This window comes from Novosphingobium sp. BL-S-34, from assembly GCF_056857015.1.
The window spans coordinates 1,075,847-1,189,222 of sequence record NZ_CM166472.1 but is presented as its reverse complement, the minus strand read 5'-3'; the positions used below and the strand labels follow the sequence as shown (position 1 = coordinate 1,189,222).

Annotated in this window: 101 protein-coding genes, 2 tRNA genes and 3 pseudogenes (1 of these 106 running past the window's edge); 76 read left to right on the top strand and 30 right to left on the bottom strand. The window is 62.0% G+C overall.

The genetic code is table 11. From position 1 onward, the window contains the following. A protein-coding gene (gene rpsB, locus AC1VV3_RS05500; RefSeq protein ID WP_132263625.1) for a 30S ribosomal protein S2 crosses the window boundary here: on the top strand, positions 1 to 539 show its 3' portion. Its footprint begins 217 nt before the window's first position; only the last 539 of its 756 coding nucleotides appear in the window; the start codon falls outside the window, past its left edge; the stop codon is at positions 537 to 539. A 201-nt stretch (positions 540 to 740) separates the two neighbouring features. Beyond that, positions 741 to 1,664 (top strand): translation elongation factor Ts, encoded by a 924-nt coding sequence (gene tsf, locus AC1VV3_RS05495; RefSeq protein WP_132263623.1) that lies wholly within the window; start codon positions 741 to 743, stop codon positions 1,662 to 1,664. Positions 1,665 to 1,741: 77 nt separating this feature from the next. On the opposite strand, the gene AC1VV3_RS05490 is transcribed toward tsf, so the two are convergent. Further along, on the bottom strand, positions 1,742 to 2,350 hold the full coding sequence (locus AC1VV3_RS05490; protein WP_431566732.1) for an NAD(P)-dependent oxidoreductase: 609 nt from the start codon (positions 2,348 to 2,350) through the stop codon (positions 1,742 to 1,744). A 55-nt stretch (positions 2,351 to 2,405) separates the two neighbouring features. Here AC1VV3_RS05490 and AC1VV3_RS05485 point away from each other — a divergent pair, with 55 nt between their 5' ends. From AC1VV3_RS05485 to rpmE, 12 genes are all read left to right on the top strand, one after another. Beyond that, entirely contained in the window at positions 2,406 to 2,837 is a 432-nt protein-coding gene (locus tag AC1VV3_RS05485; RefSeq protein WP_132263619.1) for a winged helix-turn-helix transcriptional regulator, read from the top strand. 69 nt (positions 2,838 to 2,906) lie between these two features. Beyond that, complete coding sequence (locus AC1VV3_RS05480; RefSeq protein WP_431566733.1) at positions 2,907 to 4,094, top strand: acetyltransferase domain-containing protein; 1,188 nt, start codon at positions 2,907 to 2,909, stop codon at positions 4,092 to 4,094. 117 nt (positions 4,095 to 4,211) lie between these two features. Beyond that, positions 4,212 to 4,934: a UMP kinase gene (gene pyrH, locus AC1VV3_RS05475; protein WP_132263615.1), complete on the top strand. Its 723-nt coding sequence runs from the start codon at positions 4,212 to 4,214 to the stop codon at positions 4,932 to 4,934. Between the two features lie 3 nt (positions 4,935 to 4,937). Next, complete coding sequence (gene frr, locus AC1VV3_RS05470; RefSeq protein WP_132263613.1) at positions 4,938 to 5,495, top strand: ribosome recycling factor; 558 nt, start codon at positions 4,938 to 4,940, stop codon at positions 5,493 to 5,495. Between the two features lie 28 nt (positions 5,496 to 5,523). Beyond that, positions 5,524 to 6,219 (top strand): polyprenyl diphosphate synthase, encoded by a 696-nt coding sequence (uppS, locus tag AC1VV3_RS05465; protein WP_134095400.1) that lies wholly within the window; start codon positions 5,524 to 5,526, stop codon positions 6,217 to 6,219. Continuing rightward, on the top strand, positions 6,206 to 6,979 hold the full coding sequence (locus AC1VV3_RS05460; RefSeq protein ID WP_132263609.1) for a phosphatidate cytidylyltransferase: 774 nt from the start codon (positions 6,206 to 6,208) through the stop codon (positions 6,977 to 6,979). The genes uppS and AC1VV3_RS05460 overlap by 14 nt, the downstream gene beginning before the upstream one ends. 5 nt (positions 6,980 to 6,984) lie before the next feature. Next, on the top strand, positions 6,985 to 8,136 hold the full coding sequence (locus AC1VV3_RS05455) for a 1-deoxy-D-xylulose-5-phosphate reductoisomerase (RefSeq protein WP_132264193.1): 1,152 nt from the start codon (positions 6,985 to 6,987) through the stop codon (positions 8,134 to 8,136). A 30-nt stretch (positions 8,137 to 8,166) separates the two neighbouring features. Continuing rightward, positions 8,167 to 9,552 carry an RIP metalloprotease RseP gene (rseP, locus tag AC1VV3_RS05450; RefSeq protein WP_431566734.1) on the top strand — a complete coding sequence of 462 codons (1,386 nt, stop codon included), beginning with the start codon at positions 8,167 to 8,169 and terminating at the stop codon, positions 9,550 to 9,552. Positions 9,553 to 9,709: 157 nt separating this feature from the next. Then, positions 9,710 to 12,367: an outer membrane protein assembly factor BamA gene (gene bamA, locus AC1VV3_RS05445; RefSeq protein WP_465128132.1), complete on the top strand. Its 2,658-nt coding sequence runs from the start codon at positions 9,710 to 9,712 to the stop codon at positions 12,365 to 12,367. Next, the gene (locus AC1VV3_RS05440) at positions 12,367 to 12,969 is read left to right on the top strand and encodes an OmpH/Skp family outer membrane protein (RefSeq protein ID WP_431566736.1); all 603 of its coding nucleotides are present in this window, start codon (positions 12,367 to 12,369) and stop codon (positions 12,967 to 12,969) included. The genes bamA and AC1VV3_RS05440 overlap by 1 nt, the downstream gene beginning before the upstream one ends. Positions 12,970 to 12,989: 20 nt before the next feature. Next, on the top strand, positions 12,990 to 13,442 hold the full coding sequence (fabZ, locus tag AC1VV3_RS05435) for a 3-hydroxyacyl-ACP dehydratase FabZ (RefSeq protein WP_132263601.1): 453 nt from the start codon (positions 12,990 to 12,992) through the stop codon (positions 13,440 to 13,442). 117 nt (positions 13,443 to 13,559) lie between these two features. Then, complete coding sequence (gene rpmE / locus AC1VV3_RS05430; protein WP_021235635.1) at positions 13,560 to 13,787, top strand: 50S ribosomal protein L31; 228 nt, start codon at positions 13,560 to 13,562, stop codon at positions 13,785 to 13,787. A gap of 107 nt (positions 13,788 to 13,894) precedes the next feature. Here the strand turns inward: rpmE and AC1VV3_RS05425 are convergent, their stop codons facing one another. Continuing rightward, positions 13,895 to 14,245: a PilZ domain-containing protein gene (locus AC1VV3_RS05425; protein ID WP_314464412.1), complete on the bottom strand. Its 351-nt coding sequence runs from the start codon at positions 14,243 to 14,245 to the stop codon at positions 13,895 to 13,897. Between the two features lie 158 nt (positions 14,246 to 14,403). Between AC1VV3_RS05425 and AC1VV3_RS05420 the strand changes: the two genes are divergently transcribed. Then, on the top strand, positions 14,404 to 14,961 hold the full coding sequence (locus AC1VV3_RS05420; RefSeq protein ID WP_431566737.1) for a superoxide dismutase family protein: 558 nt from the start codon (positions 14,404 to 14,406) through the stop codon (positions 14,959 to 14,961). A 39-nt stretch (positions 14,962 to 15,000) separates the two neighbouring features. Here AC1VV3_RS05420 and AC1VV3_RS05415 read toward each other — a convergent pair whose 3' ends face one another. Then, on the bottom strand, positions 15,001 to 15,633 hold the full coding sequence (locus AC1VV3_RS05415) for a prolyl hydroxylase family protein (RefSeq protein ID WP_132263594.1): 633 nt from the start codon (positions 15,631 to 15,633) through the stop codon (positions 15,001 to 15,003). A 178-nt stretch (positions 15,634 to 15,811) separates the two neighbouring features. Here AC1VV3_RS05415 and AC1VV3_RS05410 point away from each other — a divergent pair. The 10 genes from AC1VV3_RS05410 to AC1VV3_RS05365 all read left to right on the top strand — a co-directional run bounded on the left by AC1VV3_RS05410 (position 15,812) and on the right by AC1VV3_RS05365 (position 24,156). Beyond that, a tRNA-His gene (locus tag AC1VV3_RS05410) sits at positions 15,812 to 15,888 on the top strand. A gap of 107 nt (positions 15,889 to 15,995) precedes the next feature. Then, the gene (gene ccmC / locus AC1VV3_RS05405; protein WP_132263592.1) at positions 15,996 to 16,724 is read left to right on the top strand and encodes a heme ABC transporter permease CcmC; all 729 of its coding nucleotides are present in this window, start codon (positions 15,996 to 15,998) and stop codon (positions 16,722 to 16,724) included. A 25-nt stretch (positions 16,725 to 16,749) separates the two neighbouring features. Next, a complete protein-coding gene (locus AC1VV3_RS05400) occupies positions 16,750 to 16,890 on the top strand; it encodes a hypothetical protein (protein WP_165921337.1) in 141 nt (46 codons plus the stop codon). 2 nt (positions 16,891 to 16,892) lie between these two features. Next, complete coding sequence (gene ccmE / locus AC1VV3_RS05395; RefSeq protein WP_431566738.1) at positions 16,893 to 17,372, top strand: cytochrome c maturation protein CcmE; 480 nt, start codon at positions 16,893 to 16,895, stop codon at positions 17,370 to 17,372. Positions 17,373 to 17,382: 10 nt separating this feature from the next. Continuing rightward, entirely contained in the window at positions 17,383 to 19,362 is a 1,980-nt protein-coding gene (locus tag AC1VV3_RS05390; protein WP_431566739.1) for a heme lyase CcmF/NrfE family subunit, read from the top strand. Next, a complete protein-coding gene (locus AC1VV3_RS05385) occupies positions 19,359 to 19,913 on the top strand; it encodes a DsbE family thiol:disulfide interchange protein (protein ID WP_431566740.1) in 555 nt (184 codons plus the stop codon). Before AC1VV3_RS05390 ends, AC1VV3_RS05385 begins: the two co-directional genes overlap by 4 nt. Positions 19,914 to 19,957: 44 nt before the next feature. Continuing rightward, a complete protein-coding gene (locus AC1VV3_RS05380; protein WP_243841153.1) occupies positions 19,958 to 20,347 on the top strand; it encodes a cytochrome c-type biogenesis protein in 390 nt (129 codons plus the stop codon). Between the two features lie 17 nt (positions 20,348 to 20,364). Next, positions 20,365 to 21,135 (top strand): tetratricopeptide repeat protein, encoded by a 771-nt coding sequence (locus AC1VV3_RS05375; RefSeq protein WP_482962027.1) that lies wholly within the window; start codon positions 20,365 to 20,367, stop codon positions 21,133 to 21,135. Positions 21,136 to 21,240: 105 nt separating this feature from the next. Next, the gene (locus tag AC1VV3_RS05370; protein ID WP_132263582.1) at positions 21,241 to 23,199 is read left to right on the top strand and encodes a potassium transporter Kup; all 1,959 of its coding nucleotides are present in this window, start codon (positions 21,241 to 21,243) and stop codon (positions 23,197 to 23,199) included. A 111-nt stretch (positions 23,200 to 23,310) separates the two neighbouring features. Further along, positions 23,311 to 24,156: a hypothetical protein gene (locus AC1VV3_RS05365; RefSeq protein WP_482962026.1), complete on the top strand. Its 846-nt coding sequence runs from the start codon at positions 23,311 to 23,313 to the stop codon at positions 24,154 to 24,156. A gap of 41 nt (positions 24,157 to 24,197) precedes the next feature. On the opposite strand, the gene AC1VV3_RS05360 is transcribed toward AC1VV3_RS05365, so the two are convergent. The 6 genes from AC1VV3_RS05360 to AC1VV3_RS05335 all read right to left on the bottom strand — a co-directional run bounded on the left by AC1VV3_RS05360 (position 24,198) and on the right by AC1VV3_RS05335 (position 30,698). Beyond that, on the bottom strand, positions 24,198 to 24,851 hold the full coding sequence (locus tag AC1VV3_RS05360) for an inner membrane-spanning protein YciB (protein WP_132263578.1): 654 nt from the start codon (positions 24,849 to 24,851) through the stop codon (positions 24,198 to 24,200). Next, positions 24,851 to 25,792, bottom strand: coding sequence for a signal recognition particle-docking protein FtsY (gene ftsY, locus AC1VV3_RS05355; RefSeq protein WP_132263576.1), 942 nt, complete (start codon positions 25,790 to 25,792; stop codon positions 24,851 to 24,853). Before ftsY ends, AC1VV3_RS05360 begins: the two co-directional genes overlap by 1 nt. Then, the gene (locus tag AC1VV3_RS05350) at positions 25,789 to 27,006 is read right to left on the bottom strand and encodes a MiaB/RimO family radical SAM methylthiotransferase (RefSeq protein ID WP_132263574.1); all 1,218 of its coding nucleotides are present in this window, start codon (positions 27,004 to 27,006) and stop codon (positions 25,789 to 25,791) included. The genes ftsY and AC1VV3_RS05350 overlap by 4 nt, the downstream gene beginning before the upstream one ends. Then, entirely contained in the window at positions 27,003 to 27,821 is an 819-nt protein-coding gene (gene dapF / locus AC1VV3_RS05345) for a diaminopimelate epimerase (protein WP_132263572.1), read from the bottom strand. Before dapF ends, AC1VV3_RS05350 begins: the two co-directional genes overlap by 4 nt. Positions 27,822 to 27,880: 59 nt before the next feature. After that, positions 27,881 to 29,560, bottom strand: coding sequence for a putative bifunctional diguanylate cyclase/phosphodiesterase (locus tag AC1VV3_RS05340; protein WP_431566758.1), 1,680 nt, complete (start codon positions 29,558 to 29,560; stop codon positions 27,881 to 27,883). Positions 29,561 to 29,762: 202 nt separating this feature from the next. Further along, positions 29,763 to 30,698, bottom strand: a complete 936-nt coding sequence (locus tag AC1VV3_RS05335; protein ID WP_431566742.1) for an isopenicillin N synthase family dioxygenase — start codon at positions 30,696 to 30,698, stop codon at positions 29,763 to 29,765. Positions 30,699 to 30,853: 155 nt separating this feature from the next. Between AC1VV3_RS05335 and AC1VV3_RS05330 the strand changes: the two genes are divergently transcribed. The 3 genes from AC1VV3_RS05330 to AC1VV3_RS05320 all read left to right on the top strand — a co-directional run bounded on the left by AC1VV3_RS05330 (position 30,854) and on the right by AC1VV3_RS05320 (position 32,022). Further along, the gene (locus AC1VV3_RS05330) at positions 30,854 to 31,267 is read left to right on the top strand and encodes an EVE domain-containing protein (protein ID WP_132263568.1); all 414 of its coding nucleotides are present in this window, start codon (positions 30,854 to 30,856) and stop codon (positions 31,265 to 31,267) included. A gap of 130 nt (positions 31,268 to 31,397) precedes the next feature. After that, positions 31,398 to 31,580, top strand: a complete 183-nt coding sequence (locus AC1VV3_RS05325) for a CsbD family protein (RefSeq protein ID WP_132263566.1) — start codon at positions 31,398 to 31,400, stop codon at positions 31,578 to 31,580. A 223-nt stretch (positions 31,581 to 31,803) separates the two neighbouring features. After that, positions 31,804 to 32,022, top strand: coding sequence for a hypothetical protein (locus tag AC1VV3_RS05320; protein WP_465128125.1), 219 nt, complete (start codon positions 31,804 to 31,806; stop codon positions 32,020 to 32,022). A gap of 27 nt (positions 32,023 to 32,049) precedes the next feature. On the opposite strand, the gene AC1VV3_RS05315 is transcribed toward AC1VV3_RS05320, so the two are convergent. Further along, positions 32,050 to 33,363 carry an MFS transporter gene (locus AC1VV3_RS05315; protein ID WP_132263562.1) on the bottom strand — a complete coding sequence of 438 codons (1,314 nt, stop codon included), beginning with the start codon at positions 33,361 to 33,363 and terminating at the stop codon, positions 32,050 to 32,052. Positions 33,364 to 33,618: 255 nt separating this feature from the next. Here AC1VV3_RS05315 and pgsA point away from each other — a divergent pair, with 255 nt between their 5' ends. Then, positions 33,619 to 34,212, top strand: a complete 594-nt coding sequence (gene pgsA / locus AC1VV3_RS05310; RefSeq protein ID WP_132263560.1) for a CDP-diacylglycerol--glycerol-3-phosphate 3-phosphatidyltransferase — start codon at positions 33,619 to 33,621, stop codon at positions 34,210 to 34,212. A 252-nt stretch (positions 34,213 to 34,464) separates the two neighbouring features. Then, positions 34,465 to 35,595: an MFS transporter gene (locus AC1VV3_RS05305; RefSeq protein WP_431566759.1), complete on the top strand. Its 1,131-nt coding sequence runs from the start codon at positions 34,465 to 34,467 to the stop codon at positions 35,593 to 35,595. 36 nt (positions 35,596 to 35,631) lie between these two features. On the opposite strand, the gene AC1VV3_RS05300 is transcribed toward AC1VV3_RS05305, so the two are convergent. From AC1VV3_RS05300 to AC1VV3_RS05290, 3 genes are all read right to left on the bottom strand, one after another. Next, positions 35,632 to 36,528, bottom strand: a complete 897-nt coding sequence (locus AC1VV3_RS05300) for a hydrogen peroxide-inducible genes activator (protein ID WP_132263558.1) — start codon at positions 36,526 to 36,528, stop codon at positions 35,632 to 35,634. A gap of 126 nt (positions 36,529 to 36,654) precedes the next feature. Then, a complete protein-coding gene (rnd, locus tag AC1VV3_RS05295) occupies positions 36,655 to 37,878 on the bottom strand; it encodes a ribonuclease D (protein WP_134095414.1) in 1,224 nt (407 codons plus the stop codon). Positions 37,879 to 37,959: 81 nt separating this feature from the next. Next, positions 37,960 to 38,916 carry a hypothetical protein gene (locus AC1VV3_RS05290; RefSeq protein ID WP_431566744.1) on the bottom strand — a complete coding sequence of 319 codons (957 nt, stop codon included), beginning with the start codon at positions 38,914 to 38,916 and terminating at the stop codon, positions 37,960 to 37,962. A gap of 233 nt (positions 38,917 to 39,149) precedes the next feature. Here AC1VV3_RS05290 and aspS point away from each other — a divergent pair, with 233 nt between their 5' ends. From aspS to mltG, 4 genes are all read left to right on the top strand, one after another. Next, complete coding sequence (gene aspS, locus AC1VV3_RS05285; RefSeq protein WP_314465092.1) at positions 39,150 to 40,934, top strand: aspartate--tRNA ligase; 1,785 nt, start codon at positions 39,150 to 39,152, stop codon at positions 40,932 to 40,934. A gap of 233 nt (positions 40,935 to 41,167) precedes the next feature. Further along, positions 41,168 to 41,404 (top strand): acyl carrier protein, encoded by a 237-nt coding sequence (locus tag AC1VV3_RS05280; protein ID WP_007013838.1) that lies wholly within the window; start codon positions 41,168 to 41,170, stop codon positions 41,402 to 41,404. Positions 41,405 to 41,590: 186 nt separating this feature from the next. Continuing rightward, positions 41,591 to 42,850, top strand: coding sequence for a beta-ketoacyl-ACP synthase II (fabF, locus tag AC1VV3_RS05275; RefSeq protein ID WP_132263552.1), 1,260 nt, complete (start codon positions 41,591 to 41,593; stop codon positions 42,848 to 42,850). 19 nt (positions 42,851 to 42,869) lie between these two features. After that, a complete protein-coding gene (mltG, locus tag AC1VV3_RS05270; protein ID WP_482962025.1) occupies positions 42,870 to 43,850 on the top strand; it encodes an endolytic transglycosylase MltG in 981 nt (326 codons plus the stop codon). Between the two features lie 11 nt (positions 43,851 to 43,861). On the opposite strand, the gene AC1VV3_RS05265 is transcribed toward mltG, so the two are convergent. Beyond that, on the bottom strand, positions 43,862 to 44,272 hold the full coding sequence (locus AC1VV3_RS05265; protein WP_431566745.1) for a sugar transporter: 411 nt from the start codon (positions 44,270 to 44,272) through the stop codon (positions 43,862 to 43,864). A gap of 107 nt (positions 44,273 to 44,379) precedes the next feature. Between AC1VV3_RS05265 and AC1VV3_RS05260 the strand changes: the two genes are divergently transcribed. The 4 genes from AC1VV3_RS05260 (at position 44,380) to AC1VV3_RS05245 (ending at position 48,047) form a co-directional block, all read left to right on the top strand. Then, positions 44,380 to 44,922: a 2'-5' RNA ligase family protein gene (locus tag AC1VV3_RS05260; RefSeq protein ID WP_431566746.1), complete on the top strand. Its 543-nt coding sequence runs from the start codon at positions 44,380 to 44,382 to the stop codon at positions 44,920 to 44,922. Positions 44,923 to 45,030: 108 nt separating this feature from the next. Continuing rightward, positions 45,031 to 45,107: transfer RNA gene (locus tag AC1VV3_RS05255), tRNA-Met, on the top strand. Positions 45,108 to 45,308: 201 nt separating this feature from the next. Continuing rightward, on the top strand, positions 45,309 to 46,682 hold the full coding sequence (locus tag AC1VV3_RS05250) for a tyrosine-type recombinase/integrase (protein WP_482962024.1): 1,374 nt from the start codon (positions 45,309 to 45,311) through the stop codon (positions 46,680 to 46,682). 273 nt (positions 46,683 to 46,955) lie between these two features. Further along, on the top strand, positions 46,956 to 48,047 hold the full coding sequence (locus AC1VV3_RS05245; protein ID WP_482962023.1) for a tyrosine-type recombinase/integrase: 1,092 nt from the start codon (positions 46,956 to 46,958) through the stop codon (positions 48,045 to 48,047). A gap of 77 nt (positions 48,048 to 48,124) precedes the next feature. Here AC1VV3_RS05245 and AC1VV3_RS05240 read toward each other — a convergent pair whose 3' ends face one another. The 4 genes from AC1VV3_RS05240 to AC1VV3_RS05225 all read right to left on the bottom strand — a co-directional run bounded on the left by AC1VV3_RS05240 (position 48,125) and on the right by AC1VV3_RS05225 (position 52,390). Further along, entirely contained in the window at positions 48,125 to 48,427 is a 303-nt protein-coding gene (locus AC1VV3_RS05240; RefSeq protein WP_482962022.1) for a HigA family addiction module antitoxin, read from the bottom strand. Further along, complete coding sequence (locus AC1VV3_RS05235) at positions 48,427 to 48,708, bottom strand: type II toxin-antitoxin system RelE/ParE family toxin (RefSeq protein ID WP_482962021.1); 282 nt, start codon at positions 48,706 to 48,708, stop codon at positions 48,427 to 48,429. Before AC1VV3_RS05235 ends, AC1VV3_RS05240 begins: the two co-directional genes overlap by 1 nt. A gap of 134 nt (positions 48,709 to 48,842) precedes the next feature. Continuing rightward, complete coding sequence (locus AC1VV3_RS05230; protein WP_482962020.1) at positions 48,843 to 50,201, bottom strand: McrC family protein; 1,359 nt, start codon at positions 50,199 to 50,201, stop codon at positions 48,843 to 48,845. Beyond that, on the bottom strand, positions 50,198 to 52,390 hold the full coding sequence (locus tag AC1VV3_RS05225) for an AAA family ATPase (RefSeq protein ID WP_482962019.1): 2,193 nt from the start codon (positions 52,388 to 52,390) through the stop codon (positions 50,198 to 50,200). Before AC1VV3_RS05225 ends, AC1VV3_RS05230 begins: the two co-directional genes overlap by 4 nt. Before the next feature lie 767 nt (positions 52,391 to 53,157). Here AC1VV3_RS05225 and AC1VV3_RS05220 point away from each other — a divergent pair. The 12 genes from AC1VV3_RS05220 (at position 53,158) to istB (ending at position 70,168) form a co-directional block, all read left to right on the top strand. After that, positions 53,158 to 54,621, top strand: coding sequence for a hypothetical protein (locus tag AC1VV3_RS05220; protein ID WP_482962018.1), 1,464 nt, complete (start codon positions 53,158 to 53,160; stop codon positions 54,619 to 54,621). Between the two features lie 3 nt (positions 54,622 to 54,624). After that, positions 54,625 to 55,122 carry a hypothetical protein gene (locus AC1VV3_RS05215; RefSeq protein WP_482962017.1) on the top strand — a complete coding sequence of 166 codons (498 nt, stop codon included), beginning with the start codon at positions 54,625 to 54,627 and terminating at the stop codon, positions 55,120 to 55,122. Between the two features lie 345 nt (positions 55,123 to 55,467). Further along, positions 55,468 to 55,773, top strand: coding sequence for a hypothetical protein (locus AC1VV3_RS05210; protein ID WP_482962016.1), 306 nt, complete (start codon positions 55,468 to 55,470; stop codon positions 55,771 to 55,773). Beyond that, positions 55,770 to 56,897, top strand: coding sequence for a HigA family addiction module antitoxin (locus AC1VV3_RS05205; RefSeq protein ID WP_482962015.1), 1,128 nt, complete (start codon positions 55,770 to 55,772; stop codon positions 56,895 to 56,897). Before AC1VV3_RS05210 ends, AC1VV3_RS05205 begins: the two co-directional genes overlap by 4 nt. 10 nt (positions 56,898 to 56,907) lie before the next feature. After that, the gene (locus AC1VV3_RS05200; protein WP_482962014.1) at positions 56,908 to 57,402 is read left to right on the top strand and encodes a hypothetical protein; all 495 of its coding nucleotides are present in this window, start codon (positions 56,908 to 56,910) and stop codon (positions 57,400 to 57,402) included. A 341-nt stretch (positions 57,403 to 57,743) separates the two neighbouring features. Next, positions 57,744 to 58,646: a hypothetical protein gene (locus tag AC1VV3_RS05195; protein WP_482962013.1), complete on the top strand. Its 903-nt coding sequence runs from the start codon at positions 57,744 to 57,746 to the stop codon at positions 58,644 to 58,646. Positions 58,647 to 58,770: 124 nt separating this feature from the next. Then, entirely contained in the window at positions 58,771 to 59,442 is a 672-nt protein-coding gene (locus tag AC1VV3_RS05190; RefSeq protein WP_482962012.1) for a DUF6118 family protein, read from the top strand. Positions 59,443 to 59,909: 467 nt separating this feature from the next. After that, entirely contained in the window at positions 59,910 to 62,792 is a 2,883-nt protein-coding gene (locus AC1VV3_RS05185; protein ID WP_482962011.1) for an ATP-dependent helicase, read from the top strand. 42 nt (positions 62,793 to 62,834) lie between these two features. Beyond that, a complete protein-coding gene (locus tag AC1VV3_RS05180; protein ID WP_482962010.1) occupies positions 62,835 to 64,628 on the top strand; it encodes a DNA methyltransferase in 1,794 nt (597 codons plus the stop codon). Beyond that, positions 64,621 to 67,317 (top strand): type III restriction endonuclease, encoded by a 2,697-nt coding sequence (locus AC1VV3_RS05175; protein ID WP_482962009.1) that lies wholly within the window; start codon positions 64,621 to 64,623, stop codon positions 67,315 to 67,317. The genes AC1VV3_RS05180 and AC1VV3_RS05175 overlap by 8 nt, the downstream gene beginning before the upstream one ends. Positions 67,318 to 67,890: 573 nt before the next feature. After that, positions 67,891 to 69,417, top strand: a complete 1,527-nt coding sequence (istA, locus tag AC1VV3_RS05170) for an IS21 family transposase (RefSeq protein WP_482961681.1) — start codon at positions 67,891 to 67,893, stop codon at positions 69,415 to 69,417. Positions 69,418 to 69,427: 10 nt separating this feature from the next. Then, the gene (gene istB, locus AC1VV3_RS05165) at positions 69,428 to 70,168 is read left to right on the top strand and encodes an IS21-like element helper ATPase IstB (RefSeq protein WP_482961680.1); all 741 of its coding nucleotides are present in this window, start codon (positions 69,428 to 69,430) and stop codon (positions 70,166 to 70,168) included. Between the two features lie 104 nt (positions 70,169 to 70,272). Here the strand turns inward: istB and AC1VV3_RS05160 are convergent, their stop codons facing one another. The 3 genes from AC1VV3_RS05160 to AC1VV3_RS05150 all read right to left on the bottom strand — a co-directional run bounded on the left by AC1VV3_RS05160 (position 70,273) and on the right by AC1VV3_RS05150 (position 73,040). Further along, a complete protein-coding gene (locus AC1VV3_RS05160) occupies positions 70,273 to 71,664 on the bottom strand; it encodes a GNAT family N-acetyltransferase (protein WP_482962008.1) in 1,392 nt (463 codons plus the stop codon). A gap of 150 nt (positions 71,665 to 71,814) precedes the next feature. Next, on the bottom strand, positions 71,815 to 72,291 hold the full coding sequence (locus AC1VV3_RS05155; protein ID WP_482962007.1) for a hypothetical protein: 477 nt from the start codon (positions 72,289 to 72,291) through the stop codon (positions 71,815 to 71,817). Positions 72,292 to 72,356: 65 nt separating this feature from the next. Beyond that, positions 72,357 to 73,040, bottom strand: coding sequence for a hypothetical protein (locus tag AC1VV3_RS05150; protein WP_482962006.1), 684 nt, complete (start codon positions 73,038 to 73,040; stop codon positions 72,357 to 72,359). Between the two features lie 231 nt (positions 73,041 to 73,271). On the opposite strand from AC1VV3_RS05150, the gene AC1VV3_RS05145 reads away from it, so the two are divergent. The 3 genes from AC1VV3_RS05145 to AC1VV3_RS05135 are packed head-to-tail and all read left to right on the top strand — an operon-like array spanning position 73,272 to position 76,440. Then, positions 73,272 to 73,994 (top strand): hypothetical protein, encoded by a 723-nt coding sequence (locus AC1VV3_RS05145; RefSeq protein ID WP_482962005.1) that lies wholly within the window; start codon positions 73,272 to 73,274, stop codon positions 73,992 to 73,994. Positions 73,995 to 74,048: 54 nt separating this feature from the next. Then, positions 74,049 to 75,734: a DarT ssDNA thymidine ADP-ribosyltransferase family protein gene (locus AC1VV3_RS05140; RefSeq protein ID WP_482962004.1), complete on the top strand. Its 1,686-nt coding sequence runs from the start codon at positions 74,049 to 74,051 to the stop codon at positions 75,732 to 75,734. 4 nt (positions 75,735 to 75,738) lie between these two features. Then, on the top strand, positions 75,739 to 76,440 hold the full coding sequence (locus AC1VV3_RS05135; protein ID WP_482962003.1) for a DarT1-associated NADAR antitoxin family protein: 702 nt from the start codon (positions 75,739 to 75,741) through the stop codon (positions 76,438 to 76,440). A 134-nt stretch (positions 76,441 to 76,574) separates the two neighbouring features. On the opposite strand, the gene AC1VV3_RS05130 is transcribed toward AC1VV3_RS05135, so the two are convergent. After that, entirely contained in the window at positions 76,575 to 77,342 is a 768-nt protein-coding gene (locus AC1VV3_RS05130) for an NYN domain-containing protein (protein ID WP_482962002.1), read from the bottom strand. A 454-nt stretch (positions 77,343 to 77,796) separates the two neighbouring features. Here AC1VV3_RS05130 and AC1VV3_RS05125 point away from each other — a divergent pair, with 454 nt between their 5' ends. After that, positions 77,797 to 78,735 carry an ArdC family protein gene (locus tag AC1VV3_RS05125; protein WP_482962001.1) on the top strand — a complete coding sequence of 313 codons (939 nt, stop codon included), beginning with the start codon at positions 77,797 to 77,799 and terminating at the stop codon, positions 78,733 to 78,735. On the opposite strand, the pseudogene AC1VV3_RS05120 reads toward AC1VV3_RS05125, so the two are convergent. Further along, positions 78,665 to 78,964 (bottom strand): annotated as a pseudogene (locus AC1VV3_RS05120) (tyrosine-type recombinase/integrase); the annotation flags it as partial. The gene AC1VV3_RS05125 and the pseudogene AC1VV3_RS05120 overlap by 71 nt on opposite strands. Here AC1VV3_RS05120 and AC1VV3_RS05115 point away from each other — a divergent pair. Together AC1VV3_RS05115 and AC1VV3_RS05110 are read left to right on the top strand one after the other, a co-directional pair. Then, positions 78,938 to 79,090, top strand: a pseudogene (locus AC1VV3_RS05115) (transposase domain-containing protein); the annotation flags it as partial. The pseudogenes AC1VV3_RS05120 and AC1VV3_RS05115 overlap by 27 nt on opposite strands. Before the next feature lie 218 nt (positions 79,091 to 79,308). Then, positions 79,309 to 79,614 carry a hypothetical protein gene (locus AC1VV3_RS05110; RefSeq protein WP_482962000.1) on the top strand — a complete coding sequence of 102 codons (306 nt, stop codon included), beginning with the start codon at positions 79,309 to 79,311 and terminating at the stop codon, positions 79,612 to 79,614. A 273-nt stretch (positions 79,615 to 79,887) separates the two neighbouring features. On the opposite strand, the gene AC1VV3_RS05105 is transcribed toward AC1VV3_RS05110, so the two are convergent. Next, on the bottom strand, positions 79,888 to 81,252 hold the full coding sequence (locus AC1VV3_RS05105) for a hypothetical protein (RefSeq protein ID WP_482961999.1): 1,365 nt from the start codon (positions 81,250 to 81,252) through the stop codon (positions 79,888 to 79,890). Next, positions 81,201 to 82,034 carry a trypsin-like serine peptidase gene (locus AC1VV3_RS05100; protein ID WP_482961998.1) on the bottom strand — a complete coding sequence of 278 codons (834 nt, stop codon included), beginning with the start codon at positions 82,032 to 82,034 and terminating at the stop codon, positions 81,201 to 81,203. The genes AC1VV3_RS05105 and AC1VV3_RS05100 overlap by 52 nt, the downstream gene beginning before the upstream one ends. A gap of 321 nt (positions 82,035 to 82,355) precedes the next feature. On the opposite strand from AC1VV3_RS05100, the pseudogene AC1VV3_RS05095 reads away from it, so the two are divergent. The 10 genes and pseudogenes from AC1VV3_RS05095 to AC1VV3_RS05050 form a co-directional block, all read left to right on the top strand. Then, positions 82,356 to 83,379 (top strand): annotated as a pseudogene (locus AC1VV3_RS05095) (IS630 family transposase); the annotation flags it as partial. 688 nt (positions 83,380 to 84,067) lie between these two features. After that, a complete protein-coding gene (locus tag AC1VV3_RS05090) occupies positions 84,068 to 86,026 on the top strand; it encodes a S8 family serine peptidase (RefSeq protein WP_482961997.1) in 1,959 nt (652 codons plus the stop codon). A gap of 7 nt (positions 86,027 to 86,033) precedes the next feature. Then, entirely contained in the window at positions 86,034 to 87,365 is a 1,332-nt protein-coding gene (locus AC1VV3_RS05085) for an esterase/lipase family protein (protein ID WP_482961996.1), read from the top strand. Beyond that, the gene (locus tag AC1VV3_RS05080; protein ID WP_482961995.1) at positions 87,362 to 88,438 is read left to right on the top strand and encodes a CHAT domain-containing protein; all 1,077 of its coding nucleotides are present in this window, start codon (positions 87,362 to 87,364) and stop codon (positions 88,436 to 88,438) included. The genes AC1VV3_RS05085 and AC1VV3_RS05080 overlap by 4 nt, the downstream gene beginning before the upstream one ends. A 179-nt stretch (positions 88,439 to 88,617) precedes the next feature. Then, complete coding sequence (locus AC1VV3_RS05075; protein ID WP_482961994.1) at positions 88,618 to 89,196, top strand: RtcB family protein; 579 nt, start codon at positions 88,618 to 88,620, stop codon at positions 89,194 to 89,196. Then, positions 89,079 to 89,345, top strand: a complete 267-nt coding sequence (locus AC1VV3_RS05070) for an RtcB family protein (protein ID WP_482962071.1) — start codon at positions 89,079 to 89,081, stop codon at positions 89,343 to 89,345. The genes AC1VV3_RS05075 and AC1VV3_RS05070 overlap by 118 nt, the downstream gene beginning before the upstream one ends. Before the next feature lie 68 nt (positions 89,346 to 89,413). Beyond that, entirely contained in the window at positions 89,414 to 89,968 is a 555-nt protein-coding gene (prfH, locus tag AC1VV3_RS05065) for a peptide chain release factor H (protein WP_482961993.1), read from the top strand. Positions 89,969 to 90,408: 440 nt separating this feature from the next. After that, on the top strand, positions 90,409 to 92,223 hold the full coding sequence (locus AC1VV3_RS05060) for a ParB/RepB/Spo0J family partition protein (protein WP_482961992.1): 1,815 nt from the start codon (positions 90,409 to 90,411) through the stop codon (positions 92,221 to 92,223). Between the two features lie 59 nt (positions 92,224 to 92,282). Then, positions 92,283 to 92,510 (top strand): RNA polymerase sigma factor, encoded by a 228-nt coding sequence (locus AC1VV3_RS05055; protein WP_482961991.1) that lies wholly within the window; start codon positions 92,283 to 92,285, stop codon positions 92,508 to 92,510. 32 nt (positions 92,511 to 92,542) lie between these two features. Beyond that, entirely contained in the window at positions 92,543 to 93,514 is a 972-nt protein-coding gene (locus AC1VV3_RS05050; protein ID WP_482961990.1) for a HEPN domain-containing protein, read from the top strand. A gap of 21 nt (positions 93,515 to 93,535) precedes the next feature. Here the strand turns inward: AC1VV3_RS05050 and AC1VV3_RS05045 are convergent, their stop codons facing one another. After that, positions 93,536 to 93,898 carry a hypothetical protein gene (locus AC1VV3_RS05045; RefSeq protein ID WP_482961989.1) on the bottom strand — a complete coding sequence of 121 codons (363 nt, stop codon included), beginning with the start codon at positions 93,896 to 93,898 and terminating at the stop codon, positions 93,536 to 93,538. 347 nt (positions 93,899 to 94,245) lie between these two features. On the opposite strand from AC1VV3_RS05045, the gene rlxS reads away from it, so the two are divergent. From rlxS to AC1VV3_RS05030, 3 genes are all read left to right on the top strand, one after another. Further along, a complete protein-coding gene (gene rlxS / locus AC1VV3_RS05040) occupies positions 94,246 to 96,351 on the top strand; it encodes a relaxase/mobilization nuclease RlxS (RefSeq protein WP_482961988.1) in 2,106 nt (701 codons plus the stop codon). A 363-nt stretch (positions 96,352 to 96,714) separates the two neighbouring features. Beyond that, complete coding sequence (locus AC1VV3_RS05035) at positions 96,715 to 97,134, top strand: hypothetical protein (protein WP_482961987.1); 420 nt, start codon at positions 96,715 to 96,717, stop codon at positions 97,132 to 97,134. Between the two features lie 80 nt (positions 97,135 to 97,214). Next, positions 97,215 to 97,340 (top strand): hypothetical protein, encoded by a 126-nt coding sequence (locus AC1VV3_RS05030; protein WP_482961986.1) that lies wholly within the window; start codon positions 97,215 to 97,217, stop codon positions 97,338 to 97,340. 273 nt (positions 97,341 to 97,613) lie between these two features. Here the strand turns inward: AC1VV3_RS05030 and AC1VV3_RS05025 are convergent, their stop codons facing one another. Further along, the gene (locus tag AC1VV3_RS05025) at positions 97,614 to 98,468 is read right to left on the bottom strand and encodes an endonuclease domain-containing protein (protein WP_482961985.1); all 855 of its coding nucleotides are present in this window, start codon (positions 98,466 to 98,468) and stop codon (positions 97,614 to 97,616) included. Between the two features lie 650 nt (positions 98,469 to 99,118). Between AC1VV3_RS05025 and AC1VV3_RS05020 the strand changes: the two genes are divergently transcribed. The 3 genes from AC1VV3_RS05020 to AC1VV3_RS05010 are packed head-to-tail and all read left to right on the top strand — an operon-like array spanning position 99,119 to position 105,440. Beyond that, positions 99,119 to 101,617, top strand: coding sequence for an ABC-three component system protein (locus tag AC1VV3_RS05020; RefSeq protein WP_482961984.1), 2,499 nt, complete (start codon positions 99,119 to 99,121; stop codon positions 101,615 to 101,617). Further along, a complete protein-coding gene (locus tag AC1VV3_RS05015; RefSeq protein ID WP_482961983.1) occupies positions 101,614 to 102,309 on the top strand; it encodes an ABC-three component system middle component 1 in 696 nt (231 codons plus the stop codon). Before AC1VV3_RS05020 ends, AC1VV3_RS05015 begins: the two co-directional genes overlap by 4 nt. Beyond that, positions 102,306 to 105,440, top strand: coding sequence for an AAA family ATPase (locus tag AC1VV3_RS05010; RefSeq protein ID WP_482961982.1), 3,135 nt, complete (start codon positions 102,306 to 102,308; stop codon positions 105,438 to 105,440). The genes AC1VV3_RS05015 and AC1VV3_RS05010 overlap by 4 nt, the downstream gene beginning before the upstream one ends. Positions 105,441 to 105,900: 460 nt before the next feature. Here AC1VV3_RS05010 and AC1VV3_RS05005 read toward each other — a convergent pair whose 3' ends face one another. Then, complete coding sequence (locus AC1VV3_RS05005; RefSeq protein WP_482961981.1) at positions 105,901 to 106,365, bottom strand: hypothetical protein; 465 nt, start codon at positions 106,363 to 106,365, stop codon at positions 105,901 to 105,903. A 742-nt stretch (positions 106,366 to 107,107) separates the two neighbouring features. Beyond that, positions 107,108 to 107,518, bottom strand: coding sequence for a hypothetical protein (locus tag AC1VV3_RS05000; RefSeq protein WP_482961980.1), 411 nt, complete (start codon positions 107,516 to 107,518; stop codon positions 107,108 to 107,110). Between the two features lie 195 nt (positions 107,519 to 107,713). On the opposite strand from AC1VV3_RS05000, the gene AC1VV3_RS04995 reads away from it, so the two are divergent. From AC1VV3_RS04995 to AC1VV3_RS04980, 4 genes are all read left to right on the top strand, one after another. Continuing rightward, complete coding sequence (locus AC1VV3_RS04995) at positions 107,714 to 108,097, top strand: hypothetical protein (RefSeq protein WP_482961979.1); 384 nt, start codon at positions 107,714 to 107,716, stop codon at positions 108,095 to 108,097. Positions 108,098 to 108,490: 393 nt separating this feature from the next. Beyond that, positions 108,491 to 109,399, top strand: a complete 909-nt coding sequence (locus AC1VV3_RS04990) for an HNH endonuclease (protein WP_482961978.1) — start codon at positions 108,491 to 108,493, stop codon at positions 109,397 to 109,399. An 84-nt stretch (positions 109,400 to 109,483) separates the two neighbouring features. Further along, entirely contained in the window at positions 109,484 to 110,104 is a 621-nt protein-coding gene (locus AC1VV3_RS04985; RefSeq protein WP_482961977.1) for a type IV toxin-antitoxin system AbiEi family antitoxin domain-containing protein, read from the top strand. After that, a complete protein-coding gene (locus tag AC1VV3_RS04980) occupies positions 110,097 to 110,963 on the top strand; it encodes a nucleotidyl transferase AbiEii/AbiGii toxin family protein (protein WP_482961976.1) in 867 nt (288 codons plus the stop codon). Before AC1VV3_RS04985 ends, AC1VV3_RS04980 begins: the two co-directional genes overlap by 8 nt. 421 nt (positions 110,964 to 111,384) lie before the next feature. Here AC1VV3_RS04980 and AC1VV3_RS04975 read toward each other — a convergent pair whose 3' ends face one another. Further along, complete coding sequence (locus AC1VV3_RS04975) at positions 111,385 to 113,079, bottom strand: SulP family inorganic anion transporter (protein WP_431566747.1); 1,695 nt, start codon at positions 113,077 to 113,079, stop codon at positions 111,385 to 111,387. Positions 113,080 to 113,376: the final 297 nt, after the last annotated feature.

Here is a 113,376-nt window from a genome sequence, read left to right as displayed (position 1 = left end):
GCACCAAGCGCCAGGCTCAGGAGCCGATCGCCCAGGCCGCCCGCGCTTGCGGTCAGCACTTCGTCAACCATCGCTGGCTGGGCGGCATGCTCACCAACTGGAAGACCATCTCGGGTTCGATCAAGCGCTTCAAGGCTCTTGAAGAGCAGCTTGCCGGCGACACCACCGGTCTGACCAAGAAGGAAGTCCTTCAGCTCACCCGCGAGCGCGACAAGCTTGAGCTCTCGCTCGGCGGTATCCGCGACATGGGCGGCATCCCGGACGTGATGTTCGTGATCGACGCCAACAAGGAAGAGCTGGCCATCAAGGAAGCCAACGTCCTTGGCATTCCGGTCGTTGCCGTGCTCGACACCAACGTGAACCCGCAGGGCATCTCGTTCCCGATCCCGGGCAACGACGACGCCAGCCGCGCCGTTCGTCTGTACTGCGAAGCCGTTGCTCAGGCCGCCACCAAGGGTGGTCGTGACGCGCTCGTGAACAGCGGTGCCGATCTCGGCGCCATGGACGTGCCGGTTGCCGAAGAGACCGTCGAGGCCTGATAGGTCCGGCGACGACTTTTTCGTCATGGAATTGTCGCGCGCCGGGTCCAATGGGCCTGGCGCGCGTTAATTTTATGGGCCGCTGTGCGACCCGGGCATTTCATGGGCCGCAACGCGACCTGGGCATTTTCGGGTCGCATCGCGATCCGAGGATTTTAAAGGCCGTGCTACACGGTCCCACCAAGCAAGAGGATTTGAGCGATGGCTTACACCGCCGCTGACGTGAAGAACCTGCGCGAGCGCACTGGCGCCGGCATGATGGACTGCAAGAAGGCCCTGGACGAAACCGGTGGCGATCTCGAAGCCGCCGTCGACGCGCTGCGCGCTCGCGGTCTGGCCGCTGCAGCCAAGAAGTCCAGCCGTACGGCTGCCGAAGGTCTGGTCGGCGTTGCCGTCACCGGCACCAAGGGCGTTGCCGTCGAAGTGAACTCGGAAACGGACTTCGTTGCGAAGAACGACCAGTTCCAGGACTTCGTCCGCAACACCACCGAAGTCGCCCTCGGCGTTGCCGGTGACGACGTGGAAGCGCTCAAGGCCGCTGCCTACCCGACCGGCGGCACCGTTGGTGACGCGCTGACCAACAATGTTGCGACCATCGGCGAGAACCAGCAGGTTCGCCGTCTGAAGACCGTCGAAGTCGCTCAGGGCCTGGTCATCCCCTACATGCATAACGCTGCCGCGCCGAACCTCGGCAAGATCGGCGTTCTCGTCGCGCTCGAATCGGAAGCTTCGGCTGACGTTCTCGAAGCCCTCGGCAAGCAGATCGCGATGCACATCGCCGCTGCCTTCCCGCTGGCCCTCAACGCCGACGACCTCGACGCCGAGCTGATCGAGCGCGAGCGCAAGATCGCCCAGGAAAAGGCCGCCGAATCGGGCAAGCCCGAAGCCGTGCAGGCCAAGATGGTCGAAGGCGCGATCGCCAAGTACGCCAAGGAAAACGCTCTGCTCTCGCAGGTCTTCGTCATGGACAACAAGACCCCGATCCAGCAGGTCGTCGACCAGGCCGGCAAGGAAGCCGGCGCCAAGATCGTGCTGAAGGACTACGTCCGCTTCCAGCTCGGCGAAGGCATCGAGAAGGAAGTCACCGACTTCGCAGCCGAAGTGGCTGCTGCTGTCGCCGGCTGATCCTTCGCGGATACCGAAATAAGAAAAGGGCCGGTGAGCTTAGGCTTCCCGGCCCTTTTTCTTTGCGCGGTGCAGGGTCAGTAGGCGGCGGTGAACCTCGCGCGGCTGTGCCGGTGTGCTTCCAGTTCGTCGACCATGGCGATGGCGTAGTCGGCAAAGCTGATCTTGCTCTCTCCGGCTTCGTCCGTGAGGAGCAGGTCGCCCCCCGTGCGGTAGGCTCCCGTGCGCGGGCCTTCGAAGATCAGCGCGGCGGGGGAGAAGAAGGTCCAGTCCACATCGTCGACCTGCCTGAGCGCGTCGAGGAAAGTGATGCCGCCGGTTGCAAAGGGCTTCCACTCTTCCGGGAAATCCGGCGAATCGATGAGCCGCTTGCCGGGCGCGACTTCGAGGCTGGCGGCACCGCCGGTGACGAGGAGGCGGTGGACCCCCGCCTTGCGGAGCGTGCCAAGCAGTGTGTCGGCGGAGACATCGAAGTGGAGCGCGCTGATCACCGCATCGTTGCCGGCGATGAGCGGGGCGAGCGCCTCGGGGTCGGAGGCGTCGCCGGCCGTGGCGGTCACGCCTTCTACCGACGGAATCTTCGCAGGATTGCGCGCGATGGCGAGAACCTGATGGCCGCGCGCGGCGGCCTCCCTGGCGATTTCCGATCCGGCGCGGCCGCTGGCGCCGAGGACTGCAATCTTCATTTCCGGATACTCCACTGGTTTCCAATAGTGACCAAGTGTGTCATGGAGCGTGGCCATGCAAGAAGGCACTTTCAGCGCACCGGGTTACCCCGAGGGAACCGGTGACCGTCTCCCGGACGTCTACGCGGCGAACTGTCCGACCCGGCAATTGCTGGATCGCATTGCCGACAAATGGAGCGTGCTGATCCTGACCACCCTGGGTTCTCGGGAGATGCGTTTCAACGCTCTGAAACGGCGGATCGACGGGATTTCCCAGAAGATGCTGAGCCAGACCCTCCGCTCGCTGGAGCGTGACGGACTGGTCGTGCGCGCGGTCGTGCCGACGGTGCCGGTGACGGTCAGCTATGCCATCACGCCGCTGGGACGTGAATTGCTCGCCGCGCTTCAAGCCATGATCGACTGGGCCGAACGGCGCATGGCCGACGTAAGGCTGGCGCAGCTTGCTTACGACGTTCGCGAAGAGGAACTGGCGGGCCTGGCTCTGTAAGAAGCCAGGATCGCATGCGATCTGCGTTGCAGGGTTGAAATGATATAACGTTACTGTACTGCGCGAGGCATGAGCCGAGCCGATCTCCTATCCCTGCCGCAGCACGAAGCCGTGCGTCCCATGCCGGGTCCGCGCATCATGGCCATCGATGCCCTGAGGGGGCTCGTCATGCTGTTGATGCTCGTCGATCATACCCGCGAGTTCTTCTATCTCGATCGGCAGGTCACCGATCCCATGAACCTCGATGTCACCGATCCCGCGCTGTTCCTTACGCGACTTGCGGCGCATCTCTGCGCGCCGGTCTTCGTCGTACTGACCGGCGTATCGGCCTGGCTCCATGCGCGCGGCGATGCGGCGCGGGCCGGGGCTTTCCTGGCCAAGCGCGGGTTGTTCCTCATCGTGCTGGAAGTGACTCTGGTGAACTTCGCCTGGACTTTCGACCCGGCGCCCGAGACCTATTTTCTCCAGGTCATCTGGGCGATCGGCCTGTCGATGCTGGCCTTGGCCGCGCTCATCCATCTGCCACGCGCCTGTGTCGCGGGCCTGGGCGGGGCGCTCATATTGGGGCACAACCTCCTCGACGGCATCACGCTGGCGCCGGACGCGCCCGGGCATGCCCTCTGGGCGATTCTCCACCAGCGCGACCTGATCGCGCTGCCCTGGGGCGCGGCGGCGCGCACCTCCTATCCGGTTCTGCCCTGGATCGGGGCGATGGCGATCGGCTATGCCGCCGGGCCGTGGTTCGGCCGCGAGGCGAACCCGAAGATGCGGGGCAGGGCGCTCCTTCTGTTTTCAGCCGGAAGTCTGGCCCTCTTCGCCCTGCTGCGCGCAGCGACGGGATACGGTGACACCCAGGCCTGGACCGTCAGCGGAAACATGCCGCGCGATGCCATGGCCTTCGTGAACCTCACCAAGTATCCGGCCTCCGCCTGTTTCCTGCTGCTGACCCTTGGCATAGGTGCCTCGCTGCTCAACCTGTTCGAACGCGCGGAACACCGCGGCGCCGGTGCGGCGATCCGGTGGCTGGCCGTGCTGGGCGGGGCGCCGCTGTTCTTCTACCTCGTCCATCTCTATCTGCTCCACGCGGCCAACCGCGCGGCCGGTGCGGTGATGGGCGCGCAGGGCCTGACAAGCGTGCCTTCGGTGGGCTGGATCTGGGCGCTGGCAGCGCTCACCGCGGTCCCCTGCTGGTTCGCCACGCGCTGGTTCGCCGGGGTCAAGCGCGCCAGCCCCGCCTGGTGGATGCGCTACCTATGAAGGGGTAGGAGGGGCCGCCGCGCAGACCGGGCGCGGTCATCCACAAGCTCGCCCCTTGGCAATCGGCCCGCGCGCTCCTAAAGCCGGGCGGTCCTGCCCAGAGGAGATTGTGCGGCCATGAGTTCTTCCCCTTACAAGCGCGTCCTGCTGAAACTGTCGGGCGAGGTCTTGATGGGAAGCCAGCAGTTCGGAATCGATCCCGAATTCGTCGCCGAACTTGCCAAGGAAGTGAAGGCGGCCAAGGAAACCGGCCTGGAGGTCTGCCTCGTCATCGGCGGCGGCAATATCTTCCGCGGCATGGCCGGCGCCGCGCGCGGCATGGACCGTGCGCAGGCCGATTACATGGGCATGCTGGCCACCGTCATGAACGCCCTGGCGATGCAGAATGCGCTCGAGCAGCTCGGCGTCGAGACCCGCGTGCAGTCCGCCGTGCAGATGGACCAGGTCTGCGAGCCGGTGATCCGCCGCCGTGCCGAGCGTCACCTGGAAAAGGGCCGCGTGGTGATCTTCGCCGCCGGCGTTGGCGCACCTTATTTCACCACCGATTCGGGCGCTGCCCTGCGCGCCGCCGAAATGCGCTGCGACGCTCTCTTGAAGGGCACCAGCGTCGACGGCGTCTATGACAGCGACCCCAAGACCAATCCGGATGCCAAGCGCTACGATTCGGTCGATTACGACACCGTCCTCGCCGACAACCTGAAGGTGATGGACGCCTCCGCCGTGGCCCTGTGCCGCGACAATTCCATTCCGATCGTCGTGTTCTCGATCCGCGAGAAGGGCAATCTCGCCACTGTTCTTGCCGGTGGCGGCACCAAGACGATCGTCCAGAAGGGAGCCTGAACAATGGCCAAGTACGACAAGGCGGATCTCGAACGCCGCATGACCGGCGCGATCGAAGCGCTGAAGCACGACCTTTCGGGCCTGCGCACCGGCCGCGCCAACACCGCGCTGCTGGAGCCGATCATGGTCACCGTCTACGGTGCCAACACGCCGATCACGCAAGTCGCCACGATCTCGGCGCCCGAACCGCGCATGCTTTCGGTGCAGGTCTGGGACAAGACCAACATCGGTCCCGTCGAAAAGGCGATCCGTTCGGCCGGTCTCGGCCTCAACCCGATCAATGACGGCAACACCCTGCGCCTGCCGATTCCCGACCTGACCGAGGAACGCCGCAAGGAACTGGCCAAGCTCGCCGGCTCCTACGCCGAAAAGGCCCGCGTCGCCGTGCGCAACGTGCGCCGCGATGGTATCGAGAACCTGAAGGCGGACGAGAAGAAGAAGGAAATCTCGGAAGACGAGCGCAAGCGCGGCGAAACCGAAGTCCAGAAGCTGACCGACGACATGATCAAGTTGCTCGACGAGGAATTCGGCCGCAAGGAGAAGGAAATCCTCGGCAAGTGAGGCTTAGCCTCGCCGCGAGGGAGACCTGATGGCCAAGGAAGAACCTGCGAAAGTCGTGGCGCGCCACGTTGCCATCATCATGGATGGCAACGGGCGCTGGGCGAAGAAGCGCCACTTGCCGCGTGCGCTGGGTCACCAGCGCGGCGTCGAATCGGTTCGCCGCGTGGTGCGCGGCGCCCGGGAGATGGGGCTGGAAGCGCTGACGCTCTACGCCTTCTCCACGGAGAACTGGCGGCGGCCGGAGGAAGAAGTCTCCGACCTCATGAGCCTGATGAAGCGCTTCATCCTCTCCGATCTGGACGAGTTTGCAGCGGCCGGTGTCCGGCTGAAGATCATCGGCGATTACAAGGCCTTCAAGCCCGATGTGGTCGAACTGGTCGAAGGTGCCGTCGCGCGGACGGCCGGCAACACCGGCACCACGCTGGCCGTGGCGCTCAATTACGGTTCACAGGACGAGATCGCCCGCGCCGCCAGCAAGGCAGCCGCGAAGGGCCCGATCACGCCCGACACCATCGCTGCCGAACTCGATACGGCGGACATGCCCCCGCTCGATCTGCTGATCCGCACTTCGGGCGAAGTTCGGCTGTCGAATTTCCTGCTCTGGCAGGCGGCCTATGCGGAAATGATGTTCACCGAAGTGCTCTGGCCGGACTTCACCGCCGAGCACTTGCGCCAGGCCCTGGAAGATTTCACCTCCCGCGAGCGACGCTATGGCGGACGCTGACCCCGGCAGGAAGAAGTCCGACCTGGGCGTGCGGACGGCCTCGGCCGTGGTCATGCTGGTCGTGGCCGGCGGCGCGCTGTGGCTGGGAGGGGTGGTCTGGACCGCCTTCGTCTGTGCCGTGGCGCTCGGCGTGCTCTGGGAATGGGTCAAGCTGGCCCGCGGCGGCACGCAACATCCCGGCGAGCGCGCGGCCTTCAACTTCGGCGGCATGCTCTATGTGGGCATCGGCGCCGCGATGTTGCTGTTCCTGCGCAACCCGGCTTTCAGCCTTGCGCCGCTGCTGACGATCCTGCTGGCCGTGATCGGCGTCGATGTCGGCGCCTATTTCACGGGACGCTCGCTGGGCGGCCCGAAGATCGCACCTTCCATCAGTCCGTCCAAGACCTGGTCCGGCCTGCTCGGCGGCGTCCTTGGCGCCACGCTGGTCCTGTTCGGCGCCGCGCGCTTCTGGCAGGAGGGGCTGATCTCGGTCCATCCGCAGGGCAATGCGGCGGACGGCCCCGCCTGCTTCGGGATGCAGCCCTGTTGGTACCTGACGGCCAATGCGGTGCCGCTTTTCGCGACCTGTCTGATGACCGGCATACTGCTGGCCGTCTGCGCGCAAGCCGGCGATTTCTTCGAAAGCTGGATGAAGCGCCGGGCCGGGGTGAAGGACTCGGGCCACTTCATTCCGGGCCATGGCGGTTTCTTCGACCGTCTCGACGGCTTGCTGGCCGTGCTTTTCGTGCTAGGGCTGATGATCCTTTTCCAGCCGCGATGACCATGATGCGCACCATTTCCGTTCTCGGAGCCACCGGCTCCATCGGCGCCTCGACGCTGGACCTCGTTCGCCGCCATCCGGCGGACTGGCGCGTCGTGGCCCTGACCGCCAACGGCAACGTGCCGGAACTGGCCAGGCTTTCGATCGAGCTGTCCGCGCAAGTCGCGGTCGTCGCCGATGAGACGTGCCTGCCCGCCTTGCGGGAGGCCCTGGCCGGGACCGGGATCGAAGCCGCCGGCGGCCCCGCCGCGCTGGTGGAAGCCGCCTCGCGCGGCGCCGACGTCACCGTGGCCGCCATCGTCGGCTGTGCCGGCCTCGCGCCCACCATGGCAGCGATCGAGCAGGGCGGGGTGATCGCGCTCGCCAACAAGGAGGCGCTCGTCTCGGCGGGCGAAGTGATGACCGCGGCGGTGGAGCGTCACGGCGCAACCCTGCTGCCCATCGATTCCGAGCACAATGCGATCTTCCAGTGCCTGCAGGGCAACAGCCTCGATCACGTCCGCTGGATCACGCTGACGGCCAGTGGCGGTCCGTTCCGCGACTGGTCGCTCGACCGGCTGACGCTGGCGACCCCGGCACAGGCGGTAAAGCATCCGAATTGGGACATGGGCGCGAAGATCAGCGTCGATTCGGCGACGATGTTCAACAAGGGCCTCGAACTGATCGAGGCGCACTACCTCTTCCCGGTCGGGCTGGACCGGCTGCGTATCATCGTCCACCCGCAGTCCGTCGTTCATTCGATGGTGGAGTATCGGGACGGGTCGACCCTGGCGCAGCTCGGGCCTTCCGACATGCGCGTGCCAATCGCTTCCGCGCTCGCCTGGCCGGAGCGGATGGACACGCCCTGCGCACCGCTGGACCTGGCCGAAATCGGTGAACTGACGTTCCGCCGCCCCGACGAAGTGCGGTTTCCCGCCACGCGTCTGGCCAGGGAAGCGGCCGAGGCGGGCGGCGCCATTCCGGCCGTGCTCAACGCTGCAAACGAAGTGGCCGTGGCCGCTTTCCTTGGCGGTCAGATTCCGTTCACGCGCATCGCCGCACAAGTCGAGGACGTGCTCGGGGCCTATGCGCCGCCCGCGCCCTCCAGCCTGTCGGATGTTCTGGCGGTTGACGGCGAGGCAAGAGCAAGGGCAAGCATGCTGGCCGGGACTGCGTGACGGCACGCGGTCCGAAAAGGATTCCCTGAATTGACCGGATCGCCCAACCTGCTGACGACGATCATTGCATTCCTGTTGGTGCTGGGGCCGCTCGTGCTGATCCATGAGCTTGGCCACTATCTGGTGGGACGGCTGTTCGGCGTAAAGGCGGATGCCTTCTCGATCGGTTTCGGCAAGGAGATCGCGGGCTGGACCGACCGGCGCGGCACCCGCTGGAAGCTCTCGGCCCTGCCGCTGGGCGGCTACGTCCAGTTCGCCGGCGACATGAACCCGGCCTCGGCGCCCCGCGCCGGGGAGGACGGCCTCACGGCCGAGGAACGCGCCAGGACCTTCCATGTGAAGCCGCTGTGGCAGCGTGCGCTTATCGTCTTTGCGGGCCCGCTGACCAATTTCGTGCTCTGCGTGCTGATCCTGGCCGGCTTCGTCTATGCCCACGGTCGTTTGATCGCGGATCCCGAGGTGGTCGGCTTCTCGGAAACTTCCGCGGCCAAGGTGGCGGGCGTGCAGATCGGCGATCGCATCGTCGCCATCGACGGCAACCGCATCGGCAGCGTCACCGACATTCCCGAACACACCGTCTATTTCCCGGGCAAGAACGTGGAACTGGTCGTGGACCGGGAAGGGCGCTCGGTCGTTCTGCCGGTGACCCTGGCCGGCGACGAAGTGAGCGACGATTTCGGCAACAAGGCCCGGATCGGCGACCTCGGCCTCGATTTCGCGGTCCCGGTCGTAAGCGGCTTCATGGGCGATTCCCCGGCCGAGCAGGCAGGCATGAAAGTGGGTGACCGGATCGTTGCCGTCGGTGAGACTCCGATCAGCAGCTTCCGCGAAGTGCCGCCGCTGATCATGCCCATGCCGGGCGCCAGGACGACCATAACCGTCATGCGCGAGGGCCAGGCGCATGTCCTGCCCATGACCATCGGCAGCGCCATCCAGAAGGACGCGCAAGGCCGCCAGGAAACCGTCGGGCGTATCGGTGTCCAGTCCGGTTTCGGCCGACTTGAGCCTGTTGGGCCGGTCGCCGCGCTGGGTATCGGCGTCGATCGCAGCTTCGCGCTGATGGGCACGATAGTCACCGGGATCCGGCAGATCGTGACCGGAGACCGGTCCGTCCGAGAACTGGGCGGCCCGATCAAGATCGCCAAGTATTCCGGCGAGCAATTCTCGCTGGGATGGGAGCCTTTCGTGGGCTTCGTGGCGATGATCTCGATTAACTTGGCATTCATCAATCTCCTGCCAATTCCTGGCCTCGACGGCGGGCACCTGGCTTTCTATGCGGCCGAACTGGTCCGTCGCAAGCCGCTGGGACTGCGCAGTCAGGAATGGGCGATCCGCACCGGGGTGGCACTCGTGCTTGCCCTGATGGTGTTCGTCACGGTCAACGATCTGGCATCGCTCCCGATTTTCGGGGGATAGCCTGGAGAATTCATCAGCCATCACATTTCCGCCGGGATTGGCTGCTTGATTGGACGTCGTCCATCGGGCAGATGGGCGCGATTACCCGTCGTCATGACGGGCAGCCTGGCGGGTCGGTCGAAGTCCTCGCGAAAGCGAATACAGGAATTTGCGTAGAATGATCGGATTGGAAATGGGTCGCAGCACTGAAGCTCGCCGTGCGCCGCAGCTTGCCGTAGTGCTCCTGGGGACCACGATCCTCGCGGGCGCCCCCGGCATTGCCCTTGCGCAGAATGCACCTGCCCCCGCCGCTCCCGTCTCGGCTCCCGCTCAGGCCCCCGCCGAAGTCGGCGAAACGATCCAGACGATTCAGGTTACCGGCGCCGAACGCCTCGAAGCGCAGACCGTGCTTTCGTACATCCAGCTGCGCGTCGGCCAGCAATATACCAAGTCCGCCGGCGACGCCGCGCTCAAGGATCTCTACGGAACCGAGCTGTTTTCGGACGTGCAGGTCAACAACGACAAGGGCGTCGTGACCATCACGGTCAAGGAAAACCCGGTCATCAACCGCATCATCCTTGAAGGCAACAAGCGCATCAAGGACGACAAGATCCTGCCCGAGATCAAGGTCTCCCCGCGCCAGATCTTCACCCGTTCCAAGATCCGCGCCGACGTGGCCCGCATCATCGAACTCTACAAGCGCCAGGGCCGTTACGCCGCGACTGTCGAGCCGAAGATGGTCATGCTCGACCAGAACCGCGTCGACATCGTCTTCGAGATCACCGAGGGTGACAAGTCCAAGGTGCGCCAGATCAACATCCTGGGCAACGAGCAGTTCTCCGACGGCGAACTGCGTAGCCAGATGGTGACAAAGCAGGCCCGCTTCACGCGCCTGTTCAGCTCGGGCACCAGCTACGATCCCGATCGCATGGCCTTCGACCAGCAGAAGCTGCGCCAGTTCTACCTGACGCAGGGTTATGCCGATTTCCGCGTCGTCTCGGCCGTGGCCGAACTGACGCCGGACAAGAAGGACTTCATCATCACGTACGTGGTGGAGGAAGGTAAGCGTTACAAGTTCGGCGACGTGAAGGTCGAGAGCCAGCTGCGCGATTTCGATGGCGACAAGCTGGCCAAGAACCTCGCGCTCCACAAGGGCGACTGGTACAACGCCAAGCTGGTCGAAGACACGATCGAGGGCCTGAACGACACTGCCGGTGCCTTTGGCTATGCCTTCGCCGACGTGCGCCCGCAGTACGATCGCGACAAGGAAAACCTCACCATGGGGCTGACCTTCGTGATCCAGGAGGCGCCGCGCGTCTATGTCGAGAAGATCGACATCAACGGCAACACCCTGACTCAGGACAAGGTGATCCGCCGCGAATTCCGCCTTGCGGAAGGCGACGCCTTCAACTCGCTGCAGGTCAAGCGTTCGACCAACCGCATCAAGTCGCTCGGCTACTTCCAGGAGAAGTTCGAAGTCGAGCAGAAGCCTGGTACGGCCGAGGATCGCATTATCCTCGAAGCCAACGTCGAGGAAAAGCCGACTGGCGAACTCCAGCTCTCGGCCGGTTTCTCCAGCCTTGAGCGCTTCATCTTCCAGGCTTCGATCCGCCAGCGCAACTTCCGCGGCCGTGGTCAGACGGTGGGCCTGTCGGGCAGCTATTCGTCCTACTCGAAGTCGGTCGAAGCCAGCTTCGTAGAGCCGTACCTGTTCGACAAGAACGTGTCGCTGGGCGTCGATATCTATCGCCGCGATTACAACAGCTTCAATTACACGAACTCGGACCGCAACACGACTTACCAGCAGTCGACCACGGGCTTCCAGGTTCGTGCCGGTGTGCCGCTGACCGAATACCTGACCGCCATCGGCCGCTACACGCTCAACTACGATGATGTGTCGCTGGACAAGGGTACGTACTACTCGGTCGATTCCAACGGTAACTACGCATGCGACCCGCTGCGTGCCGGCCGTTATCTCTGCGATGCGATCGGCAAGCGTCTCAGCTCGATCCTCGGCATGTCGGTGGTTTACGACAATCTCGACAACCGCCAGCGTCCGACCCGCGGTGAAACCATCTCGGCCAACGTCGACGTGGCGGGCCTCGGCGGCGACGTGAAGTACTATCGCCTGCGTGCCAATGCGGCGAAGTACTGGCCGCTCGGCAAGGGCTTCATCTTCTCGATCCAGAGCGAAGGCGGCCTGATCAAGGGCTGGGGCGGAGACGATGTCCGCCTGACCGACCGTTTCTATCTGGGTGAGCCCCAGATCCGCGGCTTCGGCATTCGCGGCGTGGGACCGCGCGTCGTGCGCCAGTATCTTACCGCGGACAGCGACGGGAACTACACCGTCAAGGGCGAGGATTCGGACGACGCTCTCGGCGGCAAGTATTACTACATGAATCGCGCCGAACTCGAGATTCCTCTGGGCTCGGGTGCGCGTGAGATGGGTCTGCGCCCGTCCATCTTCGTGGATGCCGGCGCGGTCTGGGCCATCAAGTCGCCAGTTCTGAACCAGTGCCCGAGCGGCTGCTTCATCGGTTCGCGCGACTCCAGCGGTAACCAGCTCTACACCGAGACGGCAACCGACGGCACGACCTCGACGACCACGAGCGCGACCAACTCGGTCACCGGTGCAGCGAATGCCGCCATCGGTACCACCAGCTACTTCACCGAAACCTTCGAGGGTAATACCTGGAAGCCGCGCGTTGCCATCGGTTTCGGCGTGAACTGGAACTCGCCCTTCGGGCCGTTCCGTATCGATATCTCCAAGGCGCTGCTCAAGTATGACGGCGACAATACCAAGACCTTCACTTTCAACGTGGGAACTCAATTCTGATGAACATGCTTCTCAAGTCCGCCGCTCTGGCCTCGGGCCTGGCGTTTGTCGCTCTGGCCCAGCCCGCGCTCGCGCAGGCTGTGCCCGCGTCGAAGGTGGCCGTGGTCGATCTCGACCGCGTTGCGCGTGAGTGCAACGCCTGCAAGACTGCCAACCAGTCGCTGCAGCAGCAGATCCAGGCTTTCGAGGCACGCCGCAACCAGCTGCAGACCTCGCTCCAGCCTGAAGCCCAGGGCCTCGAAACCGCAGTCAAGGCGCTGAACGGCAAGCAGCCCGATGCCGCGCTGCAGACCCGCATCCAGGCCTACCAGCAGAAGGAACAGCAGGCCGGCCAGGAACTGCAGGGCCAGCAGCAGCAGATCCAGCGCAACCAGGCCTATGTCGGCCAGCAGATCCAGGCGCAGCTGCAGAACCTCTACAAGCCCGCCATGCAGAAGCGCGGCGCCAACATGCTGGTCGAAATGGGCCAGACGCTGGCCTACGATCCCGGCCTGGACGTGACCACCGACGTGCTGACCGCGCTTAACGGCGCGCTCACCTCGATCAACACCACGGCTCCGGCGCAGCAGCAGCAGCCTGCTCCCGCGGCCTCGGGCCGTTAAGGGCAGCGGCGGGTAAAGCGATGAGCGAGCCGACCGAGTTCGTCTACGACACCGCGAAGATCCTCGCGGCTCTGCCGCATCGCTACCCGATGCTGCTGGTCGACCGCGTGGTCTCGTTCGACGAGAACGAGATCCATGCGGTCAAGGCCGTGAGCTTCAACGAGGACTTCTTCCAGGGCCACTTCCCCGGCCGTCCGATCATGCCCGGCGTGCTTCAGATCGAAGCGCTGGCGCAGGCGGCCGGCATCCTCGCGATCGAAGCACTCGGGCTCGCCGGAACCGGCAAGCTGGTCTACTTCATGGCGATCGAGGAAGCGAAGTTCCGCAATCCCGTGACGCCGGGCAACCTGCTCGACCTGCGGGCCGGCTTCGTGCAGAAGCGTTCGCGCGTCTGCAAGTTCTGGGGCAAGGCCTCGATCGGCGAGAAGGTGACCTGCGAAGTGAACTTCACCGCCATGATCGCTGACGCCTGACGGGAAGGGGAGGGCCAGCCTTCCCTTGACCCTTGCATTTTCGGGGGCGTCCGTGTAAGGGCGCCGCTTTCCGAAGCAGGCCGGTCGGAACCGGCCATATGCGAAGAGAGATACGACATGAAGGCCGATACGCATCCCGACTACCACATGATCACCGTCCAGATGACCGACGGCAGCACTTTCCAGACCCGCTCGACCTGGGGCTCGGAAGGCGACACGCTGGTCCTCGACATCGATCCCACGTCGCACCCGGCCTGGACCGGCGGCAAGGCCCAGCTGCAGGACGGCGGCCGTGTTGCCCAGTTCAACAAGCGTTTCGGCGGTCTTTCGCTCAAGAAAAACTGAGCGCAGACAGCTTCGAACACAAAGAAGGCGGTCCTTTCGGGCCGCCTTTTTTGTTGTCCGGTTCAGGTTTATCCGATTCGCGCGGCAGCGTGTCGGAGGCGTCCTGGTCAGGTCTCGAAGCCGAAATCCATGAGATCGAGCCAGTCCAGCCGTTCGGCGGGGACGGGGCGGAGGAACTCCATCCCGGCGGCATCACCGCGCACCCAGCGCACGATTGCCTGCAGCGCGGGGGCGCCGGTTTCCAGTCGGATCGAAACGAATGCGCCCGGGCGCAGCCAGTCCGCGTCGCCCCGAACGCTGCAACCATGGGACGAGACGTCGGCGAGTTGGACCGATGCGGGGCCGCCGCGGGCCGATTCCAGCGTGGCATCGTAGCAAGTGACGTGCCGGTGTTCGCGGCGCCGGTCGTCGCGAGCCCGCGTGGGGCTGGGCATGAGCCTTGCGAGCGATGCGTTCACTGTGCGATGTCCTTGGCGTACCGTTGAAAATTCGGAGCCAATTTCCGTCAATACCGTTAACGGACAGTCACCGTGGGGCGATCGGAACCAAAATCTCCGGCCGGTCCTGATGGAATGAGGCAGATGCCGGTTTGCCGGCTTGCAGATGGAGAAGCGCAATGAACCGTAACTTCCGTATCCTGACCGCCTGTGGCGCCGCACTCGTGGCCAGCGCCGCTCTCGCCGGACAGGTGCAGGCTCAGGACACCGCAGCGGCCGCGCCGATGGTTCACGCCGATGTCATCGGCCTGGACGGCAAGCCGATGGGGACCGTCATGCTTCAGGACACGACGGGCGGCGTGCTCGTCACCACCGATCTCAAGGGGATTCCTGCCGGCGACCATGGCTTCCACTTCCACGAGAAGGGCGTGTGCGAACCGGCGCAGAAGTTCACCACGGCCGGTGGTCACTTCACGGGCGGCGACCACAAGCACGGCCTGATGGTCATGGGCGGGCCGCACGGCGGCGACATGCCGAACCAGCACGTCGGCGCGGACGGCGTGCTGAAGGCGCAAGTTCTGAATACCGGCGTGACGCTGGCCGCAGGCGCCAAGTCACTGGCCGATGCGGATGGTTCGGCGCTGGTCATCCACGCCGATCCCGACGACTATACCAGCCAGCCTGCCGGCAACGCCGGTGGCCGCATTGCCTGCGCGGTGATCAGCGCTCCGAAGTAATCCTGGCGAGCGGGGCGCGCTCGCTGGGCTGCTCCCCGCTCAGCCCCAGGGCTTTTCCCGGTACCACTGGGTGATGACGTACTTGTAGCCCTTGCGCACCTTCATCGCGTGATGGAGCGTGGCGGCATTGAGCGTACCGTCGGCGCGGCGGTTGTTCCAGGCGATCAGCTTCCCGCGCTCGGGCTGGATGAGCTTGTCGATCACCTTGAACCGCGTGGCGCCGCCGGCCTCAACATCGTTGAGGTAGACCATGAAGGTCCAGGTCCGCTGGCCCGCGACCGAACAGTATTTGTCGTAGTCGCTGTTGTTGGGCTCGAAGTAGTCGGTGTGTGCCTTGAATTCCTGGCCCACCTCGTAGCGCTGGCCCTGGAGCGGCTCCGCGTGGGCGATGTCGATGCCCGACAACTGCGCCAGCTTGTCCGCCAGAGCCGCCACGGCGGGATCCTCGGGTGAAAGATCACAGGTCGAACTGGTGCGGAAGGCATCGTCACCGTTGTAGTTGGCGATCGTCGAGGGCCGATGCTGCGCCTCGATCATGGCAAGCAGAGCGTCGCATTCCTCCCCGGACAGAAACGCGCGCAGGACGAAGAGGTCCAGCCGCGATGAGGGGAAGCGCTGCACGCCATGGCGCGAGAGCAGGATGTCAGCAGATGATTCGCCGGGAGACTTCATGCTGCACCCTTAGCGGGCCGCTCCGGGCGAGAAAATTGCATGAGTTTCGGCCTGATCCAATTTTTTGCTTTGCAAGAGGGCAAACCTTGTGCAAAGGGCGCCCTCCGCAACGGTCGCTGCAAAGCGAAACGGAGCGGAATTCGGAAGACGCGTCGTTTCAAACCGCGTTTGCCGTGTGGCGATTGTAGCTCAGTTGGTTAGAGCGCCGGTTTGTGGTACCGGAGGTCGTGGGTTCGAACCCCATCAATCGCCCCATTTCTCCTTCTTCTATCGCCATATGGATCAAATGCCGGGTGAAATTCCCGATGCTTTGACGTAGGCCACTTGCTCCTTTCCCTGCGGACGATAGAACGCCTTCGACCATGCACGGCCTTGCCAATCCCGCCCGGTTCCTGCGCATCGCCCGATGGCTGATGCCGCTTTGCATGGGCATCGGATTCGCCGTGGCGTTCGGGGCGCTGGGGTGGGGGCTGTTCTTCGGCCCGGCAGAACGTCTTCAAGGCGAAACCGTTCGCATCGTCTATCTCCACGTCCCGGCCGCCTGGCTCGGCATGGCGGGATGGATGGGAATCGCGGCCGCCAGCTTTACCGAACTCGTCTGGCGCCACCCGCTCGCGGGCATAGCCGCGCGGGCCTGCGCAGTGCCCGGGGCGGTGTTTACCGCGGTCTGCCTGATTACCGGATCGCTCTGGGGAAGGCCGGCCTGGGGCACCTGGTGGGTCTGGGATGGCCGGTTGACCAGCATGCTGGTGCTGCTTTTCCTCTACTTCGGCTGGATGGCGCTTTCCCAGGCGAGCGAGGCTGCCGACGGCAGCCAGAACCGCGCACCCGCCATCTTCGGCCTGGTGGGCGCCGTGAACATTCCGATCATTCACTACTCGGTCATCTGGTGGAACAGCCAGCACCAGGCGCCCAGCATCAGCCTGGGCAAGTCGGCGATGGCCGGCGATTTCCTCTGGCCGCTGCTTCTGGCAATGCTGGGTTTCACACTGCTTTTCGCAGGGTGCGTCCTGGCGCGGATGCGCGCGATCCTGGCAAACCAGCAAGCCGAAGCCCGCTTGCGGCGCAAGGCCCTGAGCGAGGCCTGGTGACAGTCATGCCGGATAAGAGGAACTGATGCGCGAGGCGATGGACCCCTGGATCTTCGTGGCCGCGGCCTATGTGGTCGGGATCGGTGCGACCGTGACGATGGCGGCATGGTCGCTGCTGTCGATGCGTCGTGCAGAGAAGCGCCGCGACGATGCGAGGAAGCGCTGAGCATGGCGCAGACGGCCCATGTCCGCGCTGGCGGGATCAAGGCGAAGCACCAGAGGCTGGTCCTCCTGGCCGTGGCGCTGGTCGTTCTCGTCGGCGCTGCCTTGCTGGCGGCCTGGGCTTTGCGCAACCAGGCCAGCTATTTCTACGTGCCGGCCGAGATCGTGGCCAAACCGCCCGAGCCCGGCCGCGCCGTGCGGCTGGGCGGGATGGTCGCGCAAGGCTCCCTGAAGACCGAGGCTGACGGCGTAACGATCGCCTTTGTCGTGGAAGACGGAAAGGCACGCGTTCCGGTGCGCTTCAAAGGGATCGTCCCTTCGCTCTTCGTGGAAGGTTCCGGCGTCGTCGCCGAAGGGCATCTGGATCCCGGCGGCACGTTCCAGGCGGACAATCTCCTGGCCAAGCATGATGAGAACTATGTGCCGCGCGAAATGAAGGACATGAGCAGGGAACAGGCCGAGCAAGTGATGCGCGAGACGAAATGAGCGACGCGGGATGATAGCCGAACTCGGACTTGCCGCCCTCTGGATGGCCGCGGCGCTGGCCGGCCTGCAATTGTTGGCCGGCATATTGGCATTGACCGGGCGCGGCGCCTCGCTGGGCGGGATCGTGCGGCCGGTGGCGGCGGTGCAGGGCGTCCTGGCGCTGATCGCCTTCCTCTGCCTGATCGCCGTCTTCGCGACGACGGATCTTTCCGTGAAGCTGGTGGCGATGAACTCGCACTCGCTGAAGCCGCTGATCTTCAAGGTGGCGGGAACCTGGGGCAATCACGAAGGCTCGATGCTGCTCTGGGTCACGGTGATGAGCTTGGCCGGTGGTTTCGTCGCGCTCGTGGAACGGCGGCTGCCGGAGCCGACCATGCTGGCGACCCTGGCCGGACAGGCCTTTGTCAGCTTGGGCTTCTATGCCTTCCTGCTGATCGCCTCCAACCCGTTCGACCGCCTTTCCCCGGTCCCGGAGGAAGGCAATGGGCTCAATCCCCTGCTGCAGGATCTTGGGCTCGCGTTCCATCCGCCCACGCTCTACCTCGGTTATGTCGGTCTTTCGGTGGCCTTCAGCTTCGCCATCGGCGCGCTGGTCACGCGGCAGGTCGGCCCGGCTTTCGCGCGTGCCATGCGCCCCTGGGTGCTGGGCGCCTGGATCTTCCTGACGCTGGGCATCACGGCCGGCTCCTACTGGGCTTATTACGAGCTGGGCTGGGGCGGCTGGTGGTTCTGGGACCCAGTGGAAAATGCTTCCCTGATGCCCTGGCTGGCGGCGACGGCGCTGCTCCATTCGGTAAGCGTGCTGGCATCCCGCGATGCGCTGAGGGCCTGGACGGTGATGCTGGGCGTGGTGGCCTTCTCGATGTCGATGATCGGCACGTTCCTCGTGCGCTCCGGCATTCTCACCAGCGTGCACGCTTTCGCCGTGGACCCGCAGCGCGGTTCTTTCATTCTCGCCCTGCTGGCGATCAATATCGGCGGCGCCCTCACTCTCTTCGCGCTGCGGGCCGGGACCGTCACCGAAGGCGAGCGTTTCGCTCTCGTCAGCCGCGAGGGCGCGCTGGTGTTCAACAACGTCATGCTTTCGGCGATCCTGGGCATCGTCCTGTTCGGTACGCTCTACCCGCTGGTGGCCGAGACGATGGGCGCGAAAGTCTCCGTCGGACCGCCCTATTTCAATCCGATGGGCGCGCTTTTCGCGGTGCCGATGCTGGTGATCCTGGCCGTCGGCCCCATGCTGCGCTGGCGGCGCGATTCGTTCGCCCGGGTCGGCCGGTCGCTGGTCATTCCGGCGATGCTGGTGGCGGCGGGCATCATCGCCATGGTGGTGGTCGGCGGCGTCGGTCTCCTGCCCACGCTCGGCTTTGCGCTGGCGCTGGGGCTTGGCTGGGCGAGCGTGCTGCCGCTCAAGGGCCGCAACTTGCGCCGCACGCCTTTGCCGATCTGGGGCATGGTTCTCGCGCACTTCGGGATTGCCGTCTCGCTGTTCGGGATGAGCTGCGAGAGCGCATTTTCGGTCGAGAAGCTGGTTGCGGTGAAAGCCGGCGACGCGACGGCCGTGGGGCCGTGGCAGATCAAGCTGGACGCGGTGGAGCCCATGGCGGGCCCGAACTGGACCGCTCTCGAAGCCCGGCTGCTGGTGCGTTATGGCGACTACGGGAAGGTTACGCAGCTCGACCCGCAATCGCGCAGTTTCTGGGCGCCGCCGCAGCAGACCAGCGAATCGGCGCTGCTCACCCGCTGGAATGGCCAGCTTTACGCCGTGCTTGGCGGCGAGGCGGATGACGGCCGCTGGCAGCTGCGCCTGTGGTGGAAGCCTTTCGTGCCGCTGATCTGGCTGGGCGGGGTGCTCATCGCCCTGGGCGGGTTGCTGGCTCTGTTCGGCCGCGTCGCCAGCGACTTGCGCCGCATTTTCGCGCGCGAGAAGATCGCCTATCGCCGGGGCCGCATGGCCGATTTGCAGCGCGCGCAGGAGGGCGAGGAGCCATGAGCGCGCCTGTGCGAACCAAGGCGCCTGCCTGGGCGATCTGGTTGCCGCTGGGGCTGTTCCTGGCTTTCGCGGCGCTGGTCACGATCGGCCTCCTCCGGCCGGCGGACCGGACGGTCGCCAGCACCCTGATCGGCAAGCCGATGCCGGCGTTCGCGCTGCCGCCCGCCCTGCCTGACCGACCGGGCCTGGGCAGCGCCGACATCGCCACCGGCAAGCCGCATCTCGTCAATATCTTCGCCTCGTGGTGCATTCCCTGCCGGGTCGAGGCGCCGCAATTGCGCGCTCTGGCCGGAGCGGGGGTACCGATAGTGGGGATTTCGGTGCGCGACAGCACCGAGGCGCTGACCGGTTTTCTCAAGGAAAACGGGGATCCCTATCAACGGATCGGCGCGGACGACGATGGCAAGGTGCAATTGGCACTGGGCTCGTCCGGCGTGCCCGAAACCTATGTGATCGATGGGCGGGGCGTCATCCGCTACCAGCACATCGGTGAGATCCGCCCCGAGCATGTCGCGATGATTCTGGCGAAGCTGCAAGAGGCGTCGCAGTGACGCGGCGCCCGGCATCCTTGTCCCTGGCGACTTTGTCCCTGGCGATGGCGCTCTGGCTGACCGTGCCCGCGGCCGCGCAGGAAGAGCAGTCCACGGCGCCGTTCGCTTATCGCCAGCTGGATGACCCCGCCAAGGAACAGCAGGCGCAGGCGCTGATGGAAACGCTGCGCTGCCTGCAATGCCAGGGCCAGTCGATTGCTGATTCGGATGCGCCCATCGCCGGGTCCATGCGTTCGCTGGTGCGCGAGCGAATCGCGGCCGGCGAGCAGCCCGAGGCGATTCGCGGCTGGCTGATCGAGCGCTATGGCGACTACGTCAGTTATGCGCCGCAGCTTACCTCGCTGACCTGGCCCCTGTTCGCCTTGCCGGTCGTGCTGATCGGACTGGCCGCGCTGCTCCTGCGCAAGCGTTTTCGCCGGGGAGAGGCGCGATGACCTGGGTTTTTGTCGCCTTGCTGGCCATCCTGTCGTTCCTGGCCATCGTCTTCCTGTTCAAGGCGCCGAAAGGCGGCCGAGAGGCGGTGGCGGCGGCACTGATGCTGGGGGCGGCAGGCTATGCCGCTCAGGGGCGGCCCGGCGAAGCCGGAGCGCCCAAGGAAGCCACGGACGCGCAGAATCCGGAAGCTGGCCAATTCTTCGTGGAGGCCCGTGCCCGGTTGCGGGACCAGGGCATCCCCACCAGCAACCATTGGGTTATCATTTCCGACGGGCTGGCCCGCAATGGCCATTATGCCGACGCCGCGCAGCTCCTGCGCGGGGCTATCGAGGACGATCCCAAGGATTCCGAAGCCTGGCTGGCCCTGGGCAACGTCCTTGTCGCCCATTCGGAAGGCGTGCTGACGCCGCCCGCGCTCTATGCCTACCGGCGGGCCGTCAAGGCCGATCCGAAGGCGCCCGGGCCGCCTTATTTCCTGGGGCTGGCCATGGCTCAGTCCGGTCAATTGACACAGGCGCGCGCATTATGGGCCGATCTGCTGAAGACGGCGCCCAAGGATGCCGACTGGCGGGTGTCAGTGGCGCAGCAGCTTCAGCGGCTCGATGTCTTCATCGCCAGCCAATCGCCGTCGGCCGTACAGGCGGAGGAGCAGACCCGGCAGGCACCGGATGCCAAAGGTCAAGATGCTCAGGCTCAAGAACTTCGGGCCCCGGAATCCGGGCCTGAGCCCAGGAAAGAGCGGACGCCGCCATCGCGGAATCCCCAGCCCATGCCGCCGCGTCGATGAACCTTCAACTAACGGTCGTTGCTAGGCTCCGATCATGCTGCTAACGGCGGGCGCTTGTTGCGGGGGTGAAATGCCGACGCGGCAAAGCCATTACGGGGCGCTGGAATGAGTGATGCAAGTTCGGACACGGCTGTCGTTCCGACGGTGATCGATCCGGCGACGGGGCATAAAGCCCCCGCCGCGGGTGGACATGGTTCCGGCAACATAACCAAGCTCGCGCTCGGTGCCGTGGGCGTTGTCTTCGGCGACATCGGCACCAGCCCGCTTTACGCCTTCCGGGAAACCTTCGTCGGCCCGCACCCGCTGGCGATCGACGAACTGCACGTTCTCGGCGTGGTCAGCCTGATCTTCTGGTCGATGACGCTGGTCGTGTCGGTCCAGTACGTGGGCATCCTGATGCGGGCGGACAACAAGGGGCAGGGCGGCAGCCTGGCCCTCGTGGCGCTGATCTCGGGTGCGATCCGCAAGTCGCGCTACGGTTCGCTGGTGGTCCTGCTGGGCGTCTTCGCGACCTCGCTTTTCTACGGCGACTCGATGATTACTCCCGCCGTTTCGGTGTTGTCCGCGGTCGAGGGCCTCACTGTCGTCGAATCGCGACTGGCGCCGCTGGTGCTGCCGATCGCGCTGGTGCTGCTGATCGCACTGTTCGTGATCCAGAAGAGCGGAACCGCCAAAGTCGGCGCGCTCTTCGCGCCGGTGATGATCGTCTATTTCGCCGTGCTCGCCATTCTCGGCATCTACCATCTCGTCCAGATGCCGTCAGTGCTGGTGGCACTGAACCCGTGGTACGCCATCCAGTTCTTCATGACCGACAAGGTCCTGGGCTTCCTGGCGCTGGGCTCGGTCGTGCTGGCCGTGACCGGCGCGGAAGCGCTCTATTCCGACATGGGCCATTTCGGCCGCGGCCCGCTGCGCCTGTCGTGGTTCGGGGTGGTCATGCCCTGCCTGCTGATCAACTACTTCGGCCAGGCGGCGATGATCCTCGGGCTAGACGATTCGGCCGCGGCAGAGGCGATGAAGAACCCGTTCTTCAACCTCGCACCCGAAAACCTGCGCCTGCCGTTGGTGATCCTGGCCACTTGCGCCACCTTCATCGCCAGCCAGGCGGTGATTTCGGGCGCCTTCTCGATCACTCACCAGGCGATGCAACTCGGCTTCATCCCGCGTCTCTCCACTCGCCACACCAGTGAGCACGAGGTGGGCCAGATCTACATTCCCTTCGTCAACTGGGCGTTGATGACCGGCGTGATCGTGCTGGTCCTGGTGTTCCAGAACTCGTCGAACCTCGCCTCGGCCTATGGCATCGCGGTGACCGGCGCGATGCTGATCGACACCTGCCTCATGGCGGTGCTGCTGATCGTGCTCTGGCGCTGGAAGCTGTGGATGGCGATCCCGGTGATCGTCACCTTCTTCGTCGTCGACGGCGCCTATTTCGCGGCGAACGCCACCAAGGTGCCGGACGGCGGCTGGTTCCCCCTGCTGATCGGCGGCATCGCCTTCACCCTGCTGACGACCTGGAACAAGGGCCGCCGTCTCATGCGCGTTCGCATGACCGAGGCCGCCCTGCCGCTCAACGTCTTCGCCAAGAGCGCGCATGGCTCGGCGGCGCGGGTGCCGGGCACGGCGATCTTCATGGCTTCGAGCAATGCCGGGGTGCCTTCGGCCCTGCTGCACAACATCAAGCACAACAAGGTGCTGCACGAGCGCGTAGTGGTGCTGACGGTCGAAGTTCAGGACGTGCCTTATGTCGAGCCGGCCGAACGCTATTCGGTGACCGACCTGGGGCAGGGCTTCTATCGCATGACGCTGCGTTACGGCTTCATGGAAGAGACCGACATCCCGGCCGCGCTCGCGCATTCCGAGATGTGCGGCGGCCCGTTCGAGATGATGAAGACCAGCTTCTTCCTCTCGCGCCAGACCCTGGTTCCCTCGGCCAAGCCCGGCATGGCGATCTGGCGCGAAAAGCTGTTCGCCTGGATGATGCGCAATGCGGCCAGCGCGATGGAGTTCTTCCGTTTGCCCACCAACCGCGTGGTCGAACTGGGCAGCCAGCTGGAAATCTGAGCCATGCGGGCAGGGGCGGCATCCTTGCCGCCCTGTTGACGGTATTTGTCATCAGTTTCAAACACAAGGGTCTGATAGGACGCAACTTTACTTCTCCAATAAGGGGGTGAGATGCGTTCCTGTTACCTCTCGGCCGGTGCGGCCCTGATCCTTCCGGCGCTGGCGCTGTCCTCGGGCGCGAAAGCGGCGACTTGCGACGAGACGTTCGCCAAGGCCGGTTCCATTCTCAGCGGCATGCGCTTCACGGCCACGGTGACCGTTCCCGACCTGACACCGGCCAGCGCCATCGGCCAGATGCGGGGAATCGTCGCGGCCAAGGGCTACGACGTGATCGTCGCCGAGCCGGATGATGGATCCATGCTGATCGAGCAGCCGCAGACCGGCAAGGCGCGCGCCTTCCCGATCACGATCACTGCCACCAATGCCGGCGGGCAGGGCACCGTGCAGATGGAAGCGAAGCTGCGCGGAGGGCAGACGGTGCCGGCAGAGGCGGCCAAGACCGAGATGTGCGAGATGCTCGGCGGCCTCAAGGGCGGCAAGGCCGGTCTGGCGGCGGCCAGCAGCGGCATGAAGGCGGTCAGCATCGCGCCGCCGCTCGAAATGGATGCGCTCTCGCTGTCGCAGCAGATCTCGAAGGACACAGAGCGCAATGCCGCGGCCATTCCGCTGCGCTATGAAAACAAGAGCTTCATCATCAAGGGCATGGTGGGCGAGATCGCCAAGGATCGGGGCGACTATATCGTCACCTACAAGATCCCCCAGCCTTACGAGCAGGCCATCCGCCTGCCGGGCCAGGCGGCGTTCAAGACCGATATCGCCTGTGTCATGGCCAAAGGGCAGGCCGCGTTCACCCTGCAGCTCAAGCCGGGCAAGACCATTCGCATGAGCGGGGTCTACGACAATTTCAGCCCCACCGACCACATCCTCCTGTTGAAGGACTGTCGCTCGGTCGGCTGACGAGGCGGGCGGCGGCCGTGCCGCTGCCCCCCCCGCTTCGCTCAGTCGTGCGGCGGGTTCTCGATCACTTCTTCCTTCGCAGCCTCGCCCATGCCGTGCTTGAGCACCATGGGCAGCTGCGAGAACGTGAAGACGAACGACAGCACGGTGAAGCCCCAGAGCTTGGCCTGGAGCCAGGTGTCGAAGCTGACGGTGAAGACCAGCGCGGTGTTGAGAACGGCCAGGAGCAGGAAGAACCAGGCCCAGTTGCGCGACAGCTTCATCCAGCCTTCCTCGTTCAATCCCTCGAACGCGGATTGCAGCAGGTATTTCAGCATGGGCTTGCCGCGCATGAGGCCGAAGAACAGCACGCCCGCGAACATCAGGTAGACGGCGGTGGGCTTGATCTGGATCCAGAAGGCATCGTGGAACACCACGGTGAGCGCGCCGAAGCCGACGATCAGCACAGTCGTCAGCCAGAGCATTGGCGAGATGTGGCCGAGGCGCCATTTCGAAATGCCCAGCGCAATCACGGTGGCGACCATGAAGGCCACGGTGCCCTTGATCACGGCGGAAACCGTGCCGATGGTGTCTCCCTCGCCGGTCGGCGAGAAATGGCGATAGGCCAGGAAGAAGACGAGCAGCGGGCCGAAATCGACGACGAGATTGACCCAGGAACTCTTGGGTTTCTCGGCAGGCGTGGTCTGGCTGTTCATCAGGCGATCCCGGCGATGACCCGCGCGAGCAGATCCGGGTTGAAGGGGCGCAAGTCGTCGATCTTCTCGCCGACGCCGATGGCGTGGATGGGCAGGCCGTACTGCTCGGCCGCCGCGACGAGGACGCCGCCGCGGGCCGTGCCGTCCAGCTTGGTCATGATGAGGCCGGAGACGCCCGCCACTTCCTTGAAGATCTCGATCTGCGAAAGCGCATTCTGGCCGTTGGTGGCGTCGAGCACGAGCACCACGTCGTGCGGCGCCTCGGGGTTGAGGCGGCCCAGCACGCGGCGGATCTTGGACAGTTCGTCCATCAGTTCGCGCTTGTTCTGCAGGCGGCCGGCGGTGTCGACGATGAGGGCGTCGATGCCCTGGTCGGTCGCGGCCTTCACCGCATCGAAGACGATGGAGGCCGGGTCGCCGCCCTCGGGGCCCTTGATGAGCGGAACGCCCAGACGGTCGGCCCAGACGCCGAGCTGGCCGATCGCGGCGGCGCGGAACGTGTCGCCCGCCGCCAGCATGACCGAGTAGTCCTGCTCCTGGAACAAGTGCGCCAGCTTGGCGATCGTGGTGGTCTTGCCCGAGCCGTTGACGCCGATCACCAGGATCACCTGCGGGCGGGGGAAGGCCACGACGTCGAGCGGCTTGGCGACCGGGCGCAGAATTTCCGCGATCTCGCGGGCGACCACTTCCATGATCGCGCGTTCGTCCGCGTCCCGCTCGAAGCGTTCCTCGGCCAGGCGGGCGCGGATGCGGGCGGCGGCGCGGGGGCCGAGGTCCGACATGATCAGCGCGTCTTCGAGAGCATCGAGCTGGGCATCGTCCAGCTTCGACTTGCCGACGATGCCGGAAAGGTTCTCGCTCAGGCGTTCCGAGGTCTTGCGGAAGCCGCCGAACAGGCGGTCGGACCAGTCGCGGTCAGCCTGCTGGCCATCGGTACTCATGATTCCAGTATTCCTTCGACTACCCTTGCGGGCGTAACGCGGATCAGCGTGCCGGGCTGCACATGGTCGGGCAGGCGCCCAGGGAGACGTACCGGCGCGAAGTTTTCCGCATGGCCTTTCGCGCCTCTTTCGGCAAGCACGGATAGCGGCTGGCCGATGAGCCCCGTGAGCCAGTTCGCCCTGGTTCCGGCGATCTTCTCGCGCAGTTCGCCTGCGCGGGACCGGATCGTGGCGGCCTCCACTTGCGGCATGCGCGCCGCCGGGGTGCCGGGCCGCTGCGAATAGGGGAAGACGTGGCCGTGGACGACCTGCAGTTCCTCGATGATCGAGAGATTGGCGGCATGGGCTTCCTCGTCCTCGGTCGGGAAGCCGGCGATGAGATCGGCGCCGATGGCGATTTCGGGGCGGCGCGCGCGCAGGCCAGAGACCAGTTCCAGCGCATCGGCGCGGCTGTGGCGGCGCTTCATGCGCTTCAGGATCAGGTCGTGGCCGTGCTGGAGCGAGAGATGGACATGCGGCATGACCCGCGGCTCGCTGGCCAGCAGCGCGAACAGCGTCTCGTCCACTTCGGCGCCGTCGATCGAGGACAGGCGCAGGCGGGGCAGGCCGGGGAAGCGGGCGAGGATCGCTTCGCAGAGCGTGCCGAGGCGCGGCGATCCGGGAAGATCGCCGCCCCAGGAGGTGAGGTCCACGCCGGTCAGCACGATCTCGTTGACGCCGGCGTCGGTGTGGACGGCCAGGTCGTGGAGGACTTCGGCCACGGTGCGTGAGCGGCTGGGCCCGCGGCCTTGCGGGATCACGCAGAAAGTGCAGGCATGGTCGCAGCCGTTCTGGACCTGCACGAAACCGCGCGTATAGGCGCGCCGCGCGGTCAGGCCGGGGGAAGGCGCAATGGGCGCTGGCGGGACGTTCCAGGCGCGCGGATCGAGCTTGGCGGTGTTGGCGACGATGCCGTCGACTTCGGGCATGGCGGCCAGCATCGCGCGTTCCACTTCAGCCGCGCAGCCGGTGACGATCAGGCGCGCGTCCGGGTGGGCCTTGCGGGCGCGGCGGATCGCCTGACGCGTCTGGCGCACGGCTTCCGCCGTCACGGCGCAGGAATTGACGACCACCAGGCCTTCGGGCTGATCCTCGGCCCCGCGCAGCAAGCCGCGCAGCGTTTCGCTCTCGGAAATGTTGAGGCGGCAGCCGAGCGAATGGACTTCGACAGTCAATCTGGGATCCCGTAGTCCGCCGTTTCGAACGAGCCGCGGAACGATTCGGTGGCCGGGCCGGTCATGACGATTTCGTCGTCCGCCCGCCATTCGATGGCCAGCGGGCCGCCGGGAAGGGTGACGGTGACCTTGCGGTCGACCAGGCCGCGCCGCATGGCGCCGATGGCAGTGGCGCAGGCGCCCGTGCCGCAAGCGCGTGTCAGTCCGGCGCCGCGCTCCCAGACGCGCAGGGTGATGGCGTCGCGGGCCGTCACGGCTGCGACGTTCACGTTGATGCGCTCGGGAAACAGCGGATCGTTTTCGATCAGGGGGCCGAGCCGGGCCATGTCGATGCCATAGGGATCGTCGACGAAGAAGATGACGTGCGGATTGCCGACATTGACGGCGATGGGATTGACGAGTTCCTCCCAGGCCACCGGCAGGCTGCGCGTGTCCATCGGATAGCCAAGCGGGATCGCGTTCCAGTCGAAGCGGGGCTTGCCCATCTCGACGCTGATGCCGCTGCCCCTGGGCGTGGTGGAGACGATGCCGCCCAGCGTTTCCACAGTGGCCGGCCGGCCGTGCAGCAGGCCCACCGCGCGGGTGGCATTGCCGCAGGCTTCCACTTCGCTGCCGTCGCCATTGAAGATGCGCATGCGGAAGTCGCCGCGATCGGAAGGCGTGAGGACAATGAGCTGGTCACAGCCGATGCCGGTATGGCGATCGGCGAGCGCGGCGGCGAGCGCAGCGTTCACGACCGGCAGCGCGGCGGTGCGTCCATCGAGCACGACGAAGTCGTTGCCCAGTCCATGCATCTTGGTGAAGTCGATCCGCATGGCGGGCGATTTATGCGTTGCGGGGCGCGAGGTCCAGAAAAAGCCGCGAGGCGCTCGCTTCAGGCCAGACGGGCCTGCGGATCCGGCGCGGCGCCGGCGGCCCGCTGCTCGTCCATGCGTGCGGCTTCGATGCGGCGGCGCAAGGCGGCCAGATCGCTGACGGCTTCGGCATCGGCCACGATCTCCATGCCTTCCAGCCACTCGGCCAGATGCTCGGCGGGACGCGGCTTGCCGTAGAGATAGCCCTGGCCCTTGATGCGATCGTATTGCTGGAGGTGGGACAGGACTTCGCTGGTCTCGATCCCCTCGGCCGTGACGGGCAGGTCGAGACCCTTGCCGAGCAGGGCGATGGCGTGGACGATGGCCATGCTGTCCTTGTTCTCGGCCAGGCCCGATATGAAGCTGCGATCGATCTTGATGCGGTCGAACGGCAGGCTGCGCAGCATTGCCAGCGAATTGAACCCCGTGCCGAAATCGTCGAGGCTTACCTTGATCCCCTGGTTCTTCAGGCTGGCGATCAGCGTGCGGACCTGGGTGAGGTTCTGGTGAAGGCACGATTCGGTGATCTCTATCTCCAGCCGATGGGGCGGGAAACTGGCCTCCACCAAAAGCTTCAGCAGCTTCTGGGCGAACCAGGGGTCGCGCATCTGCAGGGGCGAGATATTGACCGAAAGCGTCAGCCGGGCGTCCCAGCCCCGCGCATCGTCCAGGGCGCGGGCGATGAGCTGTTCGGAGAGTTCGGCAATGGCGCCGATGTCCTCGGCCACGGGAATGAAGATGTCCGGCGCGACGATCCCGAACAGCGGCGAGTTCCAGCGCGCCAGCATCTCGAAGCCGGTCAGCTCGCCGGTCTGGAGATCGATCTGCTGCTCGTAGAAGGGCACGAATTCGCCATTGGCGATGCCCTGGCGAATGCCGAACTCCAGATCGCTGCGGAAGCGCATCTCTTCGGCCATGGCCGTTTCGAACCAGTAGAAGCTGTTCCGGCCCTGGCGCTTGGCGTGATACATGGCGATATCCGCCATCTCGAGCAGGGCCTGGGCATCGGGCCCCGGCACTCGCTCGCCGGAGGGGGCGGAGCGGGGAGCATCCGAACGGGGAATATCCGAACGGGCCAGGCCGATCGAGGCCGTCACGTCGATCGGGGTGGAATTGACCGAGACGCTCTGGCCGATGGCCTCGACCAGCGAGGCGGCGATGCGGTCGATTCGCTCGACCCGGCTCCGGTCGAACTCCACGGCGACCGCGAATTCGTCTCCGCCGATGCGGCTGATCAGGGCGCGGTCCGGCAGGCATCCGGAAATGCGGCGCGCGCATTCCTGGAGCAGGCGGTCGCCGGTGTTGTGGCCATTGTAGTCGTTGACCTGCTTGAAATTGTCGAGGTCGATCATCGCCAGCATCACTGCCCGGTCGCGCAGCGCGGCCTCGCGGATCAGGGCGTCCACCGCGCGGTGGAAGCTGCGGCGATTGAGGAAGCCGGTGAGGGGATCGGTTTCCGCCAGGTGGCGGGCGTGCCGTTCGGCGCGCTTGCGCTGCTGGATTTCCTCGCAGAGCTGGCGATAGCGGCTCCATCCGAAGATGATGATGGCGACGTTGAGGAGGAAGGCGTTGACCAGGAACCGGTCGGGCGCTGGACCTTGTCCGGTCAGCGACTTCACGACCGAAGGACCGATCGCCGCGCCGGTGGCGAGGAACAGCAGGATCGCGGCCGTGACGATACCGAGCGCGACGATGTCCACCGGGCGATCGGCCTCGTTATCCGGGCCTTCGTTCGCCGCTTCGGTCGCCTCGCCAACCAGGGCGTATCGTGTGGCCTCCGTTTCCGTCACTCCAGTTACCCCCTGCTTGAACCCCGGTGAGTTCCTTAGCGCAGTGGACTGAAATATTGGTTAAATCGGAGAAGCAGCGGTGCTCCCGGGATCTTCCGGGAGCACCGATCGATCACATCTTGAGGCCGATTTCGCGCAGGCGCTCCTGCAGGTAATCGTCCGCCGTGATGCTCAGCGGGTAGCGGTCGGGGTTCTCTTGCGTGATGCACTGGTCGAGCGTCTTGAACGGGAAATCGCTGCGCAAGTGCAGGAAGAAGGGCATCGAATAGCGGCTGTGCGCCGCGCGGTCGCCCTCGGGATTGCGCACGCGGTGCGTGGTCGAGGGGAGGACGTGATTGGTCAGGCGCTGGAGCATGTCGCCGATGTTGATGACGACCGCGCCTTCGGGCGGGGCGACCGAAAGCCACTCGCCGTTCTTGCCCTGCAGTTCCAGGCCGGCTTCCTGCGCGCCGAGAAGAAGGGTGATGAGGTTGATGTCCTCATGCGCGCCCGCGCGGATGGCGCCGCCCGCGCCTTGCACCACGGGGGGATAGTGCAGCAGGCGCAGCACCGAGTTGCCGTCCTCGATCGCAGGATCGAACCAGCGGGCGTCGAGACCGAGGTAGACGGCGATCGCCGAGAGGATTTCCGCGCCGGCCTTGTCGAACTGGGCATAGAGTTCGGTGAAGGTCTCCTGGAAGCCTTCGACTTCGCCGGGCCAGATATTGGGCGGCATCGAGGCGGCGAGGGGCGAGCCGGCCGGCAGGTCGCGGCCGATGTGCCAGAACTCCTTGAGGTCCTTTTCGGTGGCACCCTTGGCCACTTCGGTGCGGAACGGCGTATAGCCGCGCGCGCCGCCCTGGCCGGGGATGAAGCGGCTGCGCTTCACGTCGTCGGGCAGGGCGAAGAAAGCGGCGGTCATCTCCCAGGCGCGGTCGATCAGGGCCTGGTCGATGCCGTGGTCGCGGACCATGGCGAAACCGAAAGTGCGGAAGCTCTCGCCGATGCGCTGCGAGAATTCGGCGCGGTCGTCTGCGAGGCTGAGGACGGGAATCTGGGCAAGGTTCATCATGGTCTTCCAACAGGATCGGCGGCCCGTGGTAAGCGGGCGGTGACCGGCGCCTCCAGCGGAAGGCCGAATCACCGAAGTTGTTTCCGTCGATTGAATCGCTATGCCGCCCCCATAGAAGCTTCCGTCCCAAATCGAAAATCGAAAGGCGATTCATGGCAAAGCGCTACTGGCTGATGAAGTCCGAACCGGATGCCTACGGCTGGGACGATCTGGTCGCGGAAGGTGAGGGCACCTGGGACGGCGTGCGCAACCACCGCGCCGCGGGCAACTTGCGCGCCATGGAAGTGGGGGACGAGGCTTTCTTCTATCATTCGAACATCGGCAAGGAGATCGTGGGCATCGTCACGATCAGCCAGTCCGGCCTCACCGATCCGTCCGATCCCGAGGGCAAATGGGCGGCGGTGAAAGTGAAGCCGGTGCGCAAGGTGGCGCGTCCGGTCACGCTCAAGCAGATCAAGGCCGATCCCAGGCTGGCCGACATGGAAATGATCCGGCTGTCGCGCCTTTCGGTGGCGGAAGTGACGCCGGAAGACTGGAAGTACATCCTGACCCTGGCCGGCGGATAAGGCAGGCGAAAAGATTCGTCGCCGCTGCGGAACGCTTCGGCGCAGCGGCCTGCAACTTCCAGCGCCCTGGTCCGGTTTCTTGTTCGTGTAGACGGCGGATTTCTGCCGAAACCGAAAAGGAGTACCGATCATGGGCGAACTGAAGGACACCATCAAGGGTCTGGGCAACGAGATTGCCGGCAACGCCAAGCAGGCCGCGGGCAAGGCTCGCAACGACCCGGCCCAGCAGGCTGAAGGCAAGGCCCAGGAAACCAAGGGCGAGCTTCAGCAGGGCGTTGGCAAGGTCAAGGGCGCCCTCGGCGACCGGATCTGACCACGCGCCGCGGCTCCATGCCAAAGCGTTCGAAAAGGGTCGCCCAAGGGCGGCCCTTTTTCGTTTGGGCCTTGATCGCTGCGATGGCAGAAAACCGAGGAATCTTCGCCTGTTAAAGGTCGTTCATGGCCTGCCTGGCAGCCGTACCGTCCCGGATCGGGATGTCTCTTTCGGGCGAGTGGTCAAAGGTAAACAATGTCCTAAGGTGCGTCCCATGTGGAGCATGTCAAGACGCGCACTCGTCCTCACCCATGAGCGGGCCGGCCATCCCTTCCGGCGCTCTCTGCCTCGTCATGTCTTCCGGGGCATGCGGCCCCCTGCCGTGGAGGCCGCGGAAAATGCCGAGGCCCGGATCGCCTGGGAAATGACCGGCGGAGACTGGCGCAGTTTCCTTTCGGCCTATTGCGTGAGCCTGGCCGTGGTGGTCGCCTTCATCGCCTGAAGGGCCTGGCCCCGATCGGGCTGGAGATCAGGGACGCCTGGCGGCGCGTTCGGCCCGGTACAGCAGGTACCCCAGCCAGGCCGAAGCGACGCAGCACAGCGCCACGACCATAAGCTGGGTGACCACGGGCAGGCCCAGCAGCGACATCAGCCCGGTGGCGATGGCACCGACAACCATGGCGCCCGAATTCACGATATTGTTGGCCGCGATGGTGCGGGCGGTCTGCGACTTGTCGACGAAAGTCGTCAGGAAGGCGTAGAGCGGCACCACGAACATGCCCCCGCTCACGGCGATGCCGAGCAGGGTGAGCAGCAGCGGCACGGCCAGCGGCTGGACCACGAACGTGCCGACGTTCATCAGCACTTCCGGCCCTTCGTGCGGCGGCCAGATCGCGCAGACTTCCTGAAATGCCAGCAGGAACAGGCCCATGCCGATCACCGATAGCGGCGACCAGCGCGCGGAAACGGTACCCTTGAGCAGGGCATTGATCGCTACCGAACCGATGGCGACGCCCACCGAGAAGATCACCAGGAACAGGCTGGCCACTTCCTTGCTGGCATGAAGCATGTTCTTGGCGAGGGGCGGGAACTGGATGAACAGCACGGTGCCGATCGCCCAGAAGAAGCTGATGGAGCAGATCGCCAGGTAGACCCGGCGGTCCTTCATCGTCGTGCGCACAAGGTGGATGGAGGAGCGGATGACGTGGTAGTCGATCGGCTCCGGCTTGCCCTGCGGCGGTGCGGGCGGCACCTGGCGGCCCGCGAAATAGCCCAGGCCGGCGATGATCACCACGGTGATGGCAGCGGTATCCACGCTGATCCAGCCCGCCACGATCGTGCCGGCCAGCACGGCGATATAGGTCCCGGCCTCCACCAGCCCGGTGCCTGAGAGCACTTCGTCATCGCGCAAGTGCTGGGGGAGGATCGCGTACTTGATCGGGCCGAAGAACGTCGAATGGATGCCCATGGCGAACAGCGCCAGCAGCATCAGCGGGATGGCCACCGTGTGCAGCGCTATACCCTGCCAGGCGAGCGCAAGCCCGGTCCCGCCGACCACCATGATGATGATCTCGCAGAACTTGACGATGCGGATGATTCGCGACTTGTCCCGCATGTCGGCCATCTGACCGGCGAGGGCGGAGAGCAGGAAGAAGGGGATCACGAAGATGCCGGAAGCGAGCGCGCTGAACCGGGCCTCGGCGGTTTCCGAATTGTAGACGCCGTAGACGACGAAAAGCACCATCGCGTTCTTGAACAGGTTGTCGTTGAACGCGCCAAGCAACTGGGTGACGAAGAGGGGCAGGAATCGTCTTGCCCGGATGAGTTGGGAGGTCGTGGTCATGTCGGAAAAATTCGGCGGCCTCGCTTCATCGTTGCGGCGACACTTAATGCGGTAGGGCGAGGGCACAACCCCTGTAGGCGCCGACCCGGCCTTTTTTGCCGGGGTGCGGCCGCCTGCGGGCCCTGTGGAAATGCACCGGCAACAAACACCGCCACGCCGATCGAGGCAAGGCCGAGGTGGTCGGGCGGAAATGACGCGGCACCCGATCACAAGCCAATTCTCAAACGCGAGAATCGACGCTATGGGCTAGAGAACATGCTGACCTTGCCGAATATCCTCACGCTCTCGCGGATCGTCACGCTCCCCCTGCTGGGCTTCCTGCTGTGGTGGCCCCGATGGGAATTCGGCTATGGCCTTGCCTTCGGCATCTACTGCCTGATGGGCATAACCGACTATTTCGACGGTTATCTCGCCCGGTCGAGCGGCACGGTGTCGAAACTGGGCGTGTTCCTCGATCCGATCGCGGACAAGATCATGGTCGCCACGGTGATCCTGGTGCTGACGGCGCAGGGGATTCTCACCGGGCCCTACGTCGGCGACATGCATGTGATCGCCGGTCTCATCATCCTGGTGCGTGAGATTGCCGTATCCGGCCTGCGAGAGTTCCTGGGCGGGCTGCAGGTTTCCGTGCCCGTAAGCCGCCTTGCCAAGTGGAAGACCACGTTCCAGCTGGTTTCGCTCGGCGCCCTGATCCTGGGCGCGGCGATGCCATGGTGGAACGTCGACCTGGGTGCGGTGGAGGTCAATATCCCGCATACCGTCGGGCTCACCACGCTCTGGGCCGCGGCCGCGTTGACGCTCATCACCGGCTGGGACTATCTGCGCGTCGGCCTGAAGCACATGGACTGAAGGCCCGCGCCGGCCTCGTTTTCGGCGGCGCTCTATTGCAAAATTGGCTATCGGGCTTGAACTCGTTGCGTTTGGCACAAGCGCGCTGACCCGGCAGGGCGCTCCGGTTCGGGGGGACTCTTCATGAAGGATAATCCCATCTCCGCGTCGCCTCGTTCCAACCCCGCCTCATTTCGCAAGCTGCAGTCCGGTGAGGAACAGGGCGGAGCACCGGGCGGCGGATCTGGCCGCGAGCGCGCGTTCGGCCCCTCCATGGTCTTTGCCCTGGCCGTTTCCGCCGGGCTGACCGTGGCCAATATCTATTATGGCCAGCCCATGCTCGGGTTGATGGAGCGCGATTTTTCCGGCGCTGCGATCACGTACGTCCCCACCGCGACTCAGCTCGGTTACGCGGGTGGATTGCTGCTGCTGGTGCCTCTGGGCGACCTGCTGGAGCGAAAGCGGCTCATCGTGCTGCAGTGCCTGGCGCTCTCGATCGCGCTGGCGCTGGTCGCGCTCGCGCCCACGGGCGGCACGGTGCTGGCGGCCTCGCTGGTCGTCGGCCTGCTTGCCTCGGTGGCGCAGCAGATCGTTCCGCTCGCCGCCAATCTCGCGCCTGAAGACAAGCGTGGTGCCGTGGTCGGCTCGGTCATGGCCGGGTTGCTCTGCGGCATTCTGCTGAGCCGGACCCTGGCCGGCTTCGTCGGCGCGGCTTTCGGCTGGCGCGCGATGTTCTGGCTGGCGGTGCCTCTGGCGCTGCTGACCGCCGGGCTGATGGCCTGGCAGCTTCCACGCAGCCGTCCGCAATCGGGCGGGCTCGGCTACCTGGGGCTGATCGCCTCGCTGCGCGATCTCTGGCGCGAATTTCCCGCGCTGCGCCTGGCGACATTCACCCAGTGCACCCAGTTCGGAGTGTTCAGCGTGTTCTGGACGATCCTGGCGCTGCACTTGCAGGAGCCGCGTTTCGGCCTCGGTTCGGAAGTGGCGGGGCTGTTCGGCGTGCTCGGGGCGGCCGGCGTCCTGGCCGCGCCCGTCGCGGGACGGATCGCCGACCGACGCGGCCCTCATCCGGTGATCGTCGCAGCCAGCGCCCTCACGCTGGTGTCCTGGCTCGTGTTCGGTTTCTGGACCTCGATCATCGGCCTGGTGGTCGGCGTGCTGCTGCTCGACTTCGCGATCCAGGCGAGCCAGATCTCCAACCAGAGCATCATCTATGCCCTGCGCCCCGAGGCGCGCTCGCGGATCAACACCGTCTACATGGCCTCGATGTTCTTCGCCGGCTCGGCCAGTTCCGGCGCGGCGACCGTGGCGTGGCACAATTGGGGCTGGACCGGCGTTGTCGTGCTCGGCACCGGGATCGCGGCGCTGGGGCTGGGCCTTCAGACTTTGCGGCGCAAGGCCTGATTTCCCGGATCGCGCGCCCGGGAGCGGGGGCGCGGCTTATCCGGCGCGCAACTCATCCGCGAGCAAACGGAATTCCTCGGCCCGGGGCGAGTTCTTGCGCCAGACCAGCGCGATCTCCCGGTTGGCGTTGGGGGAGAGCAGCGGGCGGGCCACGACGTTGGTGCCGTTCAGAATGCCGGCATCGATCGCCATTTCCGGCAGCATCGTCAGCCCGAGGCCGTTGTCGACCATCTGCACCAGCGTATGGAGCGAGGTGCCGATCATCGTTGCCGAAGCGCGCAGTTCCGGGCGGTTGCAGGCCGCAAGCGCATGGTCCTTGAGGCAGTGGCCGTCTTCCAGCAGCAGCAGACGGTGCTCATCGATCACCTCGGGGCCGACTTCGGCCGGCGGATTGCGCGGATCGTCGTTGGGGAAGGCGACGAAGAAGGCGTCGAGTTCGATGGTCTCCTTCTCAACCTCGCCGGTGGCATAGGGCAGCGCCAGGAGCACGCAGTCGGCGCGGCCGTGGTGCAGCGATTCGATGGCGGCCTGACTGGGCTCCTCGCGCAGGAACAGCTTGAGGTTCGGGCGCTCGCGGCGCAGGCGCGGGAGCATGCGGGGCAGCAGGAACGGCGCGATCGTGGGGATCACGCTCATGCGCACTTCGCCGGAGAGCGGCTTGCCGCTGGACTGGACGAGGTCGGAGAGTTCTTCGGTCTCGCGCAGGATGCGATGCGCCTTGGCCACCACGGCATTGCCGAGCGGCGTGAAGCGCACCGCGCGCTTGGTGCGCTCCACCAGAGTGACCCCCAGCAGCGCTTCGAGATCGCGCAGGCCGGCGGACAGGGTCGATTGCGAGACGAAGCAGGCATCGGCGGCACGGCCGAAATGCCCGTGTTCGTGCAGGGCGACGAGGTACTGGAGCTGCTTGAGCGTGGGCTGGTATACGGTCACGCGCCGGCTATCGCATGAACGCGGCAGGTTCGCCAAGCGTTTGCTTTTGTTGAACGCGCTTCCGGAAGAAGGCGGAAAGGCGCATCGTCCCGGATCGGGTCCGGGACGATGGACTTCTGCCGTGCCTTATTCTTCCGTTGCGGCGGCGTCCGAAGGCTCATCGGAGGCCTCGTCCGTCGGTTCGTCCTCGACGCGGGTCATCTTGAGCTTGCCGTTCTCGACGGCGAACGCGAGCTTGCCTTCTACGAGGTCCAGCGCATCGCGGCCGAACACGCCGTAGCGCCAGCCTTCGAGAATCGGCAGTTTCTTGCGCACGCCGGCGGCCAGCAGTTCGAGATCCTCGCTGCGGGCCAGCAGGCGGGCGGCAACGTCGATCTCGCGGGCGCGGATCTTGAGCAGCAGCTTGAGCAGGTCAGCGACGAGCGCACCTTCCTTGCCGAGCGGCGCGCCCTTGGGTGTGCGCGGGGGCAATTCGTCATCGGGCAGCGGCTCGGCCTTGGCGATGGTGTTCATCAGGCGCTTGCCGATGTCGTTGTCTTTCCAGCCCTGCGAAAGGCCGCGCACTTTGGCGAGGTCGGACTGCTGCTTGGGCGGGTGGCTGGCGATGTCGGCCAGCGTTTCGTCACGGGCGATACGGCCGCGCGGGATGTTCTTGCCCTGCGCTTCGTGCTCGCGCCACTCGGCAATGGCCTTGAGGCGGCCGAGCATCGTCGGGTTGCGGCCGGCGGCCTTGATCCGCTTCCACGCCTGGGCGGGATCGTTGCGGTAGTGCTCAGGATCGGCGAGCTTTTCCATTTCCTGGTCGAGCCATTCGCCGCGCCCGGTCTTCATCAGGCGCTTGAGGATCTTGGGGAAGATCTTGGAGAGGTGGGTGACATCGCCGATCGCATATTCGATCTGCCGCTCGGTCAGCGGGCGGCGCGACCAGTCGGTGAAGCGGGCGCCCTTGTCGATGGTGAGGCCCATCCACGATTCGACCAGGTTCGAATAGCCGATCTGTTCGGACTGGCTGATCGCCATCATCGCGATCTGCGTATCGAAGATCGGATGGGGCGTGCGGCCGGTGGCGTTGTAGATGATTTCCACGTCCTGCCCGCCGGCGTGGAAGACCTTCAGGACCTCCTCGTTGTCGGTCAGCAGGTCGAGCAGGGGCGTCATGTCGAGCCCAACTGCCATCGGATCGATCGCGGCCGCTTCCTCGGTATTGGCGATCTGCACGAGGCAGAGTTCCGGCCAATAGGTGTTCTCGCGCATGAACTCGGTGTCGACCGCCACGAAATCGGATTTCGCAAGGCGTTCGCACAGCGCGGCGAGGTCTTCGGTCTTCGTTATCAGAGGGTGGATTTTCATTTCGACCGTGGCGGTAACGCGAACAGGGCGGGGGATCAATGTTTCCAGCCCGTCAAATTCTCCGACAAATGACGAAATTGCCTATTTCTTGCGCCGCAGGCCTCCGAAAACCCTGTTCAGGAGGCTCGGACTCGTCTCTGCGTCGAGTTCGGCGATGCTTTCCTGGGTCACCAGTCGGCGGCGAAGCTGCGTGCCGGTGACGTGCAGGCCCGGCGGCGGCAGGTGCCAGGCCTCGGGCCAGGCTTCGGAATTGTCGCCGGGAATCGCCGGAGCCTGTTCGGCGGGGCGCTGGGCGTCTTTCGCCGGCTCGGACGGCGCCGCGGGAGGCGCGTTGCGGGGCGGCCCTTCGGCGGCGGCGAGCGCCGCTGCCTCGAAGCCCGGATAGCCGCCGTCGCTGCCGACGAGGAGGGCCATGGGCCGCGGCAGGCCCTCGGCCATGGCCGCGTCACGGATGGCCTGATGAGTCAGCACCGCGAGATGGCAGGCCCCGACGATGCAGGCACGCTGTTCCTCGATGGTGGCCATGCCGCTTTCGCAGAGTTTGCCTATCGCGGCGATCACGGCATGAAGGTCCTCCAGGCCGGTGACGTTCAGCGTGTCGCCATTGTCTTCCGCAGCGCCCTGCCACGCCGGGCTGTCGGCCCCGCAGGCCGCTGCCAGGTCGAGTCGGCCGGCGCGAGAGAACGGCCAGGCGCGGTCGGTATAGAAAGCGGTTTCGTAGAAGGGCCGCCCGGTTTCGCCCGGCCCCTTGCAGATGTCGATGCCGATCGCAGTGATCGGGTCTCCGGGCCGGTCGAGTTCGCCGATCCGCTCGATCAGGCGCGGCCAGTCGCTGACGGAAACGTCCTGCGCAGCGATGAACCGGAAGCGCGCGGGCAGGGGGAGGCCTTCGCCGCAGAGAAAGACGAGTTCTTCCTTGAGGCGGCGCGCGGCTTCGTCGGCCCGGCCCTCGCGGAGCATGGCCTCGATCGCGGTGCGGAACTGATTCTCCGGAATACCGTCGATCGTGACGGTGCCCGAAGCCTGCGCATTGTCCATGTGATCCATCGGCAAGACCCGTTTTGCAGATGGGTATGGACCCGCAATGGTTTATTTCAGGTTAGCGCCCGCGCGCCTGGTCGAGAGATAGGAACGGGAATCCACGAGGATTCCACAAGCCACCTGGCGCTGGACGCGCATGACGGTCCGATCTCTTCTGGAAATCGCCGCGCCACTCGACTAGGGGCCTCGGCTTGCAACTCAATTCCGATCAGAAGAAGCGCGAGCCCGCCATGACTCATCCCTATCGCTCCCATACCTGCGGCGCCCTGACCGCTGCCGAGGTCGGCCAGACCGTTCGCCTCTCGGGCTGGGTGCATCGCAAGCGCGATCACGGCGGCGTTCTCTTCGTCGACCTGCGCGACCACTACGGCATGACCCAGGTGGTTGCCGATACCGACAGCGCGGCGCTGGAACTGCTCGATTCGCTGCGCGTCGAATCGGTCGTGACGATCGAGGGCGTGGTGAAGGCCCGCACCGAATCCACGGTGAACGCCAACCTCGCCACCGGCGCGATCGAGGTCTACGCCCGTTCCGCAACGGTGATCAGCCGCGCCGAGGAGCTGCCGATGCCGGTGGCCGGCGAGCAGGAATATCCCGAGGATATCCGCCTGCGCTATCGCTTCCTCGACCTGCGCCGCGACACGCTGCACGCCAACATCGTCAAGCGCACCAAGGTCATCTCGGACATGCGCCGCAAGATGGAAGGCATCGGCTTCACCGAATATTCGACGCCGATCCTCACCGCTTCCAGCCCCGAAGGCGCGCGCGACTTCCTGGTGCCGAGCCGCATCCACCCCGGCAAGTTCTACGCGCTGCCGCAGGCGCCGCAGCAGTACAAGCAGCTGCTGATGGTCGCCGGTTTCGACCGCTACTTCCAGATCGCCCCCTGCTTCCGCGACGAGGATCCGCGCGCAGACCGTCTGCCGGGCGAGTTCTACCAGCTCGATCTCGAAATGAGCTTCGTGACCCAAGAAGAAGTCTGGGAAACCATGGAGCCGGTGCTCCAGAGCGTCTTCGCCGACTTCGCCGAGGGCAAGCCGGTGACGCCCGCGGGTGAATTCCGCCGCATTCCGCATGCCCAGTCGATGCTGGACTACGGGTCGGACAAGCCTGATCTGCGCAACCCGCTGATCATCAAGGACGTGACCGAGCATTTCGTCGAATCGGGCTTCGGCATCTTCGCCGGCATCGTCGCGAACGGCGGCGTGATCCGCGCGATCCCGGCCCCGGGCGCCGGCGCCGGCAGCCGCAAGTTCTTCGACGAGATGAACGTCTGGGCGCGCGGCGAGGGCTATTCGGGCCTTGGCTACATCAACATCAAGGACGGCGTCCCCGGCGGCCCGATCGCCAAGAACCACGGCGAGGAAAAGACCGCCGCGCTGATCGCAGCGCTGGGTCTCGGCCCGAACGACGGCGTGTTCTTCGCCGCCGGCAAGGAAGAGCAGGCCGCCAAGCTGGCCGGTCTTGCCCGCATCCGCACCGGTGAGCAGCTCGACCTGATCGACAAGGACCGCTTCGAGCTGTGCTGGATCGTCGACTTCCCGTTCTTCGAATGGGACGAGGACAACAAGAAGGTCGATTTCGCGCACAACCCGTTCTCGATGCCGCAAGGCGGCATGGAAGCGCTGGAGGGCCAGGACCCGCTGACGATCAAGGCGTTCCAGTACGATCTCGTCTGCAACGGCTACGAAATCGCCTCGGGCTCGATCCGCAACCAGTCGCCCGAACTGATGGTCAAGGCCTTCGAAATGGTGGGCCTGACCAAGCAGGACGTGGAAGATCGCTTCGGCGGCCTCTACCGCGCCTTCCAGTACGGCGCGCCGCCGCACGGCGGCATGGCGGCCGGCGTGGACCGCATCGTGATGCTGCTCTGCGGGGCGCAAAACTTGCGTGAAATCACGCTGTTCCCGATGAACCAGCGCGCCGAAGACCTGCTGATGGGCGCGCCGAGCCCGGCCGAATCCAGGCAGCTGCGCGAACTGCACATGCGTGTCGTGGAACCGCAGAAGAGCTGAGTTCGTTCGAATTTTTGCATGGCGGCGGGGCTTGCTCCGCCGCCTCAACCGTCACGATGCAGCCCCGTTTTCGGGAAACAATCTGGAAACAGGGACGCGTCGTGGATAAATCGGGCCATGACGCTTGTACGTCGTGATCCTAACTTGCGTGCGAGGCTTGCCAGCGCGGCCCCCAGTCATTAGGGCGGCAGGCGAGATTTCACACCTCGCGAATTTTTGAAGGGGTTTATTCAATGAGCGATACCGCCGATCGGGTTAAGAAGATCGTCGTCGAACACCTGGGCGTCGAAGCCGACAAGGTGACGGAAGAAGCAAGCTTCATCGACGATCTGGGCGCTGACTCGCTCGACATCGTCGAGCTGGTCATGGCGTTCGAAGAAGAATTCGGCGTCGAAATCCCCGACGATGCTGCCGAGAAGATCAGCACCGTCTCGGATGCCATCAAGTACATCGAAGAGAACAAGGGCTGAGCCCGGCTTTTCGGCTACTCTCGCGCAGGCCGGCCAGGTGTCGGCGCGCGGGCGGCTGTGATCCCGGTTCATAACCGGATTGAACTCGACAGGCTCGACCTCTAAGGGGGCGGGCCTGTTGCCGTTTCTGCAGGCTGGTTTGCACCGGCCGCATTTTCGGCCAAATTGCTTTTTCGGAGAGCATGAATGCGTCGTGTTGTCGTCACTGGACTTGGTCTTGTCACCCCGCTCGGGGCCGACGTGGAGACCGCCTGGGCCAACATCCTTGCGAGCAAGAGCGGGGCAGGGCCGATCACCCGCTTCGATGCCTCGGACCAGAAGTGCCAGATCGCCTGCGAGGTGAAGCCGGCCGACCACGAATATGGTTTCGACGCCAACAAGCGCGTCGACCACAAGGTCCAGCGCCAGGTCGATCCTTTCATCGTCTACGGCATCGACGCCGCGGGCCAGGCGCTGGAAGACGCCGGCCTCACCGACATGAGCGAGGAAGACAAGCTCATGGCCGGTTGCTCGATCGGTTCGGGCATCGGCGGTCTGCCGGGCATCGAGAGCGAATCGCTGGTGCTGGCCGAAAAGGGCCCGGGCCGCGTATCGCCGCACTTCGTGCACGGCCGCCTTATCAACCTGATCTCGGGCCAGGTCTCGATCAAGTATGGCCTCAAGGGCCCGAACCACGCGGTCGTCACCGCTTGCTCCACCGGCGCCCACTCGATCGGCGACGCCGCGCGCATGATCAAGGATGGCGATGCCGACATCATGCTGGCGGGCGGCGCCGAATCCACCGTCTGCCCGATCGGCATTGCCGGTTTCGCACAGGCCCGTGCGCTCAACAGCAGCTACAACGACCGTCCCGAACAGGCGAGCCGCCCTTACGACAAGGATCGTGACGGCTTCGTCATGGGCGAGGGCGCGGGCGTTCTCGTGCTGGAAGAGTACGAGCATGCCAAGGCGCGCGGCGCCAAGATCTACTGCGAAGTGATCGGCTACGGCCTTTCGGGCGATGCCTTCCACGTCACCGCGCCGGAGCCCACTGGCGACGGTGCCTATCGCTCGATGGCGATGGCGCTGAAGAAGGCGGGCATGACCCCGGCCGACATCGACTACATCAACGCCCACGGCACTTCGACGATGGCCGACACCATCGAACTCGGCGCCGTGCGCCGCCTGTTCGGCGATGACATCGGCGGCGTTTCGATGAGCTCGACCAAGTCGGCTATCGGCCACTTGCTCGGCGGCGCCGGTGCGGTGGAATCGATCTTCTGCATCCTGGCGCTGCGCGACCAGATCGTGCCGCCCACGCTCAATCTCGACAATCCGGACGAGGGCTGCGAGGGCGTCGACCTGGTGCCGCACGTCGCTAAGAAGCGCGAAGTGCGCGCCGTGCTGAACAATTCGTTCGGCTTCGGCGGCACCAATGCCAGCCTGGTGATGCGCAAGATCGACTGATCGAGAAGGACTGAAGGCGATGATGTCGCGGCGCAACTGGATACTCGTCGCGGCCATCGGCCTGGTGGCGGCGATCGCCCTGTGGTCCTTCGTGGGAGGCTGGTACGGATCCGGACCGCTCAAGAAGGACCAGCATTTCCTCGTTCCGGCAGGGGCCAGCCTCTCGGCCGTGGCGGAACGGATGGAAAAGCAGGGCGTGATCCGCAGCGCGCGCGGCTTCACGCTGCGTGCCCGCGTCTTCGGCGGCGGCAGCGGCAGCGGCATCAAGGCGGGCGAGTTCGCCATTCCCGCCCATGCCAGTGCTTCGCGCGTGCTGGCGATCATCTCCAGCGACGACATGGTCCGCCGCTTCGTGATGGTGCCCGAGGGCATGCCCTCGATCATGGTCTACGAGCGCCTGAACGCGCAGGAGCACCTCAGCGGCGACGTTTCGACGCCGAACGAAGGGTCCGTCCTGCCCGACAGTTATGCCTACGAAAATGGCGAACCGCGCGCGGCCCTGCTGCGGCGCATGCAAGGGGCCATGACGAAGACCCTGGCAGAGCTTTGGGCCAAACGCGCGTCCGGTCTGGTCGTCAAAACGCCGGAACAGGCGCTGATCCTGGCCTCCATCGTTGAGAAGGAAACCGGCAAGCCGTCTGAACGCGGCATGGTGGCGGGGCTCTACTCCAACCGCCTGCGCATCGGCATGCCGCTCCAGGCCGACCCGACGATCATCTATCCGATCACCAAGGGCAAGCCGCTAGGCCGCCGCATCCGCCAGTCGGAAATCCGCGCCGTCAACGATTACAACACGTATACGATGGCCGGTCTGCCCAAGCATCCCATCACCAATCCCGGCCGCGAATCGATTGCCGCCGTGCTCAATCCGGCGAAGACCGACGCGCTCTACATGGTGGCGGACGGTACCGGCGGGCACGTTTTCGCTGCGACCCTTTCGGAGCACAATGAAAACGTGAAGAAGTGGTTCGCGATCCGCCGGGCGCGCGGCGAGATCTGACGGCGCGGGCGCTACTTCAGCGTCCCGTCCGCGCGCTTGCGGCGGGCGTAGACCGTCGAAGCGAGGGCGACTGCCACGATCAGCAGTGGAAACACAGCGGAGGAAGGTCCCTTCGCACCGAGCAGGTGGAAGCCGAGGAAGGTCCAGCCGAACTGGATCACCACGGCGACAAGCGACAGCGCAAACAGGGCCCAGGCCCAGCCGCGCCGCATCAGCAGGACGACCGCGCCGATGGTGCCGCTCGACACGGCAACGGCGTAAGCCGCCCAGACCCAGCCGGGCATTGCGCGAAAGGCTTGCGCCTGCACCGGATCGCGCAGCGCAATCTCGTCGAGGTTGGCGGTCGCCTGCATGAGATAGGCGGCATCGCCCAAAAGATTCCACAAGAGTATGAGAACGGCGATGACCCGGAACTTTCTCATGCCCGCTTCCTTTCGCGCAGGACGGTGAATGGGCGATTTTGCCTTGGCGCCAAGGCCCTGACAACCGTTACGGCGGGGGAGGGCGCGGCAATGAAGGAGCAGACTGCATGAACCGCGAGGGTGAGGTCCTGCCGCCGGAGCGCAAGCCGAATGCGCCGCTGCTCGTCACGGCGGAACTGCCTGCCGATGTTCTGGACTGGGCGGACGGCCTGCGCCGCGCGCACTATCCTGCCGAACGGAACCGCCTTCGCGCCCACGTCACTCTGTTTCATGCCCTTCCGCCACGCGTGGAGGCCGAATTGTTGCAGGTCCTCGGGACGCTCGCCCGCGCAAGCAGGCCGCAAGCGCAGATCGCCGGCGTGATGAAGCTGGGCGGCGGCACGGCGATCGCCATCGAATCGCCGGAGATGGCCGAATTGCATGCTCAGATCGCAGAGCGCATGTACGGGCTGCTCACGGATCAGGACAGTCGACCCCTGCGGCTTCACATCACGATCCAGAACAAGGTGGAACCAGCCGCCGCCCGCGCGCTCCAGGCCGATCTGGAGCCGCGCTTGCGCCCGGTAACCTTCCGTTTCCGCGGCTTCGGCCTCCATGCCTGGGAAGACGGATTGTGGCGCCCGATCCGCTCGATAGCTTTTCGCGGCTAAAAGCATTTTTGGGTGTTGACCGATGGAAACCTTACCCCTAGAGGACGCGGCCTGCCCAGCAGCAATGCGAGGCACCGGATCTGGCCACCCACGCGGCGGCCCTGGTTTGGCGGAGTAGCTCAGCTGGTTAGAGCAGCGGAATCATAATCCGCGTGTCGGGGGTTCGAGTCCCTCCTCCGCTACCAATCCCGCTTTTGAGCGGTAATCCAGCTTTGTCCGCAGACATCCGGCAACGTCTTTTTTCAAAATAAAATCAGCCACTTACAGCGTTCACATTAGTGCGCTGGCGTCCGCTCGCGTCCATGCGGGACCGCCTACGTCGATTTGAATTGGGGGTGGAATTGGGGGTATTTTTGGCCGGCACCCCCAACAGGCGATACCCCCAGATGGCTCTCAAGGAACTCGAAGCGAAATATGCGGCCATAAGAAGCCGTGCGTACAAGTTGACGGACGGCGGCGGATTGCATCTGTTCGTGCAGCCAAACGGTTCGAAGCTGTGGCGGATGAAATACCGATTCGGCGGCAAGGAGAAGCTCCTGAGCTTCGGGAAATATCCCGACGTTCCACTCGCTGCGGCGCGGACCAAGCGCGACGAGGCAAGGGTGTGTCTTGCCGAGGGCCGTGATCCAGGGGTAGTGCAAGCCGAGGAGCAGGAGGTTGCGGAGCGCACCTTTGAAAAGGCGGCCCGTGCGTGGCACGCCAATCGTTCGGACAGTTTGAATGCCGCTCACGCCAAACGGGTACTGAGCCGGATGGAAAGCGATGTCTTCCCTGTGATCGGCCACCGTCCCCTTACTGAGGTATCCGTGACAGAGATCCTCGCGATGATCAGGAAGATCGAGGCGAGGGGGGCTCTCGATATAAGCCGGCGTGCCAACCAGTGCGTGAGCCAGGTCTATCGGTTCGCGATCGCAAACGGCTGGGCGCGCGAGAATCCGACCGTCCACCTCCTAGGTGCCCTCAAGCCCCGGCCGCGAGTGAAGCACATGGCGCGGGTGCCGCTCCATGAAGTGCCTGACCTCGTTCGTTCCATCGCCGGCTACGACGGTGAAGATGGAAGCAGAAGGCGTGATCGGACCCGCGACGCCATGATGTTCACCCTGCTGACCTGGGCCCGCACTGGTGAAGTTCGCTTTGCGGTCTGGAGCGAGATCGAGGATCTGGATGGCAGACAACCGGTGTGGAGAGTGCCCGCCGAGCGGATGAAGAAGCGGCGCGAGCATTTGGTGCCGCTGTCATCTCAGGCCGTCCTGATCCTCAGGCGGCGAAAGGAGCTGGCGAAGGCGACACCTGGCGGGTTCATCTTCCCTGGAGACCGAGCCGGGATCGCAATGTCCGAGAACACGATGCTCTACGGGTGCTATCGAATGGGATATCGCAGCAAGCAAACCATCCACGGTTTCCGGGCCTTGGGCTCGACCTGGGCGAACGAATCCCAGAACTATCGATCGGACTGGATCGAGTTGGCTCTGGCTCACGCGGAGGATGACACCGTTCGGGCCGCCTACAACAGCGCGCAGCATCTCGCTCAAAGAAGCCGGATGCTTCAGGACTGGGGCGACTATGTCGATAATTGCGGTCGGCCGGAGAACGGTATCGAAACTTCTTCCGGCGCAGACCGAAATGAAATTTCCGACAACCAAGTGACTGGACCGGAGGGCGGAGAGCCCCGGGTGATTCTGCGGGTTGTCGGGCAGGACCGAAAAGCCAGCGACAATGTGATCAAATTCCCCATGCGTTCCCGTTGTCCTAGGAATTGAAGAGGGTTCGGGTGGAGAAGATGACTGAAATGATGCCCCTCATGTGTAGCTGCCGATACCTTTTGTTGAGCGGCCGCTCTCTCCGCCAGGGGACAATCCCACCACATCACGATTGAGTCTCATAAATCCAACGATTTCCTCAGTTTATGCCCTGATTCGCATCCCACTCCATCGCACGGCGTCCGATTCGTTTCGTGGGAAGAAATGTGGGAAGGTTTTGGCATGGGAAAACTGTCCACAACGAGCGTTAGAGCAGCCATTCGGCCGGGGCGAATGGGTGACGGTGACGGCCTGTACCTTGTCGTCCAGCCAGGCGGTTCAAAGAGCTGGATATGCCGGGTACAGAAGCATGGGCTGCGGCGAGATTTCGGTCTCGGCAGCGCTTCGAAAATTTCGCTCGCGACCGCCAGGGAGATGGCGAGAGAAATCCGAAGCTGGATGGAGATGGGCCTCGACCCCATTTTCGAACGCCGCAAGGCTCAGGGCATACCGACTTTTCGTGAAGCAGCTGCCAAGGTGATCGCCGCCAACGGCAAGACCTGGCGCAACGAAAAGCACGCGGCGCAGTGGTCCAGCACATTGGAAGCCTATGTTTTCCCACATATCGGTGATCGGCAGGTCAGCGAGATCACAGGTCCGATGATTCGCAATCTCCTCTCGGAGATTTGGCTCTCCAAGCCCGAGACCGCTCGCCGTGTTCGCCAGCGGGTCGGCGCCATTCTCGATTGGGCGTATGCCTCGGGATTTCGCGAGACCGAGGCTCCGATGCGGGCGATCACCAAGGGGCTTCCGCGTCAGCCCAAGAAGGACGGTCACTTCGTCGCGATGCCCTATGACAAGGTCCCGGCGTTCCTGCGCCGGCTCCCTGAGCGCGAAACGTTCAGTCGGCTCGCCTTGCAGTTTGCGATCTTCACCGCCGCTCGCGCAGGCGAGGTGCGGGAGGCGAAATGGAGTGAGATCGATTTCGATACCAAACTCTGGACTGTTCCCAAGGAGCGCATGAAGGCCCAGCGTGAGCACGTGGTGCCGCTGAACGATGGGGCCTTGAGAATTCTACGGCGGTGTCTCGAACTGAGGCTCGGGGAGGCGGCCCTGATCTTCCCCGGGTCTCGGCCAAAGTCCCCCTTGTCCGACATGACTCTTTCCAAGCTGCTCAAGGAAATGCGCGAACCCTACACGCCCCACGGTTTTCGCTCGTCGTTCCGGGATTGGGTTAGCGAGGAAACCCAGCACCCCAGCGATGTGGCTGAGGCGGCGCTTGCCCACGTGGTGAAGAGCAAGACCGAAGCGGCCTATCGTCGAGGCAACCTCCTCGAGAAGCGCCGTGTGATGATGGAGGACTGGAACGCATTCTGCACCAGATAGCTCTTCGCTCAGCTCATGGCGCAAAGCCGGAGGTTTCTGTGCTTCCAGCAATAGCCCAAAAAAGTCCGTGACGCCGATCAGGCGGCCTTTGAGATACGCTCGACGACGAGCTCGTCCGCGTGCTCGCGCACTTGGGCAAGATCGTAGGCAGTCTGCATGCGCATCAACGTTTCGGCAGAGACCCCAAACCCCTTTTCGAAGCGCATTGCCATCTCGGCCGACAATGCGGCCTTGCCGTTGAGTAAGTTGCTCATTGCCACGCGCGTCACGCCCAATGCTGTGGCCGTGGCCTGAACCGTGAGGTGATACGGCTCCACGAAGTTACGCCGGAGCCAAGGGCCCGGATGCGTGAAGATCGAAGGGTGAACATTGATCGCCATCAGTGGTAGTCCTCCAGATCGAGGTCGCCGATCGTCTGCTCGTCGACCTTCGTGAATGTCAGGCGCCAGTTCCGCGTCACGGTCATGGCAAATGCGCCGGCCCGATTGCCGCTGAGGGCATGGAAGCCGAAATTGGGAGGGATGGTGAGTTCGCTGAACTCACTGACCGCGAGAATGTACTGGATCATATCCCCGATGCGTTCGACCTCGATCATTCCCTTCGTCTTCCCCGTTTCGAGGAATTTACGCAGGCTCTTGTGAGCGACGCTCTCGATTTCCACAGTGATTGTATAGTGTGGGTTTACGAATATGTAAAGCTTAGCTTTACGGATTTGGAAGAGAGTTCACTCCCATCCCGCGTTCTGGTATGCCGATGCCTGCCTCATGACGGTCGATTGTATCTGGGATGACATCGCTATTGCAGAGGGGGAACGGCGTCGGCGTATGTTCCGCAACCGCGATCCAGGCGGTTGTTTGCGGGTATAGCAACGCCCGAAAGTTGGCGTTCTCCATCGAGCACTAATCGACGAAGATGGGCCTGAAAATCCGAAGACCGGTGCTCGATTGGAACGGTGGCGATATCGAGGCGATCTGCGCCGGGCGGGATGCCTCGAGTATCAACGCGGAGCTCAACCTCGCCAGGAATGGCAGGATAGAGGAGGGTCATGCGCGAGCAGGCGTAGAGGCGGGAATAGGCCATCATCTGATACAGATCCGCATGCGCAACACCCTTCGCCGCATGTTTCCACTTGGTATCGATCACGCCGACGACACGGCGTCCACGCTTTACCAAGATATCCGGGCGGGTGGGGTGACTTTCGCCAACCACTGTCTCACCATCTTTCCACGGTCCCAGGCAATAGGCGAAGCCCCCCTGCGCGACAACATCAAGCCCCGTTTCAGCAAGCGCGCGGCGCAGCTGCACTGCCACATAACGTTCGAACAACACGTTCATCGGGAACAGCAAAGTGATTCCATCCGGAGCGCGCGCATCGGCATGGGTCTGCTGCCACCGACCATCAAGCAACAGCCGCGCCAGATCAAGTAAGGTACGCCATCGTCGGCTGGATCGGTCGATGCGCACCTGGCTCCAGGGCAGCAAGCAAAGGGCAACATCGCGCACGTCCGCTAGCAAGAAACGCAGCTCCGCCAACTTGCGCTGTGTGGCGGTGGACCGAGCATGCCGCGCTAGAAGCATTACGCATGCTTTCATCACCTGCATCAGCGGCGTATCGCTATCGAGCGCATCGAAGCGACAGGCGAGCCGGTCGGGTCGGACCGCGTGCACAGTAAACTGGCGCACCACGTCCAACCGTCCGCGCACAGCGCGCAGGTCATCCTCATGCATTCGGTAGTTCCGAGGGAGGCCATGGCGTACTTCCGCCAGCAGACGATCGGCAAACAGCGTAATAAAGACTTCGAGCAGCGAATTTGCGCGATGGGCCATCGCAGCAGCTTCCCCCGAAGAAAGATTTAGGCCCAATGCCACGTCGAGCATGTGGACTAGCCGAGCACGTACGCCGCCTACCTCCTCGACACCGCCCTCGGGATCGACCTTGGGCAGGATCTCAAGACTACAATCGCCCCCTGCGATCACCCCGACCATCTGTCGGGCGCGAAGGAAGCGGTGGTGGTCACAGAGAATGTCCGTGCCATCGGCCCCACCGAGCGCATGCCGTCGCGCGGCAGAAAGCAGCGAATCGGCCTGGTGTCGGGTAAAGCCGCCATCCCCAACCGCGATCCGGCCCCATTCATTGATCGTGAAGTGGGTCACTCCGCAGCCTCGACAAGCGTGACTCCACTGGACACCTCGGGACCGGACTTGCCGACCAAGAGATCATATGCATTGGGCGCGAACTCGCTCCGCATGGTCCAGCTCTCGCGCTCTTCACCTCCCTGTCCGGTCGGATCGCGAAGTTTGCGGCAATTAAGGAAGCCGCCACCTTTGTCGTGAGCTTCGCCGAGCACCGCCGCGACACGGCTCCAGTCCTCGAAAAAATATTCCTGGAGGAGCGGGATCACCTTATCCCGCATCGTTGCATCGATCGCAGCCCTGTCCTTTCCGCCGTCGCCGAGGAAGAAAGCGTGGCCGATACGATGCTCGCGGTCGATCAGATATTCGATCCGGTCGTTCATTGTCTCCAATACCCGACGCAATGGGACACCGTCGGTGGTGAGAGGGAGTTGCGAGGGATCGGGTGCAATCTCACGAAACTGAAAGCGGCGCCGCAGCGCGGTATCGAGCAGCGCGACCGATCGGTCGGCGGTGTTCATCGTTCCAATGATGTGAAGATTTTGGGGGACCGAGAAGGATTCCTTTGAATAAGGTAGCCGGACCTCAATGGCATTGGGCAGGCCCGCGCGCTTGTCGGGCTCGATTAGCGTGATCAGTTCGCCGAAGATCTTCGAGATATTGCCGCGATTGATCTCGTCTATGATAAGGACATACGGCTCAGATTTTGCAGTACCGGCGCCGGTCACCTGGCTGTTGATGTAGCTCTCGAGTGCCCGAACATTCAGATCGCCGGGCGTGAGCTCGTAGACGGCGCGCATCGAGAACTTCTTGGCATAGACATCTTCGACGGGTGCTCCTGCCTTGTCGATCCACAGCCAGTTCGCCTTGCGTCGGTGCGAATAGACCCCGCTTTCGCGCGGCGCATATTCGTAATCGCCCGTCACTTCGCCGATGGCGCGAAATTTCCCGTTTCCCTTCGACACGACAACCAGATCGCCACGCCTGATCCAGTTGCGAAAGATCAGAGGGCATTGGACGCGCCCGGTGAATGCCGTGGGCTCGGGCCGATCGTTTTCCGGGTGCTCGCGATCGTAGTCGCGACAGGCCGTGATCAAGGCATCGCGACGCTCAAAGCGCGCGTCGCTCCAGTCCACATCGTCGTAGCCCAGGAGAACATGGCCCTGGGCAAGAGCTTCCTCGAAGAGATAGTCATCCTCGGACCGAGCGGCCTCTCCGATGGACAGTTTGAAGACCTGCCGATCGCCTATCGCGAATTGGCCGCCACCACCGCGACTTGCGGCCGCCCGGTGGGCGATCCGACGGAAGAGGCCTTCTTCAGGCACGAGCGAAAACCCAGCCGAGACGACAGCGCCACTCTCGGTTTCCAAATCGCCTTGCTGAGGACGCAGCCCCTCGACGAACTCCTCATAGCTGTAGCTCTGATGGAAGGTGACAAAATCGATCCGTCTGGCGTCAAGCAACTCGCGATATCGCGCCATTAGCGCATCGCGATCTGCAGGAGCGGTGCCGTCGCAGAGTATCACCGCTTCTTTTGCCGTTCGCCATGTCTTGCCAGTACCTGGAGGGCCGTAGAGGATTAGATTGACGGCATTCTGCTGGCGGCATTCCATTTCTGCGTTTCCCTGAATGTCCAAAAAGCTCTCCATCGCCTTGCCCTTTCGGATTTCGAAAGCGAGCTTTGCGAGATGGCGCCGAGCTTCCGTACCGTTGCAGTTCTTGCCATCCAGGGGCGCGCCATTAGGCATGAACTGATGAGCAACACCGAAGACGGCCTTGGATGGATAGAGGGTGTCATCGCGAACGACCCAATAATCGATGTCGGTTCCAAATCCGTAAGTTTCTAGGAACGCGTCCAACCCCACGGCCGCACACTCATCGATAGCCTTGTTTACGGCATCGACATCCGGCCTCGGTCTCCCTTTGTCGCCACGATAGCGCCTGTAATAGTTGACCGTAGTCCGCAAATTGCTCAGATCACGATAGAGGTCGCTCGACAGCGGCACCTTTGAAGGATTGGGACGGCTCTGCGCCTTGTCGGTGGCCGAATAGCGCAAGCTCATCATCACGGAATCCAGCCGGTCTTCATCGTAGAGCTGGTCCAATTCTCCGTAGGCTTTGGCTAGCTGACGTGCTTCGGAGAGCTTGGTTGCGACAGTATTCGGGCTGTAGTTTCCCTCAAGCCATGCGCGAAATCCTACTTCGTTCACATTCTGCTCCAAATATCTCGAGATCACTTGAAGGCCGCCGCCTGCGCTTTAATCTCGCCGCCGCAGCGCACATGGCGCTGAGCGTGCAAGGATGGCGGTGGCGCGCTCGTGTTTGCTGATTTCCGGGACTAGATTCCCTCGGAAAGTGCGGGCTTGGCGGACGACTTCAATTCGCTCAAGCAAGGGCCGGGGGCGCGTGACCGCGACTTCGAAGCTGTCGAAACAGGCCTGTGATCGAAAGAATGGCGCTCAGCCAACACGCTGAGAGGTGCTACCCATTCGTTATATTCTTTCGTGAACAAGAAATTGCTGCCCGCTGCCCCCATTCCCACAGCATACAGGCGGCGGTGTGGATCTCAACGGTGCTGAGCGGATAAGATAGCCTGCTTCCTGGCAGTTTCTGACCGGGTCTTTCATTGCCGAAGACCAGCTTTTGCGAGCATCAGCGTCCGTTGCAATCGCAAGCGCTCGCAAATGCATATATGAAGGCTCGTCTAACATTACAGCGTCGTTCCAACATCGGTGATGTTAAGTAGCCGTTTTGATGTTGGAATGGCACGCGTCTCGACCGTCCGGTTTTGGCGGATCAGTTTTTGCCCGGCATGGCCTTTTGCGCGTCGCCAACCATAGCCCATCGTCAAGCTAACCACGATTCGGAGGGTGAGTACGTCCGCGCCCTTGTTTCGTGGTCGTCAATCTGCCGAAAGCGCGGCCCCCGATCGGATAGCCCTCGGGGAGCCATATCAACACTTCGGAATAATCACTTCATGCCATCGAATTCACGCGGCGCGGCAACCGTCGCCGCCGGCGCCAAGAAGCGCGGCGTCGCCCGCAAGATTCCAAGCGAATGTCCTATACCGCAACCGCACGAGTGGATTGATCCACCCGGCTTTGCAGAGGCCCTTCGCCTTCACTTGGTGCGATACCAGGAGTCCTATCTACTGCTTCACCGAGCGGTGACCCGGCCCGGCGAGACATTCGATCCAGCCACCTTGAAGGGCTGGTGCTCCGGCAAGAGGACGCCGCGAAACGCCGCCAGCTTCAACGTGCTTGCGCGAATTGAGGCGCGTTACGCGCTGCCCAAAGGCTACTTCAAGGCAAAGCTGCCCCACCAGGCCCGCGCGCCAGTGGGTTTGAACCTGGACGGCATACCACGCCCGGAGCAGCGCCGGCTGGCCTGGCATCTGCCCGATGACTTCAACGCCCGCCCGCTCGCGGAGCGACACGAAATTCTGAACTGGGTTCGCACCGTCGTGATATCCGGGGCCACGGAGTATCGCCGTTATCAGGCAGAGGCGATGAAGAATCGTTACGGCCTTTGTTTTCCTTCTCTCACTGGTCGCAAGCCACAGACGAAGTCTGTGCCGCTCTCCCGGGATGAGGGTGCCGTTGATTGTGATGACGAGGTCTTGCTGTCGAACAAGGTTGCGCCACCAGCTCTGACTGCCGAGATCACGCAACTGGTGCGTTTCAAGTCGGCTACGTTGACCGACATCGGCTTCCAGCGAAGCGGTGTGTGGAACGAGGAAACGACGGCCATGCGGCTGGAGCACCTTGGACTGATGTTCGGTGCGATGGTTGCCTCGCCGAAAGGGGCGATCGGCGGGCTCGGCATACCGCTCCGCCATTTGACCTTGGCGATGCTCGTCATTCCCCGACTTTGGGACTGGTACATCCAGTGGCGTGAGAGGCGGCGCGGCTTCTTCACGCGGTGGGAAGTCGACATGCTTCGTAACGGCATGGCGTTCACTCGCGAGGAAACTGGTTGGCTGCGCCAGATGTCGCCGCTTGCCGAACGGCTTGTGCCGATCGAGGGCATCGTCACGGAGGATGAGATCGATGCGTTGCGTGCCGATAGGCCAGCGGCGTGCAACCGCTTCCATTCTCATGCTTCCGCGCGGGCCAAGGAGATCGAGCGTGTCGCCCGGGGCCACCGCGATCCGTTCGAGCCAATCCTGCCGGTGCTCGAGGCGGACAGTCCGGTGGGGGAGTACCGCAAGATCGCCGACGAAATCCTGCGGCTCGCGCCCGATGCCAACAGGCATCCGCGCGCGGCGGCAGAGGCGGCGCTTTCGTTCCTGCTCATCCGCCTGGGATTGCACCTGGGGCTGCGTCAGAAGAACCTGCGGCAGCTTCTGGTCTGCCCGCGCCATCAGGCGCCGAGAACCGAGCGTCAGTTGGAACTGCTGAAGCGCGGCAAAATCCGGTGGAGCGAGCGTGAGGGCGGCTGAGAAGTGCTCATCCCGGCCGTTGCGTTCAAGAACGCCGGCTCTTCCTTCTTCGGTGGACGTCCTTTCCGGCTGGTCTTGCCTGATCTTGGCGATCTCTATCGCCATATCGACCATTACGTCGGTCGGCATCGCGCGGTGCTGCTGGGCGGAGCCGAAGATCCCGGCACGTTCTTCGTGAAACCGGCAAAGGTCACGTCGCGAGATGCTGCCTATGACAGCAACACGTTCTATGAAGCCTGGCGGCTGGTCATCCAGCGATATGGGATCTTCAATCCTTATACCGGCCGAGGCGCCATTGCGGGACTGCTTCCCCAGGGGCCGCACAACATTCGCGATGTGCTTGCCACGCATATCCTGAAGCAGACAGGCTCGTTCGAGCGGGCAAGCTATGCGATCCAGGACACCCCTGAAATGGTAGCGAAGCACTATGGACGGTTCCTGCCGCAGGACAAATCTGCACTGGCTGCGCAGATTCTCAATCAGGTCTGGATGGCGGCATGATGACGGCCGCCCCGTGCTGTGCACGGCCGCCCACTATTTCGCTGACGCTCAACCGAGACGCCTGCAGCGTCTCGCCGGCATAGCCGTGACTATCGCTGGCGGGGCGGGACGCTGTCCGCGTTCCGTCAGCGGGCGCCGCGCCTTCTTGGTTTTCTCAGAATTTTCTGGCCTTTCCGGCGATCAATTCGTGTTGGATTCAATTGTACTCGCGCGGAGCTCTGAGCCGCTAACGAAACGCGAGAATGCGATAGGATAAAGCCACCTCAACTTACCGATTGTCAACGCGACTTAACGGCTTGCGTTAAGTCGCGTTGACAATATCACCGCAACTGGTATCTGGCAGCCATGGAGATTGAGTTCGCAAATGAGCGCTTAGCTTTGATTGAGACGGAGGGTGCTGCTGAAACCTGCCTTCCGGTCGCTGTGATTCAAGCCGCGCGTCAACGCCTCAGTGTCATAAGGGCGGCGCCCGACATGCGGACGCTGCATAATTGGAAAAGTCTAGGTTTGCAGCCGCGCTCCAACATGGCGGATCATCTTGTGATCTTACCGTCACAATGGGCGATGGTTGTCCGTATTGAAGAAAAGAATAGTGTCATGACGGTGGTCGTTACAGCAGTAGAGCAGAAGCTGCGGGGGGCAGTGGCATGAGCATAGGTAAACAAGTGGCGATTGATCCTCCTGGAGTCTTCATCAAGGCGGAGCTTGAGTTTCGTGGATGGTCTCAGCGCGATCTAGCGTTCATAATGGGGCAGACTGAGCAGCAACTTAACCCTCTCCTTTCCGGAAAGCGTGGTATCACGCCGGATATGGCTCGGTTGCTCGGGGATGCCTTCGATACATCGCCACAGTTCTTCCTCAACCTCCAGGCCAGTTACGATCTTCAGAACGCCAAAGAACCAGATCCGGCAGTGAAAACTCGGGCCGAGCTCCAGGCTCGTTTTCCTGTGCGTGATATGATACGCCGGGGCTGGGTACAGGACAGCGAAGCTTCACTCCTCAAGCTCCAGATGGATCGCTTTTTCGAGGTGGCGAATGATGACGCTGTAAGCGGGGTTGGTTTTGCAGCCAAACGCACTCATTACGATACCACTCCGCCGCATCAGCTTGCTTGGGTTTTCAGAGTGCGCCAACTCGCAAGGCAGATGGAAGTTGGGTCATTTTCCGTTGATAAACTTCAGGGCATTCTCCCGAAACTGCAGAGTCTGATGGTTGATCCAGAAGCGGTCGCCTCGGTCCCTGGTCTTCTGGCAAGCTGTGGCGTTCGCTTTGTGCTGGTTGAGGTTTTGCCCAGCGCAAAGATCGATGGCGTTTGTACTTGGTTGGACGACACCTCCCCGGTCATCGGGATGTCGACGCTTTATGACCGGATCGATAACTTCTGGTTCGTTCTGCGACATGAGATCGAACATGTGCTCCAAGGGCATGGCAAATTGTCAATCGGCATGATCGACAATTTGAGCGGCGAAAGTACAGGCGATCCCGCGAACGAGGCTGACGAGGAATTAGTCGCAAATCAGGCTGCCGCTGATTTCTGCGTACCGGCCGCGAAGATGGCCTCATTCTATGCCCGCAAGCATCCCTATTTTTCTGAGAGAGATGTGGTCGGATTTGCCGCAGTTCTTTCGGTTCATCCAGCAATGGTGATCGGCCAGCTGCAGAAAAAAATGAAGCGATACGATTATCTACGAAAATATCAGGTTCCGATCAGGCGTTACCTCCTCAAGGAGGCTGTTAGCGACGGCTGGGGCAATACGGCCGAGGCACAACTCTAAATAAGGTTGCATGGTAGTGGCGACGTTTAAGGAACAAATGCAGACGATCTTTGACCGGTTCACCGCTGAGGTGCGTTCCGATCCCGTCTCGCTTGACGAGGTCGCGGCGTGGGCCATCGATAATGGTCTGTACCGACCTGAGCCGCGTGACATCGTGAAAATCTGTCGGGATGCCCTCGCAGACAGCCTCCGCCAGGAAAAGCGGGTCGATGGAAAAGGACGTAAGTATCGAGCCAAGCACTCGGTGAGGCAGTCGATCGGTGGTCAACAGCTGAGCCTTTGGGCCGACATCGACACCGCGCCGAGGTCCTTTATGGAGAAGTCCTTTGGCCAGCGCCGTAAGGCAATTGTGGATGACTGCTTCCAAATCAAACAGGACGTCGCTCACTTCAATGATGAGCATCCGGAGGATCAGCCCATCCAGATGGTCATCGACTTCACAGACGACGTTGCGGAAATGGAAGCTGCGGCCGGTCAAATATCGGGTGATGAGGAAGCCGCATAAGGGAAGCGGTTGAAGAAGGTGTCGTCATACAATTGAGGCGAGGAACGGCGGATTTCAGCCGCGTTTGATTGCGATTTCAGCGACTCCGCAGAAATTGCGACAATATACCACACCGATCGTCCCATCTCAGTTGTCGTAGTATTTTTCGCCGCGCGGACCGAAGCTGGCCGCCCCGTGCTGGGCGCGGCCGCGCTCTATTTCGCTGACGCTCAACCGAGCCGCCTATTGTGTCTCGTCGGCATAGCCGTTGCGATCGCTGGCGGGGCGGGACGCTGCGCGAGGCCGGCGAACTGGGCGAGGATGTCGCGCTCAAGGTCGAGCGCGGTGAGCGGGCCTTCCCCGTGGGCGACCGCGACATGTTCTTCCGCAACGAACGCAGCATGGGGGTGAAGAACGGATCGCTCGGCACGCTGCGCAGCGTCTCGCCCTTCAACATGGCGGTCACGCTCGACGATGGCCGGTCGGTGGCCTTCGATCTCAAGGACTATGCCGACGTCGATCACCGTTATGCCGCGACGATCCATAAAACCCAGGGGATGACGGTGGACCGGGTGCAGGTCCTCGCCACGCCCGGGCTCGATCGGCACGGCGTGTACGTGGCGCTGTCACGTCATCGGGCTCAGGTCGATCTCCACTATGGCAAGGATGACTTTGCCGATCGCTCGAAGCTGGTGAGGGCACTCAGCCGCGATCGGTCGAAGGACATGGCCTCCGATTACGGTCCCGCTCGCGAAATGAAGCGCGAGCCGCAAGCCGAGGTCGTCATCAAGCGCGATCCCTTTGCCGGGCTTCGGCTCAAGGCGCCTTCGGCCGAGCCGGCGCGTGCCAATCCGCTGGAGGCGGCGGTCGAGCGCTATGGGCGAGCGATGCAGGATATCACGAAGATGCACCGGCAAGGGCTGAGGCCCATCACCCACCAGCTTCAGGCCTTGGAGCGCGCCGCCGCCGAACTCGATGGGCAGCGCGAGTATGGAGCGCGCGATCTCCATGTGGCGATGACCAAGGATCTTTCGCTGGTCGACGAGAGCGCCAAGGGGCGCACCGCGCGGACCATGCAGGCGATGATGATCGAGGGCCAGCTACGGGTCGAAGGCATGAGGCGCCGACAGCTTCGTCGCCGAGTGGCAGGCGAAGACGCGGCAGTTCCAGCGCCTGCGGAAGCTCGGCGACGACGTCGGGGCAGAGCGTGTGGCGGAGCGAATCGATTACCTGGCCAAGAGTTTTCAGCGCGATCCCCAGCTTGATCCCCTGCTTCGCCAGCGCTCGAATAGAGGCATGGCATCGTCTGAGAACGATTCGCTGTCTCGGGATGTCCAGACCTGGTTAGACCGCTCGCGTTCGCGGGGAATTGGGATTTAGGCTGGTCGAATGACAGATCCCACCTCCGAAGAGCTTGATCCCGCCAACGCGTTCCAGGCTATGGACCGACGCCTGGCAGGATTGACTGCTGCCGTCGACGGCCTCGCCGTCAAACTACAGGAGATGCATGGACGCGACTACAGTCCGGAGCTGGCCAAGATCGAGGGGCAGTTCCAGAAGGTGCGCGGCGCGGTGAAAAATTTCATCAAGCTGCCCGCCATGGCGCTGACACCGGAGAAGATCGCCGCGCAGATCGAGGCGGCGGGGAGGAACGGGCGCCAAGCTGGTCACCAGGCCGGGGAGCGGGCGCAGAGTGACCTCCGGACCGTCGCGGAATCCATTGGTACCGTTGTCCTCTCGGCTCGCGAGGAGCAGGAGCAGACCAAATGGATGACCATAGTGGCCGGTGCGACGCTTGTTGTGGGATGCTTTCTGGGGGTGGTCGGTCGGGACACAGTTCCTCGGATTGCGCCCGAGCACTGGCATTGGCCGGAGCAGCGGGCTGCCGATATGCTTGGGCGTGACATGTGGAGCGCTGGCGAGCGGCTTTTGGAAGTGGCCGATCCGGAAAGGTGGCAGAAGATAAAGATCGCAATGCGCTCAGTCGAGTATCAGACGGCCGATTCAGCAAAGTCTGCTAATCGAAAAGCCAAGGCGCAACGACCTCGCGCGTCGGAATGACTGAGATGTGTCGAAAATTAGTATTTGCGTGACTGCTTGTCTGGCGCGGAGAAACGCGCAATCGCAGTATTCTATTGCACTCTAGACTGGAGCGACAGCCTTTCGTAGCAGAATGCCGCAGGCGTCCAGCATTAGGTGATAAGTGAAATTGAGCTCTGATCTATTATCCTCGACTGACGAACTCGAATAAACCCGCAGCTGTGCGAGTCGCCATCAAGTTTAGTTCGCGATTTGGAGGCTTGTCAGCGCGATGGCACGGCCTCCTGCTTGAATTTCACCATGCTTGATCATCCTACCAGTCACCTGATAGGAGCCCTGGAGGGGGCACTCAATAAGCCCGAAATCGTCATTGGGACAGGACGAGACTGAATTCTGGCTCAATACCAATTGAATATCGGGTGGGCAGCTCGGCCGCGACAATCTTTTAACAATGGTCTGTTGAACGACGCACAATCAAAGGAGGCAGTGTGGGGGCAAATTTCGAGCAGCAGAAAGTTATTGAAACGCTCGATGGGCCCTTGCTGGTTGTCGCAGGACCGGGATCTGGCAAGACCTTCTCGTTGGTTGAACGAACGGTAAATTTGATCGCGTCGCGGGCCGTAAAGCCGGGGCGCGTGCTCATCACGACTTTTACTGAAAAAGCGGCAAAGGAACTCAAGGTCCGGATCTCTGATCGACTCCAACGGTCCGGCGCGAATGTCAACCCGCTCGAGCTCAGGGTCGGCACGTTGCATTCGATCTTTCTGGATATCATTGACGAGTTCCGCGCCTTTTCGAGCATCCGTCGGAATTTCACGATCCTCGACCAGTTCGATCAGCAGTTCTTTGTGTTCCAGCGATTGTCTGAATTCCGGGCAATTGAGGGATTAGAAGACTTCATACGGCCGTCGCAGAATCTGCCTTCATGGCGTGTCGCTGAACGGCTTTGCGGCTATCTGAACAAGCTTTCCGAAGAAGCCGTCATGCCGGAAGCTCTGGCAATGGCAACAACGGCTGATCTACAGATGCTTGGCAAGGCGTACACCCTCTACCAAACGCTGCTTGGTCAATATAATTACATCGACTTCTCATCGATCCAAGTCGAGGTGCTTCGATTATTGGAGCTGCCTGAAGTGGCAGAACAGCTCTGCAAACGCTTTGATTACTTGATGGTTGATGAATATCAAGACACAAACGTCATTCAGGAGCGGATAGTTCTAAAGCTAGCTTCTCGCCACAACAATATTTGCGTCGTTGGGGATGATGATCAGGCTCTCTACCGGTTTCGTGGCGCTTCGATCCGCAACATCCTCGAATTTCCGAGCCGCTTCTCCGAAGGCGTGTGCCAGCAGATCTACCTGACCAAAAACTACCGGTCACATCCTGATATCGTCGATTTCTACAACCGCTGGATGGATCTTGCTGACTGGCAAGGGATTGATCGATCCTACCGCTTCCCCAAGGTCATCGAGGCTGCGGGCGATGACCGCGCAAAGCGCCCTGTTGTCTTTAAAGTCTCCGGAGAGGATGGCGAGGACAACTGGGCCAGCGAAATTGTTGCCTTCCTGAACAAACTTCGCGGCGACGGCATCATCAAGGATTGGAACCAGGTCGCGTTCTTATTTAGGTCGGTCCGCAATTCCAAGGTCGCACAGTTCGCCAATGATCTGGAAGCAGGGGGCATCCCTATCTATGCACCGCGTTCCAACATGTATTTTGAGCGCGATGAAATCCGGCTGCTGATCGGCGCTTTCATGTTTCTCTTCCCCCAATACGGGGCGATCCGAGCCACGCGGGAGGGGATGCAGCTTGATGTCTGGGCCTATTTCGACCGTTGTCTGCGGGACTTCATCACCCATCTCAAAACCGGCGCTGACGAGCAGATTGTTGCATGGGTCAAAGACAAGGCGAGGGAGCACCTCACGCTGTCGGAGAACACCAACTACTCGTTCGCCAACCTGTTTTACGATCTGATCCAGTTCCCTACATTCAGCCGTTACCTCGGCGAGCACCTCGCTCACGCCGGGGTCAGAGACAGTCGCCCGGCACGCAACCTCGCCAAGTTTTCGCGGCTGCTCAATAAGTACGAATATCTCTACAACGTCATCATCCTTCAGCCGGATCGGCTTGAGCGTGATCTGATTACTCTCTTCAATTACTTTCTGCGATTCCTGTGGGATGGCGGGATTGAGGAATATGAGGATGAAGCGGAATATGCCCCATCGGGCTGCGTCTCCTTCATGACGATCCATCAGTCCAAGGGGCTGGAGTTTCCGATTGTCATTGCCGGCTCACTCGACGCCGTGCCGCGTCATCAACGCTCACCGTTGGATGACATGCTCGAGGCCGAGTTCGGCACGGACGAACCTTTCGAGCCGCTCGACAGGATCAAGACATTCGACTTCTGGCGGCTGTTCTATACGGCATATTCGCGCGCGCAGAACATGCTCGTCCTTAGCTGTCAGGAGAATACACCTAAGGCGCGGGGGCAACGCCACGTGCCAACGCAATGCTTTCAGCCTGTCTATTCGCCACTCAAGTGTTGGCGCGAGCTGAGGTTTGATCCTGGCGCCATCAAGCTGGCTGCGGTCAAGGAAGCCAATCTCAAGCACAGCTACTCCTTCACGTCGGATGTGCTGATTTTTGAGGCCTGTCCACAGCAATACCGCTTCTTCAAGGACCTTGAGTTTGCTCCCGTGCGCACGAACGCCATTCTGTTCGGCACACTAGTCCATCAGACCATTGAGGACATTCATAAGGCGGTGCTTCGCGGGGACGAGAAGAAGGTGACCACCGAACAGATCGATCAGTGGTTTCGCAGCAATTACGCCAACATCTCGCAGAAAGAGCGCGTTTATCTAGGCGAGCCGGTGCTTCACATCGCCCGGCGGCATATCGCGACCTATGTGGCCCGAGAACGGACCAACTGGCACCGTTTACGTGAAGCCGAGGTCGAACTTAGTCTGCTCAAGGAGAATTACATCCTGACAGGCAACGTCGATCTGATCCAGGCCGACGACGGGTCCTGGGAGATCATCGACTTCAAGACGGAAAAGAAGCCAGACCTGATTGACGATGCTGAGAAGCTGGCGCGCTACCGGCGGCAACTACAGATATATGCTCACCTGTTTGAGGAAAAGTGCGGCGTTCGGGTGGATCGCATGGCACTCTATTACACCGGCGAGGAAGCTGGAAACCCACGGATCACCTTCAAACGAGAGATGGCCGACATCGAGGGGACAATCGACCAGGTCGATTTCGTTATCGGCAAAATCGTATCAAAGGATTATGGGTTGCGAGACCGACCGGAGAAGCTGTGCAAGAACTGCGACTTCCGGTCATTTTGCAACATGACATTCTGCCGCGTCTAATGCGCGGCCAACGCCGAGACGGCAGGGAATTGAAGGGGCGGCATGAGTAAGAACAACCCGGAAGCATTTGAGACGTTTGAATTCGATCTGCCGCCGATCCGAGGGTTTCCCGAGCTGCGTTGGGCGGGAAAGCGCCCATTCAAATCCGCCCAGTATTTTCCAGCCCAGAAGAAGGAATCCTATGGCGATCCGACGGATGGCTGGTGGAATCAGGTCTACTGGGGTGATAACCTTCAAGTGATGTCGCATCTGCTGCGCGAATTTCGCGGCAAGGTTGATCTGATCTATTTAGATCCGCCGTTCGACAGTAAGGCCGAATACAAGAAAAAAATCGGCTTGAGAGGCAATAGCGCCTTCACAGAGCGATCCTCTTTTGAAGAGGCGCAGTATGCTGATATTTGGACTTCCGACGGCTATTTGCAGTGGCTCTATGAGCGGATCATACTGTGTAAAGAGTTCCTAAAAGATGGCGGTTCAATTTTCGTTCATTGCGATTGGCATAAATCGCATCAAATTCGAAATATTCTTGATGAAGTTTTTACCCCTACCGCATTCATGAATGAAATAATATGGCATTATTATAATAAAATGCAGGGGAACATCAATAAATTTGCTTCGAACCATGATGTTATCATTTGGTATAAATCTGGTGGCAGTCCGAAATTCAACAAAATTCGGGAAAAGCGCGATAAGCCCGTTCAGCAAATTAAGCGCGAATGGAATCCTGAGACGCAATCATTGGTGAATGCCAAAGATGAAAATGGGAACGTAGTATATATAAATTCGACTCACAGGACCGTCGATGATGTTTGGCGTATGTCTATGCTGCAGCCTGCAGATAAGGTCGAGCCCACTGGCTACCCGACTCAAAAGCCCGAGCATCTTATTGCACGAGTGATTCAGGCAGCATCTGATCCGGGTGATCTTATATTCGATCCTTTTATGGGTTCAGGGACCACTCAGGCTGTCTCAATGAAGCTGGGTCGTCGCTTTCTCGGGTCAGATATTAATCTTGCGGCCGTCGAAACTGCCGTCGAGCGATTTAATACGATTCGCCAATGCCATGACCTGAATTCCAGCAATAGCGATCTGTTCGACGAGGAAGATGAGCGGAAGCCCCAGAAATTCTACACCGGTTTCGAGGTATACAACGTCAACAACTACGATCTCTTCCGCAATCCTGTTGAAGCTAAGGAATTGATCCGCGAGGCGATGGAGTTGCAGCCTTTGCCTGCCAGTAGCGCGTTCGATGGCCAGCGCGAGGGTTATTTGGTCAAGATCATGCCGGTGAACCGCATCGCGACCCGGCAGGATTTGAACGAAGTTATCAACGGGCTCGACTTCAAGGCATTCGAACGCCGCAAGGCGGAAGCGCCGAACCAGCCCGTCGAGCGCATCCATTTGGTTTGCATGGGCCACGAGCCCGATCTTGGCTCGCATCTAACGCTTGAGGCCAAGAAATCAGGCTTTGATATCGAGGTGATGGTCACAGATCTCGTTCGCGACAAGTCCCATCTGCATTTCAAGAAGTCGTCGGACGCTCGCCTGGCCATAGAAAATGGCGAGCTGGTGATTGCAGGCTTTTTCCCGATGAACCTCTTGCAGAAGCTGTCGCTGGAAAGCGATGCTGTGGAGGACTGGAGGCAACTGGTCGAAAGTGTGAAGGTCGATTTCCATTATGACGGGGCCGTCCTGACGCCGGCAATTGTGGATGCGCCGGGTAAGGATGAACTGGTTGTTGGCCGCTATGCGATCCCTGATGACGCGGGTACTATCCGAGTGAAGATTACCGATCTCCTCTCTGAGTCATGGGAAGGTGAGATCCGGAATGGCTAAGGGGAAGAAGACGGTCCGGCAGGACTTCGCCTTTTTTCAGGCGCTACTCAAATTCTACGCAGACAATCGCGGGACGATCCGGAAGCGCTACAAGCAGCTTTCGAAGCAGCTTCTCGACTTCAACGATCCTGAGCTGCGGACAGATGCTTTTTTGCGGAAGCCGCAATTCGAGGCTTTTGAAACTTATGTCTTTTTGAAGGAATTCGGCGACAACGCTCATGTCCATGAGCTTTTCCAGCAATGGGCCAGGAACGAGGGGCTGTTTTCCGAGTTCCAGACGACCGGCGCTGACCGGCAGGGCCAAGGCACACTCCTTCCCTTCATGGAGCTGGAGGGTGAGGACCAATATCAGGCGATCTTTACCCGGTTGAGCGAGCGTGCCCGCTCCTATCCGAACTACATCTTCGCCCTGACCATGGGGCTGGGCAAGACCATCCTGATGGCGACATGCATCTTCTATGAGTTTCTTCTCGCAAATAAGTTCAGCAAGGATACCCGATTCTGCAAGAACGCGCTGGTTTTTGCGCCGGACAAGACCGTGTTGCAGTCACTGAAGGAGATCCAGACTTTCGATCTGGAATTGGTCATCCCACCGGAATATGCGAATTTTCTGCGTTCGAACCTGAAGTTCCATTTTCTCGATGATACCGCCTCGACCATTGGTGCGCAGGATGGATCTTCGTTCAATGTCATCATCTCGAATACACAGAAGATCATCTTAAAGCGTCGCTCGGCCGAACTGACTGTTACCGACAAGCTGTTCTCAGAAAAGGCCGGAACGCTCTCAGAGGTCTATGGTGAGCTTTACGAAATGCTGGGCGAAGCCGCGCCAGAAACCGACGCAGATCTCGCCGTCAATGCGCGATTCCAGCGCATCGCACGGCTACCACAACTGGGAATTTATGTTGATGAAGCCCACCATTCCATGGGTGCGGCATTGGAAAAGGACCTCGGACAGGCCAAGCAAGACTCAGCGCTTCGCACGACAATAGACGAATTGGCACGTGCGCTCGAGCACAAGAAGACCAGTGTCGTCGGATGTTACAATTTCACCGGCACTCCCTATGTCAAAGACACCATCATGCCAGAGGTAGTCTATGCCTATGGGTTGAAGGCGGCGATCGATAAAGCCTATCTGAAGCAACCAGATTTTGTCGATTATTCCGGTAACGTAAAGTCGGGTGATTTCTTAAAGTTGGCAGTGCAGGACTTCTGGGAGCGTGAAGGAGAGAATCGGCGTGAAGGCATGCTGCCGAAGCTGGCGATCTTCGCATCCACCATCGAGGAATTGGACACCGAGCTGCGCCCAGCTTTGGAAAAGGTCTTGTCGGACCTAGGAGTACCAATAGGCCGCATTCTGGTGAATGTCGGTAACGAAAAGCTGACCACTGCCGAGGACATTCGCGAGTTCAACCGCCTTGATACCGAAGAATCCGACAAGCAATTTATCTTGCTCGTCGGCAAGGGGCGGGAAGGCTGGAATTGCCGCTCGCTGTTCGGGGTGGCGCTCTATCGAAAGCCAAAGTCCCGTATTTTTGTGCTGCAATCGACCATGCGGTGCCTGCGCGCAATCGGCGACATCCAAGAGTCGGGACACATTTACCTATCGGCCGAGAATATGGAGATACTCAAGGACGAGCTGCAGCAGAACTTCCGCGTCACCACCGATGAGATCGGCCCGAAGAAAACCGATGACAGCCAGACCTATACCGTCATGGCAGTTCCTCCGCCAGTGGTGCTGACAATCACGCGCCGTCGCGAGCTCTTTCAGGCTCGACGCAAGGATAAACCGGAGAGGCTGTCATTTGATCTGTCGGATAGCGCGATGGAGCAGTACCGGGCGACGCTTCGCCGTCGAAAAGTCGTGAACGCAGCAGCGGACGAACAGGTCGACGTGACGCACAGGCTTGAGAACCGCAAGTTCTCGCAATACACGCTGATCGCCGAGGTCGCTCGGTATTTCGCCGGCGATAATGTATCCCCCTTTGATATCGGCGACATGCTGCGCGAAACGGAGGTCGGTTTGGACCAGCTGGTTGCAGTTACAAACATGTCGAATGCCATCTTGCATGACTTGATCATTCCATCCGTCTTCCAGGCCTTGTTCGAGATCAAGAAATTCGAAGACTCGATCGAAGAGCAGATAGAGCTCGTGAAGGGATACGATCCCGAAACCAACCCAGTTCCTTCGTTTACCTTCAGAGCGAAGCCGCATCTGGTGGCGAGCAGAGACTTACCTAGGTATTCTAATGCTCTGTATCGTACGTTCCACCTCGACCATTACTGTTTCGACAGTCAGCCTGAGATAGATTTTTTCGAAAAAGTCTTGGATCTTAACGACGGCGACAAAATCTACTTCACCGGTATGCTGGTGCATGGGCAGTCGGGCTTCCGCGTAAACTACATCCATCCAGAGTCCCACACGGTCTGCAATTATTACCCGGACTTTCTCATTCTACGTGAAGACGGTACAACGCATCTTGTAGAGGTCAAATCGGCCTGGAAGGCAGATGATCCTGTGGTAGTGGCCAAGCAGGAAGCCGCAGAGCGGCTGGCTGAAGGCAGTCGGTTTCATTACGCCATGCTTACGAAAGAAGATTTTGATGGCTTCCTCACGCCGGAGACTGGTTGGGAGAGGTTCGTGAGTCAGCGAGTATCAAGCAGCACCCTCGCCCTCGGACAGAATTGAGCCAGCCAAGGGTCTCGGTGTCACTGCTTTGGAATGTCCGTCCTGAAGTTCCGCGCGGACTTGATGTGAGCAAGGTGCTGCCTTTGAAGCACCTTGCTCGTTCAGCAGCTGAGGTTGTTGTTGGCACAGCCTTTGTGAGTAATGCACCACCGCTGGATCATCAGATAGACACCTTAAAGTCGTATCACCAGGCCGGCCGATGAAGGCACTCACTTCATATTGGTCCGCCCTGCTTCAGCAAAACGCCGGTGCATAGTATCTCCTTGGCACGCTCGTCGTTTGCTTCGAGCGGCCGGTTCCATTCCGCTAGCCCGACGGGATGAATGTTCGTGGCATGCAGGCCTGCTAAGCGACACATCTGTTCCAACTCATCGGGGCGGTAGCGGCGGTCTGCGGATTCCGGGGTCATCCCGGCCACCATTCCGATTTGATCCCGGCCGGGATTCCGAGATGATGCCGGCCACCATTCCGAGCAATTCCCGGCCACCTGGGAGGGAGTGAGAAGCCCGATCGTTGGGTCCATCTTATCGGCGCAGCAGCCGGAGGATGGAGATGCCGACGAGGAGGCCGAAGATGCGCCATGTGCGCGAAGTAATGAGAATGCATCGCGAGGCTTGTGTCCCGATGCGCGAGATCGCCCGACTGACTGGCGTCGCTCGGTCTACAGTGCGCGACATGATCGTGCGCTTCGATCGCTCGGGATTGGCGTGGCCGGTTCCGTCGGAGATCGGCGACATAGATCTGGAGGGACGCTTGTATGGCGCCTCCGGCGTAAAGCCGGGACGACGCAAGCTTCCGGAGCCGGACTGGCCGGTGGTAGCGCGCGAACTGAAGCGCAAACACGTGACGCTGCAGGTGCTCTGGGAGGAGTATCGGGCCGAGCATCCGGACGGGTATCGCTACTCGAGATTCTGCGATCTGTTCCGCCGCTGGGAAGGCCGCTTGCCGCTGGTCATGCGCCAGAGCCATGCCGGGGGCGAGAAGCTGTTCCTTGATTACGCTGGCGATACGGTGCCGGTCGTGGTGGACCGGCGGACCGGGGAAGTCCGCGGTGCCCACATCTTCGTCGCCGTGATGGGCGGATCGAGCCTGTCGTTTGCGCTGGCGACGTGGACCGAGCAGTTTCCTGACTGGATCGCGGGTAACAATGCTGCCTTCGCCTTCTTCCGCGGCGTGCCCCAGTTGCTGGTACCCGACAATGCCAAGGTGGCGGTGATCAAGGCCTGTCACTTCGATCCTCAGGTGAACCGCAGTTACACGGACATGGCCCGGCATTACGGCACGGCGATCCTGCCGACCCGGCCGCGCAGGCCGCGGGACAAGGCCAAGGTCGAGGCCTGCGTCGGTATCGTCGAGCGCTGGCTATTGGGCCGCTTACGTAATCGGATCTTCTACAGCCTCGCCGAGGTGAACGCAGCGATCGCCGAATGCCTTGCCGATCTCAATGATCGGCGGGTGCTGCGCCAGTTCGGCAAGACACGCCGCCAGCTGTTCAACGAAGTCGATGTTCCAAACCTCAAGCCGCTGCCGGCAGAGCCGTGGGTTCATGCCGAATGGCGCCGCTACCGCGTCGGGCTCGATTACCATATCGCGATCGAGCGGCATCACTACTCCGTCCCTCACCGCTTCGCCCGCCGCGAGGTCGAAGCTCGGTTCACTGCCAGCACGGTAGAGATCTTCCTGGGAGGCGAGCGCATCGCCGTGCACATGCGCGGCAGCGGGAATGGCCGGCACACTACAGTCCCCGAGCACATGCCCTCCAGCCATCGGCGCTACGGCGAATGGACGCCGGCAAAGATCCGCGAAGAGGCAAGCCGGATCGGGCCGATGTTGTCCCTATTGGTGGAGAAGGTCATCGAGGCGAAGCCCCATCCCGAACAGGGCTACCGGTCATGCTTGGGCATCATCGGGCTCGAGAAACGCTTCGGTGCCCAGCGGCTCGAAGCCGCGGCGCTGCGCGCCCTGGAAATCCAGGCGCGCAATTATCCGTCGGTCAAATCGATCCTCGAGAAGGGGCTCGATCAGGTGCCCGTTCCCCAATCTCCCGAGCAAGAGCCGATCATCCACTCCAACATCCGCGGCTCAAGCTATTACAACTGAAGGAGCAAGAATGCTGAAGCATCCCACTCTGGACCTCATGGGCCAGCTCGGCCTGGCCGGCATGGCCAAAGCCTTCGCCGAGATGGAAGGCAACGATGACGCGGCGAGCCTCAGCCATGCCGAATGGCTGGCGCTGCTGCTCGACCATGAGGCCACCTACCGAAATGACAGACGCCTCGCTCTGCGCCTGCGTCACGCCAAGCTGCGGCACCGCGCCGTGCCCGAGGACGTTGATTACCGAACGCGCCGCAGTCTTGACCGCCGGCTCTTCGAGACGCTGCTGGCCGGCGAATGGATCTCCAGACACGAGAACTTGGCCATCATCGGACCTACGGGCATCGGGAAAAGTTGGTTGGCCTGTGCGATCGGCCACAAGGCCTGCCGCGATAACCGTTCGGTTCTCTACACCCGGTTGCCGCGGCTGATCGACGAACTGACGCTGGCCAAGGGTGACGGCCGTATCGCCGCCCGCATGAAAAGCCTCGCCAAGGTCGAGTTGCTGATAATGGACGACTGGGGTCTTCAGCCGCTCGATGGCAACGCCCGGCATCATCTCCTCGAAATTCTCGAGGACCGCTACGGTCAGCGCTCAACGCTTGTCACCAGCCAGCTTCCCGTGGCCCGCTGGCATCAGACTATAAACGATCCGACCTACGCCGACGCCATCCTGGACCGCCTCGTGCACAACGCACACCGGCTCGAACTCGAAGGTGAATCCATGCGTCGGCCTGCACAGCAAACCGCCGCTTGACCATCACCAATCCCCAATGCCATCAGGCGACACGATCTGGCTTCTGCCCGGCCGGGATCAAATCGGAATGATGGCCGGGATCAGATTGGAACAGGCGGCCGGGATCATCGGAATCCGCAGCGGTCGCAGACGAGAAGTTCGATGGGAGGCATTCCCGCCATGCCGAACTGCTCTCGTCTGTAGACGACGCCTGAACCCATATCGGCGAGAAACTGATTGGGGTCCCAGATATTGCCCGTGTTCTGCATCGTTTTGCTGGCAGGTATCTTGTGGGCAAGGTTTGGCTCTTGGCCAAGGTCGCCGGTATGGATGGCAATGCGCTCGGTGACGACCCTGTTCATAACAGAGATTGCAAACGTTCCGCTGGGTTTGAGGTGACGCGCGATCGTCGAGACGATCTCGCTGTTGTCATTGTCGCTTCGGAAGCTTCCGACCACGTCGTAGAGGCAAATAACCGCATCGAAGGTTTGTCTGAGATCCAGGGTGCGGGCGTCGCCTCGCAAGAAGTGAATTGTTTGTCCTTGCTCGTGTGCCCGCTTGCGCGCTTGTGCAAGCCAAGCCTCGGAGCGGTCAACGGCAGTCACCTTGTAACCCCGCAAAGCTAGTTCGACTGCATGCCGACCATTGCCGCATCCAAGATCGAGAATGCTTGCGCCGGGGGCGATCTGCAGGAGTTCAACCAGGACATCGCACTCGGACCCAAAGTGCTTCATCCAATTGTGAGGTTTGACGGCTCCATAAGCCATCCGATCGTAGGCCTCACTCACGACCCTGCCTCCAGCATCGAACAGTTCGTCGATATCGGTGGACGTGAGGTCGCGAGGATTTTGCGACTGGAACACAACGGCGAGCCATTCCTCAGTAGCCGCCAGCTCACCTAGCATCCATGGAGCCGCGTCGGACACTTTCGAAATTGAGGCATCGGAAGCCTCGTGGCTAACGCGGAAGCCCGTGTCGATTACAGCGCGGCGGTCGTCGACCGTGATTGGGCTGTCTAGATAGCCCGCAACACGTGGCAGAGCCGTTCTTAGCATTTCTATGCGCTGCCTAATCTCATGCGGTGAGCAGCGTCTAAAGGTCGCTGCTTCGAGCGCCCGGATGGCGAAGGGGTTCGCCGACGCTAGCCCCCATGCCTGGTCGTCCGAAAGTCCCCAAGCGCTTCTAAGGAGCCCGGTCGCGATGCCTTTTTGCTGGTGATCGCTATGAACGACCAGTTGAGTCACCCAGCTGACGGCGCCCCCGTCAACTTGAATGCGTGCGCCTATAGCGTAGCCAACCAGCATGTCACCGTCTCGGGCAATAAGCACGTAAGCCTCTTCTCGGTCGAGAAGGTCGTTTAACCTATCTCTTGGCATGGTCACGCGATTTCCCGGCTGAGGGGCAGACGCTCCCCAGATTCCGTAATGGCGGTCGAACAAGTCCTTTAATTCGAGTCGGATGTCGTCAACGAGCTCTTGGCCATCGGCGATCGAGTATCGATAGTTCTTTGTCGTCACGCGGCATCCCAAGACTGAATTCTGACCGGCGCAGCTTGTCGTGCCCGACCGATGCGAAGCCCCTCAAACCATCTTCATGCAAACCGTGGGTAGCAAATGAGTTGGGCCGAAGGTGCCTTACTAGGTGAACGATTTTGCCGCAACAATCGATCACTCCCCGATCAGTGCCTGGACCCGGTCTAGCTTGATCGACATGATGCCGAACCCAACCATCGATACGCCAAGGCCAGCGGCGTTCATTGCGAGGTTGGCTACGCCCAAATTCTCGAGGAGTTCCATCCCTTCGTCGAGCGTACGGAGTTGGTCGCTGATCCCGTCGAGCTTTTCGTCTACGCGCGTCATGCCATGCTCGAGCCTGCCCACACCTTGTTCAACGCGGTTCACGCCGGAGCGGATCGCTTCGCCCTGCACCAGTTGACCAGCCTGCAATGCCAGGTCTGCCCCGGCGGTGACTGCGCCGAAAGCCGGATTACCCGTTGCGGCGGTGACCGAGGTGAACTTTCCGGCTGGGCCTGACAACCGTTGGGACAATGGTCCTGCGATCGGCGCAGCCTCTTGTAAGAACCCCACAATCCGTCCTGTCTTGGTATCGCGAAGGACAGAGCCAGTGAGCTTGAGAGTGCCCATCAGAAGCTTGCGCCGATGCTGCGCGGGGACCTGCATCAGGATCTGTCCGGCGAGGCCTTACATGGTCACAGATTTACGCTCCTGGCTTCGTGAGTGACATCTTCAATGAGAAGAATGAGTTGGGCCTTGAGAGGGCGCGGCGTCCCGGCATCTCCCATCCAGGCGGAGGCGATCCGTTCGGTGCCGAAACGGCGGAGTCGCTCGTACAGGCCGGTGGTATCCTGCAAGGAGCGGCTGACTGTATCAGCGACGGACGTGACGCCATCTGCAACCCAGATGCCCCATTCCCGAGCTGAGCGTGCTATCGCAAGGTCGCCGACCCGCTTGGTTACACGCGACAGCCTGCCTTCGCCCTGCTGGAGGAGGAGAGTGGAGGAGCACTCCGTATCAGATGGCGTGGCCGGCTCAGGTTCTGCTGCAGCCGGCATTTCGATCGCCGAGGCGCTCGCAGCCAGCGCATCCGCGAAAGGAAAAAAGCGGGGTTCGAGCGCGCGAAGCTCCTGTGCCGCTTGGTCCAGGAAAGTGTCGATGCGCAGTGCGACCTCAGCGGGCATCAGCTCGTCGATCCGAGCATTTACGAAACCGGCGGGGTCCCAGACCGATTGAATCAGAGCGGCGTCTTTGATCTGCCGATCGAGGGCCGTGCGTGCTTCGATGCCTGCCGTGTTGAGCATGGTCATCGCGTGGAAGAGCTGGCGATCACGCCATTCGGTCACAGCTTGGCGGCGGGAGAGAAATTCGATGTCCATGGTAGGTGGACGGTGTCCGTGCTGGGGGCGGATTTTGTAGGGCGTGCCAGTGCTGGAGGTGTCCCAATGGCAAATTGTTTGTTGATTTTGCTAATTTACTAGATGCTTACTTGCCCGCAAAGCACTACCAAGGGAAGAGGAACTATGCGCGGCACAAGGGGCTGTCTCATGATGGGATGCGACATTTTTATTTGGCCAGGTACGCCGCTCCCGCTTGGGCGGTCCTGAAAGTTGGCGGCGTTGCTTGGCTTTTTCGTATTCGTGATGGGCGCCATAGTCGCGCTGGCCATTGTCGGGGCGATCCTTCGCGCGCTGGTGTTCGTGCTCCGGGCAGTTGGGGTGCTTTGCGTGACCTGCGCCTTGGGCGCAGCCGCTGGACTTGGCGCTTCGGCGTTTGGAATAGAAACCGAATACGCCTGGGCGGCGGGTCTGATTGTCACTGTTCTGGCGGCGGCGGTAATCTTTCAACGTGGGAGTTCGAGGCGGCTACCGGCTCTTTGTCCCAGAGAAGAAGTGCTGCTGCCTGATCCGGTAGCTCAGGAGCCCGAAGTCTATGCCGGGCTCATCGAGCCGCGCGCCGAACGCAAAGTTGCGAAGGCATGGGAACAGCTAACGGGGATGCTGCCGGCAGCAGACGTCCGGAGCCTCAACCGTGCCCGTGATGCCTGCGCACGGCTTATGGCGGCTTCCGTCGCGGAGCCGCTGGCGCTTGAACTTATGGAAACGGCAGTCCTGATCCGCCGCAATCTGCCGAAGCTGGCGCATCGCAACGCTTTGCTATGGAGCGATGCTGATGAAGCTGAGCGTGCGGGCCTCGCTGCCGGTATCGTGGCGGATGTAGCGCTATTCAAGAAGCGCGCCGAGGGCCAATTGTCTTTGCTTCGAAGCAATCGCCGCGATGATCTGCGAGCAATGCGAAGTCATTTGGCAGCCCGGGCCAACGAAATCGTGTGACAGTGCCGAGAATTTAGAGGGCGATGCAGAGAGTTGCTTGTCCGAGGGGGGTAAATGTTTGGTTCGATTCTGGGCTTTCAGATCGCGATTTTCCTGTCGATCCTGGCCGTACGTGTTCTCGCGAGAGGCAAGCTTGAGCTCCTATGTCTTGGCTGGACGATCTTCACGTTCGTGATGGTCTTCGCGTCGCCGCTGATCCTCCTGCAGCTGTTTGTCATCTGGGGAAGTTACGGCCTCCTGTCAGGAGGCGGCGATCAATCCCGGACCGGCAACGGTACTCGCCCGGGCGCACCTCTTCCGTCGGTGGCCGGCACAGCTCCTGTCCTCGACCGGGTAAACCTCCAAGGCAATGGAACACCCCAAGCGACGCAGCCTTTAATGGGCACGGTTTCCGCGGAAGGGCTTCTCGACAACCTGGCGGCGGGCGCTGAACATTTTCGGCGCAAGTCTGAAGAACTGCTTGATGCCGTCCAGGTCAAGGTCGCCATCCAGGAAAGGGTGTCGGCGGTAGTTCGCACGACTTACCCGGAGCAGGCCGTGCTGCAGGCGGGCCTCAAGCGGGCTGGTGAGGAAGACCGGATCGACCGGACTTACGATACGCCGGAAAGGCGCGCCCGGTTTGACAAGGCATTGGCTGACATCACCTCTGCCATGGAGCAGACGAAAGCCGAGCCCGCTCTGCGCGTTCCTTCGACACCACCGGATTTCAGATTTCCGCCCCGGCACACCGACGTGCGAGTGGCCGACGGCGCAGAAGCAGGCATCCTGGAAGCAAAGGCAAAGCACGCGCGTTTCCTCGAGGATGTTTGCTTGCAGCTCAGGGAGAATGCGAACCTCGCAAGGCATTTCTGGAAGGCTCTGGACAAGCTGGACGAACCGGCAATTGCGCAGGGGTTCGCTAGATACGCCAAAAGCCAGGGGATTGATGGTCCACCAGCGGTTCATTCGCCACGGGAGAGCCCTGAGACGGCTCAAAAGTCCGTTCTGGCCGACATCATGCCCACACCAGTGCGCCAGAACCCGTTCCGAGGCGCAATTGCTGCGGCATTGGCCGAGAACAGGCGGCTTCAGCTTTCTCCGGTCAGTCCCTTCGAGCAGGAAGCGGAAATGATCCGTGCCATCTGCGGACTGCAGGGCATCGCCTCGCTCTATCATTTCACGCGTGTCGAGAACCTTCCATCCATCTTCCAGCACGGATTGCGCCCGGTACAGGCATTGCAGGCCAGCCGGATTCCGTTTCGCTGGAATGACGAGCATCGGATCGATGGGCACGAGAATGCGATCTGTGTTTCCATCTCGCATCCCAACGAGAAACTTTTCTATCGCTGGCGGATGAACAATCCGGCGCAGCGCTGGGCAGTGCTCTCGCTCGATCCGGCCATTCTCTGGGAAAGCGAGGTGGCGTTTTGTGCGCACAACGCTGCGGATCGTCGGATCAGCAGGCGAGACCGGAAATCACTGGGAAGCGCCAAGGCATTCAGCAGCCTGTTCCTGAATGGCGATGCTCCGCCTACTCGGGCGGAGCTAGGGCTGGCGTCCTGTGATCCGACCGATGTGCAGGCCGAGGTTCTGGTTTTCGAGGACATTCCTTCCTCCGCGATCACCGGGATCGTGTTCAGTGATCCTGCGAGTTTGACGCAATGGCAATCCGTGGTTGGCGAGCGAGACGCGATCGTCCATGCCGACAGAACGGGGCTGTTCGGGCTACGCAGCGTAGCCCGTAAGACCGGAGGTAATTGAGAAGATGGCGGTTCGGCCGGTATTCATTCCTGTAGCTGATGGGCCGGTCTTCGTGCGGACAGAAATGGTTCCTTTCACCTGGCATCCAGGTCTCTCCGTTTCGCAGAAGCAAAAATCGGTAGCTTCACTTCACGAGGCAGCCAGCGAAACTCTGGGGCTGTCGGCGATCCTGGAAGTGTCGAGCAAATCGACCGAGCAGCTTGGCGTTGCTCTCAGCGCCTTCAATCTGCCGATTTATCATCCGCTCGTGGAACGGCAGGTAAGTGTCGAGTGCGCTTTTCAGGCAGGGAAGGTCTTCCAGGAGGGAGGCCCCTTTCTTGACCTCCTCCACATGACGCCGCGCGATGCGAAACGCGACCCTCGCCTTCGCGAATCCGCTCAACTGACCGCATTCCGGTTCGATGGGGAGGAGTGGCCGATTGAACCGCAGACCGCCTTTTATGACTGGCTCTACATCACGGCTCTGCTTGACAAGCCCGAACTCGCCAAGCCGATCCTTGCTCATCAAGCCTTCACCGACATCGAGTTCAATCCGCAGCAATCGATCAACTGTCAGGCCTATTCGGTGGCCCTGTGCGTTTCGCTTGCGCGAAGAGGAATCCTTATGGAAGTCGCCAGCACCCGTGAAACGTTCCTGGATTGCCTGAAAGGCGCGGGCATTAGCAATGCGCGGCAGAACGATGTTCAGCAGGGTTTCCTGTTCTGACTGCGCCCTGCGGCTGGGGAGCACGTTGAGCCACTCGTTGGCTCGAATATCTTCAGGTGCAGCGTGTTCTTGTCTTTAGCGGCATCCGTGGAAGTGCGGCGCAGCAGAATGACAGAGCGACAACGCTTGTAAGCTCACAGCTTGGACTTTCCAGTGCCGCTCGATTTGGGCAACTGCCTGTATCGGATATGGACGCCGCGCCCCGGCGTGCGCCTGACATCGAACGCACCGGTCTTCTCGACCAGGTCGCCGAGCTTGGCATGGCCGAAGGTGCGAGGGTCGAAGTCGGAGGCTAAGGTCGCGAGGCGTTGGCCCACGCCTCCCAGAGAAACCCAGCCGTCGTCGTCTTCGAGTTGCTTGACCGCGCGGCGGATCAGCGGGACCGCCATGGAGGGCGAGCGAGCGGCAGACGCAGGGCGCTGATCCGGTCTTTCCGGTTCATCGGAGGTCGGGGCCTCGGGCAGGAGGTTCTCGGTGTAGATGAAACGCTTGCAGGCCTGGCGGAAGCTCTCTGGCGTCTTCTGTTCCCCGAAACCGTAGACATCCACTCCCTGTTCGCGGATGCGGGCAGCGAGACGGGTGAAGTCGCTGTCCGAAGACACAAGGCAAAATGCCTCGAAGCGGCCGCTATGGAGCAGGTCCATAGCGTCTATGACCAGGGCAATATCCGATGCGTTCTTGCCCACGGTGTTGGCAAAGTTCTGGTGCGGCATGATCGCATGGGTGGCCAGGACATCCGACCAGGATTTCAGCCTGCTTCCGGAAAAGTCGCCGTAGATGCGGCGCACGCTGGCCTCGCCGATCTTGGCAATCTCCGCGAACAGTCCGTCCGCAATCCGGTAGGAAGCATTGTCCGCGTCGATGAGGACGGCGAGCCTTGGTGTTCTTGGTTCTGAAGCCATTCCTTATCATGACTTCTCGTAGGGCTGTCTTCCACCCTTAAATCGTCCTCGGTTTTGTCGGGGTTGCCTGGGACCGTTTCTGGTCCGGCTATGGCCGGGTGGGCTGTCACCGCGCGTCCCGCGCGGCCGGGCTCTATCTCGCTTTGCTCGACCGAGCCGCCTTTGGCGTCTCGTCCCTTCGGGTCACGATCCCTGACAGGTGGGGCCCTGCCGGGCCGAATGCGGACGCCCTGCCTGCGGCATGGCGGCGCTTGCCCTGCTCCTGGCTGGCGGGGGGCGTCACGGACCGATAGCCACGCCATGGCGCGCCGCAACCCGGGCTTTGCCCGGGTCCTCCACTACGTTTCGGCCCTTCGGGTGCAGCCCGCCATCTCGGCGAGGCTCCTGGTCCGCTCCTGCCGCCCCCCGCCACCCCGGCGCCGGTCAATGGCGGTTTTGAGAAAGGAGTAGGGTAATGAGCAGGCCAGAGCGTCTATCGCTTTATGGAGAAGTTACCGCCCGCATCATCGCAGAGCTCGAACAGGGAAGGCTTCCCTGGGTGCAGCCGTGGGACACGTCCCGGTGCCCCTACATGATGCCGCGCAATGCCGCTTCGGGGCGGGCTTATTCGGGGATCAACGTCCTCATCTTGTGGTGCAAGGCGGTGGAGCGGGAGTTCACCTCGCAGCGCTGGCTGACCTATCGGCAGGCGATGGCGGCGGGCGGAAATGTCCGGCGCGGCGAGAAGGGCACGGTGGTCTGTTATGCGGATCGTTTCACGCCCAGGGACGAGGCGGAGAAGGCGCGCGGCGAGGACCGGGAGGCAAGGACGATCGCTTTCCAAAAGCGCTTTGTGGTCTTCAATATCGATCAGTGCGAGGGGTTGCCGGAAGGTTTCGAGGGCGAGGTTGCCGTGCCCGATCCGGTCTTGAGCCATGCCGAAGTGGGCCGGCTTATTGCTGCAAGCGGCGCGGATTTCCGGGTCGGCGGGGACAAAGCTTATTATTCGCCGACGCAGGATTACGTGCAGGTTCCGCCGCAGGCAGCTTTCCATGAACCGGTGAATTGGTTCCGCACGGCGCTTCATGAAATGGGGCATAATGCCGCGATCCGGATTATGCCGCATGACCTCCGCAGAGGGCGTGTTTTCCAGGCATCGGCCATGCGGCGGTTCGGCATAATTAGAGCTCTTCCAGGAAGGCGAGAAGCTGGTCATCGGGCCGGAAGCGGCCTGACGGCGTGGACGGAGCAGCGAGGCGGGCGAGTGCCTTTTCCTTCATCCGCATGTCGGCGTGGATGTAGATCTGGGTGGTCTCGACGTTCTCGTGGCCAAGCCAGAGCGCGATCACTGCTGGATCGACGCCGTGATGGAGCAGGTCCATCGCCGTGCTGTGGCGCAGCGCATGCGGCGTAACCCGCTTGACGCCGATGCTCGGGCACGCGCGCGATGCCGTGAGGCAGTGCTTGCGAACCAGATGTTCGAGCGCATCCCGGCTCAGTCTTTCGCCCCGGATAGACGGGAACAGAGGCTTGCCCCCATCCTTGTCGTTGCCGATCCACGCGGCCAGCAGCTTGGCAGTCTCGCGACGAAGCGGGGTGGCGCGCTCCTTCCGGCCCTTACCGGGCGCCTCAACGACGTCGATCCGCTCGCTTGGTTCACCGACGTCCTCGCCCGGATCGCCGACATACCCCAGAGCCGCCTTCACGAACTCCTGCCCTGGCACTGGAAGGCCGCTCAGCAGCAGCTCTCTGAGGAAATCGCTGCCTGAACTCCGGCGGCTCCGCGCCAGCTAGCGGATGCGTACCGCGACAACCCCCAGCAACGATTTTCCAAACAGCCTCTTAGAAGATGCACTCGACGTCGATCGTGCCGCCACCTTCGCGCCGCGGTCGGATTTTTCGCGGCTGATCGTCTTTTTTTCGTAGCGTCGGACCCATACCCGCAGTCGCTTCCGCCTTTGGGGGGATCGACTATCGCTACCACCAAATGATCGGCTTTTTCAGCGGCGAGGGCGGCGGCCTAACTTTGACACTAATTGATTGTTTGCGCGCCGACAGCGACACAAAGGGCTTTGGGCTCACGGGCGCGATGGCCCTGTGGAACTCAGTGCCTGAACCGCTCGGCATTTCCGAAAATCTGTTGGCCGAGCTCAACGAAGCGACCGAGCCCGACACACTGCCGCCGCCGAGGCGCATAGGCGACCGCGACTTTTTCCCTTTATTCCGTCGCATGAATGAGCAGCGCAACCTTCAGCTTTATGCCCGGATCAGCACCGCCCGACCGCCGCAGTGAGTTACAAAGTTACGCGACTTCGGCAGAATGCCCTGAACGGCGATCGAATCGATGATTCAGCCGCTTTAGGCTGGAAATCGTGCCGTGGCGCTCTTCGCGTGTCGGCAAAATAGGCAGGGAGGGCAGGAGGCAGGAACAACGGGTCCGCGCGACGACCTCGATATTGTGGCCTCCAGTTTTGAGCCTGTTAAGCTTATCCATCAGGCTCTCGCTCCACCCACCACGCTCCTTTGAAGCGTGGTCTCCTCGTACATCTCTGCCATTGCTACCCGGTCACGGGGGACACGCGTCAAAGCTCACAGCCTGGTAGTTGACCAGTTGCGCGGCGAGCGGCGGCACTTGGACGCCGAGCGAGTCGGCCTTGCTCGTGATGTCGACTTGCGCACCATAAAGTTCCGCTGCCGCGTTGGCGATGGCTGGCCGATCTGTGCTGCCCTTGAAGCCGCAGAATGCCGAGAACTTGGCCGTGAGTGTCGCGTTTGCCGTGGCAAGCGCCTTAAGGTTCGTGTCTCGATCCGTTCGTTCTGCCGCATTGGCCTGCCGAATTTTGACGGGATCGAGCGAATCGACAACGCTCCCACGGGATTCTTCCAGAATCTTCCCCATCGTTGCCGCGAATTTGCTGCCGGGTCGAACCTCCGTGATAACGATCGCGATCGAGGATGGCTTTATCGGCTTGGCCGTCCACCCGGTCGCTCCTTGAATGATGTTGCACGCCGCCGGATTGGTTGCAACGGGTGCGACTGGCGCGGGCGCCGCCTCTCCAGCAACAGTTCGCTCATTTCCAGCGAACGAGCCCTCTTGCGTTGCGCCGAGCGCCACGGGGTTATTGCCTGCTTGCATAACCGAAATAGCGCTATGCGGAGGACGAGAGGCGGCCTGTCGGCACCGAAGTGGATCTGGTACAAAAGGCATGGCGAACCATGTCGATGCAGCGAAACCGGTAGGATAGCGAGCGTCGGTGCTGCCGGGAGCATCGGCTGGCAGGAGGCGAAGATCAGCCTGATCCGAGGCCGCCACCTGCTTTCCGAGCTGAACTGTCACCGTCTGCGACTTGTCGGATCCGACTTGCGTGAACGTCAGCGTCGCGAACAGCTCCCGAGGGCGCCCGCCAGTGTCGCCTTCGGCCAGATTCGCCCGGTAGCGCAGCATTGTTGGCATCACCGCCAGAGCCGATCCATCCTCAGACGGTCGGAGATAGAACTCGACAACGAAATCTGCGCTGCTCAGCGGATCCGCGGCTTGAGCACCTTGCAGCGACCGAAGGTCGAGCCGAGCGATCTGGACACAGCGCGGACGGTATTCCAACGGCACATTGATAGCTTCAGTATGCGGCTGATCCGCGCCAGCCTTCGCGAGCGCGGCCGACACCAAGTCCACGCCAGCGCCCACTAGCTTCGGCACAAACGAAAGCGCTAGAGGTCCGAGGTTTAGGAATTCCTCTGGATCGCCGGGCGGTGGTGAAACGCACTCGCCGGCGGTCGCGAAGAAGGAGCCTCGACGAGATTCTGCCGCAGTCGCAGACACGAACAGGCTGACGTTGGTTAGTGTAACTGCCGTCGAAAGCGTTGCCAGAAGCTTTTTCGTCATGCGCATGTCGATGCTCCCTGCAATTTTGCCTTGGCCGACGCGATCCATTTCAACATCTCACCACCTACCCGTACCGCGCCGTTCGCAGGCCAGAGTTCATGCGGCGAGTCAATGCGACCTGACCTGTGGACGCCATGCAGGAACAATTGGCCGGTTTGGGCGAGACACAAGGGTGCCCCGCTTTCACCTTCCTCGGTGTCGACCCGATGGTAGATCATCCCCGGGCGCAGACCGGCGACGGTACCGGTTGCCCCTCTGAGGACCTGCGATCCACCTGGATAACCCGCGACGTCAAGCTTGCATGCTGGTCCGAACGCCGGGTCGGGTGCCTCAGCTGGTGTGAAGTGACGAGCGCCTACTAGACCTGCGTCCAGGCGGATCAGAGCAATATCCAGGTGACCTCTTCGGGTATCAGCTGCATAGTCGGCCGGCACGATCATGCGCGAGCCCCAGTCCGATAAATCGCCGGTGAGTGTAGGAAGACGTGCGTGGACCCGGCAAGCGTAGCCCGCGCGCCGTAAGCCAAAGGTCGGGCCGAAGATCATGTGCCCGGCAGTCAAAATGAGATCGTCGGCGAGGAGCGCCCCAGTGCCAACAGCCCTAGGCTGTCGGTCACCGACCCCGAAAACCTCAAGACGGGCAATCGCACCGAAGTACCGGGAGGCGGTTTCCAGATCATGAATTTGGCTGGTGTTAGTGAGAATGTCGTACTGGTAGATCGGATTTGGCGCGGGAGCTGCGGCTGGCTCTACCAAATTCCAGCCGTCTTGGTCGGCAGCGCTCTGCGTCCCGCCTCCCATGCCAGGATCGATCTGCTCTGGGCCGGACATATGTCTTACCCTTTAAAGTCATCGCTTCGATTGAACGGTTCACTTAGTCCGAGTGAAGATGTCATGCCGCCCAACTAGCTGCAAGCTATTTATCCAAGTTAAGCGACCGCCATATATATCGGACCGAAAATCACCCCGGTGATATTGCCATAGAATAAATCACCAAATCGGGTTGGCAGTAACCCCTAACTCGGTGCTGCCAGTCTAACCCGAACTAGTCTTCGGTGGATGCACTCATCTATTTGTCGCCGACCTTCAGCTGGCAGCGAGCGGCATTCGGCCAGTGCGGCCAAACGGCGTTCCTTGAATGTCTGTCTGTCGATGAGATGTCGTTTGTCTAACCTAATCAAGAACGATCGCGATGCGGTGCAGCAGCATGTGTGGCGTGCCGTGATCGGGCTGCTGACGAGCGACTGTATTCGCACCAACCAGATCATGCGGAGGACAGTAACGTCGAAGACCTGCGTATGGCGATGTCATGAGCGCTTATGCAAGAGCGAGTGGCGGGGCTGCTCCGCGAGGAGACTCGCCCGTCGTAGGTCCATCCCTTGGTTCTCAAGGTGAACGAACGGGCTGTTTCTCGGGAGCTTGAAGATCCGCCGGGGAGACGACACATCCGACGGCGCCAATGATGGCAACCGAGGTCGCGATCTGCATCAGTTCGGTGCAACGGATTTATCGAGCCCACAGCCTACAAACTCACCGGGCTCGCCAGGTCAAGCTTTCGAACGATCCAAAGCTTGATGAGAAGCTACGCGATGTCGTGAGGCTACTCGTCTCGCCGTCCGCGCACGCGTTCGTCCTGTGGTTAGACGAACAAAAACAGATTCATGCTTTGAAGCGCTCGCAGCCGGGGTCTTCCGCACAAAAAAGACGTACCGGAACCATGACCCACGATTGCAAGCGCAACGGCATGACTACGCTCTTTAGTGCGCTCAACGTTTGCATGGAGCCGTGATCGGCCGGAACATGTAGCGACACCTCCACCAGGAATTCATCCGTTTTCTGAACCTGATCAAAGCAGAGGTACTCGATTAGAACGTGATCCAAGTCATTCTCGACAACTAGGCCGCCCACGGCATTCCAGGGGTCGAGAATGTTCGGCCGTCACGTGCGGTTCACCTTCCACGCTACGCTAACCTCATGGCTGAACGCCGTTGAAGGCTTTTTCGCCAAGCTTACCGGCCGCGGCCTTAAATGTCGGGTTGTCCACTCGCTCGTCGATCTTCAGGCAGCCATTAACCGCTTCGTTGCCAAGCCTAATGAAAGTTCAAAGCCATTCGTCTGGACGTTCGATCCGGATAAAATTATAGCCGCCGTTAAGCGTGGGCAACAAGTCTTAGATCCCCCATTACTAGTACGCAAGGCGAATGCGTCACCCCCCGATCAAACCGAGACCTTTGCTGCCGATGTGTCGACTGAAATGCTCGCGAGGCCGTGACGGTCCGGCTCATCGGTTATCTCCAAGCCTATCCCCGCCCAGCGATAGTAGCCCACCATCCATCATTCACGGGCACAAAAGCTTGTCCTTTCACAAAGAAGATAAAATTTCTCCGTTTATCAAAATAAATTCTCTAATTGTTACTCTTGCGCATATTGTGTCGACACGGGCGAATGGTAGGTTCGTGGCTTCTTAAGTACAACTTACTATCGAGTCGCATCCCATTCGGCTGCCAGCTTCTTTCTGACGATTTGTGATGAGCAATTGAAAGGTTTCAGCGATGGTGGACATCAAGGTGATGGCATATCTTGTCACGGATGAGGATCGCGCCACCGCCGGCCGCGAACTTAAGGATATATCGCTGACCAACGCCTTTGCCCTTGGCACAACGACGCGGCAGGGCCTCCAGAAGCTCCGCGACGCTGGCTTAATAGTACGGGAGCTAAACCGACCGACTGGGAGGGCTCGATCAACAAGAGCGGAGACGCCGCGTTCGAATGACCTCACACGATCTGCCGCCCCGGGGCGCGCGCAATTCAGACTGACACCAACGCGATCTCACCAAGCCTTAGTGCCCGATAATGGCCTTGTCATGCTTATCGAAGTCGCGGGACCTTTATTGCCCGACTACAAAGAGGCAATTGCGGAGCTTGGCGGAAAGCTCATGGAAGGCTATGCCAACGGCTACTATTCGGTGTGGATCGCTTCGAAGAACGCCCAGCGCCTCGGTGAGCTCGACTTTGTATTGAGCTTGCGGGAATACGACCCTACAGATAGCGGCGCCACGTCCCCGCCGGCCTCAGCTCAGTCTGGACGCGCGATGCGCTCCGCCGTGGCGCCAACGATTGTCGATGTGCTTTGGGACATCCGGCTTCACCGGGCCGAGGATTTGCCGGCACTCGAAACCTGGTTGAGCGAACAAGGTATCGAAACGACAGGCTCATCCGCGCGCAAGGTCAGGATCGTCCTATCCTCGTCGAGCCCATACAAGAACGCAATTGCGGCGCTGCCCGTCGTCCAGAGGATTGAACGGTACGTGAAGCCCGTCCTCTGGAACGACCGAGCCGCTTCGATCATGGGGGTTCGTCTCCAGTCAGGCGCGCAACCCTACGATGGATCCGGCCAGCTTGTGGCAATCGCAGACACCGGCATTGACGTTTGCCACGTCGACCTCGCCCCCAATCTCGATGAGGCGGTCGCTTTGGGGAGGCTTGGAGACTTTAGCGATCCAAACGGCCACGGCACGCACGTTGCAGGCTCCGTGGCCGGTTCCGGTGCAGCCTCAGGAGGACAGATCAAGGGGATGGCCCCGGCCGCCCGGATCTATTTTCAGTCGTTGCTCGACGCCAAGGACGAACTTGGCGGCCTGCCCGTCGATCTCTCGAAACTCTTTCTACCGGCCTACGACAAAGGGGCGCGAATCCACTCCAACAGTTGGGGCGCGGCAACCCCTTCGACCTACACGGTGAACGCCGACGAGGTGGACGACTTCGTTTATCATCACCGCGACATGCTCGTTGTCGTCGCGGCAGGGAACGAGGGCAAGTCGGCCGGTAATATCAACGCCGCGACGGGGGTGGTGGACTGGCTGTCCATCGGATCTCCCGCTACCGCTAAAAATGCCCTGACAGTGGGCGCCTCCCGCTCCGATCGCTCCGACGGACCGACGGCGAGCTTAACGTGGCGCGACTTTCGGCGAGAGGACTTTCCCGATGCGCCAATCGCGAACCAGCATGTCTCCGGTGATCCTGATGCTATGGCCGCTTTCAGCAGTCGCGGACCATGTGACGACCGGCGAATCAAACCTGACCTCGTGGCGCCAGGTACCGACATCCTTTCGACCCGGTCGGCGATGGCGCCAGACAACAATTTTTGGGGAAATGACCCTGCGAACTCTGCCTATGCCTTCATGGGGGGAACAAGCATGGCGACCCCCCTTGTCTCGGGATGCGCCGCGTTGGTTCGTCAATACTTCTGCGGCCTGAACCACGAACCGTCCGCGGCGCTCTTGCGCGCAACCCTCATCAACGGAACCCGCTGGCTTGCCGGGGACGATGCCAACGCGAGCAGTACACCCGGGGGGAGATCCTCCGTGGGGAATTTCGATCAGGGCTTCGGCCGTTTGGACATGAAGACCACACTGCCCAATGTGGGGGGGGACTTTACGCTCCATTTTATCGATGACTGGCGCGACGCAACGCTATCCTTGGGGTCATCGGGCGATGCCCGGCGCTTTGACTTGAAAGTGAAGAAGGCATCAAGTCTGCGCATTTGTATAGCCTACACCGACTACCCGGGGCGAAGCCTGCAGAACAACCTAAACCTGTTCGTCCAGCCCCCCGGAGGCGGCGCCAAGCTGATGGGAAACGCACAGCTGCGCAATTCCCTCGGACTTCCGGACGTCGATAACAACGTCGAGGTGATCCGCTTGGCACAACCAGCCGACGGCAGGTACATATTGCAAGTCTCAGCGGCGAACATCCTACACGGTCCGCAGGACTTCGCGCTCGTGGTCGTCGCAGACGGCGAAACCTTCCTAACGGAAATCTGAGGCAACCATGCATCACATTGTATTTATTCCGGGGATCATGGGGTCACGGCTCGCTCTGTCGGATGGAAATGGCAACGACGAGGAAGTCTGGCCACCGTCAGTCGGCGAGGTGCTGACCGGTTATCGTCGCATTGACAAGCTGATCGACTCAAACGTCAGGTCCACCGGCATTTTAGAGCGGCAGTGCATCCCGTTCTACGGCCCACTTCTCGACGCGCTACGGGACGCTGGCGCGGACGAGAATAGCAACAGGCAGCGACTGCATGCCTGGCATTACGACTGGCGCAAAGATCTTTCCGAAACCGCGGTCGGGCTCAGGGTCAAGCTCGAGGAAATCGTCTCTGCGGACAACGAAGCGCGGATTTCGATCGTTTGTCACAGCATGGGAGGCTTGGTAGCGCGGGGATGCATCGAGGATCCCAAGAACGAGGCAGCGGCGTGGCGGGACCGGGTCGAGCTCGTCCTTTTCATTGCAACCCCACATCAGGGCGCTCCCCTCGCCTTGAGTCGTATTCTTGGCATTGGCGGCTCCAGCAGCGGCCTTAACGCCAAGCAGCTGAGAGTGCTTGCAAATCACCCTAGTTATCCGTCTGGCTATCAATTGCTGCCCGACGAGGACGAGCCGGTCGCCTGGCGCCTTGATGGACTCGATGCCTTCGCAGGGCAGACTCTGGGCCAAATAGCTTCAGACCCAGCGAATGGACTCACGGCTGAGAGCCTTGCTGCCACACGGCAGTTTCGCACCAAGCTTGATCAGTCGCGGCGCAATTTGGCCTGTCGCTATTTCTCCGTGATTTCCGCCTCCCATGCCACCGTGTCGAGGTTCGACGCGAAGGGGCAACTCTACGCGCAGGTTCAGCCCAAGAACTCCGGCGACGGAACAGTGCCAGTACGCAGCGCGGCGGCGCTTGCTGTGCAAACGGGCTTTGTCGTCGCCGATCATGTCGGTATTGCCAAGCACGAAGATGTGATCACTGTCGCACTCGTGCTGTTAGGATTGAAAAAGGCTGGTCCTGTGCCCATGGAAATCGGCCTTAGTAAACCTGTCCTTTCCGTGAGTCCCATGGTGTCGGCAGCCGATGAACCTTGGGAGATCGTAATCGCGCTTCCTCACGGCAGCTCGGGGATCAACGGCGAAATCCAGATCGTTCCCGACGCGGCGGGCGGGCACACCCAAACTATCCCGCTCGAGCTGTCCGCCGCGGGAATAGCAACCGTAGTCATAGATGGCCCTGAGCTCATGCCGGGCCTGTATGACATTGTGCTGGTGGCTGGCGGAGGAACGTTGGACAGTCGCGCCTTGCTGGTCAGCCGCAGCGTGGGGGAGCCCGACCAATGAGAGTTCTCTACATCGCCAGCAACCCTGTCAGCCGCTCCACGCTTCAGATCGAGGAGGAGGCCAACGAACTGCAGGACAAGATCGATGCTGTGCTGACATCAGGCACGGTCGATCTGCGCATTTACTCGAAGCTTCGCGTCACTGATCTCCCGCAGACGATCGCCAAGGTGAAGCCCGACGTCATACATTTCTCCGCACACGGCGAGTTCGATGGGATCGTCCTTTCTCACGGCGATCAAGAAGTGACGTTAAGCGGACCAAATTTGGCGGCCATAATCCGAGCTCTGGATTTTCGGCCCCGGCTCATCGTTGTGAATGCCTGTTCGTCTGAAGAGGTCGCCAAGGCACTCGTTTCCGTTGCCGACTTCACGATCGGCACGACAGCACCGATCACCAACGCTGGCGCCATTGTAATGGCGGCTACGCTGTATCAACACTTGGCCGCTTCTTCCACTATTCAAAGTGCCTTCGATTCGGCGCAGGCAATGCTGGACGGCGTCGATGAGGGAGCCGTACAAACCCGCCTTTTCCCCGCGCCAGGACTTCTGGCATCGGACATCAAGCTCAATCAGAACTTTCGGATCCTAGCATGCCTGCCTGCTCTCGATGCAGCCATTAAACAGGGTACGACGCCGCCAGACTTCCTGAATACATCGATCGAGGTGCAGTTTGGTGTCGCTGACGCGCCAGCAGCTTCAACGCAGATCGTCTTCTTCACCGACGATAGCACAGTGCAGCCCAGGGAAGGCCGATCGCTCGAGGAGGCTCGCAGCTGGTTATTGGACTATCGCCCATATCGGGGCGAATTGTTCATCGATCCGTTTTTTTCCTATTGGGGCGACATGCAGTGGTTCGCTACCGTGGTCACGGCCGAGGCCGGATACTTCACCGCCGCAGCGACTACCTGCGAAGCATTGGAGAAGTACTACTTCAAGGAGAGGTACCCCGGTACGCTTAATGAGACCCAGGCCGCTTCGGTACGTAGCGCGCTCGTCTCACTTCGCGCGCACGACGGGAGTCGGCGTGCGACCTTCACCCTTAGCGGAAAAGAATCGATGATCAAAGAGGCTTAAACTGCGACTGAAGTCGCCTCCTGACCACGCGCAACCCGTAGCATGTCTTTTCGGTTTGCGCCGGGCCAGAAACCACCGATTTGAATGGCGCTTGGGAGGAGTAGTCGTTGAAAAGAATCCCATCGCCTGACCGACCGGATTCGCCAGCGCTGCATTTCCGGATGCGGAAGTCCGTCCAGATGAGCGGACAATCGATTTTGGACCGCTGGCCGTGGCCGGTTAGGAGATCGAGGCCTGACGCGCGCGCCGGTCGTCAGGAGGAGGACTGCGTCTGGATGATGGTGCATAGCGGTTCGCGCGGTCTTGGCTATGCGATACTGCAGGAGCAGATCGCGCGCGGATTGGACAAGGGGTTTTCCGCGTCGAGTTCGGATGCCCAGGTCCATCTCCTGCAGCATGATCAGGCGCTGGAATGGGCGGTTCTCAATCCGCGGATCATTGCCTCGCGCTTCTTCGAGGCCCTAGGCGTATCCGGGCGGTGCATGGTAGATATCTGCCACAACAGTGTGACAACGCATGATAGTGGCTGGCTGCACCGGAAGGGTGCCGCACCGGCCGATCGAGGCCTGGTGACGATCCTCGGTTCGCGCGGCGATTTCAGCTATTTCGTCGAACCGGTTCCGGAGCGGGCCGGGAAGCGCTGTGTTCGCTTGCCCACGGGGCCGGGCGCAAGTGGAGCCGCAAGGACGCGCATGCGCGTCTCTCGCGGCGCTACCGTGTGGCCGAGCTGCAGCGCACCAGGCTGGCCAGTCACGTGATCTGCGAGGATCGCCGGTTGATCTTCGAGGAGGCGCCGGAAGCCTACAAGGATATCGGATCGGTGATTGCCGATCTGGAGGCAGCGGGGCTTGTTCGTGTGATTGCACGGCTGCGTCCGTTGCTGAGCCACAAGACGAGGGCGGCATGAACGAAGTGATCCTTCATTACACATCGGGCAAAGGTCCGCGTGAATGTCGGTAGGCGCTGGCGCAACTGGTGCGCGCTTTCCTGAAGGAGGGCGCGCAGTGCGGGGTTTCCTGCGAACTGCTTGAGGCGGGCGAGGATCTGCCTGCCTCCCTGCTCATGCGCGTCAGCGGCGAAGGCGCTGAAGCCTTTGCCGGGGAGCGGGTCGGTTCGATCCTCTGGGTCGGCGACAGTCCATTCCGTCCCGGGCATCGGCGGCGCAACTGGTTTGTCGGCGTTGCCGTGGCTCCCGAGAGTGAAGCGGTCAGCGACTTCAAGGACCAGGACGTCGACTATCAGGCCATGCGGGCCAGTGGCCCTGGAGGCCAGCATGTCAACAAGACCGACAGCGCCGTGCGGGCCGTCCACCGCCCCAGCGGTCTGGTGGCAACGGCACAGGAACAGCGATCGCAGCATGCGAACCGCAAGCTTGCCCGGCTCAAGCTGGTTCTGATGCTGGAGGAGCGGCGCGGGAATGCGATGGATGATCTTCGTCAATCGCAATGGTCGGCGCATCAGCATCTCGAGCGGGGCAATCCGGTGCGTACTTATGTCGGGCCTCAGTTCAGGTTGAAGGCAGTGAGGTAGCGGCAGTCCGGGCGCGTGGTGTTTCTTCGCTGCGCGCCCGGATTGTCGTTGCTGATCGGATTTCGAGCATCGGTCGGCTGTCCCGCGCATCCGCGCGGCCGGGCTCTATCTCGCTTGCGCTCGACCGAGCCGCCTTCCGGCGTCTCGTCCCTTCGGGTAGCGATCCCTGACAGGGGGCGCGGCCTTGCGGCCTTGCCATGCGGTCATCGCGCATGCGCGCGATGGCGCTTGAGTGGCCTGCCGGCTGGCGGGGTGGGCGTCGCTCATCCTCTAGGCCCGCCGCGGCCCGGCGCAAGGCGAGCGATGCTCGCCTCCTCCATTCCATTGCGGCCCTGCGGGTGCACCGCGCCTCGTTCGGCGTGCCTGGCGGAACGCTCCTGCCGCCCACCCCGCCGTCCGGCGGCCAATGTGCGGATAGAAAAGTGAAGGAGTGAAGGACAATGGAATTGAAGCACATCGAGCTTGCCCGTCTGTCGGTCTCCGGCCTCAACATGCGCGGCACCCGCAAGGCCTGCGATATCGCAAACATCCTGCCCTCGGTTCGGGCGCGAGGGGTCTTGGTGCCGCTCATCGTTCGTGAACTGGTTGGCCGAGCCGGGGATGGGAGCGGCGGAGGCGACGGGGGCGATCATTCTCCCGCCTATGAAATCCTTGCCGGCAAGCGCCGCTATCATGCCGCGCTGACCGTGGCCGAAGAGGGCGGGGGCATCGAGGACCTGCCCTGCGCGGTGCTGGAGGCGGGAGACGACGCGGCGGCGCTGGAAGCTTCGCTGATCGAGAACATCGCCCGGCTCGATCCCGATGAAATGACCCGTTGCGAAACCTTCGTGCGGCTCATGCGGGAAGGGCGCTCGGTCGAGGACGTGGCCTTTACCTTCGGGCTGACCGCCTTGCAGGTGAAGCGGACCCTGGCCTTGGGGAATCTGGTCTCCCGCCTGCGCAATCTCTACCGAGCCGAGAAGATCGATCCCGTCTCGCTGCGCCATCTCACCATGGCCTCCAAGTCCCGGCAGCGGGAATGGCTGATACTGTTCGACGATCCCAAGGCCTATGCGCCTACTGGTTCGGCCTTGAAGGCGTGGCTGTTCGGGGGAGCCTCGATCCCGGTTGGCGAGGCGCTGTTCGATGTCGAGGGTTACGACGGCGAGATCGTCGCGGACCTGTTCGGTATCGAGCGCTATTTCGGCTGTGCGGAGAGCTTCTGGACCGCGCAGATGGAAGCGGTCGAGGCCAAGGCCGAAGACTTGCGCCAGCATGGCTGGAGCGATGTTGTCGTGATGGGCCGGGGCGAGGCCTTCCATTCCTGGGAGCATGAGCGCATGCCCAAGTCCAAGGGCGGGCGGGTCTACATCGCCATCGGCCATCGCGGCGATGTGACCATCCACGAGGGCTATCTCGCTGCCCGGGAGGCCCGGCGGCTGGAACGCGGGGAAGCGATCGAGCGTCCGCAGCGCCCCGAAGTCTCGAGCACGGTCAACGCCTACATTGACCTGCACCGGCATGCGGCAGTGCGGGCGAAGCTGGCGGATGATCCGGGTCTGTCGCTGCGGGTCATGATCGCCCATGCCATCGCCGGTTCGCCGCTGTGGCATGTGCGGATCGAGGATCGGCGCGCGCCGAACGATGCCGTGGGGGAGAGCGTCGAGGGCTGCGCTTCCGAGGCGGCGTTCGATGCCAAGCGGCGGCAGGTTCTGGCCATGCTGGGCCTTGATGCCGAGGCCTCCACCGTCAGCGGGAGTGATCCCGATGGCAGCGGTATCGGCGGATTGCTGGTGCGGCTGATCGCGCTCAGCGACGAGCAGGTCATGGCGGTGCTGGCTGTCGTCATGGGCGAGACGCTAGCGGTGGGAACCTCACTGATCGACCTGCTGGGGCAGCACATGGGCGTGGACATGGCGGCGGTCTGGCAGGCGGATGACGTCCTGCTTGATGCCGTCCGGGACCGCGAAGTCATGAGGCACCTGCTGGCCGAAGTGGCTGGCGAAGCGGTAGCCACCGAGAACGCCAAGGCCATCACCAAAGTCCAGTGCGGGATCATTCGTGACTGCCTTGCGGGCGAGCATGGACGGGCGAAAGTCGAGGGCTGGGTGCCGCGCTGGATAGCATTTCCGGCGACAGCCTACACGCCTCGTGGTGGGGTTGGCAGTGCCGAGAGGTCGGAGCGGATCGCCGCGCTCGTTACGCCCGAAGCGGATAGCGAAGGGGAAGCCGAGCAGCCCTGCGTCCTCACGCAGGTGATGCCGTTCGCGGCCTGACCCGGAATTCCCGGCGGTCTTCGTGCTGCTGGGCTTTCCCTCCACCGGAGACATGGACAATGGATCAGGAACCCGACCCCAAGCGGCTGGCGCGTATCGAAGCAGCGCTGGCCCGGTTACCGGCGATGGAGCGGCAAATCTTCCTCGCCATGCGCCTCGACGGTATGGATATCCGCGAGATCGCCCGCCGGACCGGCCTTTCGAAACGGCAGGTTCAGAAGCGCATCGGCGCCGCTGTCAAGGCGCTGGGACGAAGTCTTGCCGAGGACGATGAGAGGCATGGCTAGCCAGCGCCCCGCGATGCACATGGCCGGTCCCAGTGGACCGGCCATGTCATTTTGCGCTTGGCATCGAGCGCGTTAGCGGCGAATCTATACCCATGAAACAGAGCCTCGCTCACCTGCCCGAAGGCAAACGCGCCGAGCTTGCGCATGTGGTCGATGTCATCCGCCGTGGCTTCGAATTCGCGACCGCCCGGCGTAGCAAGCCGCACCTCCGAAAGGGCAAGCTGCTCAAGATCATCCTGTTCGGCAGCTATGCGCGCGGCGACTGGGTCGAGGACCCCATCGGCCGCTATTTCTCTGATTACGACCTGCTTGTGGTCGTCGATCACGAGGACCTGACCGACGTCAACGAGTTCTGGGATCGCACCGAGAAGCGCCTGCTGGCCGATCTTTCGGACGGCACGGTCCTGCGCACCCTGGTGGCGCCGATCTATCACAGCTTCGACGACGTGAACGAGAAGCTGGCGCTCGGGCGCTACTTCTTCATGGACATCCTGCGCGAGGGGATCGTGCTGTTCGAGGAGCCGGAACACTCGTTCGTTAAGCCCAAGCCGTTGCCGAAAGACAAGGCTTTGCAGGAGACGCAGGACTACTTCGAGGAGTGGTTCGAGAGCGCTGACACGTTCTTGAAAACGAGTAAATTGGTGCGGGAAATGCAGCGCCCGAAGGAGGCCGCGTTTCTTCTCCACCAGGCAACAGAACGCCTTTACCACTGCCTGTTTCTAGTGCGCACGCTCTACTCCCCGAAGAGCCACAACCTCAACAAGCTGCGTGATCTGGCAGAGGAAATCGAACCGGCGATGCGCACCGTCTGGCCGCGCACCACCCGCTTCGAACGGCGCTGTTATTCCCTGCTGCGCGACGCCTATGTGAAGGGCCGCTATTCCCGCGAATACGTCATCACCGAAGAAGAACTCGACTGGATCGCCGGTCGGGTCGTCGTGCTTCAGGATCTCGTGCGCCAGGCCTACGAAGCCCGCCTCGAAAAGCTCTCCCGCGCCGCCTGATGGGGGCGGCGCGGCGCCGCGTCATGCGGCTTCGCTCACCTCGATATCCAGCGTCAGTTGCAGCACGTCATCGCCGTCGATGACGTGCTCGAGCCGCAGGGTTTCCGCGCCGCAGGCGAGCGTGATCCAGTCGAATTTCCAGTCCATTTCGATCGCTTCACCGAGCCCTTGGCGCGTGAATTTGACCATCGCGGCGCCCTCGCTGGCGATGGCAAACCGGCAGGCGGGACCGCCTGGAATCCAGTGTCCTCGCACCAATGTGCCGTCGGAAAACGCGAGCGAAAAACCCTCGATCTGTCCGCGTGCAGGCACATCGAGAACGGTCTCGATATCGCCTGTTAGCACCAGTTGGTGACCCGCCCTCGATTCAATTCGCACGCCCATGATCTGCTCCCTTTCGCGACTCGCTGGATGATCCACGAGTGGAACATATAGCGAACAAATGGAGCGGCGTCATGGAGATGATAGCGGGTGGAAAACGGCGAATTTTGGTGCTTTGGGAGGCGGGGTGCCGGAAAAGGGCGAATATGCAAGATAAAGCGAAGCTTCGCTTCTTGGCCCTTTGGGTGCCATGTCCTTGTCTGCACATCTTTTTTGGAGGAGGCGGATTGTCTCGCGGCGTGCGAGCGAGGGAGACAATTGCAGTGTCATGATGCCGGTGAGCCGCAGCAAAGCTGGGCTTTTCCGCGAGATACTTGAGACAGGGGCAGGGGGCTCGCCATATCGTGGGCATGCCCAACGATGACGACCGCTTCGAGCCTCGCCTCAGCCGCTCCCGTCGCGACAGCGGTGGCATTGGCAGTGGCAAGACCGCGGGCCGGGGCCTGCGCGGCAAAGTCCTTGAGCAGGTCGCGCGGCGCGGCGGCAATCCGCGTGGCAGTGGCGCGTCGTTTGCTCCGGCAAAAGGCAAGGCATCCGGGCGCTTCAATGCGCGCGGTCGCGGGGCGAAAGTTGCGGCCAGTTTGCCGGGCGGGTCCGGGTGGTCGTTCGATCATGATAGCGGCATTCGCGTGCGGCCGCGCCGGGTGACGGTGAAGGCGCGGGTGGTGAAGCTCGCGGGCAAGGCGGCGGCGGTGCAGAAGCACCTCGGCTATCTCGAGCGCGACGGGGTCACCCGCGACGGTGAACCGGCGCGGTTCTATTCCACCTTTACCGACGAGGTCGACGGCCAGGCCTTCGCCGAGCGCGGGCAGGACGATCGCCACCACTTCCGCTTCATCGTTTCGCCCGAGGACGGGCCCGAGTTCGAGAACCTCAAGTCCTTCACCCGCGATCTCATGGCGAAGATGGAGCAGGACCTGGAAACGACGCTCGATTGGGTGGCGGTCGATCACTTCGACACCGGCCATCCGCACACGCATATTCTCGTGCGCGGCAAGACCGAGGACGGCAAGACCCTCAACATCGCCGGCGACTATATCGCCCACGGCATTCGCGCCCGCGCTTCCGAGATCATGACCCGTGACCTCGGTCCGCAAAGCGAGATGGAGGTGCGCCAGCAGCTCAGCCAGGAAGTGGATGCCGAGCGGCTGACCCGGCTCGACCGGACTATCCTCGCCCAGACCAGGGACAACGTTGTCGACCTCACCCACATCGAAGGCCCGATGGCGGGGGATGCCGCCCACCAGCAGCTGCTTGTCGGCCGGGCCCGGGTGCTGGAGCGGATGGAGCTTGCCGAGAAGACCGGGCCGCTGACCTGGAAGCTCAATTCCGACATCGAGCAGACTCTCGGCGACATGGGGCGGCGCGGAGACATCATTCGCACCCTGCACCGGGAGATGACGACCGGGAAATGGCGCAGCCTGCCCAGCCTGAAACTGGCGCCGGAAGTCGATTCCCGACCGATGGTCATTCATGGGCCTTCCGATCGCAGGACTGGCGATCTCGAACAGACCCGCGAGCCGATCATCGGCAAGGTGATCAAGCGCGGCGCGGCGGACGAAGATCACGAGCGGCGCTATCTGGTCGTCGATGGGATCGACGGACGGAGCCACTACGTCGATATCGGTGGCAACGCGGAGCCCACGCCGATTGGTTCACTGGTCAGGCTCGAACCGAAGCAGGCAGCCCTTCGCGTGTCCGACACCACCGTGGTGGAGGTCGCGGCGGCGAACGGAGGCCGGTACAGCGTCCAACTTCACCTCAGGCACGATGCCAATGCCACGCAGACTTTTGCCGAGGCACATGTACGGCGGCTGGAGGCGATCCGCCGCGCCACCGGCCGTCTCGACCGCGAGCCCAGCGGCGAATGGAACATCGCGCCCGATCACCTCGACACGGTCATGGCCTACGAGCGCGGCAAGGAGAGGGCCGAGCCTTTCCGGATCGAGGTGCTCTCGCCCAAGTCCATCGAGCACCTGGCCGGCGTGCAGGCCGAGACCTGGCTCGACCGCGAGTTGGTGGCGGATAACAAGCACGAGATTGCAAGCGAGGGCTACGGCGGCGAGGTGAAGAAGGCGCTGGACCTGCGCCGCCAATGGCTGATCGAGCAGCAACTCGCATCGGCCGAAGGAACCGAGGTGATCTACAACCGGAACCTGCTGCGCATCCTGCGGGAGCAGGAGGTGAGGGCGGTCGGCGCCCAGATGGCAAGGGATCTTGGTATCCCGTTCGTGGAGGCGGAAACCGGCAAGCGGATCGAGGGCATCTACCGGCGCAGCGTTGATATGGTTTCGGGGAAGTTCGCGGTCGTCGAGCGCAGCCGTGACTTCACGCTCGTCCCCTGGCGCCCGGAGCTGGAAAAGCAGGTCGGCAAGAACGTCTCGGGCGTCGTCCGCGAGGTGGGCGGGGTGAACTGGACGATCGGGCGGCAGCGGAGCGCGCCGGGGATTTCTTGAGGCAGGCGGTATCGGCGGTACCCGGCCGCAGCGAGAAAGCGGTTGACCACATTGTCCAAAGTTGGCCGTTCCGCGCCGTTCCGCGCCGTTCCGCGCCGTTCCGCGCCGTTCCGCGCCGTTCCGCGCCGTTCCGCGCCGTTCCGCGCCGTTCCGCGCCGTTCCGCGCCGTTCCGCGCTGTTCAACGCCGTTCAGCGCACTTCCCGCCACGGATCTCTGGGCGGACAATATCCGCCGATGACCGATAAGCGCCCACAGGCACCCTTCCTGCACGGAATGGATGCAGCGACAATCACGGTGGATCGCTTGCTCGAATTTTCGGCGCCAAAAGGACGGCCTGGGTTAGCCAGATCGCGAGGACCTTGATGAAAACGTACAAGACCCGCCACCAGCTGTTTCTCCCGGAGGACATGAGCCGCCGTCTGGCTCATCTCGCGGGCACATCGGGCAAAGCGCGTTCCGAAATCCTCGTGGAGGCATTGGATGCCTGGTTCAACCGCCGCGAGGCGCCGAAGGACAATGAGGTCATTGGTTCGCGGCTCACGCGGATCGAGCGTCAGCTTGACTGGCTGCGCCGCAACGAGGGCCTGGTCTGGGAAATTATCGCTCGGATGGTTCGCCACCAGTTGATCGTGGGCGCGCAGGCGCCAATTTCGAAGGAGGCGGAGGCCGCTGGGGCAAAGCTCTTTGCTACGCTCATCGATGAAGTTGCTGACCGGCTGGCCGGTGCAGCCACGGAAGAAAGCGCAGATCCCGCGATCCGTAAGCTGAGGTCGTTCCAGTGAGTGGGTCAGATACCAGATTTAGATCCGACGGTCCGCACTATTCCGAGCCGCTTGCTGTTCGCATTCCGGAAGCTTGTCGGATGATCGGCATTGGAAGATCCAAACTATATGAACTGATCGCGGACGGAACCATACAAATCGTTAAGATAGGCAGCATCACCGTCATTCCGGTGGGACAACTGCGTGCACTGGTGGAGAGGAAATGAGACGCTGTTTTCCTGACTGCCTATAATCCCGCCATAGGGGGGGCAGGTTTCTAAGGCGGCCTAAATGGCAGCAAATGGGACATTCGCGACAGTCGGGTTCGGAGCGATGACACCAGGATAACGGACATCGCAGGCTTAATGAGCCGACGTCGTTGCCGCCGACGTAACTGTCGCTGGGCGGCCGCGCGACGCGCCTAGATAGCCGCCGTTAGTTCACCACTGGGTACCGGCTTGGAGGCAGCAGCACCGCGGCCCATAACAATCGATCATGGGTCACAGCTCGTAGAGATGAAGCCCCATTGCGGTGCCAAGCGGGTACCAGATATTTTGCCAGCGAACCTTTGCGAGCTCCGTCCCCACAAAAGCGGTTTCGTCGTTTCCCTTTCGTAGAAGCTTGCCTCCCGACAGGAACTCGAATTTCTGATCGCCGAAGACGCTGTCGCTTAGCTTAGCGGGCAGCACCGACCGGAGCGGAAGCACGTAGATGGGATCATCCGCCACCAAAAAAAACTCGTCGAATAGGTGGGCGTAGCTCTCCATGTGGAACCCAAGTTCGGACGAATAAAGGTCATCCGTCACGATGTTGATCCGGACCTCGCCCTTGTCGTACTCCGTCGTCTTTCCGTCTAATGCCTTGAGGTAGTGCTCTTCCTCCGGCGGAAGGAATACAAACGCGGTGATAAAGGACTTCTCGTGCAACCAGCCCACGGCGTGGGTGATGAATAAATCGAGACTGGGGAGCTGCAAATTTTTTTCAGGATAGAGGTTCTGATAAAATCGCTTTGCCTTCGACATCTGGCGGATCAGAAATTGGTAGTCGATGTACAGCACGCGATACTTCGCAGGCGCACGTTGCATGCGCTCCTTGTAAGTCTCTCGCACCTCGCGCACGCACGCGGCTGGGTCGCGATTGATCTCCCGTCCGGTGAACCGAATGACCGAATAGCCAGCCCGCGTGAGATATCTCTGTCTGATCGCGTCTCTCTCGAGTTGCTCTTTGGTTGAATGATATGCGTGACCATCAAGCTCGATGATCAGCCGGGCATCCTTCAGGATGAAATCAACGCGATATCTTGCGTGCTTTTCAGCGTCTCCGAACCAATGCTCGCTCTCAATCAGGTCGGCCAAGTCGCCGAGCTCAGCTGAAAATTGCTTCTCGATGTAGGATGGACCTCGGTCTCGATACCAAGCTGGAGGCGATTTTGGTTGTCCGGGATAACGCATGGATGTCCTGAAGATGATAGGTAAGTCGGGTTGAGTCTATAGGATGGCAATGAGGGCTGCGAATAACCCTCATCGCTTCGGGCGGTTCTGGAATACTTCAAATTTGTACGGGCCCGACATTGCTTCTTGCTGATTTTTCACTGAGAATTAGCTATTTTTCACAGGATGTGAGGGACGGTCGGATCAGAGCCTCAGGGAACAGCTGCCGGCAGGCAGCCTTCGACGGTTTGAAGAGGAACTTGTATCTCTCATGTGACAAGGTCGGCATTAGGGTCTGCTGCTGATAACTGCCCATTACGGCGTAGGTCCAGATGCTCGGTATAAGCAGAAATGTGTGAAGTTGGGCGGCAGGCATCAAGTCGGGCGTACATTGACTTAGCGAGGCTCATCAGAATCTTGCGACATCCCGGGTTTCTCCCCATAAGCGAGTGCGCCGGCTGTCGCAGCGACGCGGCCGGAAGGGGGGAGCGGATTGTCGACCATGTGTGCGGGAACTCAGGCCACTGTCTTGGTGCCGGTACGGCAAGCGCGCATGTCGGCGGGAGCGCGCTGCGTTGGCTGACGCTCTGCTTGCCCAAGACATTGTAGACGGCGCGACAGTGCGCGACCGGCCGAACCTGTTCGTGATCGGCAGTTTCGACCGGCGTATCACCTTCTACTCCCAGCAAGTGCGGGCGCTGTCGCTGATCCACGCATTAAAGGAACTCGGCTATCTCCACGCCAATCCGCGGATCGCCGTCATTGGCGGGGGGGCGGCCGGAGTCACCGCTGCAGCCGCCGCCGCGCTCATCACCGGGTCGCAGGTCGTCCTTTTCGAGTCGGCTGATGCACTGCTGCCCCTGCAGTCGACGACTGATCGCCGACGGCTCGATCCGCATATCTACGATTGGCCAGCGCACTACACGACCGACCCCATCGCTGACTTGCCGATCCTGGACTGGGAGTCCGGGACGTGCCGCGCCGTGCGCGACGATGTTTTGCTCGGGTTCGAAGACATTGTCGTCAGGCTGGCGCCGCGCCTCGAGCGACGGCTGCGCCATCGGGTCACCGGGCTGACGCGGACAGCGGACGGCTATCAGCTCGATATCACCGAGCTCAATGCCCCGGCGATAGGCGCGGAGCTGCACGAACAATTTCACATGGTGTTTCTTGCTGTCGGGTTTGGGCTTGAGCCCGGCGAGCCGATACCGTCGATACAAAGCGCCAGCTACTGGACCGATGCCGGCGTTCCGGTTGCCGAGTTCGCAGGCCGGCCGACCCCGCGGTTCTTCGTCAGCGGTGCGGGGGATGGCGGCCTAATCGATTTCGTGGCCGCGGGAGCGCGCGATTTCGATCATGCCGGGATGATCCGGCTGATCTCCGAACATCCTGGCATCGCGGCGCTGAAACCGGCCCTTGCCGCAATCGACGTGCGCGCCCGCGCCGAGGATGCCAATGGCGCCCGCTTCGATTTCTTAGCCGCCTATGACGCCGAGCTGCTGCAGCCGCTCACTGATATCGGCCTCGTTGCCGCAGTCGCCCAGCAACTGCGACCCGGCGTGCAGCTGACGTTCCAGACCCCGCATGCCGAGCTGTTCGACGTCTCCACGGCAACGCTCAATCGGCTCGCCGCCTACCTCACCATCAAGGCGTGCGCCGGTGACGCCCAGCGGTCGTTCCGGCATCTCCATTGCGGTGTCGTTGCACGGATCGACGCCCCCAATCCAGCTCCGGACGTTGCCCCGTTTTGGCTTGATTGCGCCGGGGAGACGGTCGCGGCGGATGCGGTGATCGTTCGGCGCGGCCCCCAGCGCGATGTGGTGCGAGCGCCCTTTGCCGCGCACCTGGCGAGTTTCGACGTGACTCATAAGGAATGGCTTGCCCGCCACGGCGAGGCGACGCTCGTCCCGAAATTGTCGGCATCAGCACGGTTCTTGTTCAGGGAAGCGGCACGCAGTGCGAATATCCTCGCGCCGCGGCTGCAACGGCTGGCAGCGAATCAGCTTCCCATATCTGTGCAACTGCTGTGCGAAGGCGCGAACATCCGCTGGTCCGGCCCGGTTCCGGCGGACCAGCTCATACGATCGTGGAGCGAGCAACAGCCTTTCGAGATCATATTACCCGATGCTCCCGACCAGCTGGGCGCCGTCGCAGGCGCGGTGCTGCGGGTCGCCTGCCATAGCGGCAATTGCCGGATCCACGCCGCGCCCGGACTGTGGAGCCAGCTCGTCCGCGAGCTCAGCCTGGAATCGCCGCATGCCGAAGGGATGGCGATGCCGGCGATCGTCGCCGGCAATCCCGGTGGTGCTGCCCAGGATCCGGTCTCGCTGCCGTCCGACATTCTGGCGCGCCGGATCCACCGCTCGCTCGATGCCTGGCTGCTCGAGCGCCTGGACGCGCATCTCCAGCCGTTCTTCGCGAGCAACGCCGATCCCGGCCGCCCGATCAACGTGAAGATCGCGCAGGATCTTCGCGATGCAATGGCCGCGACATGGGCGGTCTGGCATGCGTCGTTCACCGATGACCCGGCACTGCTCAATCACTTCCTGCGCCTGATGATTTGCGCGGTCGACGAGGATGACCATCGTGACGCGGCACAGATCCTGGTCGGTCCCAGCAAATGGCCAGTGATCCTGCGCGGTACCGCGGTCGCGCTCGCCATCGCCGCAGCCTGGGACGCGACGTCGCCGAAAAGCGCCAGACCGGGTAATCTGGTGCGCCTGCGTGACGGCGATAGCGAATGGGCTGGTCATGGCTGCGCGGCCGATATGATCAATGGTGACGAGATGTCACTGTGCGCCGCATCCTTCATGTGGCAGACCCAGTTCGTCATCCTCGTCGTTAAAACGGCCATCGAGATCAGCCGGATCGCCGAGCGGCCATTTGCGCAGATCGACACCGACCAGCCTGGGCTTAGCGATACGGGTGGCTCTGGTCCGGTGATCATGTCGATCAGTCGCGATTTCATCGACGCGGCGGCGGCCGGCCTGGCCGAGCTGCGTACTTTGCTGGCAGCAGTCGAGGCGCGGCATTTCGAGGTGCTCGAGAAGACGATCATGAAAGGCGCGGCATGACCGAGAGTGCGACGGTGTCACCCGGACTGGCGGACTTCGCGGAGCGGCTGCGCAGGGCGGCGCTGGCGCTTGACCTTGAGGTGGAGGATCGGCCCGAGCTGGCGAGCGCGACGTTCAATGGCGGATCGACCAAGTCGACGACGCTCAGTCCGACCGATCTGCCGGCAGAGAGCCATGCGATCCGGATCGACCGCTTCAACATCGTGCTGGGCATCCTCCCCGAGGTTGCTGCGATGGAAGCGGTGCTTGAGACGCTGCGGCGCTGCCGCAACCAGTGCGTCGTCGCACGCTCGTTCCTCGGGACCAACGAGACGCTGGATCTTCAGCTGATGCTGCTCGGTCCCCGCGCGAGCGAGCGGCAGGAAGCTTGGCGCGCAATGGCGTTGATGGTCGAACGCGATGACCGGGTCGCGCGCAAGCTGGCATGGCTGCGACCCGAAGATCCGCTGAATGACGAAGAGAGTTTCGCCGACTTCCTCAAGCGCACTTTCCTTGCCCGGCCGTGGGTCCATGCTGACGGCCAATTTGAGGACGTGGCGCTCGACGCGCTGAGCGGGACGGGTGCAACCGCGCCGGGTCTGCCGCGGACGACGGCGGACGAATGGGAGCGGATCGCGCTCGACGAGAAGAAGACACCGGATGATATTGTCGCGGCGTTGGTCAAATCCTGGGAGCGGAGGGGACAGGCATGAGCGAGATTTTTCTCTCCCGCATCGCGATCAGAGACTTCCGGACCTTCGGCGACTTCGCGATAGACATTCCAGCAGCACCCGGTCTTGTTCTGCTCACCGGGACCAACGGCCTCGGCAAAAGCAGTTTCTTCGATGCGATCGAATGGGGGCTGACCAACAAGATCCGGCGGTTCGAACCTTATATCAACAAGGGTCGCAAGAAGCTTGTCGAGAAGGACTATCTCACGCGCCGGGGCGCCGAGCCCGGATCGCATAGTGTCGCGCTGACCTTCTCGGACGGGGACGCCGTCGAGCGCAGCACCGCCGGCGGGACGTCCATGGCGGACATTGTCGCGCAGCTTGCGCAGCCCGATCGCCGCACGATCAACGATCTTGGGACCTATCTCGCCCTCACTCATTTCCTTGGCCAGGCAGCGCAGCAGCGGTTCACCAGTCGCGACCCGCAGGACCAATGGCAGGCGCTCAAGGGACCAAGCGGCATCGACCGACTCGAACGGATCCGCGCAGGGTTGCGCGGGCGACCGACCATCGCGGCTTTCACACGAAGGCTCGACGCCGAACAGGCCGTCGTTGCTGCTCTCGATCGGGAAATTGCCGATTGGCAGGGATGGATGACACGGCTCGAGCGGCTCCGCGCGACCGCGCGCGCCACGGGCGTGTTGACGGCCGACGAAGTCGCTGCGCGGATCGACCAGGTCGAGCGCGACCTTCAACAGCTTGCGGCAGGTCAGCCGATTGCCTTCACTGGCGAAGGCGTCGCGGCGCGCCTCGCAGCGCTCGGGGACCGGATCGGTGAGGCATTGCGGACCGCCGGTGAGCGCAGGATGGCTTTGGAGGCGCTCTCCGACATGCCCGCGCAGTTCGCGGTCAGCCAGGCGGAGGGACGGCTTGACCATCCAACGCTCGTCCGGCTGCGCAGCGTCATCAGCGATGCGCAGGCGCGGCTCGATCGGGCATCGCCGCTCGTGGGTTCCGCCAATGACGCAGTGACCGCGCAGAATGCCGCGATAGCCACGATCGACCAGAATATTGTAGTGCTCGATGCGGCACGAATCGATCTCGCCCGCCGTGGCCAATTGGCCGCGCTGGTGTCGACCGAGCAGGAGGATCGAACGGCGCTTGCCGACGCGATCGCGGCGTACCGCACCACGATGGCGGAAGCCGACGCAACGATTAACCAGTATGGCGAGGCCAGTGCCGAAGTCGCACGGCTACGGAGCCTAGCCGCGTCGGCCCGCGCGCTCAACGAGGCGATGGCGGATTGTCTTGATCTGGAAGGCCAGTTCGGCGCCGCCGAGGCCGCATTGGCGCAGGGACGTGAAGCCGCCGCGCGTGCTTCGGCGGAACTGACGCCACTCGAAAAGCAGCTGGCAGAACTCGACGGCAAGATTGCCGACGCGCAGCGCGAACGCGCCGAGGCCGACCGTCACGCGTCGGCGATTAGCGCAGCCTTGTCACAGCTTGCCAGTCACATCCATGAGGACGACACCGACTGTCCGGTGTGCCGCACGCAATTCGAAGCGGGCACCCTGAAGGCGCTTGCCGACGCAGCGGCGTCGGGGAGCGACCATCGCCTCGCAAAAGCCGATGACGCGCTTGAATCCTTGCGTGCCACCCGCCCGGCGCTCAGCGATGAGATCCGTCGCCTTCGCGGGATCGTGGCGGCGGTCGACGGACTCGAACGGAGCGCGAGAGCCGCCGCCGACGCCGTGACAAATGCGCGCGCCAGCATAGCCCAGACGCTCGCGACGACGCCCGAAAGCGACCTTGCCGCGCTGGCCGCGGCCCGATCGCGTGATGCGGATACTGCGCTTGCAGCTGCAGAGGTTGCGCTCGAACCCTTGTCGGCGAACGCGGCGGCAGCGACCGAACAGCGGTCGAGCGTTGCAGCCGATCTCGAGGATCTGACCACGCGCGACAGTCAGTCCGGAACACGACTGGCGCAGTATCAGGCAGAGGACAAGGCGTGCGCCGATCGCATCGCCGCGCGCAATCTGTCGAACGCCACGATCGGTGAGATCGAGGCCAGATTGACGGCGGAGCGCGAGCGCGGCGAAGACGCGCGGGGTCGTCTGGCACAACTGACCGAGGCGGCGAGCACCGCCAACGCAAATGTGCAGCGCGAACAGGCGGCACTTGACCTTGCGCAGCGCGAGCTTGCTGCGGCCGAGGTGACGCGCGGGACCTCTGAACAGGCGGCGCGGCAGATGCAGCAGCGCTGGACGCGCGCTGGCCTCAACGACATTCCTAGCCAGGCGGACTATGATCGCGGCCTGTCCGCCATCGACGCGGTCCTGACGGGGTTACGGTCCCTCGCCGAACGCCAGCTCGTGCTTGCCCGCGACAATGAAGATGCGCTGCTACAGGGCGAAATCGACGAGATCCTCGCGTCGATGCGGGTGACCGGAGGCGACGATTTCGTCAAGGATCCGACGGCGTATCTGGCAGCGCTCAAAACGAAAGTCGAGGCAGCGCGGGCGGCGGTCAAACTCACGACTGCGGCGCGCAATGCGGTGAAGCGCTATTCGGAGGATCTTCAGAAGCAGGCGGACGATTTTTCGGCGCGAGTGCTCGATCCGCTCAATACGGTGATCGACGACTTCAACGAGGCGATGCTGAGCACGCCGGGTGAAAGCATTCAGTTCAAGGCCGATACGAGGGTCGATGCGACCAGCTTCGGGATGGCGCTGCGCTACCGCGAGAAGGTCGACAATGCTATCGAGACGAAGAAGGATCTGCCTCCGCAGGTCGTGCTGAGCGAGGGCCAGCTAGCCGCAAACGGTTTCAGCATCCTGTGCGCGGCGAGCACGGCCTATCAGTGGTCACGCTGGCGTGCGCTGCTTCTCGACGACCCGCTGCAGCATAACGATATCATCCACACGGCCGCCTTTGTCGATGTGATGCGCAACATGGTCGAGCTGAACAGCTATCAGCTGATCATGTCGAGCCATGACCGCGGCGAGAGCGAGTTCATCGCTCGCAAATTCGATGCGGCCGGGCTTCCCTGCGCCACAGTCTTGTTGACGGCACCGTCGGATAAGGGCGTGGTTTGGAACGCGCCAGAGTATAACCAAGCCGCAGCGCGGATTTTGAGGCGGGACGCACAGCTCCCGACCGTAAGTAGCGCCTGACGTGGCTGAGAAGCCGCAAATTTAAATGCGATAAGCGCTTCAGCGTCAATGACCTTACGACCGCTTTCGGGATCGCACCGACCCCGCTTGAACGGCTAGAACTAGGGCGCTTAACTGCTGGACGGCTTTCCGCTGAGCGAATCGAAGGTTGTGGCGGAAGATGCCGTTCTACGCCCGATCGACGAACGGCGTATGTTTGGTCGCGACCTGCCGGTTACCGGACAGTCTGCACCTAGGAACGCATATTTGGCTGCGGAACGACCGCGAAGGATCGGTTTTCCCGAGCGCCGAACGCCGCATCGTGGGACAGAGTCGCCGTTCGCGGTGTCGCTACCAAACAGCTGGTTTACTGGCATAACCCGCCGGTGGTCTGTTGAGCTGGATCGGGGGAAAATGTCAGGTACGAGGTTAGCGATTTGCGCCCTGGACTGGCCAAGAGGGGCAAGACCCTACGGTTAACCTAGCGGTTTACATCCAGCTTTTTATCACCACCCCGCAGCCGCCTTATCACTGCTATTTTGCCGTCCTTGATGTCGTATGCGACTGCGTCGTAAGACCAGCAACAGTGGGACGGGATAGCGCCACCCCAACTCGCCGTTGAATTGAAATACTCCGTAAAAAGAAGCCGCCCCGTCGAGGAGTACCCAGACGAAACTGTAAATGAAACTCCTTTGGCAGCCAACTTTTTTCCGAAATCATCTAGCCATTTGATTTTGTTGGCAGCGATCAGCTTGCCGTCCTCATAAACCTGCAAGTCGTCCGAAAGTAGTGAAGCGTAGGTCTTCGCGTCTTTGGATTCGATTGCAGCAATCAAGCGGGCACCAAGATCGTCTTGGCCAGGCAAAGACGGCGGCGAAGGAACCTGTGCTAAAGTGAGCATGGGTGTAAAAAGCATCACGGCGGCAACACCTAGTTTAATCCGCATTGTTATCGCTCCTCGCCGAATTGTACCTGATGAAGACCATAGCGCACCAGAGCAGTGTCCGGAACGGGGCGGTTTCTGCTCGAACGATTTGAGATTACAATCTGACAACCTGCCATTTCGATTTTGAGAGCGCGGCTGCGCTCTTCCAAGGGCCAGGAAGGGGTGGGAAGCTGCCAATTCATGCAGGCCGCCACGGTGTAACCGCCTAGTGCCCGAGTCAGTCGTTTCAGGGGTGATTTGCCGATCCAGAAAGCGTCAGTCCGGTATCGCTTGCCGACCCGGTGGGTCAGCAACTGGGATGGTTGGCTTTCAGCCAGGCAGCGGCTATGTTGAAGAAATGGAAAAAAGCCTCTGCATCGCAATACTGCCGTTGGCCCTCATCGCATATTTCGTTCAAGGCAAGATCGCGCCCATAAAACTTATCGCTTATATGGACTTCCTATAGTGATTTCCCTCGGTGGGGCAGTTGCAGGAACGGTGATACCTGCGACCCGCGACCTTTCTCATGCCTCTGCCGAGATGCTTGTCGTCTGTATCGGCGCAGTTGGCGTCTTCGGTGCCATGTTGGCTGTGCCCGCGCTTTCTGACATCATTTTCCGACGAAAACGGGGGAACTAAGGGCGCCCTTCCGCTGGACGGCATGTCGCCCAACGCAGTCGTTCCAGCTCCCAGTTTGGTAGCCGTGCAAGCTGTCGTTCGATCAGGCTTAAAAACGGCATGGGGTGCATTTTTGAAATGCTGGCTAGCGATCGTTGCCCAAAGTGTCACGGATCGCTTTAAGAGCGGCGAAAAGCCAATTAATCAAGAACCCTATAATAATCGTAATTGCTGCCCATCCGCGCCAGTCTCCATCACCAAATAAAATGGAAAAAGCGGCCAAAGCGGCGCAAGCGCAAGCAGAGGCAGATACGCGCGCAAGCCCCATCGAACCGAAATACAACTTCTGTTCGATTTTCCGCCAATCTTCAGGAAAACTAGCATGGGGTGTTAACCGAGGTAGAGTTCGTAAGCCTAAGCTTCCGTCCAGAAACAGCATTACACTTACCAAAAAAAGCGGCAGCTTTAGCGTCTCCTTGAGAGGCAATAGGGAGGCGACCGGGAGGACAATCGCTCCCAGCAACAAAGAATACCATGGCAAGCGAAAGCTAATCATAACTGCATGATAGCTTGTTAACCCAAGGCTCGCAAAGAGGCGCTTGCGATCATCTGATTAAATTATCCGGGAACTTGAGCTAGGGGCTATCCAGCGCTCTAAACCAGACAGTCGCCTGCCGCCCCCTTGCGGACGTTTGCTGAACATCGCGATTTTTCAGATAGCGGCCATTCTGAAATTGCATAAGTTGACCGGATGGAACTTCGATCCTTCGCAATCTCAGTTATCTCCCTTTGCCTTGCAGCTTGCGGGGCCTCGCCACCAATCACTCGGAACGAGGTCAAGGAATATACCGGTTTGGATTTGTGCCCTTCTGCGCAAATCCGCGATCTGACCACCGCCGAAGAACGAAGTACTGCACCGGGATTTTCTTACCACGTCAAATTGCTGCTCGATCAGGAATGCTCTGACGATTTCAAACGCCAGCTTGCGCGTATTTCGCCTGTGGAATGCGCGGCAGAACGCGTTCAAGCAGCAGGATGCTGGGTAGAGAAGGCCAAACCGGAGAACGGCAAGCATACGTCTATCGCAGTTGAGCCCCTCGGGGCGACTTCGTTTGATGTCCGTTTCTATTCTTAAACGGCGGGAATGCCGTCAGTCAGCTTCCCACCCATGTCGGCCTTTCCGGAGCGCAGATCACTCGCCTGGAACTGGACGTTGACTGACCCCATCAATCATCGGCAGGCGAATGACCGCTAGCAGTGAATCTCGCCGTTCCTGCGGCGAACGATGAACGACCGGACCTGGTCGCGACCTGCTGGCTAGCGGACCTTCCGCACCTCGGAAACTGAAATCCGGTGCTGAGGGTCTGAAATGGGTCGTATGATCCCAAATCGAGGAGCCGATACGAGTTCCCTGTCGTCGATTTAGCGACGACAGGGCTGCGCTCAATGTCGCGGGTTGGTTAAAATTTGGTGCTGCCATGAACAGTTAATAGTTTCCCAGGCTAGCTTATCTAGGTATCGGCGTCTGATGGCCAAAGGTGTCTTCATCCATCGTTCGGACTCGACTTATGATGATAGCCCGGCCGAGCGGTACCAGTTTCCCTCGCAGTATCTTAGCCGAGTGAGCGCCTGTATCGGCGATTGGATCGTCTATTACGAATCGAGCAAGATCCGGTTGTCTAAGGGATACTTTGCGGTCGCGAAAGTGAATCGAGTAGTGCCTGACCCTTCCGCGTCGGGCATGTATCTGGCGTTGATCGAGCCGGGGTCTTACTTAGATTTTATCAACGTGGTGCCTTTCAACGGTCCACTCGGCATCGTTGAGCATGGGATCCTGAATGAGGCTGGCAAGATTTCAGGTCGTGCTCAGTCGGCGGTACGACCTCTTTCGGATCGGGACTTCAATCGCATCATTGACCTTGGCGTTGCCGAGGAGGTTGACTTCTTACCCCGCGTAAGCGCGATAGCGGATGCGACGGGCGCTGAAATGGTGCGGGAAGAGCGGGTGCCATTCGTTCACGAAATCGAGCGCGATCGCGTCGCCTATTTCGGCTCACGCCTGGTGCGCGATCGTTTGTTTCGGCGGCGGGTCGTGACGGCCTATGAGGCCCGGTGCGCAATTACGGGCCTAAAGCTTATCAATGGTGGTGGCAGGGCTGAAGTCGAGGCGGCACATATCCGTCCCGTCGAAAAGGGTGGCCCTGATATCGTGAGCAACGGTCTCGCTTTGTCGGGGACTGTGCATTGGATGTTTGATCGAGGCCTGATAAGTCTCGCCGATGACCTTGAGGTTCTGGTCAGCCGCCAGGCTAATGATGGCGAGGCGATCCGTGGGCTGATCAATCGCACCGGCTTTGCGCTACCTCCGGCGCATATTGCGGATCGGCCTCATCCGAGCTTCTTAAGCTGGCATCGAGAGCACTGCTTCAAGCATTGAGAACGGGCTTTCTGGCTAGTTCAATCCGAAGTGACATGTAACAAAACCTCTGATATTCTGGTCATGAATCCGAGGATTTGTTACATGCCTGCCCCTTCTGAACCGCAAAACGCCAGACTGCTCCGCCTCCTGGGGGCGGGTGCGATGCTGCGCGCATCAGAGCTACGCGCAGCAGGCATCAACCCCCAGACGATCTCCAGGGCGGTTGAAGCCGGAAAAATCGAACGGATCGGGCGGGGCATTTATCAAAAACCTGATGCTGAGATCGAAGAAGGTCAGATTTTTGCTGAAGCCGCGCTCAGGGTTCCCAAAGGAATCGTCGCGCTCGTCTCTGCCCTCGCGTTCCACGATCTGACTGACCAGATGCCCCGCCGCGTTTGGATGGCAATCGGAGCCAGTGATTGGGCGCCGGTGCAATCCTACCCGCCGATACGGCTGGTCCGCTTTGCCGATACCTACCTCCGACATGGCATCGAGCAACACGCGATTGCGGGCGTGCAAGTGCCGATATACTCGGTCTCGAAGACGCTGGCGGATGCCTTTCGCAACCCAAAGCTGGTGGACCGGTCGGTCGCCATCGAGAGCCTGCGCGCCGCACTTCGCCTTCGCAAGGCGACACCGGCCATGATTGCTACCGCCGCGAAGATGGGCGGAGCCTGGAAAGCGATGCAGCCCTATCTCGAAGCACTCACCTCAAATGGCTAAGGCGCCTGTCAATATCGCGAAGTCCGTCAAGGATCGCTTGCTCTACATCGCCCGCAAGGAAGGGCGCGCCTTCGACATAGTCTTGGTGCGCTTTGCTCTCGAACGCCTGCTGTACCGCCTTTCCCTGACCGAGCACCGCGATCGATTCGTTCTGAAGGGCGGAATGCTCGTCACCGTCTGGATCGACGACGAAAACCGCGTAACGCGAGATGCAGATTTTCTCGGGCATGGTGATTCCGACCCTAATCGGCTGATAGTCGACTTCCGCCAGATTATGGCGGGCGAGGGTGATGATGGTCTCGTATTTGATCTGGATGCATTGTCAGCCGAGGTCATCCGCGAGGAGATGGAATATGGCGGCGTCCGTCTGAAAACTGCTGCCTATCTCGAGAGGACGCGCATCCCGGTTACGATCGACATCGGTTTCGGGGATGCCATGGTCGATGCCACCCAGCATCTCGATTATCCGACTTTGCTTGACCTACCTGCGCCCCAAGTACGGTCATATCCTCCCGCTAGCGTTATCGCCGAGAAATTTCAGGCGATGGTGGCGCTGGGCGTCATTAACGGGCGTATGAAGGACTACTATGACCTGTGGGCCATTCCTCGCGCGATAGAAATAACCCCGGATGATCTTGATGCTGCGATCCGCGCGACCTTTGAGCGCCGCGAGACTGCGATCCCGTCGGAGCGGCCACCGGGGCTCTCGTCAGAAATGAGCAGTGACAGCGCGAAGCAGCGGCAATGGCGGGCCTATGCTGCCTCACTCGAGCTTGAAAATCTCTCGCTAGAGGCCGTGATCGATGCAGTATGGGATCTGGTTGGCCCATCATGTGTTCGTTTGACTGGCAAGGCGTAGCGGGCTCTGAAAATACTAGCGGACTACGTCACTATCCCAATTGCGATCGCTGATCGTGCGGTGGGCGCAGCACCATTTCGATGAGGCGATCTAGGATATCGAGCTGGATTGAACCGAGCGAAATCTGGATGAGGGGATCGGTGCACCGTTTCGAGCGCACACGAAGACGCAGACAATCACCCCTCTAGAAAGGCTCATCTTTTCGAATATGGCTACCACAACCTTTCGGTTTGGCTCAGCTATGGAACGTTTCGGCGATTCGCCTATTTGTTGGGGGTAGAATTGGGGGTGGAATTTTTCTTTTTTTTTTAGAAATTGGTAATAAATTCAGTTAGATAATGGAGGCCATTGGGTCCCTCCTCCGCTACCATCACTTCCCATAAAGACTTTTATTTAGCCGAACCTTAGCGGCATCACACGTTCAGCTGGCGCCGTTGTCGTGGTCGTCAGACCAGCGGCGTGCTTCGGCGAGGGCGGTTCGGGTGGCGGCGCCGATTATGGGTTGGACCGGAACGATGTGCACGTTGCTGGAAGGCAGCAGTTTTCCCGATCGGCGGAATTGTTCGGCCAGGCCGTCGCTGACGCCGCTGAGGTAGAGCGTGCCGCCTTGCTTCGACAGTCGGTGGGCGTAGTCGTCAAGCACTTCGATCAGGGTGGCGTCCACCGCGCTGTGGCCGCGCATGCGCAGGATGACTGCGGGCTCTTCCGCTCCGGCGGGATCCGGCAGGTTTTCCTGAAGGGTCCGCGCTCCCGCGAAGAACAGGCTTCCCCAGACGTCGAGGACGAGGATCTGGTGGCTGGCGAGGGCGGCCGGCGGGGGCTGTTCCTCCGCCTGTCCGTCAGGTCGCTGCACCACCATCCGCATGGACACGTCCGTGGCCGAGGACGAGACGAAATAGACGATCGTCACCAGTACCCCGATGCCGACTGCTACGGGGATGGATAAGGCCAGGCAGGCGCTGAAAGTCGCGACGATGGCGAGCCGCGCGCCGCCTCCCACGCGCCAGATGGAGAGTGCCTCGCGCCAGTTGATCGCGCTCGCTCCGGCGCTGACCATCAGCGCGGCGAGGCCGCTCGTCGGGACCAGGCCGACCAGATTGGGGATGAGCAGGATGAAGACCAGCAGCCAGATCCCCGCGCTGATGCCGGCCCAGCGGGTCGCGGCGCCGAGGCTGACGTTGAGGGCGGTCTGGCTGACCGACCCGCCTACGCCGATCCCCGACATCAGGCTGCTCGCGCAATTGGCGACGCCTTGCGCCATCATGTCGCGGGAGACGTTCGCGCGGCGGCCGTGGGCGACGGCAAGGCCTTGGCTGACCCCGGCACCCTGTATCGCCACGACCACGGCGATGGCGAAAGCCGATCCGACGAGGTCGAGCGTCAAGCTGTCCAGCGCCGGCAGGCGCGGCAGCGGGAACCCGCGCGGAATGGGGCTGCCGCTGGCGACAGTGGGAACGTCGCTCCATCCCAGTGCCGCCATCGAGAGCGTCGGGACGGCCAGTGCGAGAAGGGGGGACCAGAGGCTGAGCCGTGTGCGGCGCAGTATCAGCAGCAGCGCCAGAGTGGAGAGGCCGATAATCGCGGTATGGGGCGCGATCCGGCCCATATGGAGCAGCCGCGAGAGCAGGGGGCCGACTTCGGCGGGCGGCTGCGGAGAATAGCCAACCAGCGTGGGTAATTGCGAGAGGATCAGCATCACCGCCACGCCCAGCATGAAGCCGGTCATCACTGCATGGGAGACGAAGCGCACGAGCCGGCCGGCCTGCAACAGTCCGAACAGGACCAGGAAGCCACCGGACAGCAGGACCAGCAGCATCAGTGCGCTGGTGCGTGCCTCGCCGGAGAACGCCGCAAGCGCCTCTGCGGCCATGACGGCGGAAGCGCTGGTGGTCGCGACGATCATCAACCGGCTGCTCGTCAGCATGCCGCCGACTGCAGGGCCTATCGCGGCGGCATAGAGGCCGGCAACCGGGTTCACGCCGATCAGCGCGGCGGTTGCGAGGCCATCGGGAAGGGCCACGACCGCGTCGACCAGCCCCGCCAGCGGATCGCGGATCCAGCCTCTGCGCCCGGGCGATGTGTCCTGGGCTGTGCCGCTGGTGTCAGCTTCGGACATCGGCTGGGCTCACGCATCAGTTTCTACAGGACAGCACGCTATCGATTCCTTGCTCCGAGGCTATGGGGGCTTTCCCTGTGGCCGTAAGGGCACATACCGGAAGGGCGCGAGGGCACGCGGATCCGCTGCGCAACTCGATGATCGTGCGTGTGGGCGCTGCAGCATGTCCGGAGCGTTCGACGCACCCTTTCAGGCAGGAAATGGCGATCGGGTATCCGCGAGGTCCGGTTTTCGGCAGCGTTTGCAGGCGATGCGCCTGGCCTGCGCCGATGCTGCAGGACAGAAAAGTTCAGTTGC

What these genes read in the sequence shown, in the direction of transcription:
- AC1VV3_RS05200 (WP_482962014.1), top strand. Translation starts at nt 56,908, where the DNA reads ATGGTAGTGGCGACGTTTAAGGAACAAATGCAGACGATCTTTGACCGG.
- AC1VV3_RS05245 (WP_482962023.1), top strand. Translation starts at nt 46,956, where the DNA reads ATGGGTGACGGTGACGGCCTGTACCTTGTCGTCCAGCCAGGCGGTTCA.
- AC1VV3_RS05105 (WP_482961999.1), bottom strand. Translation starts at nt 81,252, where the DNA reads ATGGATCGCGTCGGCCAAGGCAAAATTGCAGGGAGCATCGACATGCGC.
- pgsA (WP_132263560.1), top strand. Translation starts at nt 33,619, where the DNA reads ATGCTGACCTTGCCGAATATCCTCACGCTCTCGCGGATCGTCACGCTC.
- rpmE (WP_021235635.1), top strand. Translation starts at nt 13,560, where the DNA reads ATGAAGGCCGATACGCATCCCGACTACCACATGATCACCGTCCAGATG.
- fabF (WP_132263552.1), top strand. Translation starts at nt 41,591, where the DNA reads ATGCGTCGTGTTGTCGTCACTGGACTTGGTCTTGTCACCCCGCTCGGG.
- AC1VV3_RS05140 (WP_482962004.1), top strand. Translation starts at nt 74,049, where the DNA reads ATGTTTGGTTCGATTCTGGGCTTTCAGATCGCGATTTTCCTGTCGATC.
- AC1VV3_RS05365 (WP_482962026.1), top strand. Translation starts at nt 23,311, where the DNA reads ATGCGTTCCTGTTACCTCTCGGCCGGTGCGGCCCTGATCCTTCCGGCG.
- AC1VV3_RS05485 (WP_132263619.1), top strand. Translation starts at nt 2,406, where the DNA reads ATGCAAGAAGGCACTTTCAGCGCACCGGGTTACCCCGAGGGAACCGGT.
- aspS (WP_314465092.1), top strand. Translation starts at nt 39,150, where the DNA reads ATGACTCATCCCTATCGCTCCCATACCTGCGGCGCCCTGACCGCTGCC.
- ccmE (WP_431566738.1), top strand. Translation starts at nt 16,893, where the DNA reads ATGGCGCAGACGGCCCATGTCCGCGCTGGCGGGATCAAGGCGAAGCAC.
- AC1VV3_RS05290 (WP_431566744.1), bottom strand. Translation starts at nt 38,916, where the DNA reads ATGGACAATGCGCAGGCTTCGGGCACCGTCACGATCGACGGTATTCCG.
- AC1VV3_RS04975 (WP_431566747.1), bottom strand. Translation starts at nt 113,079, where the DNA reads ATGTCCGAAGCTGACACCAGCGGCACAGCCCAGGACACATCGCCCGGG.
- AC1VV3_RS05400 (WP_165921337.1), top strand. Translation starts at nt 16,750, where the DNA reads ATGCGCGAGGCGATGGACCCCTGGATCTTCGTGGCCGCGGCCTATGTG.
- frr (WP_132263613.1), top strand. Translation starts at nt 4,938, where the DNA reads ATGGCCAAGTACGACAAGGCGGATCTCGAACGCCGCATGACCGGCGCG.
- AC1VV3_RS05330 (WP_132263568.1), top strand. Translation starts at nt 30,854, where the DNA reads ATGGCAAAGCGCTACTGGCTGATGAAGTCCGAACCGGATGCCTACGGC.
- AC1VV3_RS05085 (WP_482961996.1), top strand. Translation starts at nt 86,034, where the DNA reads ATGCATCACATTGTATTTATTCCGGGGATCATGGGGTCACGGCTCGCT.
- AC1VV3_RS05305 (WP_431566759.1), top strand. Translation starts at nt 34,465, where the DNA reads ATGGTCTTTGCCCTGGCCGTTTCCGCCGGGCTGACCGTGGCCAATATC.
- AC1VV3_RS05240 (WP_482962022.1), bottom strand. Translation starts at nt 48,427, where the DNA reads ATGGCGATCAATGTTCACCCTTCGATCTTCACGCATCCGGGCCCTTGG.
- istA (WP_482961681.1), top strand. Translation starts at nt 67,891, where the DNA reads ATGCGCCATGTGCGCGAAGTAATGAGAATGCATCGCGAGGCTTGTGTC.
- AC1VV3_RS05100 (WP_482961998.1), bottom strand. Translation starts at nt 82,034, where the DNA reads ATGTCCGGCCCAGAGCAGATCGATCCTGGCATGGGAGGCGGGACGCAG.
- AC1VV3_RS05480 (WP_431566733.1), top strand. Translation starts at nt 2,907, where the DNA reads ATGAGCCGAGCCGATCTCCTATCCCTGCCGCAGCACGAAGCCGTGCGT.
- AC1VV3_RS05205 (WP_482962015.1), top strand. Translation starts at nt 55,770, where the DNA reads ATGAGCATAGGTAAACAAGTGGCGATTGATCCTCCTGGAGTCTTCATC.
- AC1VV3_RS05150 (WP_482962006.1), bottom strand. Translation starts at nt 73,040, where the DNA reads ATGGACATCGAATTTCTCTCCCGCCGCCAAGCTGTGACCGAATGGCGT.
- AC1VV3_RS04995 (WP_482961979.1), top strand. Translation starts at nt 107,714, where the DNA reads ATGGAACTTCGATCCTTCGCAATCTCAGTTATCTCCCTTTGCCTTGCA.
- AC1VV3_RS05265 (WP_431566745.1), bottom strand. Translation starts at nt 44,272, where the DNA reads ATGAGAAAGTTCCGGGTCATCGCCGTTCTCATACTCTTGTGGAATCTT.
- mltG (WP_482962025.1), top strand. Translation starts at nt 42,870, where the DNA reads ATGATGTCGCGGCGCAACTGGATACTCGTCGCGGCCATCGGCCTGGTG.
- AC1VV3_RS04985 (WP_482961977.1), top strand. Translation starts at nt 109,484, where the DNA reads ATGCCTGCCCCTTCTGAACCGCAAAACGCCAGACTGCTCCGCCTCCTG.
- fabZ (WP_132263601.1), top strand. Translation starts at nt 12,990, where the DNA reads ATGAGCGAGCCGACCGAGTTCGTCTACGACACCGCGAAGATCCTCGCG.
- AC1VV3_RS05135 (WP_482962003.1), top strand. Translation starts at nt 75,739, where the DNA reads ATGGCGGTTCGGCCGGTATTCATTCCTGTAGCTGATGGGCCGGTCTTC.
- AC1VV3_RS05175 (WP_482962009.1), top strand. Translation starts at nt 64,621, where the DNA reads ATGGCTAAGGGGAAGAAGACGGTCCGGCAGGACTTCGCCTTTTTTCAG.
- AC1VV3_RS05190 (WP_482962012.1), top strand. Translation starts at nt 58,771, where the DNA reads ATGACAGATCCCACCTCCGAAGAGCTTGATCCCGCCAACGCGTTCCAG.
- AC1VV3_RS05460 (WP_132263609.1), top strand. Translation starts at nt 6,206, where the DNA reads ATGGCGGACGCTGACCCCGGCAGGAAGAAGTCCGACCTGGGCGTGCGG.
- istB (WP_482961680.1), top strand. Translation starts at nt 69,428, where the DNA reads ATGCTGAAGCATCCCACTCTGGACCTCATGGGCCAGCTCGGCCTGGCC.
- AC1VV3_RS05110 (WP_482962000.1), top strand. Translation starts at nt 79,309, where the DNA reads ATGATCGGCTTTTTCAGCGGCGAGGGCGGCGGCCTAACTTTGACACTA.
- AC1VV3_RS05005 (WP_482961981.1), bottom strand. Translation starts at nt 106,365, where the DNA reads ATGCGGATTAAACTAGGTGTTGCCGCCGTGATGCTTTTTACACCCATG.
- AC1VV3_RS04990 (WP_482961978.1), top strand. Translation starts at nt 108,491, where the DNA reads ATGGCCAAAGGTGTCTTCATCCATCGTTCGGACTCGACTTATGATGAT.
- AC1VV3_RS05000 (WP_482961980.1), bottom strand. Translation starts at nt 107,518, where the DNA reads ATGATTAGCTTTCGCTTGCCATGGTATTCTTTGTTGCTGGGAGCGATT.
- AC1VV3_RS05125 (WP_482962001.1), top strand. Translation starts at nt 77,797, where the DNA reads ATGAGCAGGCCAGAGCGTCTATCGCTTTATGGAGAAGTTACCGCCCGC.
- AC1VV3_RS05035 (WP_482961987.1), top strand. Translation starts at nt 96,715, where the DNA reads ATGAAAACGTACAAGACCCGCCACCAGCTGTTTCTCCCGGAGGACATG.
- AC1VV3_RS05280 (WP_007013838.1), top strand. Translation starts at nt 41,168, where the DNA reads ATGAGCGATACCGCCGATCGGGTTAAGAAGATCGTCGTCGAACACCTG.
- AC1VV3_RS05180 (WP_482962010.1), top strand. Translation starts at nt 62,835, where the DNA reads ATGAGTAAGAACAACCCGGAAGCATTTGAGACGTTTGAATTCGATCTG.
- AC1VV3_RS05130 (WP_482962002.1), bottom strand. Translation starts at nt 77,342, where the DNA reads ATGGCTTCAGAACCAAGAACACCAAGGCTCGCCGTCCTCATCGACGCG.
- AC1VV3_RS04980 (WP_482961976.1), top strand. Translation starts at nt 110,097, where the DNA reads ATGGCTAAGGCGCCTGTCAATATCGCGAAGTCCGTCAAGGATCGCTTG.
- AC1VV3_RS05455 (WP_132264193.1), top strand. Translation starts at nt 6,985, where the DNA reads ATGCGCACCATTTCCGTTCTCGGAGCCACCGGCTCCATCGGCGCCTCG.
- uppS (WP_134095400.1), top strand. Translation starts at nt 5,524, where the DNA reads ATGGCCAAGGAAGAACCTGCGAAAGTCGTGGCGCGCCACGTTGCCATC.
- AC1VV3_RS05360 (WP_132263578.1), bottom strand. Translation starts at nt 24,851, where the DNA reads ATGAACAGCCAGACCACGCCTGCCGAGAAACCCAAGAGTTCCTGGGTC.
- AC1VV3_RS05010 (WP_482961982.1), top strand. Translation starts at nt 102,306, where the DNA reads ATGAGCGAGATTTTTCTCTCCCGCATCGCGATCAGAGACTTCCGGACC.
- rlxS (WP_482961988.1), top strand. Translation starts at nt 94,246, where the DNA reads ATGCCCAACGATGACGACCGCTTCGAGCCTCGCCTCAGCCGCTCCCGT.
- AC1VV3_RS05420 (WP_431566737.1), top strand. Translation starts at nt 14,404, where the DNA reads ATGAACCGTAACTTCCGTATCCTGACCGCCTGTGGCGCCGCACTCGTG.
- AC1VV3_RS05415 (WP_132263594.1), bottom strand. Translation starts at nt 15,633, where the DNA reads ATGAAGTCTCCCGGCGAATCATCTGCTGACATCCTGCTCTCGCGCCAT.
- AC1VV3_RS05080 (WP_482961995.1), top strand. Translation starts at nt 87,362, where the DNA reads ATGAGAGTTCTCTACATCGCCAGCAACCCTGTCAGCCGCTCCACGCTT.
- AC1VV3_RS05385 (WP_431566740.1), top strand. Translation starts at nt 19,359, where the DNA reads ATGAGCGCGCCTGTGCGAACCAAGGCGCCTGCCTGGGCGATCTGGTTG.
- AC1VV3_RS05075 (WP_482961994.1), top strand. Translation starts at nt 88,618, where the DNA reads ATGAGCGGACAATCGATTTTGGACCGCTGGCCGTGGCCGGTTAGGAGA.
- pyrH (WP_132263615.1), top strand. Translation starts at nt 4,212, where the DNA reads ATGAGTTCTTCCCCTTACAAGCGCGTCCTGCTGAAACTGTCGGGCGAG.
- AC1VV3_RS05090 (WP_482961997.1), top strand. Translation starts at nt 84,068, where the DNA reads ATGCTTATCGAAGTCGCGGGACCTTTATTGCCCGACTACAAAGAGGCA.
- bamA (WP_465128132.1), top strand. Translation starts at nt 9,710, where the DNA reads ATGATCGGATTGGAAATGGGTCGCAGCACTGAAGCTCGCCGTGCGCCG.
- tsf (WP_132263623.1), top strand. Translation starts at nt 741, where the DNA reads ATGGCTTACACCGCCGCTGACGTGAAGAACCTGCGCGAGCGCACTGGC.
- AC1VV3_RS05055 (WP_482961991.1), top strand. Translation starts at nt 92,283, where the DNA reads ATGGATCAGGAACCCGACCCCAAGCGGCTGGCGCGTATCGAAGCAGCG.
- AC1VV3_RS05370 (WP_132263582.1), top strand. Translation starts at nt 21,241, where the DNA reads ATGAGTGATGCAAGTTCGGACACGGCTGTCGTTCCGACGGTGATCGAT.
- AC1VV3_RS05260 (WP_431566746.1), top strand. Translation starts at nt 44,380, where the DNA reads ATGAACCGCGAGGGTGAGGTCCTGCCGCCGGAGCGCAAGCCGAATGCG.
- AC1VV3_RS05440 (WP_431566736.1), top strand. Translation starts at nt 12,367, where the DNA reads ATGAACATGCTTCTCAAGTCCGCCGCTCTGGCCTCGGGCCTGGCGTTT.
- AC1VV3_RS05030 (WP_482961986.1), top strand. Translation starts at nt 97,215, where the DNA reads ATGATCGGCATTGGAAGATCCAAACTATATGAACTGATCGCGGACGGA.
- AC1VV3_RS05490 (WP_431566732.1), bottom strand. Translation starts at nt 2,350, where the DNA reads ATGAAGATTGCAGTCCTCGGCGCCAGCGGCCGCGCCGGATCGGAAATC.
- AC1VV3_RS05250 (WP_482962024.1), top strand. Translation starts at nt 45,309, where the DNA reads ATGGCTCTCAAGGAACTCGAAGCGAAATATGCGGCCATAAGAAGCCGT.
- ccmC (WP_132263592.1), top strand. Translation starts at nt 15,996, where the DNA reads ATGCACGGCCTTGCCAATCCCGCCCGGTTCCTGCGCATCGCCCGATGG.
- AC1VV3_RS05060 (WP_482961992.1), top strand. Translation starts at nt 90,409, where the DNA reads ATGGAATTGAAGCACATCGAGCTTGCCCGTCTGTCGGTCTCCGGCCTC.
- dapF (WP_132263572.1), bottom strand. Translation starts at nt 27,821, where the DNA reads ATGCGGATCGACTTCACCAAGATGCATGGACTGGGCAACGACTTCGTC.
- AC1VV3_RS05015 (WP_482961983.1), top strand. Translation starts at nt 101,614, where the DNA reads ATGACCGAGAGTGCGACGGTGTCACCCGGACTGGCGGACTTCGCGGAG.
- rnd (WP_134095414.1), bottom strand. Translation starts at nt 37,878, where the DNA reads ATGAAAATCCACCCTCTGATAACGAAGACCGAAGACCTCGCCGCGCTG.
- AC1VV3_RS05155 (WP_482962007.1), bottom strand. Translation starts at nt 72,291, where the DNA reads ATGGGCACTCTCAAGCTCACTGGCTCTGTCCTTCGCGATACCAAGACA.
- AC1VV3_RS05315 (WP_132263562.1), bottom strand. Translation starts at nt 33,363, where the DNA reads ATGACCACGACCTCCCAACTCATCCGGGCAAGACGATTCCTGCCCCTC.
- AC1VV3_RS05390 (WP_431566739.1), top strand. Translation starts at nt 17,383, where the DNA reads ATGATAGCCGAACTCGGACTTGCCGCCCTCTGGATGGCCGCGGCGCTG.
- AC1VV3_RS05045 (WP_482961989.1), bottom strand. Translation starts at nt 93,898, where the DNA reads ATGGGCGTGCGAATTGAATCGAGGGCGGGTCACCAACTGGTGCTAACA.
- AC1VV3_RS05210 (WP_482962016.1), top strand. Translation starts at nt 55,468, where the DNA reads ATGGAGATTGAGTTCGCAAATGAGCGCTTAGCTTTGATTGAGACGGAG.
- AC1VV3_RS05380 (WP_243841153.1), top strand. Translation starts at nt 19,958, where the DNA reads ATGGCGCTCTGGCTGACCGTGCCCGCGGCCGCGCAGGAAGAGCAGTCC.
- AC1VV3_RS05325 (WP_132263566.1), top strand. Translation starts at nt 31,398, where the DNA reads ATGGGCGAACTGAAGGACACCATCAAGGGTCTGGGCAACGAGATTGCC.
- AC1VV3_RS05220 (WP_482962018.1), top strand. Translation starts at nt 53,158, where the DNA reads ATGCCATCGAATTCACGCGGCGCGGCAACCGTCGCCGCCGGCGCCAAG.
- AC1VV3_RS05320 (WP_465128125.1), top strand. Translation starts at nt 31,804, where the DNA reads ATGTCAAGACGCGCACTCGTCCTCACCCATGAGCGGGCCGGCCATCCC.
- AC1VV3_RS05335 (WP_431566742.1), bottom strand. Translation starts at nt 30,698, where the DNA reads ATGAACCTTGCCCAGATTCCCGTCCTCAGCCTCGCAGACGACCGCGCC.
- ftsY (WP_132263576.1), bottom strand. Translation starts at nt 25,792, where the DNA reads ATGAGTACCGATGGCCAGCAGGCTGACCGCGACTGGTCCGACCGCCTG.